Here is a 112,186-nt window from a genome sequence, read left to right as displayed (position 1 = left end):
CCGCCGACATGCGGCCCATGGCGGCGAGCTTTTCCGTGCGCAGCCGCGCTTCCATCTCGCGCAGGTCGTGCAGGAACATCACGCACAGCGGCTCACCGTCCTCCGCTGCGCCGGCGGTGAGCCAGGCGCGCACGCGCAGCCCCATGGGGCTCTGGCTCTCGTGGAGGATGCTCAGGTCGGCGGTCTGCGGCTGCGCCCGGACGAATGCATGGTGCGCCAGCTCCGCCAGCGGCTTCCATGCGGGCGCGTCCGCCAGCACGAAGGGCACGCGGGCCTGCGCCTCGCTGCCCAGCAGCTGCAGCGCCGCAGGGTTGGCCAGGCGCACCAGCCCCGCGCGGTCCAGCACCAGCACGCCGTCGGCCACGTGCTGGATGACCAGGGCACTCACCGCCGTCTGGGTGCGCGCGTCCATCTGGCTGCGGTGCGCCACCTGCTGCTCGCTCGTCAGCCGGGTGGCCAGCTGGTGCACGAGGTAGGCGACGATGAAGTAGCCGGTGCCGGTCAGGGCCGTCTGCAGGTAGCGCTGGGTGTTGTCCGCGCCGCTTTGCTCGCCCAGCCACCAGGCCCAGGCCAGCAGCAGCAGCGTGACCCCGGCGGTGGTGCCCAGCGCCAGGGTCAGCGTGCCCAGCACGCCCGCCATCAGGATGGGCAGGCCGAAGAGGGGCGTGAAGTTCATCGCGCCCGATTGCTGCAGCCACTGCAGGCTGCTGACCAGCAGGATGTCCACGCCGATGGAGGGCAGCCACTGGATGCCGGGCTGCGGGTTTGGCGGGGCGTGCCGCGCGAGGATGCGCAGCGCTGCAGTGGCCACGAGGTAGCCGAAGCTGGTGGCCAGCAGCGCGGGCTCGCCCTGTTGGTTGAGCGCCAGGCCCAGCAGCTGCAGCGCCAGCAGGGCCAGCGCCACCATGACGCGCGCCGTCAGGAAACCGGTCCACAGGCGCAGGAAGGGGGTGTTGTCGGTGGCTGCGGGCATGGCGTGGCCGCTCACGCCGATGCATCCTGGTCGCGGTGGGCCGGGCAGCAGTAGCTGCGCGCGCCCTTGCGCAGCGCTTCGCTTTGCGGCACGTGCAGGCCGCAGTGCGCGCAGGTCACCATGTCCTGCGGCGCGGCGCGGGGGCCGACGGCGGGCGGGCGGGGCGTTTTCTCGGGAGGCAGGCTGCGCTGGCTGCGCCAGATGGCGTAGACGACGGCCAGCACCGCGAAGAGGACGAGGTATTTCATGCGCCGCGCCCCAGGACGACCTCCAGCACGAAGCGCGAGCCCACGTAGGCCAGCAGCAGCAGCGCCGCGCCCGCGTAGAGCACGCGCACGGCGCTGCGCCCGCGCCAGCCGAAGCGCGAGCGCCCGAGCAGCAGCACGGCGAACGTGATCCAGGCCAGCAGCGAGAAAATGGCCTTGTGGTCCCAGCGCCAGGCGCGGCCGTAGAGCTGCTCGCCGAAGGCCCAGCCCGCGACCAGCGTGGCCGACAGCAGCACGAAGCCCGCCATGACGAAGCGGAAGGTGAGGCGCTCCAGCGTCAGCAGCGGAATGCCGCTCTGGGAGTCCGCTGCCAGGCGGATCTGCCGCTCGGCACGGCCCATGAGCCAGGCGTGGACCACGGCCGCCGCGAACAGCCCGTAGCAGGCGATGCCCAGCGTGAGGTGCAGCGGCAGCCAGGGCGAGGCCGTGCCGTGCAGCGGCAGGCCGGGGAAGGCGGCGGCCGCGAGCACCGCGATGCCGCCCAGCGCGGACAGGGCCCAGCGCGCGCGCATCTGCGGGAACAGCTGGCGCTCCACCGCATAGGTGGTGAGCACCAGCCAGGCCGTCATCGACAGCGCGGGGGCGAAGCCGAAGTGCGGCGTGCCGTCCAGCAGCAGCCCCCAGGCCAGCGCGGCGGCGTGCAGCACCCAGGCGGGTGCCATGGCCAGGCGGCCGGCGGCGCCGGCGCGCGGCGCCAGCGCCGCGGGAAGCACGTAGGCCACGGCGGTGGCCAGTGCCAGCAGCCAGCCGAGCGGAGATGCACTGGGTAAAATCATAGACTTCGCAGTTTAGCCGCCCACCATGCTGTTGACGGGGCGGCCGCCGGCACGGCGCTGCGCCCGTGCCGATGCATCTGGAGCACTTTTCCATGGCCTCCGCGCTCACCGACAAACTCACCCGTCTCGTCAAGGAGATGCGCGGCCAGGCCCGCATCACCGAATCCAACGTGCAGGACATGCTGCGCGAGGTGCGCATGGCGCTGCTCGAAGCCGACGTGGCCCTGCCCGTGGTGCGCGACTTCATCGCGCGCGTCAAGGAGAAAGCTCTGGGCCAGGAGGTGCTGGGCAGCCTGAAGCCCGGCCAGGCGCTGGTGGGCATCGTCAACAAGGAGCTCGCTGCCACCATGGGCGAGGGCGTGGCCGACATCAACCTCAACGCCCAGCCGCCCGCCGTCATCCTGATGGCTGGCCTGCAGGGCGCGGGCAAGACCACGACCACGGCCAAGCTGGCCAAGCACCTGCAGGAAAAGCGCAAGAAGAAGGTGCTCACCGTCTCGGGCGACGTGTACCGCCCGGCGGCCATCGAGCAGCTCAAGACCGTCACCAGGCAGGCCGGCGCCGAGTGGTTCCCCAGCACGCCCGACCAGAAGCCGCGCGATATCGCCACCGCCGCGCTGGACTACGCGAAGAAGCACTACTTCGACGTGCTGCTGGTCGACACCGCCGGCCGCCTGGCCATCGACGAGGTGCTGATGCGCGAGATCCAGGACCTGCACGCGGTGCTGAACCCGGTCGAGACGCTGTTCGTGGTCGATGCCATGCAGGGTCAGGACGCGATCAACACCGCCAAGGCCTTCAAGGAGGCGCTGCCGCTGACCGGCATCGTGCTCACCAAGCTGGACGGCGACTCGCGCGGCGGCGCGGCCCTGTCGGTGCGGCAGGTGACGGGCGCGCCCATCAAGTTCGCCGGCGTGTCCGAGAAGATCGACGGCCTGGAGGTGTTCGACGCCGAGCGCCACGCGGGCCGCATCCTGGGCATGGGCGACATCGTGGCGCTGGTCGAGCAGGTCACGGCCGGCGTGGACCTGGAAGCCGCGCAGAAGCTCGCCGCCAAGGTCAAGAGCGGCGACGGGTTCGACCTCAACGACTTCCTGGCCCAGCTCCAGCAGATGAAGCAGATGGGCGGGCTGTCCAGCCTCATGGACAAGCTGCCCTCGGAACTCACGGCCAAGGCCGGCCAGGTGGACATGGACAAGGCCGAGCGCGACATCCGCCGCAAGGAAGGCATCATCTGCAGCATGACCGCGCTCGAGCGCCGCAAGCCCGACCTCATCAAGGCCACGCGCAAGAAGCGCATCGCCGCCGGCGCGGGCGTGCAGGTGCAGGACGTCAACCGCCTGCTCAACGAGTTCAGTCAGATGCAGGGCATGATGAAGAAGATGAAGGGCGGCGGCCTGATGAAGATGATGAAGAAGCTCGGCGGCATGAAGGGCGGGCTGCCCGGCATGGGCGGCATGCCGCGGTTCTAGATACAGCTGCGGTAGCTCTCAAAAAAGGAGCTGCTTGCGCTTGCTAATCCTGGTTTTCAGATAGAAAACTATCTGAAGCCGGCTTGTAGCAAGCGCAAGCAGCTCCTTTTTTTGATGCTTCAGGCCGCCTTCAGTGCGGGCTGCGCGAACTGGTGGGCATGCAGCCGGGCCCGGCGCAGCACGTGCGGGGACCAGGCCTCTTCCGGGATCAGCAGCAGCCGGCGCGTGCGCGCGGCCTCGCCCAGGCGGATCTGGCTGGTCACCACCGCCAGCGGGATGGCCAGCGCCAGCGGCAGGCCCACGGGCAGCAGCCAGACCAGCGCGCTGCCGTCGATGAACGCGATGCCGGCGGCCAGCAGGCCCACCACGGCGGTCATCGGCGCCAGCCGGGCAGCGGCCTCGCGCCAGGGCACGGCGGCCGCTTCGCGCGGAGGAGACTTCCATTCCAGCTTCAGGCCGGTGAGCGCCACCAGCACGAACAGCGAGTGCGCCAGCATGCGGATGGGCGCCTGCAGGATGGCCAGCACGCTCTCCAGCAGGGCGCTGCGCAGCAGGGCGAAGGTGCCGCCGTAGCGGCGCTGCTCGCCGCGCAGCAGCACGGCGGCCACGCCCAGCACGCGCGGCAGGAACAGCATGCACAGCGTCCATGCCCACAGGGCGAGCAGCTCGCCGGGCAGAACGGACCAGCTCGCCACCAGCGGCGCGCCCGACAGCCACAGGGCCGTGCCGAAGGTGATGAAGGCCAGCCACAGCGGTGCCGACAGGTAGGACATGGCGCCCGTGGCGAACATGGCGCGGTGCACGGGGTGCATGCCGGGCTCGGCCATCAGGCGGGCGTTCTGCAGGTTGCCCTGGCACCAGCGGCGGTCGCGCTGCAGTTCGGCCAGCAGGTCGGGCGGCTGCTGCTCGTAGCTGCCCACGAGGTCGGCGGCCAGCCACACGTGGTAGCCCGCGCGGCGCATGAGCGCGGCCTCGACGAAGTCGTGCGACAGGATGCCGCCGGCCAGGCCCCCCTTGCCCTGGATGGGCGCGAGCGCGCAATGCTCCATAAACGGCTCCACGCGGATGATGGCGTTGTGGCCGAAGTAGTGCGACTCGCCCAGCTGCCAGAACTGCATGCCCAGCGTGAACAGGCGCCCGGTGACGCGCGAGGCGAACTGCTGCGCGCGTGCATGCAGCGTGACGTGGCCCACGGCCTGCGTGGCGGTCTGGATGATGCCGGCGCGCGGGTGGGCTTCCATGAGCTGGGCGAGGGTGACGATGCACTCGCCGCTCATCACGCTGTCGGCGTCGAGCACCACCATGTAGCGGTAATCCTTGCCCCAGCGGCGGCAGAAGTCGGCCACGTTGCCGGCCTTGCGGTGCGTGCGGCGCGCGCGCAGGCGGTAGTACACCTCCACCTGGGGGCGGCCGGTGTCCTGCGCGCCCTGGGCGGCGAGAGCCGAGCGCAGCTCCTCCCAGGCGGTGCGCTCGGCGGCGGCGACCTGCGGGTCGGAGGTGTCGGACAGCACGAACACGTCGAACGTGCCGCCGTGGCCCGTGGCCGCCACCGATTCGCAGGTGGCGCGCAGCCCGGCAAAGACGGTGGCTACGTCCTCGTTGCAGATCGGCATGACGATGGCGGTGCGCGCATCGGGGCTCAGGCCGTGGCCGGCCACGCTGCGCGCCGACAGCGCGTGCGGGTCGCCGCGCAGCATCACCCAGGCGCCCATGACGGCGGTGGTGAAGCCGCTCACCACCCAGGCGGACAGCAGCGCGAACAGCGCCAGCTGGCCGTATTCGAGCCAGGCGCTGTCGTAGGCGGGCTGCACCTGCGCGAACAGGGCGGTGGCCGCCGCGCTGCACAGCAGCGTGAAGGCCAAAAACACCTGCCGGCGCCGCTGCGCGGCGTCCTGCCAGGGCGCGCGCGGGGCGGTGTCGCTGGCAGTGGCCTTGCGGCCGGTCAGGCGCATGAGCATCGCGGTGCCGATGCTGTTCCAGAAGCCCCGCCACGGCTGCGGCGCCATGGAACCGCGGTGCACGGGCGGTGCGGTGACGGCGTTGGGGTGGCGCTCTTCGCGCAGCAGGCTGCGCTGCGAGACCACGGGCCGCGGATAGCTGGCGCCACGGCGCGCCACGGCGGCAGGGCGGTAGGGCTGGGAGGAGGTGGCGGTCTTGTGCATGCTGGCGATAGGGCAAACCCTGTGCCAGCCTGAAAAAAACCTTGCGTATCAATGGCTTGGGGCGGCTTCGTGCTGTAAGCGCATGTACAGCGGCCTGCTGGGGCCCTGAATGCCGTCCTTTTGTCGCCAAAGGGCGACGCCTTGCCGCGGGCGGAGCCGGGAAACCAGCCAGATCAAGGACTTAGCCCTGTCGCTCTTCGGCGACAGGCGGGCCTGCGTCCCCTTCGCCCTTGAAATGCCCGGGCGTCAGCCCGTGCTTTTGCAGCAGGCGGTAGAACTCGGTGCGGTTGCGCTGGGCGAGCCGCGCCGCGTCGGCCACGCTGCCGTCGGTCATCTTGAGCAGGTCCACGAGGTAGCCGCGCTCGAAGCGCTGGCGCGCCTCGGCCAGGCTGAGCACCTGCACCGTGGGCGTGCGCAGCGCGCGCTGCACCAGGGTAAGCGGCACCAGCGGCGTGGTGGACAGCGCGCACGCCTGCTCGACCACGTTGTAGAGCTGGCGCACGTTGCCGGGCCAGGGCGCGGCGGCCAGGGCCTTGAGCGCTTCGGGCGAGAAGCCCGACAGGCGCTTGCCGTACTTGGCGGCCAGCGTGTGCAGGAAGTGGTTGGCCAGCAGCGGGATGTCCTCGCGCCGCTCGGCCAGCGTGGGAAGCTGCAGCGTGACCACGTTCAGGCGGTAGAACAGGTCTTCGCGGAACAGGCCCGCGGCCATGGCCTCTTCCAGGTCGCGGTGCGTGGCGGAGATGATGCGCACGTCCACGGCCGTGGCCTGGGCCGCGCCCACGGGGCGCACCGCGCGCTCCTGCAGCACGCGCAGCAGCTTGACCTGCAGCGCCAGCGGCATGTCGCCGATCTCGTCGAGCAGCAGCGTGCCGCCGTCGGCTGCCTGGAACAGGCCCTTGTGGTGGCTCACCGCGTCGGTGAACGCGCCCTTGACGTGGCCGAACAGCTCGGACTCCAGCAGCGCCTCGGGAATGGCGCCGCAGTTCACCGCCACGAAGGGCCGCGCGGCGCGCGGGCTGGCGCGGTGGATAGCGCGCGCCAGCAGCTCCTTGCCGCTGCCGCTATCGCCCAGCAGCAGCACGCTGGCGTCCGAGCGCGCCACCATGTGCGCCTCGGCCAGCAGGTCGGCCATGCGCGCGGAGCGGCTGACGATGGCGCTGCGCCAGGTTTCGCTGGCGTGCGGGCTGGCGGGAGCCGGGGCGCTCAGCGCCAGGGCCTGCTGCACCTTGTCCAGCAGCTCCTGCGCGTCGTAGGGCTTGGTGAGGTAGGTGAACACGCCGCGCGCCGTGGCCTCCACCGCGTCGGGGATGGTGCCGTGGGCCGTGAGCAGGATCACCGGCAGCGCGGGGTGGCGCGTGCGCACCTCGTCGAACAGGGCCAGCCCGTCGCGGCCGGGCAGGCGCACGTCGCTCAGCACGAGCTGCGGGCGCGCCAGCTCCAACTGGGCCAGGGCCTCCTCGGCGGAGCCGGCGGTGGTGATCTCGTAGCCGCTGGCGGCCAGACGCAGCGACAGCAGGCGCAGCATGTCGGCGTCGTCGTCCACGACGAGGATGCGGGGCTTGTGCGCGTGGGTGTTGGGCATGGCGTTACCTGCCGTTGGTGGGCGGGCGGGTATTCAGGCTGCGCTCGATGGCGCGCATGGCCTCCAGGCGCTCGTTCAACTGGTCGGTCTTGCGCTGCAGTTCTCTGACCTGCTGGGCCTGGCGGTCGGCCTGGTCTTCCAGGCGGCGCTGCTGCAGGTAGAAGTTTTCCAGCAGGCGTGCCAGCGCGCGGTAGGCGGGGGGGCCGTCGCTGCGCGCGATCACGCGCTGCACCAGGGCCAGGGCGCGGGCCGTGTCGGCCGGCTGGCGCGTCTGGCCCAGGGCCAGGGCCAGCTCCAGCTGCTGCTGGGCCGAGGCGTCCTGCTGTGGCGTGAGCCGCGCGAGCTCGGCCGCCAGCTCGGCGGGCGTGAAGCGGGCCGCGCGGTGGGCGTAGGCCAGGATGTCCTTGAGCGGCGGCGGCTCGATGGCGGCGGGAGTCTCCTCGTCCGGTTGCGGCTGCACGGGGGCAGGCGGCGGCGGGGCAGGCGGTGTGGCGGGCACGGTTTCCACGGCCTGCGGCCGCTCCTGGGCGCGCGGTGCCCAGGCGCCGCAGCCTGCGAGCAGCATGGCCGCGAGGAGGACTGCGGAGCGGAAGGCCTCAAGGGGTTGTCGTTTCATTGCACAAGCTCGATGCGGAAGAAAGTGCGCGGGCCGTCCTGCACCACCTCGACGCGCCCGCCGTGGGCCTGGATGTATTCCTGGACGATGGACAGGCCGATGCCCGAGCCGCGCGCGGCGTCGGCCGGCTGGCGCACGCCGCGGTAGAAGGGTTCGAAGATGCGCGAGCGGTCATTCTCGTGCACTCCGGGCCCCTGGTCCATGAAGTCCACACGCACGCATCCGGGCTGGCGCGTGAGAGTGATGCGGATCACGCCGCCCTCGGGCGAGAAGCGGATGGCGTTGGACAGCAGGTTGCCCACGGCGGAGGCGATTTTCTCCGCGTCCAGCGGCAGCTCCACCGACGGGCCTTCGACGACGACCTGCAGCCGGCGCGCCTGCCATTGCAGGCGCTGGGCTTCCACCTGCGCCTCCAGCAGGGCCAGCAGGTCGGTGAGACGGCGGTGCAGCTGGCGCGCCTCGAAGGCAGCGGCGTTGAAGCGCAGCAGGGCCTCGATCTCGCCCTGCAGCGCCAGCGTGTTCTGGTGCAGGATGCCCACCACCTCGCGCTGCTCGGCGTTCAGCGCGCCGGTCACGCCGTCCTGCAGCAGGGCCACGCCCTCGCGCAGGGAGGCCAGGGGCGTCTTGAGCTCGTGCGACACGTGGCGCAGGAAGCGCGCCTTGTCCGCGTCCAGTTCCAGCAGGCGCACGCGCAGCCATTCGAGCTGCTGGCCCACACGCCGCACGTCGGCCGGGCCGGCGATGTCCACGGGCCGGTCCAGCGCGTTCTCGCCCAGGCGGCGGATGGCGCGCTCCAGCCGCTTGAAGGGGCGCGCCAGGCCGATGCCCAGCGCCAGCGCCAGCACCAGCGCCAGCACGATCACGCCCACCACCTGGTGCGTGACGGAGCGGCGGCTGGCCTCGATCTGGTCCTGCAGCGTGCTGCTGCGGCGGGTGTTGATGTCCTGCACCTGCTGGGCGATCAGCGTGTTGAGCGCGTCGATCTCCAGGAACAGGGCCGCGGCCGCGCGCTCGTTCTCCAGCGACTGGGCCTTGGGGCCGGCGAGCAGGGCGGCCACCTCGGCCAGGTGCGTGCGCCAGCGCTCGGCCACCTCGCTTTGCAGGCCGCTGGCCTGCAGCCGCTGCAGCAGGGCCAGGGCCTCGCCGGTGCCCTCCTCGAAGCGGCGGCGCAGGCCCGCGTCGGCCAGCACCAGCGACTGCCGGGCGGCGCGCTCCAGGCTCTGGCTGTGAACGCCCAGGCTCTGCGCCGTGGTGGAGAGCGCGATGGCCTCGGCCGCGCCCTGGCGGCTTTGCAGCATGAGCTGCTCCAGCGTGAACAGCGCCCGCAGGGAGCTGGCGCCGAGCAGCGTGCCTATCCACACGAAAGCCAGCAGCAGCAACTGCTGGAAGGACAGGCCGGCGAAAGGCCTCATGCCGCCGCGTGCACCGCCTCGGCCATGAGCACCGCGCCGCGCAGGGTGTAGGTGCGGGCCTCGGTGATGCGCACGTCGGCCATCTGGCCGATCAGGCGCGGGTGGCCTGGAAAGTTGACGACGCGGTTGCACTCGGTGCGGCCCATCAGCTCGCCGCCGTCGCGCCTGGATGCGCCCTCGACCAGCAGGCGCTGCACGCTGCCCACGCGCTCCTCGCTGATGTCCTTGATGTTCCGGTTGATGACGGCCTGCAGCTCCTGCAGGCGGCGCAGTTTCACGTCGTGCGGCGTGTCGTCGGGCAGGTTGGCCGCGGGCGTGCCGGGGCGCGGGCTGAAGATGAAGCTGAAGGAGTTGTCGAAGCGCACGTCGTGGATCAGCTTCATCATCTTCTGGAAGTCTTCCTCCGTCTCGCCGGGGAAGCCCACGATGAAGTCGCTGCTCATCGCCATCTCGGGGCGGATGGCGCGCAGCTTGCGGATGGTGCTTTTGTATTCCATGGCCGTGTAGCCGCGCTTCATCGCCATCAGGATGCGGTCGCTGCCGTGCTGCACGGGCAGGTGCAGGTGGCTGACCAGCTTGGGGATGCGCGCATACGCCTCGATCAGCCGGGGCGTGAACTCGTTCGGGTGGCTCGTCGTGTAGCGGATGCGCTCGATGCCGGGGATCTCGGCCACGTATTCGAGCAGCAGGGCGAAGTCGGCCTTCTCGCTCGTCTCCCCCATCGTGCCCAGGTAGGCGTTCACGTTCTGGCCCAGCAGGGTGACTTCCTTCACGCCCTGGTCGGCCAGGCCCGCTACCTCCACCAGCACGTCGTCGAACGGGCGGCTCACCTCCTCGCCGCGCGTGTAGGGCACCACGCAGTAGCTGCAGTACTTGGAGCAGCCTTCCATGATCGAGACGAAGGCGCTCGCGCCCTCGACGCGCGCGGGCGGCAGGTGGTCGAACTTCTCGATCTCGGGGAAGGAGATGTCCACCTGCGGCCGCGCCTTGGCGGCGCGCGCGGCCAGCAGCTCGGGCAGGCGGTGCAGCGTCTGCGGGCCGAAGACCACGTCCACGTAGGGCGCGCGCTTGATGATCTCTTCGCCCTCCTGGCTGGCCACGCAGCCGCCCACGCCGATGAGCACGCCGCGCTTCTTCAAGTGCTTGACGCGGCCCAGGTCGGAAAACACCTTCTCCTGCGCCTTCTCGCGCACCGAGCAGGTGTTGAACAGGATCAGGTCGGCCTCGTCGATGTCCTGCGTGGGCTCGTAGCCTTCGGCGGCCTGCATCACGTCGGCCATCTTGTCCGAGTCGTACTCGTTCATCTGGCAGCCGAAGGTCTTGATGAAGACTTTCTTGGTCATGGCGCGCCTTACGTACCGGTGCGGATGTTGGTGACCGTGGCGCCGCTGCCCTTGCGCGGCTGCTTGGCCTCGGCCTCGGTCAGGATCCAGGCAGTGTGCAGCATGCCGGTGCTGGCCTCGATCACGTAGTTCACCTTCAGGGATTTGCCGGCCAGGGTGTGGGCGAACACCAGGGCGTTCTGGGGCGTGAAGATGCGCAGGCCGGGCGCCAGGCGGATGGGCTTGCCGTTGAGCTCCGCGCTGGTGCCGTTCATGATCTTCAGGGTGCCGCGCTGCGCGGCTTCGGGGAAGGTGCGCTGGCCGGCGGGAGGGGGCGCCTGTTGCGCCTGTGCCGCCAGGGGCAGGGCCAGCGCGGCGGCGAGCGCCAGGGCGTACAGCGGGGGGCAGCGTGTCATGGTGTATATCCAGGGGCTGTTGACGAGAGGGCCACAAGAAAAAAACCCACAGCACCTAGGGTACTGCGGGTTTCTCGTTGTGTGGTGGTGGTACCGGGACTTGAACCTGGGACATCAGCATTATGAATGCTGCGCTCTAACCAACTGAGCTATACCACCGAAGCGCGAGATTATAGCCTAAAAAATCACTGGTGCGTGAAATTCGCGGCGCGCTTGTTCACGAAGGCGTCCATGCCTTCCTTCTGGTCCTGCGTGGCGAACAGCGCGTGGAACAGGCGGCGCTCGTACATCAGGCCGTCGGACAGGGTGCCCTCGAAGGCGCGGCTCACGGTTTCCTTGGCGGCCATCACGGCGATCTGCGAGAAGCCGCAGATGACCAGGGCGGCGCCCAGGGCTTCTTCCATGAGCTTGTCCATGGGCACGACGCGGCTGACCAGCCCGGCGCGTTCGGCTTCCTGGGCGTCCATCATACGGGCGGTGAGGGCCATGTCCATGGCCTTGGCCTTGCCCACGGCGCGCGGCAGGCGCTGCGTGCCGCCCGCGCCGGGGATCACGCCCAGCTTGATCTCGGGCTGGCCGAACCTGGCGTTGTCGGCGGCGATGATGAAGTCGCACATCATGGCCAGTTCGCAGCCGCCGCCCAGGGCGTAGCCGCTGACGGCGGCGATGACGGGCTTGCGGATCAGACGGATCTGCTCCCAGTTGCGCGTGATGTAGTCGCCCTTGTAGGCGTCGGCGAAGCTGTACTTGGCCATGGCGCCGATGTCGGCGCCGGCGGCGAAGGCCTTCTCGCTGCCCGTGAGGACGATGCAGCCGATCTTCTCGTCGGCATCGAAGGCCTTCAGAGCCTCGCCCAGCTCGTTCATGAGTTGGTCGTTGAGGGCGTTGAGCTGCTTGGGGCGGTTGAGCGTGATGACGCCGACCTTGTCCGCTTCGGTGCGGACTTCGATGCATTCGTAGGCCAAGTTGCTATCTCCGGTGTGTAGTGGTTCAAACCGGCTGACTATACCCAAGCCATTGCTGGGCGACGCTGGCGTCGGACACGTCGATGCGCACCGTGTCGCCCGTGGCGCCGGCCGCCGGCAGCGCGAGCGGCAGGCGCAGCAGGCGCCGGTCGCGCGCCACCAGGGCGGTGACCTGGGCGTTGATTTGGCTGGTGTTGCCCGCGTAGAGCGGCACGTCGTCGAGCTTGTGCACGCGCCAGGCCTCGCCCGGGGTTTCCACGGCCAGCCATTCGTCGCCGGCCATGAAGCCGGCGGCTTCGGCCGCGCCGCCGCGCAGCACGGCCTTGATCTGCAGGCCGGCGCTTTCCTGCACGCGCAGGCCCAGGCGCTGGGCGAGCTGTGCGGTGTCGGCCTGCAGCCGCAGGCCGTGGGCGGCCAGCAGCTCGGCCAGGGGCAGCTCGCCGGTGCCGTGCACCCACTGGGCGATCTCGGCGGACCAGTCGCGGCCTGAGAGCGTGCGCAGCTGCGCGAGCAGGTCGGCCTCGGCCATGGGGCCCGCGCCGGTGTGCTGCCACAGGGCGCGCATCACCGCGTCGAGCGTGGTGCGGCCTTCGCGGCGCAGGGCGAGGTCGAGGCACAGGGCGACCAGCGCGCCCTTGGTGTAGTAGCTCACCGTGGCGTTGGGCGTGTTCTCGTCCTGGCGGTAGTACTTGACCCAGGCGTCGAAGCTGGCCTGGGCCACGCTTTGCACATGGCGGCCGGGCGTCTGCAGCACCTGGTTGGTGGTCTTGGCGAGCAGGCGCAGGTAGGTGGCGTGGTCGATCAGGCCGGCGCGGCGCAGCAGCAGGTCGTCGTAGTAGCTGGTGAAGCCCTCGAAGAACCACAGCAGCTCGGTGTAGTTCTCGCGCGTGTAGTCGTACTGGGCGAATTCCTGCGGGCGCAGGCGCTTGACGTTCCAAGTGTGGAAGTATTCGTGGCTGACGAGGCCCAGCAGCTGGGTGTAGCCTTCGCTCGCCTGCAGCTCCTTGTCGCTCTGGCCCACGCGCGGCAGGTCGCGCCGGCCGCAGATGAGGGCGGTGGAGTTGCGGTGCTCCAGCCCGCCGTAGCCGTCGTGCACCACGTTGAGCAGGAACACGTAGCTGGCGAACGGCGGGCGGCCTTCGCCGTGCCAGAAGGCGATGGCCTCCTCGCAGATGCGCCGCACGTCGCGCACCAGGCGCTTGCCGTCGAACGAGGGCGCCGCGCCCGCGACCACCAGCCGGTGCGGCACGCCGCGCGCGGTGAAGCGGATGCTCCAGAACGGGCCCATTTCCACGGGGCAGTCCACCAGCTCGTCATAGCCGTGCGCGCGGTAGGTGCCGAAGCCCGAGCGCGCGGTGTGGTGCGCGGGCAGGCCCGTGGCCAGCGACCAGCCGGCCATGGCGCGCGGGCGCACCACCTCCACGTCGTGCGGCTGGTCTTCCTGGCCGTGCACGCGCAGGCACAGGCTGGTGCCGTTGAAGAAGCCGCGCGTGGCGTCCAGCCACGCGGTGCGCACGGAGGTGTCGTAGGCGGCCACCTCGTACTCCAGCACCAGCGGCTTGCCGGGGCGGCAGCGCGCGCGCCAGCGGTGCTTGTCCAGCTGCTCCAGCGCCACCTCGGCGCCGCCCTGGCTGGCGCGCAGCGACTGCAGGTTCTTGGAGAACTCGCGCACCAGGTAGCTGCCGGGGATCCACACGGGCAGCGACAGCTCCTGCCCGGCGGCGGGCCGGGCCACCGTGAGGGTGACTCGGTAGAGGTGGGCGTGCTGCTGCGCGGGGTCGATGCGGTAGTGGATGGGCGCCATGGCGGTATCGATTCAGGAGCTGCTTGCGCTTGGCTAGCAAGGGTTTCAATGGGTTTTCTATCTGAAACTCAATGCGTGAAAGCGCAACCAGCTCCTGAATAAGGAGCGGCACGCGCTGCCCGCCCGGCTACTTGCTGCTGGCGACTTCGGTCAGGCGGCGCTCCACTTCCTGCGCGCCGATGGCGCCGGGCACGCGCGAGCCGTCGCTGAAGATCAGCGTGGGCGTGCCGGTGATCTTGTGCTTGCGCCCGAACGCCAGGTTGCGCTGCAGCGCCGAGGTGTCGCAGCTCGCGGCGGCGGGCACCTTGTCGCGCAGCATGTGGTCGTCCCAGGCGGCCACCCGGTCCTTGGCGCACCAGATGTTGCGCGACTTCTCGGCCGAGTCGGGACTGAGGATGGGGTAGAGGAACATGTAGACGGTCACGTTGTCCACGTTCTGCATGTCCTTCTCGAAGCGCTTGCAGTAGCCGCAGTTCGGGTCCTCGAACACGGCCAGCTTGCGGCTGCCGTCGCCGCGCACCACGGTGAACGCGTCCTGCAGGGGCAAAGCCTTGAAGTCCACCGCCGTCAGCTTGTTGATGCGGTCCTCGGTGAGGTTGCGCCGCGCCTTGGTGTCGATCAGCTCGCCCTGGATCAGGTAGTTGCCCTGGGCGTCGGTGTAGAACAAATCGGTGCCGATGCGCACCTCGTACAGGCCCTTCATCGGCGTGGGGCGCACTTCGTCGATCTGCTGCAGCTGGGGGATGCGCTCGCCCAGGGTCTTGCGGATCGCCGCGTCCTGCGCGCTGGCGCCCAGGCTGGTGGAGAGGGCCGCGGCGGCGAGCAGGGTGGGGAGGAGTTTCATGGTCTTCATTCGGAGAGTGTTCGTTCGGTCAGCGCGCGCCCATGGCCTGGCGGGCCACCCAGTGCTTGAGCGGTCCGCTGCGCTCGAAGCCCTTCATGCCCCAGTTGCGCAGCGCGGCCAGGGCGCTCTCGCGGCGGGTGAAGAGCTGCTGCAGGCTGTCCATGACCAGCCCCATGGGCAGCAGCGCCGCCTTGCGCTCGCGCTCGTAGCGGCGCAGCGGGCGCGGGTCGCTCAAGGCGCGCCAGGGTTCGCGCGCATGCAGCACGCGCGCCAGCGCCTGCGCGTCGGCCAGGCCCAGGTTCAGCCCCTGGCCGGCCAGCGGGTGCACGTTGTGCGCTGCATCGCCCGCCAGCGCCCAGGCCTGCCGGGCCTGCCGGGCCTGCCCGGGCACCAGCCCGCACCAGTGGCGCGCCTGGGCCTGCTGCAGCGGCCAGCTGGCGCGCGGGGCGCTCATGCGCAACGTGCCCAGCGCGCCGCGGCTCGCTTCGTGCAGGTGGTGGATGAAAGTGTCGTCATCGGCGTGCAGCCATTCGGTGGCGCGCTCCTGGGGAACTGACCACACCACGGCCACGGAGTTCCCCTGCGCGCCTTCCAGGGGCAGGAAAGCGAGGATGCCGCCGTCGGCCAGGAACCACTGGCGCGCCGCCTGGCCGTGGGGCTGCTCGCACACCAGGCGCGTGGCGATGGCGTGCTGGGCGTAGGGCGTCACGTCGAATTCCACGCCGAACTCCGCGCGCGTGCGGCTGGCGCGGCCCTCGCAGACCACGGTGAGCGGCGCGGCCACGGGCGCCTCCACCGCCTCCACCAGCGGCTGGTAGCGCACGGCCTCGGCCAGGCGCGCCTCCAGCGCGGGCACGTCGACGATCCAGGCGAGCGCGTCGCTGTCCTGCTGCGCGGCGTCGAAATGCACCGCGCCGTCCTGGTCGGCCTGCACCTGCATCTGCCGCACGGCCGTGGCGTGCTGCGCATCCGGCCAGCCGCGCACGGACTCCAGCAGCGCGCGCGAGGCGGCATTGAGCGCATAAGCACGCACGTCTTCGCGCACGTCCTCCTGCGCCGGGCGCGCGGGCGGCGCCACCAGCGCCACGCGCAGGCGGCCCCCGGCCAGCAAGAGTGCCAAGGTGCGGCCCACCACGCCCGCGCCGCGGATACATACGTCAAAAGTCTGCGCCATGCGCGGGATTGTAGGAGGGCACAATCGGCGCCCTTTGCATCCGCGGAGAGCCCACCGTGTTTCGTCCTGACCACGACCTGGCCGGCACCATCGCCCGGCTGTTCATCCACCCCGTCAAGTCCTGCGCCGGCATCGAGGTGCGCGAGGCCTTGCTGACCGACACCGGCCTGAACCTCGACCGTGCCTGGATGGTGGTGGACCCGCAGGGCGTCTTCCTCACCCAGCGCGACTGGCCGCGCATGGCGCTGGTGCGCCCCGAGCTGCGCAGCAGCGACCTGGTGCTGCGCGCCCCCGGCATGCTGGCGTTGCACCTGTCGCTGGACCGCGTGGAGCAGCCCGCCACCGTGCGCGTGTGGGACGACACCGTGCCCGCCTGGGACATGGGCGCGGTCGCGGCGCAGTGGTTCACCGACTTCCTTGGCACGCCCTGCCGACTGGTGCGCTTCGATCCGGCCCACCGTCGCCTGTCGAGCCTGAAGTGGACGGGCGGCGTGGAGGCGCCCAACCAGTTCGCCGACGGCTTTCCAGTGCTGGTGGCCAGCCAGGCGTCGCTCGACGGCCTCAACGAGCGGCTCGCCGCCGGCGGCCACGCGGCCGTGGGCATGGAGCGCTTCCGGCCCAACCTGGTGATCGCCGGTGTGGAGGCGCACGACGAAGACCGCATCGACGGCCTGCACATCCTCGCGGACGGAGGCGAGGCATGGCTGCAGCACGTCAAGCCCTGCACGCGCTGCCCCATCCCCGACATCGACCCCGCCACGGCGCAGCGCGGCACGGCGGTGGGCGACACGCTGCGCGGCTACCGGCAGGACGCGCGCATGAACGGCGGCATCACCTTCGGCATGAACGCCATCGTGCGGGAGGGCGCGGGGCTGCTGCTGCGCGTGGGCCAGCCCGTGGCCGCCAACCTCAAATTCGACTGAATAGAATTGCGGGTTTGTCTCCCGAACACCTGAAAGCCCTGCCATGAGCCTGAAATGCGGCATCGTGGGCCTGCCCAACGTGGGCAAGTCCACCCTCTTCAACGCCCTCACCAAGGCCGGCATTGCCGCCGAGAACTATCCCTTCTGCACCATCGAGCCCAACACTGGCGTGGTGGAAGTGCCGGACCCGCGCATGGCGCAGTTGGCCGAAATCGTCAAGCCCGAGCGCACCGTGCCCGCCATCGTCGAGTTCGTGGACATCGCGGGCCTGGTGGCCGGCGCGAGCAAGGGCGAGGGCCTGGGCAACCAGTTCCTCGCGCACATCCGCGAGACGGACGCCATCGTCAATGTGGTGCGCTGCTTCGAGGACCCGAACGTGATCCACGTCGCGGGCAAGGTGGATCCGATCTCCGACATCGAGGTCATCCAGACCGAGCTGTGCCTGGCCGACCTCGCCACCGTCGAGAAGGCCCTCAACCGCTACAGCAAGGCCGCCAAGAGCGGCAACGACAAGGAAGCGGCCAAGCTCGTGCAGCTCCTCACGCCCATCCAGGCCGCGCTCGACGAAGGCAAGCCCGCGCGCACCATCGAGGTGAGCAAGGAAGACGCGCCCCTGCTCAAGCAGTTCTGCCTCATCACCGCCAAGCCCGCCATGTTCGTGGGCAACGTGGCCGAGGACGGGTTCGAAAACAACCCGCTGCTCGACAAGCTCAAGGACTACGCCGCCGCGCAGAACGCGCCCGTGGTGGCCATCTGCGCCAAGATCGAGGCCGAAATGGCCGAGATGAGCGACGACGACCGCGCCATGTTCCTGGAGGAAATGGGCCTGGCCGAGCCCGGCCTGAACCGCCTGATCCGCGCGGGCTACGACCTGCTGGGCCTGCAGACCTACTTCACCGCCGGCGTGAAGGAAGTGCGCGCCTGGACGATCCACAAGGGCGACACCGCGCCCCAGGCCGCGGGCGTGATCCATGGAGACTTCGAGCGCGGCTTCATCCGCGCGCAGACCATCGCCTTCGACGACTTCATCCAGTACAAGGGCGAGCAGGGCGCCAAGGACGCGGGCAAGATGCGCGCCGAGGGCAAGGAATACGTCGTCAAGGATGGCGACGTGATGAACTTTCTGTTCAACGTCTAAACAGGAAGAGCTGTTCTTCAGGGTTCGCCAATGTTCGAAGGTGTTGGCTAACCCATTGATAGATATAGGGAAAGTTGTTCGCCGGTGAACTAGATCGTTCGGGGGCATTTTCCATATATGGGGGCATGACAGGGGGCACGCACGGTGCATGCCCCCTCCCCAGGAGAAATCATGCCCCCAAACCACCTCGAAACCCGCATGGATGCTGGCGATGCAGCCGTTTCCCATGCTCCAAAAAGTCCAACCCGGCGCGGTATCAGTGATGCAGCCCTTCGCGCTGCCAAGCCCACCAGCAAGCCCTACAAACTCTTTGCAGGCAACGGGCTTTATCTGGAAGTCAAACCCAACGGAGCCAAGCACTGGCGTTGGAAGTACCGCCTTCTTGGCAAAGAGAACCGCGTAGCCCTTGGGAGCTATCCGAAGCTGCCCCTTCGTGAAGCGAGAGAGGCAATGGAGGCCGCCCGCAAGTTGGTAGAGCAGGGCAAGCATCCTGCACAGCAAAAGCGCCTGGATCGCATCAAGTTGGGGTTGGAGCATTCCAACACCTTCGAGATCATCGCCCGCGAATGGGTGGGACTTCGGGACTGGCAGGAAGTCACCAAGTCACGCCGGTTGAACATGCTGGAGCGTGTTGTTTTCCCCCATGTGGGGGCGCTACCCGTTCGCCAAGTGGAACCCGCGCATGTGCTCGATATCTTGAGACGTGCGGACGCAAACAACGGCAATAGCGTGATGTGCGAGGCGAAGCGCACCATGTCTGCCATCTTCGAGTTTGCTGTCTCCACACTCAGGGCCAAGGTTGATCCGGTCTATCCAGTCCGCAAGGCCTTGCCTGCCAACAAAACCCAGCACAAGCGGCCTTTATCTTTCGAGGAGGTTGGAGCATTGCTGAACGCGGTAGAAGGCCATGGCGGCTACTACCAAATCCAGGCCGCGTTCTTCCTCATGTGGTTGACCCTGGCCCGCCCATCCGAAGTGATCGAGGCCGAATGGTGCGAGTTCGACTTGGATCAAGCGTTATGGCGCATCCCCGCGCCGAGGATGAAGAAGCGCAAGGAACACCTGATCCCCTTACCGGCCCAGGCCGTTGCATTGCTGCGCAGCCTACACACGCTCACCGGCAACCGAATCCATCTCTTCCCCCACCGGGACGACAGGAGAAAACCGATGGTGACAGCATCGTTCCGGCAGATGCTGAAGGCCTTGGGTTGGGCGGGCAAGTTCAGTCCGCATGCCACACGCACCACCGGCAGCACACGGCTTAACGAGATGGGCTTCTCCCCAGATTGGATCGAACGCCAACTGGCCCACGATGAGCCAAATGTCGTACGCCGCACCTACAACCACGCGGACTACCTGAAGGATCGGGCCACCATGATGCAGCGATGGGCCGACCTGCTGGACGAGTGGAAAAAGAAGACAGCAGACGCTATGAAACCCGTTTTGGGATAACCCAATTCAGGCTAGACTGTACTCGGAATGTCGAATCCCATGCACGCGTCTCGCTACAGCATTTTGCGAGCACGCTTAGTTGAATTACGAGAGGCCAAAGGCCTGACCCAGACGGATATTGCCCTTCAGTTGGGCAAGCCGCAAAGCTTTGTCTCGAAGTATGAGCGCGGGGAACGCCGCCTGGACATCGTAGAGTTGATTGCCGTAGCGAAGGTCTTGGGGGTTGATCCCGCTCAGTTGTGCACAGAGCTGGCCTGTGAGCCTTTATTCGAGAACTTTGACAAGATTTTTCATCCGGGAGGTTGTGAGTGAAGTATTCCGTATTGGGCGGATTGGTGTTGTCCGCTGTGGCCTTGTTGTCCGGTTGTTTGGGACCGTCTGTGCCAGAAGCCAAAGATGTCGAGGCAGGGCTCATAGATGGATGGTCTTCGTGCAAGATGCTTCGACCTGTCAGCATCAAGAAAACAAATGGAATAGACCAAGGGCGGGTCTATCAAATGGCAATTGAGTACAAATTGGAATTTGTTAAAAATATTGCCAAAGAGGATATTTGGGGCCAAGATTTGCCAGAGGTCGACCCAGGAAATTACAACTTTCATAACAATGATTCTCTTCAGGAATATCGCGCTGCCATGGAGCCGCGTCGTCAAGCCATGATCAGGACAGAAGAGTTTTGGAAGGTCAACTGCCCGGAGCCAGTTTCCAAGTATTTCTGGTCCTTTAGTGCGACACCAGAGTTCACGAAGGTTAATGGAAAAGACATCAAGGCAGGGGATGGATTCGTGATTCAAACGGTCTTCGATATGGTTAAGTCTGAAAAAGGCTGGATTACACGACAATAAGAAGTCGGAGATAGACGGCTTTAGTCCACGAACTTATATACAGCATCAAAACCACTGTGAGGCTGTATGATGAAAGTTGTTGATTATTTTGCCGAGGCTGGAGGGTTGCTCACTGTCAATGAATTTTGTAAGTGGGCCAGCATTGGTCGCACCAAGCTTTATGCAGAGATGAACGCAGGTAGACTCGTGGCAAAGAAGTTTGGTAGTCGAACCTTGATCCCCAGGGCTGAAGCTCAAAAGTGGATGGAACAGCTACCTACGAAGCATTGAAGCCAGCACCCGAATAGAAAAGCCGATCGTTAGATCGGCTTTTTTGTTTTTCAGAAAAATTTTTACAAAAAGATAGAAGTTTTCCTTGTCAAACGCTACATAAAAAGCCCCCCCCCCGCTTTCCCCTCTGCATTCCTCTCCCTCTATCTATCTGTCTTTGGTGTTGGATTGGATGCTCTCTGAGAGAGCGTGAGTGATGGCAATAGTGATGTAAAGGAAATTTCTATGTCTATGAAGCTAGCTCTGAATAGAGCTGAGATGGCTCGTGAATCAATGATCCAGGCAACAGATTGGTTGGATACCAAAGGTGTTTACTATAGACACCTCCCACCTTCACAACTGAAGATCGGCCCCATCAACTACTGGCCTTCTACTGGCACTATCACCGTAGACAACGAAACCGGCAAGCGCCCCTATCTGGGTCTGCAAGGCTTGGAACTCGTCTTGCGAGAGCTCCAAGGCCGTTACCCTGTCAGGCGTTCTACATAGGGACGCTACGGCAGCGCTCTCCTAGGGTGATTTTTTCGGCGGGGTCTTCTTCAACTTGTTGATTTCAAATGGATTTATTTTCCAGTCTGGTTTGAAATCTTCGGTTTTTCGGGGCTGGGTGTCGAAGATTGAGTCAAAGATGCTAGGGCCAAGAGGGGGATTTTTCACATTATGAGATTCATGGCTTGCGTTCTGCTCTAGTGCCAAGCTTCGCGTGGGCTTGCCCTGAGAGTAGAGCCAGTTCTTGTCAGTGATGCCTTGCTCCAAGAGCGATGTGAAGTTGGACTGCTGCCGGGCAGCCTTGTTGACGTTCTGAGAATACGCCATCTTTTTTATGTGATGGAAGTTGCCCGGATTTTCATAGTGAGCCCAGATCAGTTCTTCCAAGTAGACTCTCTCGCCGCTATGTGCGTCTTCTATCCAATGATTTCGGTTGATTCCTTTGCAGATGTACTGGAACAATGACCATTGCTTAAAAAGGTCCATGCCGTCATCTATATCTACTTGAACGGAGCGCTCATTGAAATGGGGTAGGGAATTGATCTTTTTTGCTCTTTTGGCGAGATATGTCGTAAGCTCCTCTGAGTGTTCTGGCGGAATGTGGGTAAGTAAATGGGTGTGAAATCCAGATTTTGCAGAATATTCATTGACGTAGAACCAAAAGAATTTCACGCCTCTTTGTTTGTACCAATTCCTAAGATGGTGGAGAATTTGGTCATGAAGATGTGAGAGCCCTTTTTTTGAATTCTTTGGGGTTATTCCAAGTAACTCGCTGCTTATTGTGATATGGGTGTTTAATGCGATCCCTTTTGCATTTATAAAGGCGACGGCGCTGTAAGCATCTATGAGCTCTTCTGCGCTGATCTCTCTGGGTAGTATGAATTTATTGTCCATGGAGAACTCCAGTTCTCCTGAGAGGCGCCTTACATCTTCTTTGTGGGCTTGCACTTTATCGCTCCTCAGCTTCTTTGAGGTGAGGGAGTATTTGCTAGAGTCTCGGGCGAATTGTCGCGCTTGATACTCCAAAGCATCATCGTGCTCCTTCTTGCTTCTCCCAAAAGTTGCAGCGAAGACTTCATCGTAGAATGAGCCTTTGGATAGGTTAGGATAGCGGTCTCCTGGTCTGTATCCGCCATCGCCTCTTTCCAGAAGGCTTCTGGCTCGGAATGTTTCGTTGTCATGGTGCTTACGCATACGTGTTCCTTCAAAAGTTAATGGAGGCCAATATGGCTTTCAGAACTTGAAAAGTACACGTTATGCCTAAATGTGCTTAGGTGGCGTCGCCTTATGGCTGATGTCAGCTAAACAAAGTCGATCCTCCTTGGAATCTGAGGAACCAAGCGTTCCTCCTTCCAAGGGCATTTCATGTATCAAGACCGACTTCCGCTAGTTCCCCCAGACATCCTCCAGGCACACATGGTGCATGAGCCTGGAGACACCCGATTCAAAGCAGCAGCGAGACTCTTGCAGGCCTTATGGCGGGCAGAGCGAGGCATCCCCATGGGCACCCACGCCCCAGCCAATGGAGAGCCTCGCAAGCTGGGTAGCCGCATTGAAGCGGGCCATGCCAAGCTGGGGGCAAACTTCCTCTCCCCGGCCATCGCCAAGCTGGCTTTCCGTGAGTCCGTTTATCGAGAGATTGGCGCAGTCATCGAGCAGGAGCGCCTATGGACCAACATGCTGTCCAGTCAGCCGCTCTGCTTCAACCTGTTCGGTGATCTGAAGCTCAATCTTGACAAGGGTAACAAGTTCTTTCGGCACCTTTTCCCCGACTACGTTGCAGAGGTGGAGGGCATCTACTTCGAGCATTCGCCAGGGCGAGGGGATGCATCCTTCACTGCGGATAACACAGCCTTTGACGTGTTCGTGACCTGCCGCACCCCCGAGGGCAAGCAAGGCTTTGTTGCCATCGAAGTGAAGTATTCCGAGGCCATGGCCGAGCCCCTGGCAACACTGCGCCCACGCTATGACGAACTGTCCCGAGCCGTTGGCATTTATCGTGAGCCCGAATCCCAGCCACTCCGGAGCAATCCGCTTCAGCAGCTATGGCGGGAGCACATGCTCAGTCGCGCCATGGTGGGCAATGGGCTTTATGAGTTGGGCCGGTTCGTCCTGATCTACCCCAAGCAAAACTACCACTGCGAGAGTGCAGCCAAGCTTTATCAACGAGAACTCGTCAGTCCTGATCCTGCTGTCTCCGGCTTCCAGGCCGTGACCTTGGAGGCTTGCCTAGCAGCATACAAGGCCATCGGGGACGAAGAGACGGCACAGGCCTTGCACTCTCGATACCTTGATTTCAGCAAGATCGACGCAGTCATTTTTGGGTAGCGCTCGACCGTAGATGTGTCCAAACCTGTTTTGGGATAACCCGATTCAGGTTGGACAGTGCATGGCATTTTTGACACCATGCATGCGCACAAACGTCACATCCTTCAACACCAATTACACAACCTCTCATGACCCCTGAAGAAAAAGCCAAAGTCAAGAAAATAGGAAACTGGATGGTTGGAATCATCCTGGGGGGCTTCGTCATCTCCAATGTGGGGGTGCTCGCCTATCACAAATTGACAGATGCGCCAGAGTCCTCCAAGGCCGAAGTACAAGCGGTTCCCGTTCAGGCCACGGCCAGCCCGCAAGAGCCCAAGGCCCTTTATCAGTATGCAGATGCAGGCAACGTCATGACCCTGCTGGATGGGCCTTGCGAACGTGCCGCGATCAAAAAAGACATCGCGGACGAGTCTGCACTCAATCCAGACATCATCAAGGCGCTGTCTTTCAAGGATGACGCCGGGAAGACGCACCAAGGCTGCTACGCCATCTTGACCTCATCGGAAGAAGTGGTGTTCACCATCGAAGGGGACAACGCGCAGCGAACCCGGCTAGACCTCTCCTACTTCACCAAGATCAGCATTGCGGACAGGCTGGAGCGAAGCATCCTTGAGAAGGAATCGAAGGAGATGCCTGCTGAGAAAGTATCCGTTGGGGAGGCGAATCGTCAGAAGGTGCTCAACATGTTCAAGCCCCCGGAAGACGGGAGAGTTCACACGCCCCAAATCGCCTATTCCGGAAGCCAGATTGACCCCTTCAAGGAGAGGGGCCACAGCCTGGAGCCTGTCACGAACAAAGATCAAACCGCGCAGCTTCGCACTGAAGACGGCAAGAAGCTTTGGACTCTCTTGACCGTGGCTCCGGATGTCGCTTGCGCTGGTCAGAATCGCCAACTGGCTACCGAGCTTGGGCGAAGGCATGGCATTGATTTCAGTGCTGCGAAGTACGCAGAATCGGAGGTCTTCGCATTGGACAAAGGCAATGTGCGCCAGATCAAGACCTTGCCCGCTTGCTATCTCCGCAGCCAGGAGGGCGCTGTACAGGTCTTCTGGCTGGAAGGGGCTGCAACGGTAGCGGCAGACCAATTCCGCTCGAAGTGGAATGTGGCCTTGCTTAACAACTGACCGCCAAGATCGAACAGAGATCAAGGAGGTCAACTTCAGCTAGACTGACCCGGAGCAGGGAGCCCCCATGTTCGCCACTGTTCACCCGCATCCGATGGATTTGGGGGCATGGCAGGGGGCACCAAGCGAGTCGAGCAGAGACGAAAGCCAATCAAATCATGCCCTTACAGCGGCAATTCCTGTTCAACGTATGACGGCGCAGGAACAACCGGCCGGCGGCTGGATGGTGGACGGCCTGGCGCACGGCGAGGTGTTCTTCGCCTCGCCCACGCTGCAGCAGCGCTCGCACGGTGTGCAGGGCGCCGTGCGGGCCCACGAGCCGGTGAGTGCCGACGGCATCCGCCGGCTGTTCGCCCGCGCACGCGAGGCGGGCATCGCCCAGCCCGTGCTGTTCGGCCTGGTGCCGTTCGACACCGCGCGCAAGGCCAGCTTCACCATCGCGCCGCAGTTGCAGGCCGCACCCGTGCCGCCGCGCGGCATGGCCGCGCCGGCGGGGCGCCGGCCGGCCGTGCTTCAGCGCCAGCCCGTGCCCGCGCCGGAGGTCTATGGCGACATGGTGCGCAAGGCGCTCGATTTGTATGAGCAGGGCGATGTGCGCAAGATCGTGCTGTCGCGCGCCATGGACGTGGAGCTGGACGCGCCCATCGCCTACGCCGACGTGCTGCGCGACCTGCTGCGCCGCAACGCGCACGGCTACACCTTCGCCGTGCCTGCCTGGGAAGGCGATGCGGCCGCTGACAAGCCCGCCGCCGTCATGCTGGGCGCCAGCCCCGAGCTGCTTGTGCGCCGCGAGGGCGACCGCGTGTTCATCAACCCGCTGGCCGGCTCCATCCCGCGCGTGGCCGACCCGGCCGAGGACCAGGCGCGCCGCGAGGGCCTGGCCGTCTCCGAGAAGGATCTGCGCGAGCACGGCTACGTGGTGAGCGACATCGTGCGCATCCTGCGCGATCACTGCGACGACCTGGACGTGCCCGAAGGCCCGTCGGTGATCGGCACCGATGCGCTCTGGCACCTGTCCACATTCATTACCGGGCGCCTCAAGAATCCCGCCATATCGGCGCTGGAGCTGGCCTGCGCGCTGCACCCCACGCCGGCCATCTGCGGCTTTCCCACGGCGCAGGCGTTCGCGCACATCCAGGCGCTGGAGCCGTTCGACCGCGAATACTTCGCCGGCCTGGTGGGCTGGCAGCGCGAGGGCGGCGACGGCGAATGGGCGCTGACGCTGCGCTGCGCCAAGTACGACGGCGACCGCCGCCTGCGCCTCTACGCGGGCGCGGGCACGGTGGCTGGCTCCGATCCGGACAGCGAGATCCGCGAGACGGCGATGAAGATGGAAACCTTCATGCGCGCCATCGCCTGACGACGGCGCGGCGCCCGCAAAAAAGGCCTGCCAGCGTGTTGCGCTGGCAGGCCTTTTTGCTGACGCGGCAGATCAGTTTTCCGCCAGGTTCAGCCGCTTGATCAGCGGCGACCAGCGCTGCAGCTCTTCGGCCATGTACTGGCCGAAGGCCTCGGGCGAGGTCGGGGCTGGTTCCATGTGCATGGTCTTGAGGCGCTGGCCCACGGCCGGGGATGCGAGGGCCTGGGTCAGGGCCGCGTTGAGGCGGGTCTTCACGTCGGCCGGAATACCGGCGGGCGCCACGAAGCCGATCCAGCCCGAGCCCTCCACGCCGGGGTAGCCCAGCTCGGCCATGGTGGGGGTGTCCGGCAGGAAGGACAAGCGCTTGGCGGACACGGCGGCGATGGCGCGCAGGCGGCCGTCCTGCACCATGGGCATGGCTGCCACGGGGGGCAGGGCGGCGAAGGTGGTGTCGCCGCTCAGCAGCGAGGTGACGGCGTCGGGCGAGGACTTGTAGGGCACGTGCAGCGCCTTGCCGCCCACGCGATCCAGCAGCAGCTCCACCGCCAGGTGCGACACGGTGCCCGCGCCGGTGCTGGGGAAGTTCAGCTTGGCGCCGGGTTTCTTCATCTCGGCCACCAGGTCGGGCAGCGACTTGATGGGCGAATTGGCGGGCACCACGAGCACGTTGTACTGGTGCACGGCCAGCGTGAGCGGCGTCAGGTCGGTGGCGGGTTGGTAGGGCAGGTTCTTGTAGATGACCGTGTTGTTCACCAGCGGGCCGGTGATGGAGACGCCGAAGGTGTAGCCGTCGGGCTTGGCCTTGGCGATGGCGTCGGTGCCCAGGTTGCCGCTGGCGCCGGGCTTGTTCTGCACCACGATGGTCTGCTGCAGGGTCTTGCCGGCCTCCTCGGCCACGGCGCGGGCCATGGTGTCGGGGCTGGAGCCGGGGCCGAACGGCACGATCAGCGTGAGGGGCTGCTTGGCGGGCCAGTCGGTGCCTTGGGCGCTGGCGCCGGCCACCAGGCCGAACGACAGCAGGGCAGCGAGGCTGCGCAGGGCGAAGGATTTCATGTCGGGCGGTCTCTCGAGAGGGTCAGGAAGAAGAGGGCGAACGAGTGTAGCAGTGCGGGTTCTGGGCGTAAAAACTGGGTACAGTGCCCGCCCACAAAGCGCAGATAGCTACAGTAATGAGAGCATGCGGGTCACGGCGTCCACAGGCCGGGCACGAGGTGCAGCAGCCCCGCCGTCATGGTCGTGTAGCGCAGCAGCTTGCCGATGGCCATGTACATCACGCAGGGCCAGAACGGCAGGCGCAGCCAGCCGGCCACGGCGCACAGCGGGTCGCCCACCACAGGCAGCCAGCTCAGCAGGCAGGTCTTGGCGCCCCAGCGGCGCAGCCACACGCGCGCGCGCCGCTCGGTGCGCGAGAGCTCGCGCGGCGCCCGGGCGTCCTCTAGCGGCATGCCGTCCGCGCGGCGCGCGCGGGCGGCATGCCAGGCCTTGTGCGCGCCCAGGCCCATCCACCAGCTGATGGCGCCGCCCAGCGTGTTGCCGGCCGTGGCCACGAGCACGGCCGGCCAGAACAGCTCCGGGTTGAGCTTGACCAGCCCGAACACGGCAGGCTCCGAGCCGAGCGGCAGCAGCGTGGCCGAGACGAGCGAGACCACGAAGACCGTGGAGAGGCCGAACTGCGGCAGGGCCAGCCATTGCAGCAACTGGTGCATCCAGATTTCCATGGAGGCGGAGTTTAGGGCGTGTCATCCCATGATTTCCCCACGCGAGGGGCATGCGGGCGGTGCAGTGCTAGGCGCGGTGAGTGCCGCGTAGCTCTGCTACGCAAGCGAGCCGCAACGACGCAATGCGCCGCCCGCATGCCCCTCCCTTCGGGCTGGCTGCGCAATGGGGCGTCTGCTTTGTCGCACGGCTTGCCAATAGCTACGGCTATTGGCTGCGCCGCGCTTCGCGCATCCATCCCCATTGCGGGGCCAGCGCGTGGGGAAATCATGGGATGACACGCCCTAAGGGGCGCCCGTGCGCCCTTGTGCAGTCCGCGAGGGGTCTTGTATCGTGGGCGTTTTCGTACAGGAGGGAGCCATGCCGGGAGTTTCATGCATGCGTTCGCCCAGCCGCTGGCGCGTCCTGGCCGCCCTGGCGTGCGTGTGGGCGCTGGCCGGCGCCCAGGCCGCCACGCTGGAGGTCGAAGGGCCGGGCGGCCGCCGGCAGTACGACGGTGCGGCGCTGGCCGGACACGCGCAGGCGCGCGAGATCGACGTGCCGCGCGACGCGGCCTACCACCGCCCCATGCGCTGGCGCGCCGTGCCGCTGGCCGTGGTGCTGCAGGGCCTGGGCCTCACGCCGGCCGACACGCTGGAGGTGGTGGCCACCGACGGCTTCGTGGCGCAGCTGCCCGGCGCGCTGGCGCTGCGCACGGGCGCGGGGCAGCCCTGGCTGGCCGTCGAGCCGCCGGGCGCCCCCTGGCCCGCGCTACCGGGCAAGGCCGCCGGGCCGGGGCCGTTCTACATCGTGTGGCCCGTGGCCACGGGGGTGTCGGACGAGCAGTGGCCCTACGCCGTCGCCCGCATGGCGGTGCGCGAGCCGCCGCAGCGCCGCTGGCCGCAGATCGACGTGGCCGCGCGGCTGCCGGCGGACGACCCCGCGCGGCGCGGGCTGTCCGTGTTCGTGGCCCAGTGCCTGGCCTGCCACACCCTGAACGGCGGCGGCGCGGCCACCATCGGCCCCGACCTGAACCAGCCCATGAGCCCGGTGGACTACTTCCAGCCGGCGGCGCTGCGCCGCCTGATCCGCGACCCGGCGAGCGTGCGCCACTGGCCCGGCCGGGCCATGCCGGCCTTCGGCCCGCAGCAGCTCGACGAGCGGGCGCTGGACGACCTCATCGCCTACCTGCGCCACATGGCGCAGGGGCGGCGCGCCGCCCCGTAGCGGCCTCCGCAGGCATTTTGGTTGCTGAAATTTTGAGCAGGTACAATCCCGCCTCCCTCGCGCGTCCTCCCTCCATGCCCGCCCTGCAGATCGGCCCCTATTCCCTGGCGAACCGCCTGTTCGTCGCCCCCATGGCGGGCGTGACGGACCGGCCTTTCCGCCAGCTCTGCAAGCGCCTCGGCGCGGGCTACGCGGTCAGCGAGATGGTCACCTCGCGCAAGGACCTGTGGGCCAGCCTCAAGACCAGCCGCCGTGCCAACCACGAGGGCGAGCCGGGCCCGATCGCCGTGCAGATCGCCGGCACCGACGCGGCCATGATGGCCGAGGCCGCGCTCTACAACGTGGACCGGGGCGCGCAGATCATCGACATCAACATGGGCTGCCCGGCCAAGAAGGTCTGCAACAAGTGGGCGGGCTCCGCCCTCATGCAGAACGAGGCGCTGGCGGTGGAGATCGCGCAGGCCGTGGTCGATGCCTGTGCACCACGCGGCGTGCCCGTCACGCTGAAGATGCGCACAGGCTGGTGCGCGCAGCACCGCAACGCCGTGCAGCTCGCGCGGCAGTTTGAGGCCGTGGGCATCCAGATGCTCACCGTGCACGGGCGCACGCGCGAGCAGGGGTACAAGGGCGAGGCCGAGTACGACACCATCGCCGCCGTGAAGGCCGCCGTGCGCGTGCCGGTGGTCGCCAACGGCGACATCACCAGCCCCGAGAAGGCGCAGAGCGTGCTGGCGGCGACGGGGGCCGACGCGGTCATGGTCGGCCGCGCCGCGCAGGGCCGGCCGTGGATCTTCCGCGAGATCGGCCACTTCCTCGCCACCGGCGAGCACCTCGCGCCGCCGCTGGTGGCCGAGGTGCGTCGCCTGCTGCTGGAGCACCTGCAGGACCATTACGGCCTCTACGGCGAGGCCAGCGGCGTGCGCAGCGCGCGCAAGCACATCGCCTGGTACGTGCGTGCGCTGCCGGGCGGCGAGGATTTCAGACAACACATCAACACCATAGAGGACTGCGCGACGCAGTGGCAGGCCGTGGCCGATTACTTCGACGCGCTCGGCGCGCGCATGGACCGGCTGCCGCCTGCGCGCGCAGGGGTGGAAACAGAACATGAGCCAGAACATCAGCATTGAGCAATGCGTGCGCGAGAGCCTGCAGAGCTACTTCCGCGATCTGGACGGCGAGGCGCCCGACGGCGTGTACGACATGGTCGTGCGCCTGGTGGAGAAGCCCCTGCTGGAAGTGGTGATGAGCCACGCCGACAACAACCAGTCCCGCGCTGCCGAATGGCTGGGAATGAACCGCAACACGCTGCGCAAGAAGCTCGCGCTGCATAAGCTCCTATAACCATAGCTTCCAGCGCTTGGCTGAAGGGCGCTGGAGCCGGATTTTTATCTTGAAGCCCGAGGCCCCCATGAACGCACTTCTCTCCGTCTCCGACAAGACCGGCATCGTCGAATTCGCCCAGGCGCTGCATGCGCTCGGCATCCGCCTGCTCTCCACCGGCGGCACCGCCAAGCTGCTTGCGGACAACGGCCTGCCCGTCACCGAGGTGGCCGAGGTCACGCAGTTCCCCGAGATGCTCGACGGCCGCGTGAAGACGCTGCACCCCAAGGTGCACGGCGGCCTGCTGGCGCGCCGCGACGTGCCCGCGCATATGGCGGCCCTGAAGGAGCACGGCATCGACACCATCGACCTGCTGGTGGTCAACCTCTACCCGTTCGAGGCCACGGTCGCCAAGGCCGGCTGCACGCTGGCCGACGCGATCGAGAACATCGACATCGGCGGCCCGGCCATGGTGCGCAGCGCCGCCAAGAACTGGAAAGACGTGGGCGTCATCACCTCCGCCGACCAGTACGAGGCCGTGCTGGCCGAGCTGAAGGGCGCGGGCAAGTTGAGCGACAAGCTGCGCTTCACGCTGTCGGTGGCCGCGTTCAACCGCATCGCGCAGTACGACGGCGCCATCAGCGACTACCTATCGTCGGTGCAGTTCGAGGACGAGAAGCTCTCCGAGGCCTACGTGCCCGAGCGCGCCCTGTTCCCCGGCCAGAGCAACGGCATCTTCACCAAGATCCAGGATCTGCGCTACGGCGAGAACAGCCACCAGCAGGCCGCGCTGTACCGCGACCTCTACCCCGCGCCCGGCTCCATCGTCACCGGCGTGCAGCTGCAGGGCAAGGAGCTGAGCTACAACAATATCGCCGATGCCGACGCCGCCTGGGAGTGCGTCAAGAGCTTCAAGCTGCCCGCCTGCGTGATCGTCAAGCACGCCAACCCCTGCGGCGTGGCCGTGGGCACCAACGCGCTGGAGGCCTACGGCAAGGCCTTCCAGACCGATCCCACCAGCGCCTTCGGCGGCATCATCGCGCTCAACCGCCCGGTGGACGGCCCGGCCGCCCAGCAGATCGCGAAGCAGTTCGTCGAGGTGCTGATGGCGCCCGATTTCACGCCCGAGGCGCTGGAGGTCTTCAAGGCCAAGGCCAACGTGCGCCTGATGAAGATCGCGCTGCCGGCCGGCGGCGACACCGCCTGGAAGCAGGGCCGCAACCTGATGGACGCCAAGCGCGTGGGCTCCGGCCTGCTGCTGCAGACCGCCGACAACCACGAGCTGCAGCTGCCCGACGTGAAGGTGGTCACCGCCAAGCAGCCCACGCAGGAAGAGATGCAGGACCTGCTGTTCGCCTGGAAGGTGGCCAAGTACGTCAAGAGCAACGCCATCGTGTTCGTCAAGGGCGGCATGACCATGGGCGTGGGCGCGGGCCAGATGAGCCGCCTGGACTCCGCCCGCATCGCCAGCATCAAGGCCGAGGCCGCAGGCCTGAGCCTGAAGAACACCGTGGTCGCCAGCGACGCCTTCTTCCCGTTCCGCGATGGGCTGGACGTGGTGGTGGACGCGGGCGCGACCTGCGTGGCCCAGCCCGGCGGCTCGATGCGCGACCAGGAGGTCATCGACGCGGCCAACGAGCGCGGCGTGGCCATGGTCTTCACGGGCGTGCGGCACTTCCGCCACTGACACCGCCCGGGCACCGGCCTGGCCATGGCCTTCGACGACGGCCTCGCCCTCGCGGCGCAGCACCATGCGGCGCTGGAGCGCTGCGGGCGCGTCGCGCGCATGCCCGCGGGCACGCGGCTGTTCGACGCGGGCCAGTCCGATGACCGCATCTTCCTCGTGCGTGCCGGCCGGGTGCGCACCTTCGCCATCGCGGCCGACGGGCAGGAGATCACGACGGGCGTCTGGTCGCGCGGCAGCGTGATGGGGCTGCTGGGCGCGATGGAGCAGGGCGGCAAGGTGCTGTCCGCGCAGACCCTCGATGCCGCCGAGCTGCTGGTCTTGCAGGAGGAGCGGCTGCACCGGCTGGTGCTCGATCACCCCGACCTGGGCTGGGGCCTCATGCGGCTGCTGGCGCGCATGGCGGCTTCCAGCATCCAGCGCGCGCTGCGCCTGGCCAGCGCCTCCGCGCCGCAGCGCCTCGTGGACGCGCTGGTCATGTTGGCCGAGCTGCCCGAGGCGCGCCACGGGGGCGCGGCCGCCGCCGTCATCGAAGGCATCAGCCAGGAAACGCTTGCGGGAATGACCGGCGCGAGCCGGCCGTGGGTCGCCCAGGCCATGGGTGACCTGGCGCAGCGCGGCCTGCTCGTGCCGTCCCGGCTGCGCATCGCCGTGCCCGACGTGGCGCGGCTGCGCGCGGCTGTGTCAACTGGCTAACAGACGGCCCGCGGGGCGCTGCCTAGCATCCGGCTCTCCACCCACCTTGCCGGAGTCCGAAATGCCCCGATTCTTCCGCTGGATGGCGGGACTGGCCCTGGGCCTGTCCGCCTGCCTGTCGTTTGCACAGACCTTTCCCGACCGGCCCGTGCGCCTGATCGTGCCCTGGCCCGCCGGCGGTTCCACCGACGTGTCCCTGCGGGTGCTGGCCAGCATCGCGGCGCGGCACCTCGGCCAGCCCATCGTGGTCGAGAACCGGCCCGGCGCGGCCGGCACGCTGGGCGTCGTGGCGCTGGCCCAGGCCAGGCCCGACGGCTACACGCTCGCCCAGATCCCCATGGGCGTGTTCCGCGTGCCGCACATGCAGAAGGTGGGCTGGGACCCGCTGCGCGACGTCACCTACCTGATCGGCGTCTCCGGCTACACCTACGGGCTCGTGGTGCGCGCCGACGCGCCCTGGAAGACGCTCAAGGAGTACCTCGACGACGCCCGCAAGCGTCCCGACGAGATCACCTACGGCACGGCCGGCGTGGGCGGCACGCCGCACCTGAATACCGAGCAGCTCGCCTCGGCGGCCGGGGTGCGATTGCGCCATGTGCCTTTCAAGGGCACGGCGGACAACCTGCAGGCGCTGCTGGGCGGGCACGTGATGTCGGCCTCCGAGGCCACGGGCTGGGCCCCCTATGTCGACAGCGGCCAGCTGCGCCTGCTGGCCACCTGGGGCGCAGAGCGCACCGCACGCTGGCCGCAGGTGCCCACGCTCAAGGAGCTGGGCTACGGCCTCGTCTCCAGCGCGCCCTACGGCATCGGCGCCCCGGCCGGCATGGATCCGCGCACCGCCGCCACGCTGCACGACGCCTTCCACAAGGCGATGCAGGACCCCGAGCACCTCGCCGTGCTGGCCCGCTACGACCAGCCGCTGATCTACATGAGCAGCGCCGACTACACCCGCTTCGCGCGCGAGAGCTTCGCCGCCGAGCGCGCCCTGGTGGAGCGCCTGGGCCTGCGCGAGAACAAGTAAGGAGCCATGCACATGAACACGTTCCACAACCCGCCGGGCCTCGCCACCCCCAACGGCTTCAGCCATGTGGCCGAAACGCGCGCGCGCCGCACGCTGATCGTCTCGGGGCAGGTGGCCTACGACGCCAGCGGCAGTGTCGTGGGCGCGGGCGACCTGCACGCGCAGACACGGCAGGTGTACGCCAACATCCAGGCCGCGCTGGCCAGCCGCGGCGCCACCATGGACGACCTGGTCAAGACCACCCTCTTCGTGCGCGACCTGGATCCGGAGAAAGCCGCGGTCGTGCGGCGCGCGCGCCAGCCCTTCCTGCCGGCGGAACACCCCTGCGCCAGCACCATGGTCGGCGTGGCGTCGCTGGCCCGGCCCGACCTGCTGCTGGAGGTCGAGGCGATCGCGATGACGGATTGAGCGCGTTTCGACGCAATGGGCAAGCCGGATAATCCGCGCTTTGCCCTCATGCCGGACGACGAGCCCACACTGCCCCCCAAACCCCGCTGGCTGGCCTGGGCCATCGTGGTATTCATGGTGCTGGCCGTGCTCGGCGTGCTCAATATCGGCTGGCGCGTCATGCGCTCCGCACCCGCCGCCGTGGCGCAGGCCAGCCCGGCCCTCGCGGCCGGCAAGGCGCTCGTGGAAGGCAGCGGCTGCATGCGCTGCCACGGCTTCGCGCGCCAGTACGTAGGCCCGGCGTTCCAGCAGCTTGCCGACCGCTACCGGGGGCGCGCAGATGCGCCCGAATACATCGCGCGCAAGATCCGTGAGGGCGGCGCGGGCGAATGGGGTCGAGCGGTCATGCCCCGCCACCCGCAGCTCACGCAGCAGCAGGCGCTGCAGATGGCGGAGTGGGTGCTTTCTCTGCCGCCGCAGGGTGCGGCGGATTAAGAGGGTTTTTGGCCTCCAGCGCTTTTCCATCAAGCGCTGGCAGCTCTTTTTTCGATAGCGAAATGAACGCTTCGCGCAAGGCTGCAGGGGTCGCGGGTGATGAAGATAATGCGATTCATTCTCATGTTGTCCGCTATCCTTCGCGGCTATGTCCGCGCCGCACCTCCTGCATGAATTCCCGCTGCACTACGAATCCCTCGTTCGTTTCCTGCGCCGCCGCCTCGGCTGCGACGAGCAGGCGCGCGAAGTGGCGCACGACACCTGGATGCGCCTGGCCGAGCGCCCGGCGGCGGGTGCCGAGCCCATCGGCGATGCGCGCAGCTATTTCTGCACCGTGGCGGCCAACCTGCACCTGGACCAGCACCGGCGCACGCAGTGGCTGCAAAGCCACCTGGCGCAGACGGCCGACACCGGGGCGGGCGCCACCCATGCGCCCGACGTGGCCGATGGGGTGATGTACCGCCAGGCGCTGGCGGCGCTCGATGCCGCGCTGGCGGCCCTGCCTGCGCGGGTGCGCGCGGTGTTCGAGGCCCACCGCATCCATGGCGAATGCCAGGCCGGCATCGCCGCGCGGCTGGGCGTGTCGCTGCGAACCGTGGAGCGCGACCTGGCCGTGGCGGGCGAGCGGGTCGAGGCCGCGCTGCATCGCTGGCGCGGCGACAAGGCCCTGCCGGCCGCCGTCGCCAAGGGGCGGCGCAAGAGCCTGGCCTCGCTGCTGGGCCTGGGCGCGGTCGGCGTGCTGGGGTGGCAGGGCTGGCGCCACTGGCAGGCGCAGGCGCTGCAATGGCAGACCGCCTTCGCCACGCCGCGCGGCCAGCGCCTGAACCGGGCCTTGCCGGATGGCTCGCTCCTCGCCCTCGACGCGGACAGCCGCGCCGAGGTGACCTTCGACGCCCGCCGCCGCGCCGTGCGCCTGCTGCAGGGCGCCGCCTTCTTCGAGGTGCGTGCGGAGGCCGCGCGCCCCTTCGTCGTCGATGCGGGCGGCGTCAGCGTCACCGTGCTGGGCACGCGCTTCGGCGTGGAGCTGGACCCGGCGGGCGGCGTGCTGGTGCAGGTGGAGTCGGGCCGGGTGCGCGTCGAGCGCGGCGGCCAGGTGCTGGCGGCCGCCCTCACCGCAGGCCAGGGGCTGGCCGTGCCCCCCGGCGCCGCCCCGGCCCGCGCAGCGGGCGGCCCGGCGGCCCCGTGGCGCGAAGGCCGCCTGCACTTCGACGCCACGCCGCTGGCCGATGCGGTGCAGCGCCTGTCGCGCTACAGCCGCATGGACCTGCGCACCGACGCCCGCGCCGCCTCGCTGCGCGTGAGCGGCACGGTGGAGATCGCCCAGGCCCACGACTGGCTCCAGGCCCTGCCTGCGGCGCTGCCCGTGCGCCTCGTGCGCGAGCCTAATGGCGGTGTGCTGCTCGCAGGACGTTAAAAAAGTTTGGGGGTTCCGCCGCCCGGTTCGTCCTACAGAAGAAAGCCTTTTCTTTCTTCCGCACAAGGACGCATCCGCATGCACCGTTTCACGCCCCTCCGCGCTGCCCTGGCCCTGGGCCTGGCGTTCCAGATCCATGCCGCCGGCGCGCAGACCGTCCGCTTCGACATTCCCGCGCAGCCATTGGCGCCCGCGCTGGCCGCCCTGGCCAGCCAGGCGGGTTTGCAACTGGCCTTCGCCGCCGAACTGGCCCAGGGCCGCTCGGCGCCGGCCCTGCAAGGCCCGCACGAGGTGGCCGACGCCCTGCGCGCCCTGCTGGCCGGCAGCGGCCTGCAGGGCCGCGTGCAGGGGCGCACGCTGGTGGTGGAGCGCGCCGCCGCGCCGGGCGCAGCCGCCGCGCTGCCCACGGTGACCGTGAGCGCATCGGCGCAGGCCGAGGCCGCCCCCGGCCCCGTGGCGGGCTACGTGGCGCGCCGCAGCACCACGGCGGGCAAGATGGACATGGCCGTGATGGAGACGCCCGTGTCCATCCACGTCGTCGGCCGCGAGCAGATCAAGGCGCAGGGCGCCCAGCGCATCCAGCAGGCGCTGCGCTACACGCCGGGCATGTCGGCCGACATCCGCGGCGACATCTCGCGCTTCGACCAGATGGCGTTCCGCGGCACCGGCTGGGTGCTCGACACCTTCCAGTACCTGGACGGCCTGCGCCTGCCGCGCGGCTCCTCGTACCTGATCCCGCAGATCGACCCCTACTTCCTGGAGCGCGTGGAGGTGCTCAAGGGGCCCGCCTCGGTGGTCTACGGCCAGGCGCCGCTGGGCGGCATCGTCAGCCTGGCGGGCAAACGCCCCACGGCGGAGCGCGTGCGCGAGGTGAACCTCGCCGTGGGCAGCCACAGCCGCGTGCAGGCGGGCTTCGACAGCGGCGGCGCGCTCAATGAAGACGGCTCGCTCACCTACCGCCTCACCGCCCTGGGCCGCAAGGCCGACACCTCGGTGCAGATGACGCGGGAGGAGCGCATCGCCATCGCGCCCTCGCTCACCTGGCGCCCCGATGCCGACACCGCGCTCACCCTGCTGGCCTCCTGGCAGCACGACCCGACCGGGGGCTTCTACGGCGTGCTGCCCTCCAGCGGCACCATCCTGCCCAACCCCTACGGCCCCATCCGGCGCGATTTCTTCGACGGCTCGCCCGGCTTCAACCAGTACGACCGCACCCAGGCCAGCGCCGGCTACGAGCTGAGCCACCGCTTCGCCAGCGGCTGGCGCCTGCAGCAGAACCTGCGCTACTGGCGCATGGAGATGGACCAAAGCCAGGTGGGCACGCTGCGGCTGCAGCCGGACCAGCGGACGCTGGCGCGCTACGCCACCTGGTCGCAAGAGAGCATGCGCGCCATCAACCTCGACACCCGCATCAAGGGCGAGGCCGCCACCGGGAGCCTGGCGCACCGCATGGTGTTCGGCCTGGACCTGCAGCGCGACCACTGGACGCAGCTCCAGGCCATGGCAGGGGCGCCGTCGCTCGATCTCATCGACCCCGACTACACCCAGCCCATCCCGCGCCCGGCGGCCAACAACAGCCCGGACAGGACGCAGCGGCTCGCGGGCCTGTACGCGCAGGACCACATCCGCTGGGGCGCCTGGGGCCTGCTGCTCGGCCTGCGCGCCGACCACGCCGACATCCGCGTCGACAACGCGCTCACGCGCCGCAACACCCGCCAGGACTTCATGCGGTACACCGGCCGCGTGGGCCTGATGCACCACTTCGAGAGCGGCGTGGCGCCCTATGCGAGCTATTCGACCTCGTTCGACCCGCCGGTGAACGTGAACCCCTACGGCGACCCGTTCAAGCCGACCACCGGCCGGCAGGTCGAAGTCGGCGTCAAGTACCAGCCGCCGGGCACCCGGCAGCTCTACACGCTGGCCGCGTTCGACCTGACCCAGCGCAATGTGCTGACGCGCGACCCGAATTCGTCGCTGCCCAACGCGATGGTGCAGACCGGCGAGGTGAATTCGCGCGGCCTGGAGTTCGAGGCCAAGTTCAACCTGGCCCGGGGGCTGAACCTGGTCGGGGGCTTCTCCGTGCTCGACCCGAAGATCACCCGCAGCAACGGCGTGGACCTGAACAAGCGCCCCATCTCGGTGGCGCGCACCACGGCCTCGCTCTGGGCCGACTACCGCCTGCCCGCAGGCGTGACGCTGGGCGGCGGCGTGCGCCATGTCGGCGCGGCCTACGCCGACGCCGCGAACACCCAGCGCATCCCCGCCTACACGGTGGCCGACGCGATGCTGCGCTACGAGCTGGGCGCTGGCACCACGCTGGCCCTGAACGTGAGCAACCTGTTCGACAAGACCTACTTCACCTGCAACGCGGCCGACTTCTGCAACTACGGGCAGAGCCGCACCTTCCTGGCCACGCTGAACGTGCAATGGTGAGCTCTACCCTGGACGCGGGCGTGCGCCCGTGTCGCGTGTTCGCGGGCATCGGCGCGCTGTACCTGGGCTTCGGCGTCGTCGTGGCGCTGCTGCAGGGCGGGCTGCCGCCCATCCTGCGCGCGCGCGGCATGCCCGTGGAGCAGATGGCCTGGGTCTTCGCGCTGTACCTGCCGGTGGGCCTGTCCTTCCTCTGGGCGCCGCTGGTGGACCGGCTGCGCTGGCCGTTCCTCTCGCCGCGCATCGGCTGGATCGTGGCCGCGCAGGCCGTCGCCATGGCCGCGCTGGCGGCCGTCGCGCTGCTGGAGCACGCCGCGCTGCCGCTGCTGTTCGCCCTGGGGCTGGTGGTGGCGCTGGCGGTGGCGACGATGGACCTGGCCCTCGACGCGCTGGCCGTGGAGATGACCGGCGAACAGGCCAAGCCCCTGGCCGCCGCGCTCAAGCTGGCGGCGCTGTCGCTGGGCGCGCTGATCGGCGGGGGCGTGTTCGTCGGCCTGCTGGCGCGCATCGGCTGGGGGCCGACCTTCGCGCTGGTGGCCCTGCTGCTGGCGCTGGCGCTGGTGCCGGTCTTCGGCCTGGCGGGCGCGGACCGCGCGCCCGGCGCCCGGCGCCCGGCCGATGGCGGTGCGCTGCTCTACGAGGCGCTGCGCCGGGGCGCCATGCGCCGGCGGCTGGGCCTGCTGGTGCTCATCGCCGGCGCCATCTTTCCTTTGACCGCGCTCAACCGCGTGATGCTGGTCGACCTGGGCGTGCCGCTGGAGCGCATCGCCTGGCTGGTCGGCACCGCGCAGCCCGTGGGCATGCTGCTCGCGTCGGCCGTGTCCGGCCCGCTGATCCGCCGTCTGGGCAACGCGGGCGCCTTCGCCGCCTTCGCCGCACTGGGGCTGGCATGCCTGGCCCTGCTGTGGTGGGGCGTGCATGCGCAGGCACAGGGGCCCGCCATCGCGGGCGCCATCGGCATGGCGGCGGTGGTGGGCGGCCTGATGGTGGTGTGCGCCGCGCTCACGCTGCTGTGGTCGGTGGGCGCGCAAGCGGCCACCAGCTACGCCGTGCTGTTCTGCGGCGCGCGGCTGGCGGGCATCGTCGCCACCATGGGCGCGAGCCGGCTCGCCGCGCTGATCGACTGGCCCACCTTCTACGCCGCGGGCGCCGCCGCCCTGGCGGCCGTCACGGCGCTGCTGCTGGCATGGCTGCCTTCCCTGCAACGAGAGAACCCTGATGACCACAAGCCCTGAATTCACCCCGCCCCTGCCCGATGCCGCGCTGTTCGACATCGGCGAATGGCCCATCGCCTACGCGCGTTTCCCGGAACTGGGCGAGGCCGACCGCGTGCCGCGCACGCTGCGCTCGCTGGACGCCGTGCTGGACCAGTGCCAGCGCTTCGTGATCGTGTGGACGCCCGCCAGCCACGACCACGACGACGAGCCGCACGAGGATGAACGTGCCTCCATGGTCTGGCTCAAGCGCCGCAAGGGCGACCTGCGCGAGTGGTGCGCGGGCTACGTCTACGTGACCACCGATCCGGCGCTGCGCGCGCTGCTCACCGGGCGCTTCGTCACCGTGAGCAAGCTGCTGCCGTTCCCCAAGCTGCTGGCCGACGACCGGGACGATGCGCGGCGCCAGGCGCTCGCGCTGCTGGGATGATGCGGAGGCAGTCACACCGAACAGGGGCGTGGCCCGGGCCGGTGCGCCTCCAGCGCATCCGGTACAGACATGCCCCACCGCGCAATGGTGTGGAGCGCTTGAAGCTATTTTTATGATAGCAACTGTGGATCTTTAGAATAGCGCTCCAGCACAACAGGCTGCGAACAGCGCCGCTCGCGGATTCGCCCCAACGATGACATCACTGCCATGGCCGCAGGCCGTGGCAGCCTTCTCGTCTCGTCCTGGGGAACCGTCCATGCATGTACAGCCACGCGGCCAGCGCCAGCCGCCCTTCGAGCGCTACAGCAGCTTCTACGAAAAGCACTCCGACTGCTTCCGCGCCGATGCCGCCCGCGCGGTGCAGCGCCCGGGGGCGCGCCAGCTCAGCTACGAGATCGCGCCGGTCTATGGCCGGGGCTGGACGGACATGCACGAGTTCGGCAGCGGCATCATGACCGGGCGCATGCACTGGCAGCTCGATGCGCCGCTGGAGAGCGTCTATGCCGAGTACCCCGACACCCTCAACCTGGGCCTGATCGCGGACGGCCGGTCGATCTTCCGCCTGGCCGGGCGGGAAGACACCGTGTGCGAGCCCGGCAGCATCTTTCTGCGCAATGGCAATCCCGGCGTGTTCCGCAACCGCGCGCCCTGCGGCGTGCTGATGACCGGCGTGTCGGTGGACGTCCCGCGCGAACTGGCGCGCGCGCTGCACGAGGACGGGGTCGACCTGGCCTGGCTCGGCCGGCGCGACAGCCACGCCATCCTGCGGCCTTCGCAGGCCACGGGCACCATGCTGCGCACCCTGGCGCGCAGGATGCTGGCGGTGCGCACCGGGGGCTCCACGCTGGCGCGGCTGGAGCTGGAATCGCTCAGCCTGGAGCTGCTGCTCAAGTTGATGGCCGCGGGCCCCGGCGCGCGCCTGCCGGCGCTGCGGCAGGTATCGCGGCGCTGGCAGGCAGCACTCGACGAGGCGCTGGACATTCTGCACACCGAATGGCAGCAGCCGCACACCATCGCGCAGTTGGCGCGGCGTGCGGGCATCAACGAGTGCTACCTGAAGAGCCTGTTTCGCGAGCGCACCGGCATGGGCGTCGCCGCCTACCTGCGCCAGCTGCGCATGGAGCACGCGCGCAAGCTGCTGGCCGAGCGGCGCCACAGCATCCAGCAGGTGGCCGCGCTGTGCGGCTACGCGCACGCGGGCAAGTTCGCCCAGGCGTTCCGCGAGGTGCACGGCGCGCCGCCGTCGGCCATGCTCTGAAGCACCGCTTCCGCCATGGGGTGGACCCTGATTTCCGCCCTGGAGCACTCTATTTCCCGAAGGGGGCCGGCCACCGCAAGTCGCTGAATAACACTTGGACGCATTCTTTTTCGTATCCATCGGAAAGCCATGTCCAAGCCCTCGCGCCGCCGTCCGTTCCTGCCCTTGCGCCCCACCGCGTTCGCCGCCCTGGGGGGGCGCTGGCGGCGGCGGCCCAGCCTGCCGAGGAGGCGCGCACGCCCGGCGCGGACGAGCCGAAGACACTCGAACCCGTCGTGGTGCGCGCCCGCCTGGCTGACGAGGCGCCGCGCGAGGTGCCGTTCAGCGTCAACGTCATTGGCGGCCAGGAGATGGAGGAGCGCCGGCTGTTCTCGGTGGAAGAGGCGCTGTGGCAGATCCCCGGCGTGGAGATGAACTCCAACGGCGGCGACTCGTGGAATGCCAACGTGCGCATCCGCGGCGTGGGCGCGCTGCAGAAGGTCAGCGGCGAGGACGCCTCGGTGGGCCTGACGGTCGATGGCCAGCCGATGCTGGTCAACAACATGTCGTCGCAGGCGTTCGACCTGGAGCGCGTGGAGGTGCTCAAGGGCCCGCAGGGCACGCTGCTGGGCAACTACAGCGAGGCCGGCGCCATCAACGTCATCACCGCCAAGCCCACGCGGCACTTCGAGGGCTACGTGCGCTCCGAGATCGGCACCGACCGGCAGCGCATGGCCGAGGGCGCCATCAGCGGCCCCCTGAGCGAGACGCTCAGTGCCCGCCTGGCGCTGCGCGGCACCGCCAGCGACCACTGGGTGCACGACTGGCAGACGGGCGCCGTCGTCAGCACGCCGCGCGACACCGGCGTGCGCGGCACGCTGCTGTGGCAGCCGCTGGCCACGACCAAGCTGACCCTGACGGCCCAGCACGACAGCCTGCGCGGCCATCCCAACATCTTCGCGCTGCACCCCTACGGCGACCCGGTGGCGGTGGACCGCGGCACCACCCCGTGGACCAACGACAGCCGCAGCGTGGACCGCGTGGGCGCCACGCTGGAGCATGACCTGGGCTTTGCGCTGCTGACTTCGGTCACCGGCTACGTCAAGGCCGACACCTGGATGATGAACATCCCCTACGAAGGCCACCAGTACCGGCGGCTGATCGGCATGGCGCCCGAGGACGGCGGCTACTTCGTCATGCGCAACGGGGAGGGTACGACCTCGCAGGAACTGCGCCTGTCCTCCCGACCCGGCGACCGCGTGTTCTGGGTGGCCGGCCTGAACTGGCTGCGCCACCAGCGCGACGTGGACATGCCGTTCGGCGCCTTCGACCATTTCTACCCCACCAACTACACCAACGGCACCATGCTGCGCCGGCTGGAGAGCACCAGCCGCGCCGTCTTCGGCGAAGCCACCTTCCCCGTGGCCGAGCGCCTGAAGCTGACCACCGGCCTGCGCCACACCTGGGACCGCAAGCGCCAGCGCGCGAGCTGGCAGGCCGTGCCGGGCAACGACGGCCCCATCCGCTACGCGGAGGACAACCACGCGCTGCGCGACCACTACACCACCGGGCGCCTGGGCCTGGGCTGGGCGCTGGATGCGCAGACCCACCTCTACGCGATGGCCTCGCGCGGCTACAAGAGCGGCGGCTACAACGACTACGGCACCAACGTCACCCTGGGCGGCAGGGACGCGCCCTACGCCGCCGCGCGCGTCAACGCCTTGGAGATCGGCGCCAAGCACGAAAGCGCCGACGGCCGCTTCGGCCTGAACGCCGCGCTGTTCGAGTCGCGCGGCAAGGGCGACCACATGCTGTTCTTCGACGTCATGACCTTCGGCATGTACGCCGAGAACGTGGACACGCGCAGCCGCGGGCTGGAACTCTCGGGCTTCTGGAAACCCGCCGCCGGCCTGACGCTGGACGCGGCCCTGGCCTATACCGACGCCAAGATCACCGGCGTGGCCGCCACCAGCACCTCGGGCGCGGCGGCCGGCAACCGCGTGCCCGACAGCCCGAAGTGGAGCGGCAGCATCGGCGTGCAGCACCGCATGCCGCTGGCCTCATTCATGGGTTGGCAGTCGCCCGCGTGGAGCACGCGCTTGGGCCTGCGCTTCGCCAGCAGCCGTGCGGGCGACCCGCAGAACCAGTTCACGCTGCCCGGCTACCACCAGGTGGATCTGCGCACCGGCGTCTCGGGCGGCAAGACCGAGCTGTACCTGTGGGTCAAGAACCTGACCGACAAGCGCTACGACTCGTTCGGCTACTACTACCCGGCGATGGTGGAGGGTGGGCCGGACGCTGTCATGGGGCTGCCCGTGCGCGGGCGCACCGTGGGCGTGGGCTTCGCGTACTACTTCTGATGCGGCGCACGACGACCTGGCTGGGCTTGGCCGCCCTGGTGCTGGCCTGCGGCGCCGGGGCATGGCGCGTGGCCCTGCCCGCCGCTGCTACCCAGGCGCGGGCGGACTGGGAGAAGCGCTGGATCACGCCGCTCGACCCCAACGTCTGCACCACCGAGCCGGGGCAGACTTCGCGCTTCATCGACGCCGCCGCCGAGCATGCCCTGCGCGTGGCGGGCGGCGATTTGACCATCGACATCGACGCCGCCACCGGCCGCGCCCAGGGCACCTGGACGCTGCACGCGGTGGATGCGCCCTGGGGCTGGCTGCATTTGCAGGCGCCGCCGGGCTTCACGCTGCACGCGGCGCGCGCCCGGCAGTCGCCGCTGCAAACCGAGGTACATGGCAGCCACATCGCCGTCGGGCTCGACGCCTGCGCGCGTGAGAAGTGTGACGTGGCGCTGGACTTCAGCGCCGAACCCGGCAAGGGTGATTGGCTGCCCGCCGAGCGCCTGCTGCCGCGCCTGGGGCTGGACGGCGACCGCGTGCTGCGCAGCCCCGCCGAGCGCGAACGCCACGGCCTGCCAGGTTTCATCACGCTGCCCGGCGAGCTGGCCGCCGTGCCGCTGGCGGGCGTGGCCCCGGCGGGCGAGTGGCGCTGGCAGGCGCGGGTGCGGCAGGGCGCGTCCGCCGCCGTTTCCACGGGCCAGACCAGCGGCGCGCTGGATTTCGTGCTTTCTGCTCCTGATGAGAATGCCGCCGCGCTGGCCGCAGAAGCCCAGGCCTTGCGCGCCTGCGTGGCCGCACGCATGGGCGATGCGCCGCAGGTGGAAGCCGTCGCTTTCGCGCCAGCATCGACACCGGCGCGCTTGTCGGCGGGCACGCTGTGGCTGCCCCAGGCGTTGCAGGGCGACCCCGCATTGCGCCGCGCCGAGATGGCCCGCGCTATCGCGCTGCGCCACGTGGCCGACGCGGGCCGCCTGCGCCAGACGCGCGGCGCGCAGTGGCTCGCCAGCGGCCTGCCCGGCGCGGTAGGGCTGCTGTGCGCGGCGGAGAACGCATCGCCCGCCGCAACGCAGGCGCTGCTGCAACGCGCCTCGGCCCAGGCCACGCAAGCCTTGCAGGCGCAGGCCGACGAAGTGGGCGCGGTGGCCTTCGCCGCCTTTGACGGCTGGGTGCGCGACTACGCGCCGCTGGCCGCGCTCGACTCGGTGCGCCGCCTGAGCACGGCGCAAATCCAGACCCTGCTGGCCGAACTGGGCGGCGGCGTGCGCATCCAGTACGCGCTGTCCGCAGCGCTCGGCACGTCCCGCGCCACGCTGGCCTTGAGCATGCCGCTGGCCACCAATCTGCGCATCGGCGCGGCAGGCCGTCCCGAGGGCGAGCGCTGGCGCTGGCAGCAGGGCGGCTGGAAGCGCCTGACGGCCTTCGACCAAGGCTGGGCGCTGGCCGAAAGCGCCGACGGTGCCTTGTGGCTCGATGCCTGGCCCGGTTACGAGCGCGACTTCACCGACAACCTGGCCGCGCCTGTGCTGGCGGCGGCTGCATCGAACTCATCACCATCCGCTGGAGCAACACCATGAAAAGACGCCAGATCCTCAAATATTCCGCCAGCCTGCCGTTGCTCGGCGGCTCCACGCTGCTGCTCAAGGCCTGCGGCGGCAGCGGCGGCGATGGCGGCGCGCAGCCCAAGGGCACCCTGCCCATCCCCGAGCTGGTGCGCGCCGACGCGGCCACGCCCGTCACGCTGAAGATCCAGAAAGGGCAGTACGAATTCCTGCCCGGCAAGAAGTCCGACAGCTTCGGCATCAACGGTGCGCTGCTCGGCCCGGCGCTGCTGGTGAAAAGCGGCGCGCAGTTCAACGTGCGCGTGGAGAACGCGCTCGACGAAGACTCGGTGCTGCACTGGCACGGCCTGCTGGTCGATGGCGGCAGCGACGGCGGGCCCGCGTCTGCCGTCGGGCCCAGCAAGAACTATGCGGTCAAGGCCGCGGTCGACCAGCCGGCGGCCACGCTCTGGTACCACGCCCACCCGCACATGCGCACGGGCTTCCAGACCGCCATGGGCGTGGGCGGCCTGCTGGTCGTCGAGGACGACGCCAGCGCCGCGCTGGGCCTGCCCCACGCCTGGGGCGAGGACGACGTGCCCCTGGTGCTGCAGGACAAGTACCTGAACGCCGACGGCAAGCTCACCTACAAGCTCAACCACAACACCGTGGGCCTGGGCTGGTTCGGCCAGCACATGTTCGTCAACGGCGTGCAGCAGCCCACCCACTACGCGCCGCGCGGCTGGGTGCGGCTGCGCCTGCTCAACGCCTGCAATGCGCGCGTGCTCAAGCTGCGGCTGGGCGGCAACGCCACGTTCCACGTCATCGCCAGCGACGGCGGCTTGCTGGCCGCGCCCGTGCCGGTGACGGAGCTGGTGCTGGCGGCGGCCGAGCGCTTCGAGATCCTGGTCGATGGCTCGGCGGGCCAGCCCATCGAACTCATCATGGCGCGCCACGACGAGCAGTACGGCGCCAATGCCGCGCCGTTCGACGTCGATCACACGTTGCTCACCATCCACCCCACGCTGCCCGCGAAGAACGGCCTGCTGCCGCCCGTGCTGGCCGGCTTGCCCGAGGCGCAGGCACCGCAGGGCGCGCGCGAGCGCCACATCACCTTCCAGTTGATGGGCCATTTCCCCATCGACCCCGACCCCACTGGCTCGCTGCCGGAGATCTGGCCCTTCGACTTCGCGTGGAACGAGGAGGACTCGGTCTTCGACGACCACACGCTCACGCACATCAACCAGATCGAGGTGGACGGCGCGCCGATGGAATCGTTCAGCCTGGACACGGCCAGCTTCCGCGTGCTGCGCGGCACGTACGAGCGATGGCGGCTCACGCTGCGCACGGGCGACACCTACCCGCACCCGTTCCACGTGCACGGCACGCAGTTCCGCATCCTGGCCATCAACGGCGGCCCGGTGCCCGCGCACCTGCAGGGCTGGAAGGACACCGTCAACATCACGCCCGCCGCCAACGTGCGCGCGGCGCCGGGCACGGTGGACATCCTCGTGCGCTTCGACCACGCGGCGGCCATGCCGCACCCGTATATGGTGCACTGCCACAACCTCGAACACGAGGACGGCGGGATGATGCTGGGCTTCGAGGCGGTATGAGCGGGGTCGATCTCGGCGGCGTGCCCGAGACCATGCTGTGGACGCTGCACAACCGCGCCAGCGAATTGCTGCGCCCGGACGCCCTGCTGCGCGACCCCGAGGCCGAGCGCATCTACCGCGCCATCGCCTACGACTACCGGCGCAGCTTCGGCACGCCCGACGCCTCGCACGCCGTGCGCTCGCTGCAGTTCGACGAGGCGGTGCGCGACTGGATGCGGCGCCACCGCGGCGGCACGGTGGTGGAGCTGGGCTGCGGGCTGGAGACGCAGTTCCAGCGCATCGACGACGGCCGCGTGCAATGGCTGTGCGTGGACGTGCCCGAGTCCATCGACGTGCGCGAGCGCTTCCTGCCGCCCGCGCCGCGCTGCCGCCACCTGCGCTGCAGCGCGCTTGACGCAAGCTGGATCGACGCTGTCGATCCCGCGCGCGGCGTCTTCGTCACCGCCCAGGGGCTGCTGATGTACTTCGGCGAGGACGAAGTGCGCGGCCTGCTGCAGACCATTGCCCGGCGCCTGCCCGGCAGCGAAGTGATGTTCGACACCATCCCCGAATGGTTCTCGCGCATGACCACGCGCGAGAGGGGCCTGTGGCGCACGCCGCACTACCGCGTCCCGCCCATGCCCTGGGGCATCGCGCCCGCCGCGCTGCCCGCGCGGCTGCGGGAGTGGCTGCCCACGCTGCAAGACGTGCGCGTGATTCCCTACCGGCGCTTTCGCAGCTTCCCCGCCGTGCTCATGCCCGCGCTGGGGCGGCTGCCGGGCCTGCGCGCCCTGGTGCCGGCCATGGCGCGCGTGCGGCTGGGCGGTGCCGGGAATACAAGCCAAATCGGCCTCTAGCGATTGCAGGGCAAGCGCAAGCAGCTATCAAAAAGGGAGTTTATCCACCATGACCGCATTCACCGGCCTCGAAGTGCGCGGCCTCGCCAAGACCTACGCGGGCGGCGTGCCCGCGCTGCAGGGCGTGGATCTGCGCGTGCCGCCCGGCCTCTACGGCCTGCTCGGCCCCAACGGCGCGGGCAAAAGCACGCTGATGCGCACCCTCGCCACGCTGCAGCGGCCCGATGCGGGCAGCATCCTGCTCGACGGCGTGGACGTACTCGCCGACCCGCACCACCTGCGCCAGCGCCTGGGCTACCTGCCGCAGCAGATCGGCGCCTACCCCGGCGTCAGCGCGCGCAGCCTGCTGGAACGCTTCGCCTGGCTCAAGGGCCGCACCGATGCGCGCGCGCGCCGCGCCGAGGTCGATGCGCTGCTCGACCAGGTGAACCTGGCCGACGCCGCAGGCCGCGCCGTCGCCACCTACTCGGGCGGCATGCTGCGGCGCTTCGGCATCGCGCTGGCGCTGATCGGCTCGCCGCGCCTGCTAGTGGTCGATGAGCCCACCGCCGGGCTCGACCCGGCCGAGCGCAACCGCTTCCACCGCGTGCTGGCCGACGTGGCCCAGGGCGCGGTGGTGCTGCTGTCCACGCACATCGTCGAAGACGTGCAGAACCTCTGCGCGCGCCTGGCCATCCTGGCGGGCGGGCGCGTGGTGGCCGAAGGCACGCCCGCCGACCTGGCCGCGCCGCTGGCGGGGCGCCTGTGGGAATGTGTGGTGCCGCACGGCGCGCCGCTGCCCGCGGGCGCGCTGCACCTGGCCGCCGCGCCGCAGGGCACGCGCGTGGTGGTGCACGGCGAGCGGCCCGGTGACGCCTTCGCGCCGCGCACCCCCGGCCTGGAAGACGTGTACTACCTCGCCCTGGCCGGCGCGGGCCTGGCCGACCAGGCCGAGGCCGCCTGATGCGCGCCCCCCACGTGCTGGTGCGCGAAGCCGCCGCCGAATTCCGCGCGGGCCTGGCGAGCGGCATCGCGCCGCTGATCTTCGCCGGCCTCACCGCCTACCTGCTGCTGGTGCTGTCCAGCGCGGGCTACCTGCGCGACATGAACGCGGCCGACGTGCCGCGCAACGCGCCCATGCTGGTGTATCTGATGACGCCGGGCATGTCCTTCTTCCTGTTCTTCGCCTGGGCCTGGGTGTTCGGCCAGTGCGTGGCGCGCGAGCGGCAGGCGCAGCTGCACGAAGTGGTGCTGGCCGCGCCCGTGCCGCTGGCGGCGCTGCTGGCCGGGCGCTGGCTGGGCGCCTGGGGCGTGGCGCTGCTGCTGGGCGCGTCGCAGGCCGTGGGCTTCGTGGCCGCGCCGCTGCTGGAGGCGGCGGGGCTGGTGCCCGCGGGCAGCATGGGGCCCACGCCCTGGGCGGCCCTCACCTGGAGCTGGCTCATTTACATCGTGCCGCTGTCGGCCGGCTGCGGCGCGCTGTACCTGCTGGCCGCGCTGCGCACGCGCGGCATGGCCGGGCCGTTCGCCGTGGCGGCGCTGCTGTGCGCGGTGTGGATGGCGGCCATGATCGTCATCAAGGACGGGCACATCAGCGACTTCCTCGTGGCGGTGGTCGACCCCTCGGGCTTCGGCGAGGCCGAGCGCCAGGTGCTCGGCTGGACGCCGCAGGAAAAGCGCGGCGCGCTCATCGCCGTCACGCCGGGCTTCGCGCTCAACCGCGTGCTGTGGTGCCTGGCGCCCGTGCTGTGGCTGGCCTGGGCGCTGCCGCGCGTGCGGCGCGAGCGGCTGATGCTGGAGGCGCCCGCCGTCCTCCAGCCCCCGCGCCAGGCCACCGTGCGCGTGGCCGCCATGCCGGTTGCGGCCCGGGCCACTTCCTGGTGGCGTGCGCTGGGGCAGGAGGCGCGCTGGCAGACCGCCCAGGTGCTGCGCAGCCGCGCCGCGTGGCTCGGCGGCGCGCTGCTCGTGGCCATGGGCGTGGCTGGCGCGTTCGTGCACGTCGTCGGCCATGCCGAAGGGCCGATGGTGCCCCGGCCCGAACTGCTGGGTCCGCTGCTGTTCAAGTTCACCTACCTGGTCACCGTGTTTATCATCGCGGCGCTGGCGGGCGGCATGGCGCGGCGCGACGAGCGCGGCGGCTTCGCCGAGATGGCCGACGCCGCACCCATGCCCGTGGCGCTGCGCTTCGCGGCGCGCTGCATCGCCGTCGGCGCCGTGGCCTTCGTGCTGGTGCAGCTGGTGGCCCTGTCCAGTCTGCTCACCACCGCCATCGCCGCGCCGCAGGCGTTCAGCCTCTGGCAGCCGGTGGCCATGCAGGCGCTGCGCCACGGGCCCGCGCTGCTGGAAGTGGCCGTGCTGGTGCTGCTGGTGCATGCGCTGGTGCGCCGCGCGGGCGTGGCGCATGCGGCGGCCATGCTGCTGGCCTTCGTGCTCATCGTGAACCACGAAGCCGCGCTGGTCGACTATCCGCCGTACCAAATCGGGCTGCCCCTCCCCGCGACGATTTCCGCTGCCACGGGCTGGGGGCCATGGATCGCGCCCATGCTCGCGGCCGATGCCTGGAAGCTGGCGCTGGTGCTGCTGTTCGCCGCGCTGGCCGCTCTGATCGTTCCGCGCGGCACTGATGTGCGCTGGCGCGTACGCCTGGCCGAGGCCGCGCAGCGTCTGCGCGGCCCGGCGGGCGCGGCGCTGGCCATGGGCCTGGCAGGCACGGCCGCCACGGGCGCGCTGCTGCATGCGCGGCTGGTGGAAGAGGGCGGCTGGCAATCGCCCGCGCAGCAGCGCGCCGACGACGCGCAGTGGGAGCGCCGTTGGCTGCGCGGCGATGCCCCGTTCAGCACCACGGGCGGTGAGGTCGCGCTGGCCGTGCATCCCGCCACGCGCACCGTGCAGGGCGACTGGCTGCTACGCGGCGTGCGGGCGCCGCAGGGCTGGCTGCACGCCGAACTGCCGCCGGATTTCACGCTGCACGCCGCACAGGTGGACGGCGCGCCGGTGGCGGCCGAATCGGACTACGACCACATCGCCGTGCCCCTCGGTGCCTGCGCTGTGGGCTGCGAAGTACGCCTGTCGTTCACGGTCGCCCCGCGCGGCTGGACGGCCGAAGGCGAGACGCCGTGGTTCACGCCCGCCGGCGTGTGGCTGCGCGCGCAGGACGTGCTGCCGCGCCTGGGCTTCGACGCAGCCCGGCTGCTGCGCGTGCCCGCCGAGCGTACCGCCGCAGGGCTACCTGCCGAAGTGCGCCTGCCCCCTTGGCAGTCCTCGGTGGCGGCGCAGGGCGTGGCCCCGTCGGGTGACTGGCATTGGCGCATCGCCATCGACGGCGGCGGCGAACAGGAAGGCCACACCACGGGCGCGCTGGACTTTGCCGCGCTGCGCGCCCCGCGCCTGCACGCCAGCCGCGTCAAAGGCCTGCAGGTGCTGCACGACGCCACGCGCGCCGCCACCGCGCAGGCCGTGGCGCGGGACGTGCAGGACATGCAGGCCTGCGTGGCGCGGCGCCTCGGCGCGGACATCGCCGTGGACACCGTCGCCCAGACTCCGCGCGAACTCGGCGAGCCGCTGCTGGCCGGCGGCCTGCTCTGGCTGCCCGAAGGCCCGCACTGGGACGTGGCCGAGGCCGGCGTGGGCCGCGCCAAGCGCCGCGCCGCCATTGCCCGCGCGCTCGCCGCGCGCCATGTGGCCGACGCCGCCGCGCTGCGCCAGGGGCCGGGCGGGCAGTGGCTGGCGCACGGCCTGCCCGGCGCCCTCGGCCTGCTGTGCGTGGCCGAATCCGGCGATGCGTCCTTCGTGCAGGGCCTGATGACGCGCGCCTCGGCCGACGCCACGCAGGCACTGGCCGCCAGCACCGCGCCCGTCGGCCCGCTGGCGCTCGCGCCCTACGGCGGCTGGGCACAACACCACACGCCGCTGGCCGCGCTGCACGCGGTGCAGCGGGTGGATGCCGATGCGCTGGCCGCCCTGCTGGCGGCGGTGCGCGGCGGCATGGCGGTGGAGCAGGCGCTGGCCCGGACCTGGGGCGCCGAATATGCGGCCTGGATGCTGGGGCCGCCGCTGGCTTCCGACCTGCACGCCGACGGCACCGGCGAGCGCTGGCGCTGGAACGTGGGCGGCTGGCAGGACGCCGGCCGTGCCGAGGGCGCGTGGCGCCTGGGCGGTGCGCTATGGCTGGACGGCTGGCCCGCCTATGAACGCTCGCCCGCGGACAACGTGCAAAAAGAATAGCTGCCAGCGCCTGTCATTCAATGGCTTAGATAGGAAAACTATCCAAAATCATTGAACGAAAAGCGCAAGCAGCTCCTATTTTGAGAGCGCCTTGAAAACCTCGCGTGCAGCCGCCACGGTGGCCTCGACGTCCGCCGCCGTGTGCGCCGCGCTCACGAAGCCGGCCTCGTACAGCGCGGGTGCGATGTACACGCCGCGCTCCAGCAGGCCGTGGAAGAGCTGGTTGAAGCGCGCGCCGTCGGTGGTGAGCACCTCGGGGTAGTTCTGCGGCAGCGCGGGCAGCAGGAAGAAGCCGAACATGCCGCCCTCGCTGTCGGCGCAGAAGTCCACGCCCTCGGCCTGCGCCGCACCTGCCAGCCCACCGATCAACGCGCGCGTGCGCGCGGCCAGCTGCTCGTAGAAGCCGGGCTTGGCGATTTCGCGCAGGGTGGCAAGGCCGCAGGCCGTGGCCACGGGGTTGCCCGAGAGCGTGCCGGCCTGGTAGACCGGGCCCAGCGGCGCGAGCTGCTCCATGATGGCGCGCGGCCCGCCGAAGGCGGCCAGCGGCATGCCGCCGCCGATGACCTTGCCGAGCACCGTGAGGTCGGGTGCGAAGCCGGGGATCTGCTGCGCATACAGGCTCTGCGCACTGCCCAGCGCCACGCGGAAGCCCGTCATCACCTCGTCGATGACCAGCAGCGCGCCGTGCTGCGTGCACAGCTCGCGCGCGCGGCGCATGAAGGGCACGCTGGCGCGCACGAAGTTCATGTTGCCCGCGATCGGCTCCATGATCACGCAGGCCACATCCTTGCCGTGCAGCGCGAAGGCCTCTTCGAGCTGCGCCACGTCGTTGTATTCGAGCACCAGCGTGTGCTGCACCACCTCGGGCGGCACGCCCGCGCTGGTGGCGTGGCCGAAGGTGGCCAGGCCCGAGCCGGCCTTGACCAGCAGCGAGTCGGCGTGGCCGTGGTAGCAGCCGTTGAACTTGATGATCTTGCTGCGCCCCGTGGCGCCGCGCGCCAGGCGGATGGCGCTCATGCCCGCCTCGGTGCCGGAGCTGACCAGGCGGATCATCTCCATCGACGGCACGTGGCGGATGATCTCCTCGGCCAGCTCCACCTCGCGCTCGGTGGGCGCGCCGAAGCTGAAGCCTTCCAGCGCGGCCTTTTGTACGGCCTCCAGCACGGCCGGGTGGCCGTGGCCCAGGATCATCGGGCCCCAGGAGCCGATGTAGTCGATGAAGCGCTGCCCATCGGCGTCCCACATGTAGGCGCCTTGCGCGCGCGCGATGAAGCGCGGCGTGCCGCCCACGGCGCGGAAGGCGCGCACAGGCGAGTTGACGCCGCCGGGGATGAGCGCCTTGGCGCGTTCGAACAGGGTGGTGTTGCGGTCAGTGCTTGGTGTCATGGGGTGGCATCTCGAAGCCTGCGATGGGGTCGGCTGCGGGCTCGTCATCGTCATCATCATCGTCGGGCTGGGCCCAGAACATCCGGTCGGGCAGCACGTGGCCCATGCCGGGGCGAAAGCCGTGCTCCAGGCAGCCGTCGAGGTAGGTCAGTGCCTCGCTGGTGGCCTCGCCCAGGTCGCAGCCGCTGGCCACCAGGGCGGCCAGCGTGGCCGAGAGGGTGTCGCCCGCGCCGATGAAGGTGGCCTCGAAGCGCTCGAACTTGCCGTTGCCCAGCACCGACTGGGGCGAGGCGAGCACGTTGTCGATGTGCTGCTCCGGCAGGGGCACGCCGGTCACGAGCAGGTAGGGCACGCCGCTTTCCGACGCGGCCATGGCCAGGTCGCGCGCGGAGGGGCTGCGCTCGCTGCTCCAGTCCGGCAGCAGCCAGCGCCACAGCGTGCTGTGGTTGCCCACCAACACCGAGGTCTGCGGCAGCAGCAGCTCGCGGAAGGCGTCGTGGTACTGGTCGATGGCGTCGTCGCTCCACCAGGACAGGTCGGGCATGTAGGCGATCACGGGCACCTGCGCGTAGTCGGCCGCGATCTCGGCGATGGTACTGAGGTTCTCGGGGCTGCCGACGAAGCCGACCTTGATGGCCTGCACGGGCATGTCCTCCAGCACGGCGCGGGCCTGTTCGGCCACGGTGTCCTCGTCGAAGGCGAAGTGCTCGAAGATCTCCGCGCTGTCGCGCGCGTAGGTGCCGGTCACGACGGGCACGGGGTGCCCGCCGACCGAGGCCACCGCGGCGATGTCGCCCGCGAGGCCGCCCGCGCCGCTGGGGTCGTTGGCGTTGAAGACCATCACGCAGATGGGCGAAGCGGCTTCGCCGCTATCGGCCTGCGCGGCCGTGTCATCCAGGGGAGAAGGGGTATTCGTGCTCATGAAGAAGTGCCAGCGTAAACGGTGGCACGAAAGCTGCATCCCGCAGTGATCACTAGATACAATCGTTGCATTCTATGTGAAGGCCCCTTAAGCTGTGACGGATCCCAAGACTTGGATGTGCTTGATTTGCGGTTGGATATATGACGAAGCAGCGGGATCTCCCGAGCACGGCATTCCACCCCAAACCCGCTGGGAGGATGTCCCTATGAATTGGACCTGTCCGGAATGCGGGGCCCGCAAGGAAGACTTCGAGATGGTCCAGATTTGAGGCGCGGCTCCTGCCAGCGTTGTTTATCGTTATTGTCAGGAGCAGTGAGAATTGGCTACGACAACAACCGGCCCCACGTTCAGGGTCCTCGTGGTGGATGACAGCAATACGATCCGGCGCAGCGCCGAGATCTTCCTCAAGCAGGGGGGGCACGAGGTGCTGCTGGCCGACGACGGCTTCGATGCCTTGGCCAAAGTCAACGATTACCAGCCGCAATTGATTTTCTGCGACATCCTGATGCCCAAGCTCGATGGTTATCAGACCTGCGCCATCATCAAGCGCAATGCCCGTTTCGCGGATACCCCGGTGGTGATGCTGTCGTCCAAGGATGGGGTTTTCGACAAGGCGCGCGGCCGCATGGTCGGCTGCCAGGAATATCTCACCAAACCATTTACCAAAGACCAATTGCTGCAGGCAGTGCAGCAATTCGGAAATGCGCAACAAGGAGCTATGTAATGCCGATCCAGAAGGTATTGGTGGTTGACGACTCGAAGACCGAGTTGATGTTTCTGACCGATTTGCTGCAAAAGAAAGGCATGCAGGTGCGCACGGCGGAGAACGCGGACGAGGCCTTCCGCCGCCTGGCCGAGGAAAAGCCCGACCTGATCCTCATGGACGTCGTCATGCCCGGCCAGAACGGTTTCCAGCTGACGCGCGCCATTTCCCGCGATCCGCAGTATGCCGACGTGCCCATCATCATGTGCACGAGCAAGAACCAGGAGACGGACCGCGTCTGGGGCATGCGCCAGGGTGCGCGCGGCTACATTACCAAGCCCGTGGATCCTGCCGAGCTGCAGGCCAAGATCGACGCGCTCAACTAAAGGCTGACCGCTGTTCGCCCATGGCCAATCGTGAAGCGCTGAAAGAGCTCCAGACACGCCTCGCGGCACGGCTGCAGGCCGCGCGGGGAGAGGGGTCGTCCGTCTCGTCCTGGCTGGCCGTGGAATCCGCCGGCAGCCGTTTCCTTCTTCCCCTGGGGCAATCGGGAGAGATTTTCCCCTGGGGCGGCGTGCAGGCCGTGCCCTACACCCAGCCATGGTTCCTGGGCGTGGCCAACCTGCGCGGGTCGCTGACGGGCGTCGTGGACCTCGCTGCGCTGCTCGGCGCCTCCGCGGCGCGTTCGGACCAGGCTCTGGCCGAGTCCAGCCTGCTGGCACTGAACGGGGCGCTGGAGGTGAACGCCGCGCTGCTCGTCGACAAGCTGGCAGGACTGCGCGGCGCCGAAGCCTTCGTATCGTCCGAGCCCGCGCAGGACGATGCGCCGCCCTATTTCGGCACCACCTATCTCGATTCCCAGGGCACGCGCTGGCAGGAACTGAATCTGCAGGCCCTTTCCCAGCATCCCGCGTTTCTCAGCATCAGTGCTTGAGTTCACTCAGCAACCCGTGCTTGTGTTTCTTCCATAAGGCAGCACCATGTCCGTCGTCAATTCCCTCGGAAAACTGTTCAACCGCAAACCCGCCGACCCGGACGCCGATCCGAATCTGCAGGACGCGGGTCAGGATCCCCTGGCTGTCGGCGCGCTGTCCGAGGCCTACCAGGCCGATGCCATGCACAGCGTCCAGGGCGACCCGGGCGTGCCCTCGCAGTACGGAGACGGCGAATTCGCCGACGAGGACATGGTGGCGCTGCCCCTGCTGGGGCGCGCCACCGCGGCCAGCCACCAGCGGCGCCTGCTGCTGCTGCTGGGCGTGGGCCTGGTGGTGCTGGCGCTGATCGCAGGCTGGGTGCTGCAGCAGGCCAACCGCTCCGCGCAGCAGCTGGCCGCCACGGGCCAATCGCTGATGCAGTCGCAGCGCCTGGCCAAGTCGGTGTCGCAGGCCCTGGTGGGCAGCCCGCAGGCGTTCCCCGACGTGGTGGAAAGCTCGGGCGTGCTGGCGCGCAACGTGCGTGCGCTGGGCAACGGCGATGGCGAGCTGGACGTGCAGGCCCTGGGCGAGCCGTTCAAGCCTGAACTGGACGCCATCACGCCGCTGATGGAGCGCGCAGAGCGCAATGCCAAGGTGGTGATGGGCCAGCAGAAGATCCTGACCCAGGTCGGCGACGCCCTGCGCACCATCAACCGCCAGTCCTCCGATCTGCTGGAGATCGCGGAAACCGTGTCGTCGCTCAAGCTGCAGCAGAACGCGCCGGCGTCGGACATCTCCGCCGCGGGCCAGCTCGTGATGCTCACGCAGCGCATCGGCAAGTCCGCCAACGAATTCCAGACCACCGAAGGCGTGAGTCCCGAAGCCGTGTTCCTGCTGGGCAAGGACCTGAACTCCTTCAAGGAGATCGCCCAGGGCATGCTGGACGGCAGCGCCGACCTGCGCCTGTCTCCCACGCGCGATGCGCAGACGCGCGAGCAGCTTGACGCGCTGATCAAGCTCTACGAGCAGACGCGCACGCAGGCCGGCGCCATCCTGGGCAACCTGCAGGGCCTGGTGTCCGCGCGGGAAGCGCAATCGGCCATCATTGCCGACAGCGAGCCGCTGCGACGCCAGCTCGAGGGCCTGCAGGCCAAGCTGTCGGCCCAGTCGGGCATGGGGGCGGGGCAGTTCGCGGCCCTGGCCGTCGCCGGCCTCTTCGTTCTGCTGTGCGGCGTGGGCATTTCCCGCGTGCAGCTGCTGGACAGCCGCAACCGCCAGTCCGCCGCCGAAGCGCTGCAACGCGATGCCAAGCGCCAGGAGCAGGAGGCCAAGCGCGTCAACGATGCCAACCAAGCCGCCATTCTGCGTCTCATGAACGAACTGCAGTCGGTGGCCGAGGGCGACCTGACCCAGGAAGCCACGGTGACCGAGGACATCACGGGCGCCATCGCCGACTCCGTGAACTACACGGTGGAAGAGCTGCGCCAGCTGGTGGGCAGCGTGCAGAACACCGCTGCCCGCGTGGCACAGACCACGGCGCAGGTGGACAGCACTTCCACGGAGCTGCTGGCCGCCTCCACCGAGCAGCTGCGCGAAATCCGGGAAACGGGCCGCTCGGTGCTGGACATGGCATCGCGCATCAACGACGTGTCCGCCCAGGCGCAGGAATCGGCCTCGGTGGCCCGCCAGTCGCTCCAGGCCGCAGACTCCGGCCTGCAGGCCGTGCAGAACGCCATCGGCGGCATGAACGCCATCCGCGACCAGATCCAGGAAACGTCCAAGCGCATCAAGCGCCTGGGCGAATCGTCGCAGGAGATCGGCGAAATCACCGAGCTGATTTCCGACATTACCGAGCAGACCAACGTGCTGGCCCTGAACGCCGCCATCCAGGCCGCATCCGCCGGTGAAGCCGGCCGCGGCTTCTCGGTGGTGGCCGAGGAAGTGCAGCGCCTGGCCGAACGCTCAGCGGACGCCACGCGCCAGATCTCGGCGCTCGTGAAGGCGATTCAGACCGACACGCAGGATGCGGTGGCCGCCATGGAGCGCTCCACGCAGGGCGTGGTCGAGGGGGCGCGGTTGTCCGACAGCGCCGGTACCGCGCTGTCCGAGATCGACCAGGTGTCGCGCCGCCTCGCGGAGCTGATCGAGCAGATCTCGTCCTCCACGTCGCGCGAGGCGGAACTGGCCAACGGCGTGGCCGACAACATCCAGCACATCTTCGCGGTGACGGAGCAGACGGGTGAAGGCACCCGCACGACGGCGCAGCAGGTGCGCGAGCTGTCCCACATGGCCGAGGAACTGCGGCAGTCCGTGGCACGGTTCAAGATCGCCTGAGCCCATCCCTTCAACGAACTGGCTGCGCGACAGCCGGGGACGCATCCATGTCATCTATCGATGCCGCAAACGCTCCGGGTGCCGATTGGGCCCAGGGTGAGCAGGACCTCGGGCCCCTCGCATGGGTGCTTGACGAGCTGCGCAAATCCTTGGACGGAGCCGTCAAGGCCATGCGCAGGTTTGTGCGTGACGCGGAGGTCGCCCGGGAATCCGACCTGGCTTCGCTGGATGCGGGCGCGCTGCGCATCGCACGCCAGCAGTTGCACCAGGCCAGCGGCGCGCTCGAAATGGTGGGCATGACTCCGCCGGCGCTGGTGCTGCGGGCCATGGAAACCGCCGTGCAGCGCTTTGTTCAGCGGCCCGAACTGTGCAGCGACGATGCGGCTGAGGTGATCGAGCGCGCGAGCTTCGCCCTGGTCGAATACCTGGAGAACGTGCTTGCCGGCAAGCAGGTGTCTCCCGTGGCCTTGTTCCCGCAGTATCGCGAGGCCCAGGCCCTGGCGGGAGCGGACCGCGTGCACCCGGCCGACCTGTGGCCGGTGGAGCGGCGCTTCCGCGAGCCCGACCTGCCGGTGCCCGAAACGCCGTTGCCCTATGGTGCCGAGGCGCGCGCACGCCTGGACAGCGCCGTGCTGCGCATCGTCAAGAACGCCGACGCGGGCGCCGCGGCGGATATGCAGAACACCTGCATGGGGTTCGCGGCAGCGCAGACCGACCGGCAATCGCGCGCGTTCTGGAAGATCTGCGCTGGCTTCTTCGAAGCGCTGGCCCATGGCATGCTCAAGCCGGACGTGTACGTCAAGCGCGTGGCCTCGCGCGTGCTGATGCAGTATGCGGCCCTGGCCAAGGGCGATGGCGCCATTGCCGACCGCCTGGTGCAAGACCTGCTGTTCTTCTGCGCCCAGGCCGATGCGGCACGCACGGCCGCCGATGCGCCCGCGCTGCTCGCCGTGCGGCAGGCCTTCGGGCTGGACCGGTACAAGCCGGTGGACTACGACACCCCGCGTTTCGGCCTGTTCGACCCGGCCCTCCTGGCCCAGGCGCGCAAGCGCATCGCGGCCGCGACGGAGACGTGGTCTGCGCTGGCGGGCGGGGACCGCCTCAAGCTCAAGCCAGCCGCCGACCAGTTCAGCCTGGTGTGCGATTCGCTGCGCAAGCTCCATCCGGACAGTGAACCGCTGGCCCAGGCGCTGACGCGTGCCGTCGAGGCGACCACGCGCGCGGGAGAACCGCCGTCGGCGGCACTGGCCATGGAAGTGGCCACCTCGGTCCTGTACCTGCAGGCGTCCTTCGAGGAGCTGGACGTGGCCCAGGAGTACATGGCCGAGCGCGCAGCGCGCCTGGCCGACCGGCTCGACGGTGTGGCCGCGGGCGGCGAGCCCCAGCCGCTCGAGCAGTGGATGGAGGAGCTGTACCGCCGCGTGAGCGACCACCAGACCATGGGCAGCGTGGTGGACGAATTGCGCGCGACGCTGGCGGAAGCCGAGAAGTCCATGGACCAGTTCTTCCGCAACCCGGAGGACGTCGCGGCGCTCAAGCCCGTGCCGGGCTGCCTGCAGCAGATGCGGGGCGTTCTTTCGGTGCTCGGCTTGGACCAGGCATCGCTGGCGGTGGTGCGCATGCGCGATACCGTCGAGCGCCTGCTGATCAACGATATCCCCGCGCAGGAGCGCCAGGGCGTCTTCGAAAAGCTCGGCAACAGCCTGGGCGCGCTGGGCTTTCTCATCGACATGCTGAGCTACCAGCGCACGATGGCGCGCAAGCTCTTCGTCTACGACGAGGAACTGGGAGAGCTGCGGATCCTCATGGGGCGTGTGCGCACGCGCGCTGCCGACAGCCCGCGAGAGGCCGAGGCCGCGCTCGAGTCGCGTGGCCAGGAGCCCGAAGCCGAACTGGCGTTTCCCGATGCGCCGGAACTCACCGAGCCCTCGCCCGCGCAGGACACCGCACCCGCCCTGCTGGTCGACCTGGATTTTTCATTGCCGGCCACGCAAGAGGCCGCGGTGTCGTCCCCCGTGCCTCTGGACGTACCCGCGCCCGATGCGGCGGAGCCGGCCAGCGTGGCCCCTCCCGTGCCGCAGGACGACGATGGGGAGGACGAACTCCTGGACATCTTCCTGGAGGAAGCGCGGGAAGTGGTGGCCAACGGCCTGGCTGCCGTCGCGGCACTGCACAACGAACCCGGAGACCTGAGCGAGCAGACCACGCTCAGGCGTGCGTTCCACACGCTCAAGGGCAGCTCGCGCATGGTCGGGTTGAACGATTTTGGCGAGGCCGCATGGTCCATGGAGCAGACGCTCAATGCCTGGCTGGCGGAGCAAAAGCCCATCAAGGCGCCGCTGCTGCAATTGTCGAGCGAAGCACTGCAGGCATTTGGCCGCTGGGCGGACGATATTGCGACTGGATCGGCGGACCATTGGAATCCGCAGGCATTCCAGGCCACGGCCGATGCGATGCGCGTGGAGGGCACCCTCGTGCCCCTGGAAGTGCCCGGCGCTGCGCAGCCGCAAGCGGTTCCCGAACCTGCCGCGCTGCCGCAGGAGCCTGAGGCGGCCGAGGTGCCCTTGCCGGAGGATGAATCCCCGGCCGATACGATGCCCGGACCCGCGCAGGCCGAGGCGGCGCCTCTCGAGTTCGACCTGCTGCTGCCCGACATCGACCTGGGGCAGGCCGACGATTTCGCGGACACCTCGATCCATGAGGCCGAAGAGGCAGCCTCCCCGGAGGACGCACCTGCCGAGCTCACTGCGGCGGAGCTGGCGGAAGAGATCGATTTCGCGGTCTTCGAGCAGGCGGTTGAGGCCGCGGCGCAGCAGGAGGCGCACGCTGCCGAGGCTCCTGCGGAGCCTGCGGTGCAGGAGGCGCCTTCACTGGAAGAGGCGTTCTTCATCGCGACGGATATCACGCCCGAATTCATCCTGGAAGAGCCTGAGGGCGCACTGGAGCCGCACGCAGCCAGCGCCGAGCCCGAGATTTCCCAGGAGCCCGAGGTGCCCGCGGAGGAAAGCCTCGATGCAGCCGCGGCTGTGCCGGTCGATGAGGCTGTCAAGGTCATCGAGCACCTGCGCATCGGCATACCGCTGTACAACGTCTACCTCAACGAAGCGGACGAATGGTCGCGACGGCTGGTCACGTCGCTGCAGGAGTGGTCGCTGGAGCTGCACCGACCGCTGCCCGATACGGCGGTGGCGCTGGCCCATTCCCTCGCAGGCAGCTCCGCCACCGTGGGGTTCGCGGCGCTGTCGGAAATGGCGCGCATGCTGGAGCATGCGCTGCAGCACGTGCAGCTGCAGCCGCGCGGCCTGCCCGAGCAGGCGCAGTGCTTCAATGCGGCAGCCGACGACATCCGCCGCCTGCTGCACCAGTTCGCCGCCGGCTTCCTCAAGGAGCCCAACGCGCAGTTGCTGGAGCAGTTGCAAGCCATCCTGCAGACCGAGGTGACCAGCGGCATGGCCCAGCTGGAGGACGAGGCTGCCGAAGGGGAAGGCGCGGACGCCGTCGAAGCCCCTGCGCCGCTCGCCGTGGCGCGGGCCCTGCCCTCGGCGCAGCCGGCCACGGAACTGGACCGCGACCAGCTGATCGATGACGCCATCGCGCATGCCGTGGCATCCAGCGTCGATGACGACATCGACGTGCTGGACATCATCGACCCCGACCTGTTCCCGATCTTCGAGGAAGAGGCGCTGGAATTGCTGCCCACCCTCGGCGCCGCGCTGCGCCAGTGGTCGGCACGCCCCGAGAACCTGGGCGCGCGCAGCGAGTTGCTGCGCGCCCTGCACACGCTCAAGGGCAGCGCCCGCCTGGCGGGTGCGATGCGGCTGGGTGAAATGGCCCACCGCATGGAAACCGCCGTCGAGCAGATCGACACGGAAGCCGTGACGGCGCAGGACATCGAGCCCTTGCTGGCGAGCTTCGATGGCCTGCAGGCGAGCTTCGACGCATTGCGCACCATCGGCGCGCAGCCGCTGACCGAACCCGTGGCCGTGCCGGCTGCCGCCCTGCCGGACGAGCCGGCGGCTGCAGCGCCCGCGGCCGAGCTGGCTGCGTCCCGGCCCAAGCCTCTTGCAGTGGCGCCGGTGGCGCGGCCCGTGGCCAGCGTGCCGGCACGCACGGCTGGCGGGCAGTCGGTGCGGGTGCGCGCGCAGCTGCTGGACCGCCTGGTGAACCAGGCGGGCGAGGTGATGATCGCCCGCTCGCGCCTGGACGCGCGCATGACGCAGTTGCGCGGCTCGCTGGACGACCTGACGGGCAACCTGGAGCGCCTGCGCCAGCAGATGCGCGACATCGAGGTGCAGGCCGAATCGCAGATGCAGTCGCGCCTGGCGCTGTCCAGGGATTCGGCGGCGGGCTTCGACCCGCTGGAGTTCGACCGCTTCACGCGCGTGCAGGAGCTCACGCGCATGATGGCCGAGTCGGTGAACGACGTGGCCACGGTGCAGCGCAACATGCAACGCGCGATGGAGGGCGCCGAGGACGACCTGATCGCCCAGGGCCGGCAGGCGCGCGAGCTGCAGCGCGACCTGCTGCGCACCCGCATGGTGGAGTTCGAGGGCATCTCCGAGCGCCTTTATGCCGTGGTGCGCCAGGCTTCCAAGGAAACGGGCAAGCAGATCAAGCTGGACATCTCCGGAGGCTCCATCGAAATGGACCGGGGCGTGCTGGACCGCATGACGCCCGCCTTCGAGCACCTGCTGCGCAACTGCGCCGGCCACGGCATCGAGGCCCCCGAGGCACGGGTCGCCGCGGGCAAGCCTGCCGTGGGCACCATCACCATCGCGCTGCGGCACGAAGGCAACGACGTCTCGGTGGAGTTCCGCGACGACGGCGCGGGCCTGGACATCGACCGCATCCGTGCCAAGGCCGTGGCACAGGGGCTGATCGCGCAAGACGCGCCGCTCACCGACGCCGATGCGGCGCAGCTCATCTTCATGCCGGGCTTTTCCACCGCGACGGAGGTCACGGGCCTGGCGGGCCGCGGCATCGGCATGGACGTGGTGCGCTCGGAAGTCAACGCGCTGGGCGGCCGCATCGAAACCGGGACGGCTGCGGGCCGAGGCTCGTCGTTCCGCATGGTGCTGCCGCTGACGACGGCCGTGACGCAGGTGGTGATGCTGCGCGCGGGCACGCTCACGTTCGGCGTTCCTGCCAGCCTCATCGAGATCGTGCGCCGCACGAAGGGCGCGGAGCTCGATGCCGCCTATGCCGGCCACAGCTTCCACGATGGCATGGGCGACCTGCCCTTCTACTGGGCGGGCGCCCTGCTGCAGGCTTCCGCGCGCAGCCAGGAAGTGGCGGGCAAGAGCCGCCCCGTGGTCATCCTGCGCAGCGCGTCGCAGCGCATCGCGGTGCATGTGGACGAAGTGCTGGGCAACCAGGAAGTGGTGGTGAAGAACCTGGGGCCGCAGCTGTCGCGCCTGCCGGGCCTGGCCGGCATGTCCGTGCTGGCTTCCGGCGCCGTGGTGCTGATCTACAACCCCGTGGCGCTGTCCACGGTGTATGGCGAACAGGTGCGCAGCGCCACGCATGCGCCGGCCGTTGCCGAGGCGCCCGCAACGCCCGAAGCGGCGCCGCAGGCCTCCGCCAGCCAGGTGCCGCTGGTCCTGGTGGTGGACGACTCCATCACCGTGCGCCGCGTCACCCAGCGCCTGCTGCAGCGCGAGGGCTACCGCGTGGCGCTGGCGGCCGACGGCCTGCAGGCGCTGGAGCGGCTGCAGGAGGAGCGGCCGGCGGTGGTGCTCTCGGATATCGAGATGCCGCGCATGGACGGCTTCGACCTGGCCCGCAACATCCGCGCCGACGCGGCGCTGCACGGCCTGCCGATCATCATGATCACCTCGCGCATCGCGCAGAAGCACCGCGACCACGCGATGGAGCTGGGCGTGAACCACTACCTCGGCAAGCCCTACTCCGACGAGGAATTGCTGAGCCTGGTGCAGCACTACACCCGCCAGGCCGCCGAGGTGCCAAGCGCCTGACGCAGCGCATCCGCGGGGGCTTCGCCGGGCCCCGCGGCGCAGGCCCTAAAATCGGGCCATGCCTGCCGAGTCCGCGCCCATGAACCTGACGCACCACTTCCTGATCGCCATGCCGGGGCTGGAAGATGCGTCCTTCGCGCGCAGCGTGGTGTACCTGTGCGAGCACAGCGAGCGCGGCGCGCTGGGCCTGATCATCAACAAGCCCATGGACATCAGCCTGGAAGGGCTGTTCGAGAAGGTGGACCTGTCGCTCGGGCGCAAGGACCTCACGCGCGAGCCCGTTTTCCAGGGCGGGCCGGTGCAGACCGAGCGGGGCTTCGTGCTGCACGATCCCATGCGCGCCGCCGCCGCGTCGGACGACGAAGAGGCGGACGACTCCGCCTACGCCTCGACCATGGCCATCCCCGGCGGGCTGGAGATGACCACCTCCAAGGACGTGCTGGAGGCGCTGTCGCACGGCGCCGGGCCGCGGCGCGTGCTGGTCACGCTGGGCTACTCGTCCTGGGGGGAGGGCCAGCTCGAATCCGAACTGGCCGAGAACAGCTGGCTGACCGTGGGCGCCGACCCGGCGGTGATCTTCGAGACCCCCGTGGGCGAGCGCTACGACCGTGCCCTGGGCCTGCTGGGGCTGCAGGCGTGGATGCTGTCGCCCGAAGCGGGGCGTGCATGAGCGGCCAGCCTGCCCCGGCCGTCCCTCCCGCGCACTTCCAATCCTTCCTGGCCTTCGATTTCGGACTCAAGCGCACCGGGGTCGCGGTCGGCACGCGCATGCTGCGCACGGCCACGCCGCAGGCCACGATCCGCGCCGAGGGCGATGCGCGCTTCGCCCAGGTGGCCGAGCGCATCCGCGAGTGGCAGCCCGACGCGCTGGTGGTAGGCGTGCCCCTGCATCCCGACGGCGCGCCGCACGAGAACACGGCGCGCGCGCAGAAGTTCGCGCGCCAGCTGCGCGGGCGCTTCGGCCTGCAGGTCTTCGAGGTGGACGAGCGCTACAGCACCACCGAGGCGCATGCGCAAGGCGCGCGGGACGCCGACGCGGCCTCCGCCTGCATCATCCTGGAACAGTTTTTGAGGAGTCTTCCATGAGTTACCTGACGCTGGACGCCGAGGCGCTCTACGCCGAGCTGCTGCGCGGCGTGCGCGCGGCGCGCGGGCCGGATACGCAACTGGCGGGCATCGCCTCGGGCGGCGCGTGGCTGGCCGAGCGGCTGCAGAAGGATCTGGGCCTGCCCGGCAGCGCGGGCGTGCTGTCGTCCAGCATGCACCGCGACGATTTCGCCAGCCGGGGCCTGGCCGCGAGCACGCAAACCACGTTGCCGTTCGACGTGAACGGCGCCGACATCCTCGTCCTCGACGACGTGCTCTACACCGGCCGCACCATCCGCGCCGTGCTCAATGAGCTGTTCGATTACGGCCGCCCGGCCCGCGTGCGCCTGGCGGTGCTGGTGGACCGCGGCGGGCGCGAGCTGCCCGTGGCGGCCGAGTTCGCCGCCGCGCGCGTCGCGCTGCCCGCCACCCAATCGCTGTCGCTCGCCCGTACCGAGGGCGGCGCCTTCCACTTCGACATCAAAGAGGTCTGACGGTGCTGTACAAGCGCAACCCCCAACTCAACAAGAACGGCGAGCTGGTCCACCTGCTGTCCATCGAGGGCCTGCCGCGCGATATCGTCACGCACATCCTCGACACCGCCGCCAACTTCGTGAGCGTGCAGGAGCGCGAGGTCAAGAAGGTGCCGCTGCTGCGCGGCAAGAGCGTGTTCAACCTGTTCTTCGAGAACAGCACGCGCACGCGCACCACGTTCGAGATCGCGGCCAAGCGCCTCTCGGCCGACGTTTTCAACCTCGACATCGCGCGCTCATCGACCGCCAAGGGCGAGACGCTGCTCGACACCATCGACAACCTGAGCGCCATGGCCGCCGACATCTTCGTCGTGCGCCACAGCGAGTCGGGCGCGCCCTACCTGATCGCGCAGCACGTGGCGCCGCACGTGCACGTGGTCAACGCGGGCGACGGGCGGCACTCGCACCCCACGCAGGGGCTGCTGGACATGTACACCATCCGGCACTACAAGAAGGACTTCAGCAACCTCACGGTCGCCATCGTCGGCGACGTGCTGCACTCGCGCGTGGCGCGCTCGGACATCCATGCGCTCACCACGCTCGGCGCGGCCGAGGTGCGCGTGGTCGGCCCGCGAACGCTGGTGCCCGGCGACCTGGCGCAGATGGGCGTGCGCGTGTTCCACAGCCTGGAGGAGGGCATCAAGGGCTGCGACGTGGTCATCACGCTGCGCCTGCAGAACGAGCGCATGAGCGGCGCGCTGCTGCCCTCGAGCCAGGAGTATTTCAAGAGCTTCGGCCTCACGCCCGAGAAGCTGCTTCTCGCCAAGCCCGACGCCATCGTCATGCACCCCGGCCCCATCAACCGCGGCGTGGAGATCGACTCCGCCGTGGTGGACGGCCCGCAGGCCGTGATCCTGCCGCAGGTCACCTTCGGCATCGCCGTGCGCATGGCCGTCATGTCCATCGTCGCCGGGAACGAGGCTTGAAGACTATTATTTTCATAGCTGCTTGCGCTTTCCCAGTAAGCGCTGGCGGCCAATTTGGCTTGAAACCATGAAAATACTCATCCAGAACGGCCGGGTGATCGACCCCGCCAGCGGCCTCGACAAGGTGTGCAACGTGGCCCTCGCGGCGGGCCGCATCATCGCGGTGGACCGCGACCCCAAAGACTTCACGCCCAACCGCGTGATCGACGCTGGCGGCTGCCTCGTGCTGCCCGGCCTGGTGGACCTCGCCGCGCGCTTGCGCGAGCCCGGCTACGAGCACGAAGGCATGCTCGAATCCGAGATGGCCGCGGCCGTCGCGGGCGGCGTGACCAGCCTGGTCTGCCCGCCCGACACCGACCCGGTGCTCGACGAGCCCGGCCTGGTGGAAATGCTCAAGTTCCGCGCCGAGAAACTGCACCAGGCACGGCTGTTCCCGCTGGGCGCGCTCACGCGCGGGCTGGCCGGCGAGGTGCTCACCGAGATGGCCGAGCTCACCGAATCCGGCTGCGTGGGCTTCGGCCAGGCCGACGTGCCCCTGGCCAGCACCCAGGTGATGCAGCGCGCGCTGCAGTACGCCGCCACCTACGGCTACACCGTCTGGCTGCGCCCGCAGGAGCTGCACCTGGGCAAAGGCGTGGCCGCCAGCGGGCCGCTCGCCACGCGCCTGGGCCTCTCGGGCGTGCCCGTGGCGGCCGAGACCATCGCGCTGCACACCATCTTCGAGCTGCTCAAGACCACCGGCGCGCGCGTGCACCTGTGCCGCCTGTCCAGCGCCGCGGGCGTGGACCTGGTACGCCAGGCCAAGGCCGCGGGGCTGAACGTGAGCTGCGACGTGAGCATCCACTCGCTGCTGCTCACCGATGCCGACATCGGCTACTTCGACAGCCGTGCGCGCCTCACGCCGCCGCTGCGCCAGCAGCGCGACCGCGATGCGCTGGCCGCCGCGCTGGCCGACGGCACCATCGACGCGCTGGTCTCCGACCACACGCCCGTCGATGAGGACGCCAAGACCCTGCCGTTCGCCGAGGCCGAGCCCGGGGCGACGGGGCTGGAACTGCTGCTGTCCATCGCCCTCAAGTGGTCGCGCGATGCGGGCGTGCCGCTGGCGCGCGCGCTGGCCGTGGTCACGGCCGAGCCCGCGCGCGTGCTGGGCACATCGCTGGGCACGCTGCAGGCCAGCGTGGGCCGCATCGTGGAAGGCGGCGTGGGCGACCTGTGCGTGGTCGACCCCGCGGCGCACTGGACGGTAGAGGCCGGCGCCCTGGCCAGCCAGGGCAAGCACACGCCGTTCTCGGGCTACGAGCTGCCGGGCCGCGTGCGCTGCACCCTGGTCGGCGGCCAGCTGGCCTTCGAGCGCGGGTGAATGGGACAGCCCCCTGAGCGGCTGCGCCGCTTCCCCCTTCTCCTGCGGGAAGGGGGACGGTGCCAGTGGCCGGGCCAAGCCCGCTCCACGGCACCCGCTGGCCTGCCGAGCGCCTGGAGATACGCTCCCGGTGGATGCTTGGATACCTTGAGGGAGCCCTGATCCATGTTGCGCGGACTGCGGGCCTCATGGCGGGTGCTGCGCCTGCTGGTCCACGCGCTGCATGGGCTGCTGGTCGTGCTGCTGCGCTTTCCGCGCATGGCGCCCGAGCAGCAGCAGGCCCGTGTGCAGGCCTGGGCGCTGGGCCTGCTGCATTGCGCGGGCATCACGCTGCGGGTACACGGCGAGCCGGCGCGCCACGGGCCGGTGCTGCTCGTGGCCAACCACCTTTCGTGGCTCGACATCCCAGTGATGCACGCGGCGCGCTACTGCCGCTTCATCTCCAAGTCCGATGTGCAGGGCTGGCCCATCGTGGGCACGCTCGCCACGGCCGCGGGCACGCTCTACATCGAGCGCGCATCGCGCCGCGATGCGCTGCGCATGGTCGGCAGCATGCGCGATGCGCTGCACGCGGGCGAGGTGCTGGCCGTGTTCCCCGAGGGCACCACGGGCGACGGGCGCACGCTGCTGCCCTTCCACGCCAACCTGATCGAGGCCGCCGTCGCGGCCGGCGCGCCGGTGCAGCCCGTGGGCCTGCGCTTCGTGGACCGGCGCACGGGCGCCACCAGCCATGCGCCCAGCTACATCGGCGACGAGACCCTGGTGGGCTCGGTCTGGCGCACCCTCATGGCGCCGCCGCTGGTCGCCGTGGTGCATTTCGGCGCCCTCCAGCAGGCCGGGGGGCGCGACCGCCGCGCGTGGAGCCAGGACCTGCACGCCGCGGTCGATGCGCTGCGCCGCAGCTGAGCCGCATCGCCCACGAAAAGCCGACATATTCAACAGATCTGCGTGTAAATCGCTGTTACATACACGGAAGTGTCAACGGTTTGCAGTAACGTGCGCGCTTTCCATACCGTTCAACGGAGAGAGAGGGCACCATGCATGTGATCGAGCGCGCGAAGGACATTCTGCTCAAGCCAAAAGAGACGTGGGCCGCCATTGCCGTAGAGGCGGCCACGCCGGCCGGTCTGTACACCGGCTACCTGATGATCCTCGCGGCCATCCCCGCCGTCTGCGGCTTCATCGGCATGTCCCTGATCGGCGTGGGTGGCTTCGGCTTCACGTTCCGCGTGCCCGTGCTGGCGGGGCTGGCCAACATGGTGGTGTCGTACGTGCTCAGCTTGGTCGGCGTGTACCTGCTGGCGCTCGTCATCAACGCGCTGGCCCCGACCTTCGGCGGAACGGCCAGCCCCATCCAGGCGCTCAAGCTGGCGGTCTATGCGAGCACCGCGGCCCTGCTCGGCGGCGTATTCGCCCTGCTGCCGGCCATGGCAATCCTGGGCCTCGTGGCGGCGCTTTACTCGCTGTACCTGCTGTACGCGGGCCTGCCCGTGCTGATGCGCAACCCGCCGGAGCGTTCGCTGCCCTACACGGCGGTGGTGGTCGTGGCGGCCATCGTGCTGGGCGTGGTGATCGGCGCGCTGGGATCGCTCTTCACGCCCAGCGGCCCTGCCATGTGGGGCGGTGCGGGCCAGGCGCCCGCCGCCGCCGGGCAGGGCGCAGCGGGCCTGGAGGCGGCGGGCAAGAAGATGGAAGAGGCCGCGCGCCGCATGGAAGAGGCGCAGAAAAGCGGCGATGCCAACCAGGCCGCGGCTGCCGCAGCGCAGGCCATGGCCGCAGCCATGGGCGCCGCAGGCGGGCAGGCGGTGGCGGTGCAGTCGCTCAAGGCGGTGCTGCCCGGCACGCTGGGCGGCCTGCCGCGCACGGGCCTGGAGGCGCACGACGGCGCCGCGATGGGCCTGCCCACGAGCCAGGCCAGCGCCGAATACGGCCGCGGCGACGCCCTGGTGCGCGTGTCCATCGTGGACGCGGGCGGGCTGGGCCAGCTGGCGCAGCTCGCCGGCAAGCTGCAGTCCGAGCACGAGACCGAAACCTCGGTCGAGAAGACCTGGCAGGAGGGCAGCCGCACGCTGCAGCAGAGCTACGAGAAGGATGGCAGCCAGTCGGAGTTCAAGGTGGTGCTCGGGAACGGCGTGATCGTCACCGTCGAGGCGCAGAACATGGCCATCAAGGAAGTGCAGGCGCTCATGGGCCAGATCGACCTGCCGGCGCTGGAAAGCCTGCAGCGCAAGGGCACTTCCTGACGGGCGCTGCCCGCCGCCTTCTCAAGCGCGCGGAAATGTGACGATGTGGTCCACCTGCGGCCGGATGCCGATCCACTCGCCCAGCGCGTGGTCGTGGTGGCTGGGCACGTGGGCCAGCACGGTGAGTCCGCTGGCCAGCTCCAGCGTGTAGAGGAACTCCGACCCCCTGAACGCCTTGCGCACGATGCGCGCCTGCACCGGCGCCGCGTCGTCGTGCACCACGTCGTCGGCGCGCAGCAGGATGTCGCATTCGCCGCCGGGGTAGCGCGAGGGCAGGGGACAGCCGTCGATGTCCGTCAGGTTGCCCAGCTGCGTGTGCGCGACCACGTGGCCGCCCTGCTGCACGAGCCGGGCCGGCGCGAACACGCCGTGGCCGATGAAGTCGGCCACGAAGCGCGTGGCGGGGCGATGGTAGAGCGCATAGGCGTCGTCCCACTGGTGAAGCTCGCCGCTTTCCATCACGCCGATGCGGTCGCCGATGGCGAACGCTTCCAGCTGGTCGTGCGTGACGAACAGCGCCGTGGCGCCCGCTGCCTTGAGGATGGCACGCACCTCGTGCGCGAGGCGTTCCCGCAGGTCCACGTCCAGGTTGGAGAACGGCTCGTCCAGCAGCATCAGGCGCGGGCGCGGCGCCAGCGCGCGCGCCAGTGCCACGCGCTGCTGCTGGCCGCCCGAAAGCTCGTGCGGAAAGCGCGCCTCGCTGCCCTCCAGGCCGACGAGCGCCAGCACCTCGCGCACGCGCTCGGCCTGGGCGGCGGCGGGCAGCGCGTGGATGCCGAAGGCCACGTTGCGCCCCACGTTCAGGTGAGGGAACAGCGCATAGTCCTGGAACACCATGCCGATGCGGCGCTGCTCGGGCGGCACGCTGCGGCCGCTGGCGCCCACCACGTCGCCCTCCAGGCGGATCTCGCCGGCGGACACGGGCTCCAGCCCGGCCACGGCGCGCAGCAGCGTGGTCTTGCCGCAGCCCGACGGGCCGATCAGCACGCCGATCTCGCCGGCCGCCAGGCCCAGGGTCACGCCGCGCACGGCGGCTTGGGGGCGGTTGGCATACCGCACGTCGAGCTGGGAGACTTCGAGGAACATGGCCGGATTCTAGGATGCGGTTGCGTAGAATCATTCCCATTTGCATCCTGCCGGCCGCACCCTTCGCGGCGCCTCCCCTCCCTTGATCCTCCGCGCCTTGCGTCTCGCACCCCTGGCGGTGCTCGTCCTGTTGCTCACCCTGCCGGTGCTGGCCCTACTGGGCGCCTGGCTGCCGCTGGGCGCGGACGGCGCGCAGGCCGGCGCCATCCTGCGCGAGATGGCGGCCACCGTGCTGCCCGAATACCTGTGGACCACGCTGTGGCTGGGCCTGGCCGTGGCCGTGGGCGCGGCCGTGGTGGGCACGGCCTGCGCGGCGGCGGTGACGCTGTTCGACTTCCGCGGGCGGCGCGCCATGGAATGGCTGCTGCTGCTGCCGCTGGCCATGCCGGCCTATGTGACGGCCTATGCGTATACCGACTTCCTGCAGTTCAGCGGCCCGCTGCAGGTGTGGATGCGCGCTGCCTTCGGGCTGGAAGGACGGCTGCTGCCCGAGGTGCGCAGCCTGGGCGGGGCGGTGTGGGTGTTCATCTTTTCGCTCTACCCCTACGTCTATCTGCTCGCGCGCACCGCCCTGGGCGAGCGCGCGGCGCACCTCATGGAGGCCGCGCGCCTGCTGGGCGCCTCGCCCGCGCGGCGCATCCGCAGCGTGGCGCTGCCGCTGGCGCGCCCGGCCGTGGCGGCGGGCGTGGCGCTGGTGCTGATGGAGACGCTGGCCGACTTCGGCGTGGCGAGCTACTTCGGCATCCAGACCTTCACCACGGGCATCTACAAGGCCTGGCTGTCGATGGACGACCGGCTGGCTGCCGCGCAGCTCGCCACCTTCCTGCTGGCGCTGGTCGTGGTGCTGCTGCAGCTCGAACTGCGCGCGCAGCGGCGCATGCGCTTCGCCACGGGCGGCGTGGGCCGCGCGGGCTCGGCCGAGGCGCAGCCCACGCGCCTGGCGGGCGGGCACTGCGCGCTGGCGTGGCTGGTGTGCCTGCTGCCGGTGGCCATGGGCTTCGTGGCTCCGGTGCTGTTCATGCTGCGGCCGCTGGCGGCCGACTGGTCGGTCCTGCCATGGACGCGCTTCCTGGAATGGGCGGGCAACAGCGTGCGCCTGGGCGCCATCACCGCCGTGCTGGCCGTGGCCATCGCCGTGGCGCTGGCCTTCGCGGTGCGCCGGCGCAAGGACGCGGCTACGCGCGCAGCGGTGCAGCTCGTGGGCCTGGGCTACGCGGTGCCGGGCGCGGTGATCGTCGTGGGCTTGCTGCTGCCCGTGGGCTGGCTGCAGGCGGCGGCGCCCGAATGGGGGCTGCCCGCGCTCATCACGGCGACGGCCGTGGGAATCGTCTGGGCCTACCTGGTGCGCTTTTGCGCCGTGGCGCTGCAGTCGGTGCAAAGCGGCTATGCGCGTATCCCCGCCAGCCTGGACGATTCCTCGCGCATGCTGGGCGTGGGCAGCTGGGGACTGCTGGCGCGCGTGCACTGGCCGCTGCTGCGGCGCTCCACCGCGGCGGCGGCGCTGCTGGTGTTCGTGGACGTGATGAAGGAGCTGCCCGCCACCATGGTGCTGCGCCCCTTCAATAGCGACACGCTGGCCGTGGTGGCCTACCAGCTCGCGCGCGACGAGCGCCTGGGCGAGGCGGCGCTGCCGTCGCTGGCGCTGGTGGCCGTGGGGCTGGTGCCGGTGATCCTGCTCAGCCGCACGCTGCGCGCGGCGTCCCGGTAAGCTGCGGGGCATGAGCGACATCACCATCTACCACAACGCCCGCTGCAGCAACTCGCGCGGCGCCCTGGCGCTGCTGCGCGAGCGCGGCATCGAGCCCGCCATCGTGGACTACATCGCCCAACCGCTGGACGAGGCCCGGCTCACCGCGCTGGTCGCTCGCCTGGGCGTGCCCGTGCGCGACCTGCTGCGCAGCAAGGAGGCGGCCTACCAGGAGCTGGGCCTGGGCGACCCGCAGCGCACCGACGCGGAGCTGATCGCCGCCATCGCCCGCCACCCGGTGCTGCTCAACCGCCCCATCGTCGTAACGCCCCGCGGCGCGCTGCTGTGCCGCCCACCCGAGCGGGTGCTGGAACTGCTCCAGGGGATTTGAGCAAAAATGGCCTGCAGCGCTTTCTGGATAAGCGCGGGAAGCTATGGAAAATGGAGCGAATCGCCTGTGCCTTGCCGTACGTCAAGACACATCTGCGTCATATTCGTCAAGACGAGACACATATTGTTTCTCTTGGTGTAGGTTTATGAGCCATTACCGGCGGACCCGCCGTCTTTGACTTGCCTCACATAAGTGCGTCCCTAGAATCCGGGGTTTTCCCTATGTGCCCGCTGCATTGGCAGCCGGTTGGTTGGAACCCAAGGACGGATGGATGGATAGCACGCAGCAGTGCCTCACGGTCGCGGGATTTGGCGTGGCATTCGGCGCCAGGATGGTGCTGGCGGACCTGGATTTCGCGCTGCCCCGTGGGGGCGTGACGGCGCTGCTGGGGCCGTCGGGTTCGGGCAAATCGGCGCTGGTGCGCACGCTGGCCGGGCTGCACGAGGAGCATCCGCGCTTTCGCAGCTGGGGCAGCGTGACGTACGACGGCCGCCCGCTCGGCGAGGGGCCGCGCCCGGGGCTGGTGCAGCAGGCCGCGCGCGTCATGGGTGCCACCGTACTCGATGCGCTGGCCGGGCCGGTACGCGAATCCCTGCGCCTGTCGCCCCTGGAACTGCGCGAGTGGTGCGCGAGCCTCGTGCGCCGCATGGGCGTGCCCGAGCTGGCCCAGTCGCTGGACGCGATGGTGCTCGACCTGCCGCCGCTGCAGCAGCGGGCCGTGGCCATCCTGCGCGAGGCGGCATGCGAGCCGCCGCTGCTGATGGTGGACGAGCCCACCTCCAACCTTTCGGACTACGACGCCTACGTGCTGCTCGAGCTGCTGCGCGAGGTGACCCGCACCAGCACCCTGCTGGTGGTGCTGCACAACCAGCGCCATGCCGCGCAGCTGGCGGACCACATGCTGCTGCTGGCCGGAGGGCGCATTCAGGAGGCGCGGGCCATGGAGGACTTCCTGACCGCGCCGCAGTCGGAGGCGGGCATGCAGTTCGTGCGCACCGGCAGCTGCTCGGTGCCCTCGCTCGATGCCGATCCCGACACCCTGGCCGAAGACGTGGCCCCGCCGCCCGCCCTGCAGCACGTGCCCGCCAGCGTGCTGCAGGCCGTGGCCGAGGCCAGGGCGGAGCCTGCGCCGACCCTGCTGGCCGGCGGCATCGTGCCGCCCGCCGCGCAGCCCGTGAATGCGCCGCTGGGCTTCGCCTGGCTGGAGCCTGGCCGTATCGCCGGTGCGCCGCTGCCGGGCGCGGTGAACGACATCCACCACGACCTGGTGGCGCTCAAGCGCATGGGCATCACCATGCTCATCACCCTGACGGAGCGGGACCTGCCCGGCGACGTGCTGCGCCAGCACGGCCTGGCCAACCTGCACCTGCCCATCTACGACCATGAAGTGCCCACCCTGGCGCAGATCCAGATGCTGCTCAAGCGCATGGAGGGGCTCATCCAACGCGGCGAAGTGCTGGCCGTGCATTGCCTCGCGGGAAGGGGGCGCACCGGCGTCGTCCTGGCCGCGTGGTGGGTGCGGGCAGGGCTGACCGCGCAAGAGGCACTGCGCCGGGTGCGCCTGATCGACCCGCGCTACGTGCAGAACGCCGAGCAGGAGACGTTCCTGCAGAGCTATGAAAACATGATCTTGCAGAAGATCGTTTAACTATCTACCCACGGTAATGGAGGGACAGCCCGATGAGTTTCGAGAATGCATTGAACCAGGCCGCCAGCACGGTGCCCGAGTGTGTGGCCGCCGGCTACGTGGACATCTCCTCCGGCATGCTGCTGGCGCTCAAGACGGTGGATTCGCACCCGCAGCAGGTCATCGACCTGCTCGCCGCCGCCACGGCCGACATGTTCGCCGGCCCCAACGTGAGCATGATCGAGCGCCTGTTCAAGAAGGCCCGCGGCCTGCAGGACGACGGCTTCCACTATTTCCAGGAAGTCATCGTCAACAGCGAGAACCTCATCCACGTGTTCCTGCGCGGCAAGATCAACCCCGACTACGTGGTCGTGTTCGTCTGCCGCAAGACCGCCAACCTGGGCATGGCGCTGACCAAGGCGCGCCTGGCGCTGCCTGCGCTCGAAGCTGCGTTCTGAAGCGATAAGCATCGAATTGGCTGCCAGCGCTTGTCCATCAAGCGCAGGCAGCTATTTTTTTGATAGTAATGGGTCTAAGTCTGCCTTAAGCGTGGCCGCGCACACTGCCTGCCATCGCATCACTTGCACAAGGAAAGGCAGACCATGGACACCCTTGCATCCACCCCCCGCAGACTCATCCTGGCGCTGGTGGCCGCCGGTGCGCTCGGCGCCACCGGCGCCGGCCTGGTGACAAGCCGCCAGGCGCAGGCCGTGGCGCAGCCCGCAGCCGTGCCGTTGGCGCAGCCCGGTGGCGAGGCACTGCCCGGCTTCGCGCAGATCACCGCGCAGAACGGCCCGGCCGTGGTCAACATCAGCGTGAGCGGCACGCAGCGCACGGCGCTGGCCGAGGGCGACGACGACGGGCCCGCCGACCCGTTCCAGGAATTCTTCCGCCGCTTCGGCATGCCGCAGGGCATGCAGATGCCGCGCGATGTTCCCGTGCGCGGCCAGGGCTCGGGCTTCATCGTCAGCCCCGACGGCGTGGTGCTCACCAACGCCCATGTGGTCAAGAACGCCGACGAAGTGACCGTCAAGCTCACCGACCGGCGCGAGTTCCGCGCCAAGGTGCTGGGCGCCGACCCGCAGACCGACGTGGCCGTGCTCAAGATCGACGCGAAGGGTTTGCCCACGGTGCACCTCGGCAGCACGCGCGCATTGGGCGTGGGCGAATGGGTGCTGGCCATCGGCTCGCCCTTCGGCTTCGAGAACAGCGTCACGGCCGGCGTGGTCAGCGCCAAGGGCCGCGCGCTGCCCGACGACAGCGCCGTGCCCTTCATCCAGACCGACGTGGCCGTGAACCCTGGCAACTCGGGCGGGCCGCTGTTCAACGCGCGCGGCGAGGTCGTGGGCATCAACTCGCAGATCTACAGCCGCTCGGGCGGCTACCAGGGCGTGTCGTTCGCCATCCCGATCGAGGTGGCCGCGCGCGTCAAGGACCAGATCCTGGCCACCGGCCACGCCAGCCACGCGCGCCTGGGCGTCACCGTGCAGGAGGTCAATCAGACCCTGGCCGACTCCTTCGGCCTCGACAAGCCCCAGGGCGCGCTGGTGGCCGACGTGCAAAAGGGCGGCCCCGCCGACAAGGCCGGCCTGCGCTCGGGCGACGTGATCCGCAGCGTGGACGGGCAGCCCATCGTCTCCTCCAGCGACCTGCCGGCCTTCGTGAGCCAGACGGCGCCCGGCACGCAGGTGCGCCTGCAGGTGTGGCGCCACGGCCGCAGCGAGGACGTCACCGCCACGCTGGGCAACGCCGCCGACAAGCCCCCGGCACAGGCCCGTGCGGACGCTGCGCCCGGCCAAGGCCGCCTGGGCCTGGCCCTGCGCCCCTTGCAGCCAGGTGAGCAACGCGAAGCCGGCGTGGAAGGCGGCCTGCTGATCGAACAGGCCAGCGGCCCCGCCGCCCGCGCCGGCGTGCAGGGCGGCGACGTGCTGCTGTCCGTCAACGGCACGCCCGCGCGCGACGTGGCGCAGGTGCGCGGCGTGGTGGCCAAGGCGGGCAAGTCGGTGGCGCTGCTGGTGATGCGCGACGGCGAGCGCATCTTCGTTCCCGTCCGACTTGGCTGACCGGGGCGTGCCGCTATGCTTGGCGGCATGCCTTGTCCTGCCCCTGCGCCATGCGCCTGCTGCTGGTTGAAGACGACGCCATGATCGGCGAGGCCGTGCAGGGCCTGCTGCGCGCCGAAGGCCACGCCGTGGACTGGGTGCGCGATGGCCTGCAGGCCGATGCCGCGCTGCGCGCGCAGCAGTACGACCTGGTGCTGCTCGACCTGGGCCTGCCCGGCCGCGACGGGCTCGACGTGCTGCGCGCCCTGCGCGCGCGCGGCGACCGCACGCCCGTGCTCATCGCCACCGCGCGCGATGCCGTGGCCCAGCGCGTGCAGGGACTGGACGCGGGCGCCGACGACTACCTGCTCAAGCCCTACGACCTGGACGAACTGCTCGCCCGCATCCGCGCCCTCACGCGCCGCGCGGCCGGGCGCGCCGAGCCGGCTTACGAACTGCACGGCGTGACCGTGCGCCCCGCCACGCGCGAGGCCAGCGTGAACGGCCAACCCGTGGTGCTCTCGGCGCGCGAATGGGCGGTGCTGGAGCCGCTGGTCGCGCGCCCCGGCGTGGTGCTCTCGCGCGCGCAACTCGAAGACAAGCTCTACGGCTGGGGCGACGAGATCAACAGCAACGCCGTGGAGGTCTACATCCACGGCCTGCGCAAGAAGCTGGGCGCGGGCTTCATCCTCAACGTGCGCGGCGTGGGCTACATGGTGCCCAAGCCATGAAGTCGCTGCGCGCCCGGTTGCTGCTGTCCCTGCTGGCCGCCATCGCCCTCGGCGTGCTGGTGCAGGCGGGCCTGTCGTACCGCGCGGCGCTGGCCGAGGCGGACGCCATCTTCGACTACCACATGCAGCAGATGGCCCAGGCCCTGCGCCCCGGCCTGCCGGCGCTGCCGCCGGGCGACTACGGCCCGCTGGTGCAGGGGCAGGAAAGCCCCGAATTCGTGGTGCAGGTCTGGTCTGCCGATGGCGTGCGCATCTACGAATCCAACGGCGGGCTGGCGCTGCCGCAGCGCGCCGTGCTGGGCTTCGCCAACGTGCGCGCGGGCGGCAGCACCTACCGCGTGCTGTCGGTGCAGACGCCGCTGCAGGTGATCCAGGTGGCGCAGGACATGGCCGTGCGCCGCGCCATGGCGCGCACGCTGGCACTGCGCACGGCCGTGCCCATCGCGCTCATGGCACCGCTGCTGGCGCTTGCCGCATGGTGGGCCGTGGGCCGCTCGCTCGCGCCAGTGGAGCGCGTGCGCCGCCAGGTCGCGCAGCGGCGCGCCGATGATTTGGCGCCCGTCGATGGCGCCGGCCTGCCCGCCGAGGTGCGCCCGCTGGTGGACGAACTCAACCTGCTGCTGGCGCGCGTGGAGCAGGCCTTCCAGGCGCAGCAGCACTTCGTGGCCGATGCGGCGCACGAGTTGCGCTCGCCCCTGGCCGCGCTCAAGCTGCAGGCCCAGGCCCTGCAGCGCGCGCCCGACGCCGCCGCGCGCGAGTACGCCACCGAGCGCCTGTCCGCCGGCATCGACCGCGCCACGCGCCTTGTGGAGCAGCTCCTGGCCCTGGCCCGGCACGAGGCGCAGGCCACCGCGGGCGCGCCCGCGCAGCCCGTGGCTCTGGCCGATCTGGCACGCCAGGCCGTGGCGGATGCCGCCCCCGCAGCGCAGGCGCGCGCCATCGACCTGGGCCTGGCACCGCTCGACGCGCAGGCCGAGCACGCCACCGTGCCCGGCCACGCGCAGGCCCTGGCCATCCTGCTGCGCAACCTGATCGACAACGCCATCAAGTACACGTCCGAGGGCGGCACGGTGGACGTGCAGGTGCTGCGCGCGCCCGGCCATCTCGTCCTGGCGGTGGACGACAGCGGCCCCGGCATCCCGCCCGCCGAGCGCGAGCGCGTGCTGCAGCGCTTCCACCGCGCGCCCGCGGAAGGTGCGCCGCAGGCGGAAGGCAGCGGCCTCGGCCTGGCCATCGCCGAGGCCATCGCGCGCCTGCATGGCGCGCGGCTGGCGCTGGGCACCGCGCCGCGCCTGGGCGGCCTGCGCGCCGAAGTGCATTTGCCGCTGGCAGGCGAGGGCGCCGCATGATCCGCGTGGCCGTGCTCTCCGGCCTGGGCCATGCCGTGTTCGTGGCCGTGGGGCTGCTGGTCTACGTCATGGGCACGCGCATCGGGCACCAGCGCCGCCACCCTTCGGCCGCCGTGGGCTGGGTGCTGGGCATCGTGGCGTTCCCCTACCTCATCGTGCCGTTGTTCCTGCTGTTCGGCACACGCAAGTTCGCACGGCCCGCGCGGCGCCAGCCGGGGCGGCCGGCCAGCGAGGGCGGCCCGCCCTGGGCCGCGCAACTGCTGGCCTGTATGGAGGTGGCACCGGCCGCGCGCAGCCAGCGCATCGTGATGCACGCCGACGGCAGCGAGGCCTTGCAGGGGCTGCTGGGCACCATCGCATCGGCCCGGCGCCAGCTGGATGTCTGCACCTACGTCTTCGCCCACGACGCGGTGGGCGCCCAGGTGGCGCGTGCGCTGCTGGAGTGCGTGCGGCGCGGCGTCGCCGTGCGCCTGCTGGTGGACGCGGTGGGCAGCATGCGCACGCCGCCGGGCATGCTGCGCGCGCTGCGCCGCCAGGGCGTGCAGGTGCGCCGCTTCATGCCCCTGCTGCACAACCCCCTGCACGGGCGCACCAACCTGCGCAACCACCGCAAGCTCGTCGTGGCCGACGGGCAGCGCCTGTGGAGCGGCGGGCGCAACCTGGCCTGCGAATACTTCATGGACCGGCCAGGCCACCCTGCCTGGGTGGACCTGAGCTACGAGGTCGAAGGCCCCGTGGCTGCCCAGGCCCACCTGCAGTTCGGCACCGACTGGCGCACCGCCAGTGGCCGCCTGCTGCGCCGCATGCGCAAGACGGTCGCGCCGCCGGTGCAGGAGGCTGGCAGCGGGCCGCTGGCCCAGTGGCTGCCCAGCGGCCCGGACCATGCCGACGACACCGTGCACGCGCTGCTGCTGGCCGGTGCCTACCACGCGCAACGGCGCATCGTGGCCGTCACGCCGTATTTCGTGCCCGACGACGCGCTGCTCGACGCCTGGTGCCTGGCCTGCCGCCGCGGCGTGCAGGTCAGCCTGCTGGTGCCCGAGCGCTCCAACCACCGTCTGGCCGACATCGCCCGCGAGCGTGCCCTGCGCGCGCTGGCCGCTGCCGGCGCGCACATCTGGCTGGCCCCGGCCATGGTGCATGCCAAGGCCGTGCTGGTCGATGACGGCCTGGCCCTGGCAGGCTCGCTCAACCTCGACGCGCGCAGCCTTTTCCTCAACTACGAGGCCATGACGGCGTTCTATGGCGAGGAGCAGGTCGGCTGGCTGTCCGCATGGTGCGAGGAGCAGATCGCCGCCGCACGGCCCTACCATGCGCGCCGCCCCTCCTGGATGCGCGACATCGCCGAGGGCGTGGTGCGGGCCGTGGGCTTTCAGCTCTAGGCTTTGTCCGACACCCGGACGGCCCTCTGGAGGGCGCAGTGTCTTGCCCCGTGGGCGGTAGAAAAGGTTCGTCCATTCACAAGGAGCGCGCCATGAACACCATGCCATCCCCCCACGAACAGCCGATCGACCCGGATCTGGCCGAGCAGGCGCGTCCTGGCCACGGCGTACCGTCGCAGGACCCGGAGCCGGCGGCGCAATTGCCCCTGTCGGCCGAGGAGCAGGAGCGGGAATCCCATTCGACCCTGATGGGCGGGGGCATGGTGGCCGGGGCCGCCACCGGAGCTGCCGTTGGCGTCGCTGTCGGAGGGCCGCTGGGCGTGCTGGTCGGCGGCACACTGGGCGGCGTCGCCGGTGCCTTGGGCGGCGCGGCCGCGGGCAAGCTGACGGACGACGAAGGCCAGGCTGCCGGGGAAGTGCCCCTTCGTGGCGATACCGGCAAAAAGAACTGAGCCCGGCAGAAAGCCTGCCCTGGCGGCTATCGCAAGGGGCAGTTGCCTGCTATTTGCCCATTTTCTTGATGTGAATCAAGCGTTCCGGGGCGGGAGTTAACACGCGTCAATTAGGGACTTAGAATTGATTTTCATCAGGGGGGAAAGATGCCGAGAAACTCTGCCGATTCCATCGATACGGGCCCATCGACACGTCAGGAGGAGGCGCGGAGCTTCCTGTTCCTCGCTGGAGTGATGGTCCCCATTCTGGCCGTGCTGGTGGTTGCCGGCTACGGGTTCGCTGTCTGGATCTACCAGATGTTCGCCGGCCCGCCCGGTAGCTGAGCCAGCCTCGTCGAAGCCAGCCATGTGCCAGCCAATGACCGACGAACTTCACATCACCAGCCTGGTTGTCCATGTACAGCCACGCCGAGCCGAAGGTGCCGATGCGGCCATCGCCGCGCTGCCTGGCGCCCACATCCACGGATCCGACCCGAATGGCAAGCGCGTCGTCACGCTCGAGGCGCCTTCCGCGTCCGCGATCCTGGACCACGTTGAGGCGATCCAACGCATTGACGGTGTGATCAATGTGGCGATGGTGTACCAGCACGTCGAGCCGCTCGACGCCATGAACAAGGAGATAACGAATGTCGAGTACCCGACGTGATTTTGTGCGGCAATCTGCCGCGGCTGCGGCAGGCTCTGTCGCTGGCATTCCCATCGCCCAGGCCCAGGGAGGCCATGCGGCGGCGGAGGCTTCCAAGCTGACCTGGTCCAAGGCGCCCTGCCGTTTTTGCGGCACGGGGTGCGGAGTCACGGTGGCGGTGAAGGACAACCGCGTGGTGGCCACGCAGGGCGACCCGCAGGCCGAAGTGAACCGCGGCCTGAACTGCGTCAAGGGCTACTTCCTGTCCAAGATCATGTATGGCGAAGACAGGCTGACCCGGCCGCTGCTGCGCATGAAGAACGGCCAGTACGCCAAGGACGGCGAGTTCCAGCCCGTCTCCTGGGACAAGGCCTTCGATGTGATGGCCGAGCAATTCAAGAAGACGCTCAAGGCGAAGGGGCCCACGGCGGTCGGCATGTTCGGCTCCGGCCAGTGGACGGTCTGGGAAGGCTATGCCGCATCGAAGCTGATGAAGGCGGGCTTCCGCTCCAACAACCTCGACCCCAATGCGCGCCACTGCATGGCCTCGGCCGTCACGGGCTTCATGCGCACCTTCGGCATGGACGAGCCGATGGGCTGCTACGACGACATCGAAGCCGCCACTGCCTTCGTGCTGTGGGGCTCTAACATGGCCGAAATGCACCCCGTGCTGTGGACGCGCGTGACCGACCGCCGCCTGAGCGGCCCCAACGTGAAGGTGGCGGTGCTCTCCACGTTCGAGCACCGGTCCTACGAACTGGCCGACATCCAGATGACGTTCAAGCCGCAGACGGACCTGGCCATCCTGAACTTCATCGCCCACCACATCATTTCCACGGGCCGCGTGAACAGGGAGTTCGTGGACAAGCACACGAACTTCAAGGCCGGCAATACCGACATCGGCTACGGATTGCGCCCGGAGCATCCGTTGCAGCAGGCGGCCAAGAATGCAGGCGACCCCAACGGTGCCAAGCCCATCACGTTCGAGGAATACGCCAAGTTCGTCTCCACCTACGACCTCGACTACACCGCCAAGCTGACGGGCGTGCCGAAGAACCGCCTGCTGGCGCTGGCCGAGCTGTATGCGGACCCGAAGGTCAAGGTGGTTTCGTTCTGGACGATGGGCTTCAACCAGCACACGCGCGGCACCTGGGCGAACAACCTCGTCTACAACATCCATTTGCTGACCGGCAAGATCGCCACGCCGGGCAACAGCCCGTTCTCGCTCACCGGACAGCCCTCGGCCTGCGGCACGGCGCGCGAGGTGGGTACGTTCTCGCACCGGCTTCCCGCGGACATGGTGGTCACTAACCCCAAGCATCGCGCGCATGCCGAGCACATCTGGAAGCTGCCCGAAGGCACGATCCCCGAGAAGCCGGGCTACCACGCCGTGCTGCAGAACCGCATGCTCAAGGACGGCAAGCTCAATGCCTACTGGGTCATGGTCAACAACAACATGCAGGCCGGCGCGAACCTGCACGAGGGCTACGCGGGCTACCGCAATCCCGACAATTTCATCGTCGTCTCGGATGCGTATCCCACGGTGACCGCCGTGGCGGCCGACCTGATCCTGCCCACTGCGATGTGGGTGGAAAAAGAGGGCGCCTACGGCAACGCGGAGCGGCGCACCCACTTCTGGCACCAGTTGGTCACCGCGCCGGGCGAGGCGCGTTCCGACCTCTGGCAGTTGATGGAGTTTTCCAAGCGTTTCAAGATCGAGGAGGTCTGGCCCGAGGAGCTCATCGCCAAGAAGCCGGCAGTGCGCGGCAAGACCCTGTTCGAGGTGCTCTTTCGCAACGGCCAAGTGGACAAGTTCCCGCTGGCGGATATCTCTCCCGACTACGAGAACAGCGAGGCGAAGGCCTTCGGCTTCTATCCCCAGAAGGGGCTCTTCGAGGAATACGCCGCCTTCGGCCGTGGACATGGCCACGACCTGGCGCCGTTCGACGAATACCACAAGGTGCGCGGCTTGCGCTGGCCTGTCGTCAACGGCAAGGAAACGCTGTGGCGCTACCGCGAAGGCACGGACCCCTACGTGAAGGCCGGCACGGGCTACCAGTTCTACGGCAACACCGACAACAAGGCGAACATCTTCGCACTGCCTTACGAGCCGCCTGCGGAGGCGCCGGACACTGAGTTCCCATACTGGCTGTCCACGGGCCGCGTGCTGGAGCACTGGCACTCGGGCTCGATGACGCGCCGCGTTCCCGAGCTGCACCGGGCAGTGCCCAATGCGCTGTGCTACATGCATCCGGAAGACGCCAAGGAGCTGGGCGTGCGCCGCGGCAGCGAGGTGGAGATCGTCTCCCGCCGCGGCAAGATGCGTTCCCGGGTGGAGACCCGGGGCCGCAACAAGCCGCCGCGCGGCCTGGTCTTCGTGCCCTGGTTCGATGCGAGCCAGTTGATCAACAAGGTGACGCTGGACGCGACCGACCCGATCTCGCTGCAGACGGACTTCAAGAAGTGCGCGGTCAAGATCACCAAGGTCTGACGCAGGAGCTGTGCAATGAAATCGATCCTTCGACACATGGTGCTGGTGCTGTGCATGGCTGCCGGCCTGGCGGTAGCGCAGCAGCAGCCGGCGCGCACGTTCACCGACGCGGCGCGCGGCCCTACGCCCATCCTGGAGACCACCAAGCCGCCGGTGCTGGGCAACTCCGTCAACGACGACCTGCGGCGCACGCGCAACTACGCCATGCAGCCCCCGGTGATTCCGCACCGGGTGGACGGCTACCAGGTGGACAAGAATTTCAACAAGTGCATGGACTGCCATGCGCGGGGCAGGACCGACGTCTCGCAGGCGATCCCGGTGAGCATTACGCACTACATGGACCGCGACGGCAACGTGCTGGGCCAGATCTCCACTCGGCGGTATTTCTGCATGCAGTGCCACGTCTCGCAGGACAACGTGCGCCCGATCGTGAACAATACCTTCCAGGACGTCGACACCGTGATCCAGCGCGAGCTGAAAAAGAGCGGGAAGCAGAAATGACGGCCAGCCCGTGCGGAGTGATGCCGTGAACAAAGCATTGAACCTTTTGAAGCGCTACTGGCTGGTGATCCGCCGGCCCAGCGTCCATTTCAGCCTGGGGTTCCTGACCATCGGCGGCTTCATCGGCGGCGTGCTCTTCTGGGGCGCCTTCAACACCGCGATGGAACTCACGAACACCGAGAAGTTCTGCACCGGCTGCCACGAGATGCGGGACAACGTGTTCGCGGAGCTCAAGAGCACCATCCACTACACGAACCGCTCGGGCGTGCGCGCGGTCTGCTCCGATTGCCACGTGCCGCACAACTGGACCGACAAGATCGCCCGCAAGATGCAGGCCTCCAAGGAGGTGTGGGGGAAGATCTTCGGGACGATCAGCACCCCCGAGAAATTCCAGGACAAGCGGCTCGAGCTGGCGCAGCACGAATGGGCGCGCCTGAAAGCCAACGATTCGCTGGAATGCCGCAACTGTCACAACTACGATTCGATGGACTTCACCCGCCAGAGCGTTCGGGCGCAGAACATGCACTCGACCTATCTCGCGAACAAGGAGAAGACCTGCATCGACTGCCACAAGGGGATTGCCCACCGCCTGCCGCACATTCCGCCGGGCGATGCACCCACCGATACCCCGGGCCAGAAGGTTCCCCAGCCGGATGCCAAGTCCTAGCGGGCAGGACATTGCACAACTCGCCGCCGTGGGCCTGCAGTGCCGAAGGGGCGGCCGCACGCTCGTGCGGGACGTGAGCTTCAAGGCCGGACGCGGGCAGCTCGTCGAGCTGCGGGGTTCCAACGGCAGCGGCAAGACCACGCTGATCCGCGTGCTTGCGGGGCTGGCTGCGCCATCGGGCGGCACGCTCTACTGGCAGGGCGCGCCGCTTGCCCGGGGCGACGCGGCCTACGCCCGCCACATGGCCTACCTGGGCCACCAGAATGCGCTGGGCGCCGAGTTGAGCGCGACCGAGAACCTGCGTTTCTTCCAGCACCTGCAGGGCGGCGCAGCGTGCGAGCCCGCGCAGGCCCTGCAAGCCTGGGGACTGGCACACGTGGCCCACCACGCGGTGCGACGCCTGTCGCAAGGGCAGCGCCGCCGCTTGGCGCTTGCGCGCGTCTGGTCGCGCCAGTGCGGCCTGTGGCTGCTCGACGAACCCTGCGCCGCGCTGGACGACGAGGGCGCACGGTTGCTGGATGCCCGCCTCGCCGAGCACCTGCAGCGTGGCGGGGCGGCCGTGGTGGCCACGCACCGGTCGCTGGGCGTGCCTGCTTCGGTGCTGCGCACGGTCGATCTGGATGCCGAGGCGGGCGCCGCCGCATGCTGATCCCGGTTCTGAAACGCGAACTGCTGGCCGCGCAGCGGCGCCCTTCCGAGGCGATGAGTGCGCTGCTGTTTTTCATCCTCGTGGGTAGCTTGTTTCCCCTGGCGGTCGGGCCCGACGCGGCCTTGCTGCGAGCGATCGCGCCTGGCGTCATCTGGGTGGCTGCGCTGCTGGCGGTGCTGATCTCGCTGAATCGCCTGTTCGAGCCCGATCTGGCCGACGGCAGCCTGGAGCAGTGGCTGCTGGCGCCGGCCGGCCTGACCGGGCTGGTAGCGGCCAAGACCGCTGCACACTGGTGCATCGCCTGCGTGCCGCTGATCCTCGTGGCGCCGCTGATGGCGCTGCAGTACGGGCTGGACGCAGGCGCCGTCGGCACCCTCGTCGCCGCCCTGGTGCTGGGCACCGCCGTGCTGACGCTGGTGGGCGCGCTGGGCGCCGCGCTGACGCTGGGCCTGCGCAGCCACGTGCTGCTGGCGCTCATCATGGTGCCGATGTCCGTCCCGCCCCTGGTGTTCGGCTGCGCGGCCGTGGCTGCCAGCCAGCAGGGGCTTTCCGCCGCGCCGCAGCTCAGCTTGCTGGGCGCCTGCCTGTCGCTAGCCGTTTTCCTGGGGCCCTGGGCCACCGCCGCCGCGCTTCGCCTGGCAATGGAATGATGCAAAAGAGCCCGCCCCCCTCGCGCTCCAGGCACCGCTGGCTGCGGTTCGCCTCGCCCCCGGCTTTCCACCGCCTGGCGGGGCGGGCCGTTCCCTGGTTCGCGTGCGCGGCCGTGGTGCTGGCCGCCGTGGGCCTGTGGCTGGGCTTCGTGGTCGCGCCCACGGACCACCAGCAGGGCGAGGTGTACCGCATCATCTTCCTGCACGTGCCGGCGGCGTGGATGTCCATGTTCCTGTACCTCGTCGCGGCCCTGCACGCGGCCGTGGGCCTGGTGTTCGGCACGAAGCTGTCGCCGCTGATGTCCCGCGCCATCGCCCCCACGGGCGCGCTCTTCACGGCCATCGCGCTGTGGACGGGCGCTGCCTGGGGCAAGCCCACCTGGGGCACGTGGTGGGTCTGGGATGCGCGGCTGACCTCCGAGCTGATCCTGCTCTTTCTCTACCTGGGCTACATCGCGCTCGTATCCGCCATCGAGGACCCGGAGCGGGCCGACGGTGCGGGGGCCGTGCTGCTGCTCGCGGGCGCGGTGAACGTGCCCATCATCTATTTCTCGGTGCAGTGGTGGAGCACGCTGCACCAGGGCGCGTCGATCCGGCTGGATGCGGCGCCTTCCATGACGCGCACCATGCTCGCCGGTCTGCTGGTGATGAGCCTCGCCTGCTGGGCCTACAGCTTCGCGGCCATCCTCGCGCGGGTGCGGTGCCTGATCGACGAACGCGCGGCGCTGGAGGCCCAGGCATGACGAGCCTGCAAGACCATGGTTTCTTCCTGTTGATCGCCTATGGCGTATCGGCCCTGCTGGTGGCGGCGGAAGTCGCACTGCTCTGGCGGCGCGGCCGCGCGAGAGGGCGCCCATGACGCCACGCAAGCGGCGCCTGCTGTTCGTGCTGCTGGGCCTGGCGGCCGTCTCCATCGCCACGGCCCTGGTGCTCAACGCGCTGAACAGCAACGTCATGTTCTTCTACAGCCCCAGCCAGGTCCAGGCGGGTGAGGCGCCCCGGCACGCCGTTTTCCGTTTGGGCGGGCTGGTGGAGGCGGGATCGGTGCGCCGCGCCCAGGGCGGGGGGCTCGACGTGCATTTCACCGTCACGGACGGAGCCCACCGCATCCCCGTGCGCTACCGCGGGCTGCTGCCCGACCTGTTCCGCGAGGGCAAGGGCGTGGTGGCCGCGGGGCGCCTGCAGGACGGCCTCGTGTTCGTCGCCACCGAGGTGTTGGCCAAGCACGACGAAAACTACATGCCGCCCGAAGCCGCGGCCGCGCTCAAGGATGCGCGCAAGATGCACGAGGAGGCCGTGAAGTGATCCCGGAGGTCGGCGTCTTCGCGTTGATCCTGGCGCTGCTCGTGGCCGTGGTGCAGGCCACGCTGCCGCTGGCCGGCGCCCACTGGAACGTCGCGCGCTGGATGCGCATCGCCCGCCCTGCCGCCGTGCTGCAGGGCCTGTTCGCGTGGCTGTCCTTCGGCTGCCTGGCCGCATCGTTCCTGGCCGGGGATTTCTCGGTGCTGTACGTGGCGGGCAACTCCCACTCCAAGCTGCCGGCGGTCTACCGCTTCGCGGCGGTCTGGGGCGGGCACGAGGGCTCCATGCTGCTGTGGCAGTGCCTGTTGTCGGGCTGGACGGTGGCCGTGGCGCTGTGCAGCCGTCAGCTGCCGCAGGCCTATGCGGCGCGGGTGCTCTCGGTGATGGGTTTCCTCAGCGTCGGGCTGATCCTCTTCCTGCTGCTGCTCTCCAACCCGTTCGAGCGCCTGATCCCTGCTGCGGCGGAGGGGCGCGATCTCAACCCGCTGCTGCAGGACCCCGGCATGGTGCTGCACCCGCCGCTGCTCTACATGGGTTACGTGGGCTTCTCGGTCGCCTTCGCCTTCGGCATCGCGGCGCTGCTGTCGGGTGAGCTGAACGCGGCATGGGCGCGGTGGTCGCGCCCGTGGACGCTGGCGGCCTGGAGCTTCCTGACGCTGGGCATCCTGCTGGGCAGCGCCTGGGCCTACTACGTCCTCGGCTGGGGCGGCTGGTGGTTTTGGGACCCGGTGGAGAACGCATCGTTCATGCCATGGCTGGTCGGCACCGCGCTGATCCATTCGCTGATCGTGACGGACCAGCGCGGGGCCTTCCGCAGTTGGACGGTGCTGCTGGCGATCGCGGCCTTCTCGCTGAGCCTGCTGGGCACCTTCCTCGTGCGCTCGGGCGTGCTGACCTCGGTGCACGCCTTCGCGGTGGATCCGGGGCGCGGGCTCTATATCCTCTGCTTCATGGTGCTGGTGGTCGGCGGCTCGCTGCTGCTGTTCGCGCTGCGGGCGCCCGGCGTGGGGCTGGGTGGGTGGTTCGCCATGCTCTCGCGCGAATCGCTGCTGTTGGTGAACAACGTGCTGTTCAGCGTGGCCGCGGCGGCCGTGCTGATCGGCACGCTGTACCCGCTGCTGCTCGACGTGCTGAACGGCGGGAAGATCTCCGTCGGGCCGCCGTACTTCGAGGCGGTGTTTGTTCCGCCCATGGTGCCGGCGCTGGTGCTCATGGGCATCGGCCCCATGGTACGGTGGAAGCGCAGTGCGCCGGTCGAATTACGCACCCAACTGCGCTGGGCGCTGGGCGCCAGTGGGGCTACGGCGCTGGCGCTCGCCTGGCTGCTGCCCAAGGACCCCGGTGCCGGGTGGACGCCGCTGTCCGCTTTCGGCCTGCTGCTGGCCGCTTGGTGTGTGTGGAGCACGCTGGTGCAGGCCGGCAAGCGGCTGTCCGCGGTCGATGGAAGCTGGCGGCTGCGCGCCAGCCGCCAGCCCCTGAGCTGGTGGGGCATGATCGCCGCGCATTTCGGCATCGGGCTGTTCGTGTTCGGGGTCACCTTGGCCACGGGGTTCGAGACCAAGCGCGAGCTCACGCTGGCCGTTGGCGAGCCGGTCGCGGTGGCAGGCTACGAGTTCCGGCTGGACAGCGTTCGCGAGGTCGCCGGCCCCAACTACGAGGCCCACAGGGCGCATGTCCAGGTGCGCCGCGATGGCACGCATGTCGTCGACCTGTTTCCCGAGAAGCGCCGCTACCGGGCGCAGGAGATGCCGCTCAGCCAGGCCTCCATCGACACGGGGCTGCTGCGCGACCTGTTCGTCGCCCTGGGCGACCCGGTGGATGAACGCACATGGACCGCCCGCATCCAGGTCAAGCCCTTCATGGGCTGGATCTGGATAGGGTGCGTGCTGATGGCCCTGGGCGGGTTGCTGGCCCTGGCGGACCGGCGCTACCGCGCCTCGGCCAGGGCCTGCCGGGTGCGCGCGGGCGCTGGTACCCCGGCCTGCAGCCCGGAGGTGATTGGATGAGATTCCTGGTCCCGTTGGCCGCTTTCCTGGGATTGGCCGTGGTGCTGATGTTGGGCCTGCAGCGCGACCCGCGCGCCTTGCCCTCGGCGCTCATCGACCGGCCCTTGCCGGTGATCGACGGCCCCTTGCTGCAAGACCCCGGGCGGCGGTTCGATGGCGCCCAACTGCGCGGCCAGGTCTGGCTTCTGAACGTCTGGGCCTCATGGTGCGGCCCTTGCCAGGAGGAGTTGCCCGCGCTGAACGTTCTGGCAGCCCGCGACCGCGTCCCCCTGTATGGCTTGAACTACAAGGACCAGCGGGCGCCCGCGCTGGCGCTGCTGGCGCGCTTCGGCAACCCCTACCTGCACTCGGCCGTGGATGCCGATGGCCGCATCGGCATGGACCTGGGCGTACAGGGCGTTCCGGAGACGTTCGTGATCGATGCCGCGGGCCGCGTTCGCTACCGGCACCTGGGGCCTGTCAACAACGAGGTGTGGGAGAGCAAGCTGATGCCCGTCGTGAAGGCGCTGCGATGACGGCGAGGCGCTTCGTCGTCATCGCGTGGGCCCTCTTGCTGGCACGGGCGGCCGTGGCAGCGCCGGACCTGGAGGCGCGGGAGGCCCGGCTGGCGGCGCAGCTGCGGTGCGTGGTCTGCCAGAACCAGACCGTGGCGGAATCCAACGCGCCGCTGGCGGCTGACATGCGGCGCGTGATCCGAACCCAGCTGCAGGAGGGCCGCACGGACCGCGAGGTCATCGATTTCTTCGAGCAGCGCTATGGCGCCTTCGTCCACTACACACCGCCGTTTCAGGCGACGACCTGGCTGCTGTGGATCGGGCCGTTCGCCATCGCAGCCATCGGCCTGGCCGTGCTGCTGGCCGTGCTGCGCAGACGCATGGCGCAGCACGCGCATGCGCCGCTGACCGAAGCGCAGCGCGAGAGAGCGCGGCGGCTGCTGGATGAGGAGTCGAACCCGTGAGTGCGATCTGGCCCCTGTGGGCGAGCGCAGTGGCGCTGCTGCTGCTGGCGATCGCGGCCTTGATCTGGCCGCTGCTGCGTGAGAGTGCCGATGCGCCTGGCGAGCGCGGTGCAGCAGATGCCGAGCTGCGCCGGGTGTACCAGGCGCAGCGCAGGGAGCTGGAAGCGGAGTTCGAGCGCCAGATGCTGGCACCCGCGGACCGCGAGCAGGCGCTGGAGGAACTGCAGCGCCGCTTCCTGGACGACACCGACGCGCTGCAGCCCGGCGGCACCTCCCGCACCTCGCCAGTGGCCGAGCGCATGTGGATGCGCCGCGGCCTCGCGGGCCTGCTGGCCGTGGCTTTGCCGGTGGCCGCGCTGGCGCTGTACCTGAAGGTGGGCGATCCCCAGGCGGCGGCTACGGCCGCGGCGGCCGAGCCGCAGAGCCATGCCAGCAGCGGCATCGACGTGGACACCATGATCAGCGGGCTCGCGGCCAAGCTGGCACAGACGCCGGACGACCTCGAAGGCTGGGTGGTCCTGGCCCGTTCCCATGAGGTGCAGGAGGACTTCGCCCAGGCATCCGCCGCCTACCGCCATGCGATCGGCGCAGCGGAGCGCGGCCAGTTCCCAGCAGGCCTGCAGGCCAGGCTGCACGCCGACCTGGCTGACGCACTGGCTTCTGACCAGGGCGGGGCGATGGAGGGGCCTGTCCAGCAGGCCCTGGCCGACGCGTTGCGCCTGGACCCGCTGCAGCCCAAGGCGCTGGCCCTGGCGGGCGCGGCGGCCGTGCGGCGGGGCGACGCCGGAGCAGCCCGGCACCACTGGCAGCAACTGCTGGCCCTGATCGAGCCAGGCACCGACATGGCCTTGCGGGTGCAGAGCGACCTGCAGCGCCTGAATGAGATGGACGGCACGGGCGCCAAGGCAGCTCCTTCTCAGGCAGGCCTGCGCGGCACGGTCCGCCTGAGCCCGGCCATGGCAGCGCATGTGCGGCAAGGGGATACGCTGTTCGTGGTTGCCCGGGCGGCAGAAACGGGCCGTACGCCCGTCGCCGTGCTCAAGCTGGAGGCTGGCGGGTTCCCGGTGGCTTTCCAACTGGACGACCGCCATGCAATGTCGCCGCAGTTGCGCCTGTCGCGCTTCAAGGACGTGACGGTGCAGGCATGGATTTCGCGCTCGGGCTTGGCCCAGCGGGTGCCGGGACTGCCGACCAGCGCCGCACAGTCCGCCGGCTCCACTGCCGCCGATGTGGAGCTGGTCATTGACCAGCTGGTGCCCTAGGGTGGTGCGGCAGGAGAGCGCTGCGTGGTCCCTCCGACAGGAATCGAACCTGTATCTAGCGCTTAGGAGGCGCTCGTTCTATCCATTGAACTACGGAGAGGCCGGGCTCGGATTGTACGGTGCCCAGGGTGCTCCTCGATTGATAGCTGCTGGCGCTTGATGGGAAAGCGCTAGCGGCCTTTTCGGCTTGTATCAGTCATAGCGCACCGTGTAGATCAGGTCCACCGCGCTCTGCAGCCCCGTCTGTCCGCGCAGCGTGAGGCGCTGCGACAGGTCGTAGAAGATGTAGAGCGTGCCCAAGACCCCCGACAGGCTGCGTTCGTAGGTGACGTACAGGTCCTTGGACAGGCGCTTGCCGAAGGTGAGGGCCGCGCCGCTGGCGTCGTCGCCGGACTCGGGGCCCTTGAAGCCGATTTCGTCCAGGCCCAGGCGCTGGGCGAAGTTGCCGCCGGTGCCGCCGCCGCCCAGCAGGGCCAGCGCGGCCTGCTGCAGCAGCGCGGCTTCGGCGCCGCCGGCGGCGGCGCTGCGGCCGAGCACGACCCAGGAGAGCTTTTCGGCGTCGGGCAGGTCGGGCTCGGAGTACAGGCGCACGCGCGGAGCCTTGGCCGAGCCGGTGACCTGCACACCCGCGCGCTGGCTGATGTTCGGGCGGATGGCGAGCACGTCCAGCGCGGGGTTGTCATAGGGGCCGTTGAAGCGGATCAGGCCGGTTTCCACGTCCAGCGCCTGGCCCCAGGCGCGGTAGCGGCCCTGCTCGGTGTGGATCTCGCCGGTCACGCGCGGCGCGCCGCCGGCAACGCGGATGTCCAGCCGGCCCTTGAGCCGCGTGGTGATGCCGTGGCCTTGCAGCGCGAAGTCGTCGCCCAGGTCCAGCGTGACGGCGACGTCGGGCGGCTTGGCGGCCTCGACGCGGCCCGCGCCTTCGGCCTGTGCCGCCTGGGCGGCCTGCTGGGCCTTGGCGGCGGCTTCGCGGTCCAGCGCGGCGGAGCGCACCACCACGTCGTCGCCCAGCGTGGGTGCGCCGGCTTCGGGCAGCAGGATGGTGGCGCGGTCGGTGGTGAGCTGTCCGCGCAGCGTGAACTGGCCGCCCTGCAGTTGTGCGTGCAGGTCGCCCGAGACGCTGACCTGCCGGTCGGCGCGCACCAGCACCTGCAGCGCCTGCGCGCGGGCGCGCATGTCCATGGCGATGCCCGAGCCCCCGGCGCCGCTGCCCGCTCCGGCCCACGACACGGTGCCGCTGCCGGTGAGCGTGCCGCCGTCCTGCGGCGCCGCCGTGCGGTTGCCGCTGTAGCCGGCGATGCGCGCGCGGCTGCCCCGGCCGCCCTTGAGCGACAGTTCGGTGATGTCCAGCCGGTCGCCGCGCAGCTGGGCGCGCAGGCGGCCGTCCGTGAGCTGAACGCCGTCCAGCAGCGAGCTGACGGCGAACTGGTCGGCGGCGAGCTGGCCGCGCCAAAGCGGCGCGGCGCGATTGCCGGACAGGCGCGCGTCGGCAGACAGCGTGCCTTTCACGCGCCAGCCGGGCGGCGCGAGGGCGGACCAGACGCCTACGTCGGGCAGCTCGGCGCGCACGGTGGCGGCCAGGGGTGCGTCGGCGGGCCACAGCCAGCCGCCCTCGGCCGCGCGCGCCAGGCGCGTGCTGCCCTGGGCCTGCAACTGGCCGGCGCGCTCGCTGTCCCATTGCACTTGGGCGCGCAGCGCGTCGCCCTCGGCGTCGATCTGCAGCTCCAGCTGGCGCAGGCCGGCGGGCGTGCCCGGCACGGCGACCGCCTGGGGCGCACCCGCGCCCTTGCCCTGGCCGCTGCTGTGCACGACGGTGGCGGGCGCGGTGTCGCCCGTGAGGATGCGCAGGTCGCCCCCGATGCGGCGCACGCGGGCCGTGGCGCGCAGGGTGTCGGCGGCGTCGATGTTCCAGTCGGCGCCCAGCACCAGGTCGCCCGCCACGCCCAGGCGCGCGAGGGCGGGCTGGCCGTCCATGGCGAAGGCGTTGGCCCAGGCCAGGGGCAGGCCCTGCAGTTCGCCCTGGCTGCGCAGCTGCACCGCGCCCTGGGCGCCTTGTGCGAAGTGCACGGGCTGCCAGCGGAGCACGGCTTCGCCCGGCTGCGGGCCGGTGATGCGGGCCTGGCCGGCCGATGCATCCACCTGCAGGCGGGGCTGCTGCCGCACGGACAGGGTGAGCGGCTCGGACAGGCGCAGCTGCCAGGGGCCGCTTTGGCGCTCCACCGATGCCTGCACCTGCAGCGCGGCTACCTGGGCCTGCCAGCGGCCGGCGCCCGCATTGCCTGCGTTGGCGCGCAGGTGCAGCTGGGCCTGCTGCGCGCCCTGGCGCAGGGTGCCGTCCAGCTCCAGCGCGGCCTGGGGCACGGAGCCGCGCAGCGCGGCGGTGGTGCGCTGCAGCTCGATCTGCACCGGGCCGCTGCCCGTGCCCGGCTGCGGCGCGCGCGCTGCGCGCAGGCGCGGGGCGTTGAGCTGGGCCTGCAGCTCGAAGCGCCCATTGCCCGGGCGGGCGGGTGCCGCGCCGGCCACCAGGCCGGCCGCGCGCAGGTCGCGCTGCAGCGTTTGCCAGCCGCCGCTCCAGCGGGCGTTCAGTTCGGCATTGCCGTCCAGGCTCCAGGCCGCCAGGGGTTCGAGGGAGACGGGCAACGTGGCGGCCCACTGCTGGGCGCGCAGCGCGTCGGCCAGGCGCAGGGAGAGCGTGCCGCCGCCGCTGGCCGGTGCGATCTGGCCGTCGGCCTGCGCCGTGGCGCCGGGCACGCTGGCCTGCACGCGGCCCTGGGCCGACTGGGCGGCGGTGTCGATGCGCAGGGCCTGCGCGCGCACCTGGGCCTGCAGCGCGTCGAGGTCGAGGCGCGCGATGTCGATGCGCTCGCCTTGCCACGTGCCCTGCACGGCCAGGCGCTCCAGGCGCAGCGGGGCGGCGGTGCCCGCGCGCGCAGGGCGGCGGGGCGCGGCGGCGGCGCGCAGGTCGGCGTTGAAGCGCACGGCGCCATCGTCGCGGCCTTCGGCGCTGGCCGTGCCGTTCACGGGGGCAGCGTCCAGCGCGGTGTGCAGGCGGGCGGGGTTGAGCCCTTGCACGCGTACCTGGCCCTGCAGCGCGTGCGTGCCGGGCGTGTAGGCGCCTTGCGCGGCCACGGTGCCGCCGCCGGCATGCAGCGTGGCCTCGGGCACGGTCCAGGTGGTGCCGTCGAATGCGGCGCGGGCCTGCAGCGCATCGAGCGGCAGGCGCTGCTGGTCCCACGGGCCGGGCAGGGCGTTGCGCAGGTCGGCGGCGATGCGCCAGCCGGTTTCGCCTTCGGGCTCGGCGCCCACGCTACCGCTCAGCTGCGTGCCGGGGGCCTGGGGCCACAGGGCCGCCAGGTCCAGCGCCTGCAGCTCGGCGGCGGCCTGGAGCAGGGGCTGCGGCGCCCAGGGGGCGATGCGGGCCTGCACGTCGGCGCTCAGGGGGGTGCCGTCGCCGCGCAGCTGGGCGGTGGCTTGCAGGCGCGCGTCCTGCGTGGCCAGGGTGCCTTGCACGTGGGCCTGCGCCTGGGCTTGCAAGGGCTGCTCGCCGCTGGGCACGGGCGTGCGCACGGTGCCGTGCGCGCGGGCCTCCAGCGCCATGGGGGCCTGGGCCTGCAGGGTGGCCTGCAGCGCGTACCGGCCCTGGGCCAGCGTGACGCGGTCCACGTCGAGGTGGTGCCGGTCGCCGTCGTAGTGGTAGCTGCCTGCCAGGTCGTCGATGGTGATGGGGTTGGCTGCCGCCCAGGTGATGTGGTCCACCTGGAAGGGCAGGTGCACGCGCACGGGCAGCACGAGCTGCTGCAGCGGCTGCGTGGGCTCCTGGCTGGGCTCGCCCCGGGGCGTGACGGTGACCTGCGCGGCGTGCACCTCGCCCAGCTGCACCTGGCGGCGCAGCAGCGGCGCGAGCTGCCAGCCGATGCGCGCGTCCTGCACCTCCACCTCCAGCGTGGGGCTGCTCCAGCGCAGCCAGCCGATGTGCCCGCCGCCGCGCAGCGAGCCGGTCACGTCGCGCGATTCCAGACTCTGGCCCGCGGGCAGGTGCTGCGCGGCGCGCGCGAGCGCAGCGGCGAGCGACGTGCCGATGCCCATCCACCACCACAGCGCGGCCAGCAGCACCAGCACTGCCACCACCAGCCCGCCCAGCACCCGTGCGGCCGTGCGCCAGCGGCGCGGGCGCCGTGGCGGGCGAGGGGGCGCCGCGGCGGCGGCGTAGGGGTCGGAGGTGGAATGCGATGCCATGGAGCTTTTCAAAAATCGTAGCTGCTTGCGCTTGCTGTCAAAGGTTTTGAATAGAAAAACTATCTGAAATTGTTGCAGAGAGAGCGCAAGCAGCTCTCTTATTCATAGCGACTAGAAGGTATAGCCCAGGCGCAGGTGCAGCCGCACCTGCTTGGAGTGCAGGCCGTAGGCCACGTCCGCCTGCAGCGGGCCCACGGGGCTGCGCCAGCGCAGGCCGGCGCCCACGCCCACGCGCGCCTGCAGGTCGCCGGGCTTGTCGGCCACGGCGCCCGCGTCGATGAAGACGGCGCTTTCGAAGTCGGTGCGGTTGCCGCGCAGCTCGATGGGACGCTGGTATTCCACGCTGCCCACGGCCATGTAGCGCCCGCCGTAGAGCTGGCCGCCATCGAGGCGCGCGCCGATCTGGCGGTAGCCGTAGCCGCGCACGGTGGTGTCGCCGCCGGTCAGGAACATCAGGGTGGCGGGAATGTCGGCGCCTTCGCGTGCCAGCACCGCGCCGCCTTCGGCCCGCAGCGCCAGGCGGCTGTTCCTGCGCACGTTCTCGCCCAGGTCCACGCGCCCCAGGCCGATGAACGACTGCCAGCGCAGCAGCGTGCGCACGAACGGGTCGCGCTCGGGCCGCAGCGTGGTGCCCACGCCGATCTCCGCGCCCAGGCCCCAGCCGCGCGTGGGGGCGGTGTTGTTGTTGAAGTAGCGGCCCGTCCAGCCGTAGTTGGCGCTGATGGCGCTGCTGGAGGGCGGCGCCTCGTCGCCGCGGCTCTTGGCGTCGTCGTACTGCAGGAAGTAGCTGCGGTCGATGTGGTCGCCGTTCTTGGTGCGGCCCGCGCGCAGGCGGGCGCTGTCCACTTCGTAGCTGCCCGTGTCCTCGCGCTGCAGCTGCGCGCCGGTGAACCAGCGCCAGCCGTTCTCGTGCGGCAGGCCGGTCCATTCGGTGGAGAGCAGTTTCTTCTTGCGGTCGATGGACGCCTTGCTTACCGCGCGCCAGCCCAGCCAGGGCAGGCGGTTGTGGATGTGGTCCATGGACAGGCGGGGCCCGCTGTCGGTGGAGATGCCCACGCCGAAGACCAGCTTTTGCAGCGGCGCATCGCGCACCTGCGCGATCACCGCCGCGTTCTGCGGGTCGGGGGCGTCGGGGTCGAGCGAGAGGAACACCGCGTCGTAGTAGCCGCTGCTGGCCAGGCGCTGCTGGGCGTCGAGCAGGCGCGTCTCGCTGTAATCCTCGCCCGTGGGCAGGCGGGCGATGCGGCGCGCGCCTTCGGGGTCGTAGCGCTCGCTGCCCTGCACCAGCAGCTCGCCGAAGCGGTAGGCGGGGCCCGGGGCATAGCGTACGTGCAGGTCGGCCTCGGCGCGGTCTGCGTCCACGTCGGCGCGGCTCGATTCGATGCGCGCCGTGGGGTAGCGGCGCGTTTGCAGCTGGCGCAGGGCCTGCGACTTGGAATCGTCCCAGTCGCGCTGGGTGAACGGCGCGCCGCTGGGCAGGCCCCAGCCGCGCTGGATCTGCGCCTGGCGGCGCGCCAGCTCGGGCGCCTCGGCGCCGGCCAGCTCGATCTGCGCGCTGGCGATGTGCGTGCGCGGGCCGGGCGTCACGCTGACCTGCACCGTGCGCGGCGGCTCGTCCTTGGCAGGGGCAGGGTTCTCGCGCAGCGCGATGGTGATCTCGGGGCTGAAGTAGCCCAGCGTCGCCAGCAGGTCGCGCGCGTTCGCGTCGGCCGAGCCCAGCAGACGGCTCAGCTCGCCCGCCTGCAGGTCGGGCAGCTTGCGAAAGCGCTGCAGCTCCATGTGGCGCTCCAGGTGCTCGCGGATCGTGTCGTCGGGCGCGGAGACTTCGAGCGCGAACGCATCGGGGCCGGAACCCGCGGGCGCATCGGACGCGATGGCGCCCTGGCTTTCATCCGGCGACGCTTCGCGCGAATCCTTGAACATGCCGCAGCCCGTGAGCAGCAGGCAGGCCAGCAGCGGCCACAGGGCGAGAGAGGTGGGAAAGGAAACAGGCACGGGCAGGATGGGCAGGGCGCGGTTGCGACCTCGCCACTATGCCGTGCCGGCCGCCGCGCCCGTGTCGGACAAAGGCGTGGACTTTATTTGGAGAGCAGGCGCATCGTCTCTTCCAGCCCCTTGAGCGACAGCGGGTACATGCGCTGGCCCATGATCTGCTGGATGATGCCGATGCTCTGGCGGTACTGCCACACGCCCTGCGGCTCGGGGTTGATCCAGGCGAACTTGGGGAAGGCGTGCGTGAGGCGCTGCAGCCATTCGGCGCCCGGCTCCTCGTTGTTGTATTCCACGCTGCCGCCTGGCTGCAGGATCTCGTAAGGGCTCATGGTCGCGTCGCCCACGAAGATCAGCTTGTAGTCCTTGTTGTACTTGCGGATGATGTCCCAGGTCGGGAACTTCTCCGCGAAGCGGCGGCGGTTGTTCTTCCACATGAAGTCGTAGACGCAGTTGTGGAAGTAGTAGAACTCCAGGTGCTTGAACTCGCTCTTGACCGCGCTGAAGAGTTCCTCCACGCGCTGGATGTGCTCGTCCATGGTGCCGCCCACGTCCATGAGCAGCAGCACCTTCACGTTGTTGTGGCGCTCGGGCACCATCTTGATGTCCAGCCAGCCCGCATTGGCCGCCGTGCTGCGGATGGTGTCGGGCAGGTCCAGCTCCAGCTCGTTGCCTTCGCGCGCGAACTTGCGCAGGCGGCGCAGGGCCACCTTGATGTTGCGCGTGCCGAGTTCCTGCGTGTCGTCGTAGTCGCGGTAGGCGCGCTGGTCCCACACCTTCACCGCGCTCTTGTTCCTGCCGGCGCCGCCGATGCGGATGCCCTGCGGGTTGTAGCCGCCGTGGCCGAAGGGGCTGGTTCCGCCCGTGCCGATCCACTTGCTGCCGCCCTCGTGGCGTTCCTTCTGTTCCTCCAGCCGCTTCTTGAGCGTCTCCATGAGCTCGTCCCAGCCCATCTTCTCGATGGCGGCCTTCTCCTCGGGGCTCAGCTCGCGCTCGAGCATCTTGCGCAGCCAGTCGGCGGGGATTTCCTTGGTGAAGTCGGCCAGCATCTCCACGCCCTTGAAATAGGCGGCGAACGCGCGGTCGAACTTGTCGAAGTGCTTCTCGTCCTTCACCAGCGCCGTGCGTGCGAGGTAGTAGAAATCGTCCAGGCTCCACGCATCGTCGGAGCGCGGGCCGACCACGCCGGCCTGCAGCGCTTCGAGCAGCGTGAGGAATTCCTTCACCGATACCGGCAGCTTGCCAGCGCGCAGGGTGTAAAAAAAGTCGATCAGCATGGGCGGGTCAATCGTGGACTCCCCATTATGGAACCGGCAGGCGTACGGCGCTTGTCATGCACATGACGCCGCCTGCCAGCGTACTATCCATCGGCCTCGGTACTGCGCTCCAGAATCGCTTTGCGCAGGGAATACAGCCAGGAGTCCATTGGCTGCCCCAGATCCGCTGCCAGCCAGCTGGCGGCGACGGCTGGGGGAACTGTGATCTGCCCATGGGTTGCGCAGTCCTGCCATTTGGCCAACAGGTCTTCGTCGGTCACCGGATCTTGCGGAGAGCCCGGTGCCCAGTCCACCGCCATGGTGTCGCTCCATCCGCAGCCGGTAATGGTCACTTGTACCGGCGCGGTTTCCAGTGGTTCGTGCGGCCCGGTGCGCTCCTTCACACGGATGCGGGCCATTTGGGGGCGCAGCGCGGGGCGCTGCACGGCGGCGTCGCTGAAGCTGCCCAGACCGACATGGCCGTCCATCCACGCCACGGCGGCGCAGTAGGGCGCGCTGAACTTGGCCTGCAGCCCGGTGCGCGGCTGAGGGTGCTTGAGGGGAGCCGTGCCACCCGGAGGGAACAGCACGTCGATGGACACGGGCGCATCGTCTGTTAGTGGCGGGCGGCGTTCCCGCAGGCGCTGGATGCCCGCGATCATGCGGTGCGTCAGGTAGCAGCTCGGGTAGCGTTTGGTTTCGAATCCGGGTGCCATGACGGCCCACGGTGTCGAGGCATCCCGGAGGGGCGGATCGAGCCGTGCTCCGCCTGTGAACGCGTGTGCGAATGCGGCGAGGGCATCGTCGCTCGCGGTGGCGCCCGCGCGCGCCAGCGCCACGGCCCGGAGCGCGGAGCTGGCCGCGAAACCCACGTGCAGCGGCTTGGTATCCGTGCCGAAGTTGGCGCGCAGGCCGCAGGCGGAGCTGGCCGCGATTGACAGCGCCGCGTGCCACTGTGCCAGAGGCAGCCGCAGCAGGTGGGCACAGGCGGCAGCCGCGCCCACGGCGCCTAGCGTGCCGGTGGCGTGGAAGCCCAGCGCATAGTGGCCGAAGCCCAGCCAGGCGCCCAGCCGCAGCATGGTTTCCGTGCCCACGAGATGGGCAGCGAGCAGGTCGGCCAACGCGATCTCTTCTGGCGCGTGGTCGATCCCCGCGAGCAGCGCCGACACCACGGGCGCGCTGGGATGGCAGGTGGCCAGCATGCACACGTCGTCGTAGTCCAGCGCATGCGAGGCGGTGCCGAGCACGAGCGCCCGGTGCTCGGCACCGGCCGTGTCGGCGGCACGTGCCGCTGCGCGCGCGGCAGGCTCGCCGGCACCGCCCACCATGCAGGCCAGGGTGTCGAGCCACGCGCGGCGGGCATGTTCCATCGCGGCTGGCGCGATGGCCGGGGCTCGCTGTGCATGGATCGTCTCGGCCAGGCTCCAGAAGCCGGTATTCACCTTTGCGTCCATTGCGGCTCCCTTTTTTCGTTGAAGGCGCGTATGCCTTCGAGCCGGTCCGGTGAGCGCACCAGCAGATTGTGGAATGCCAGGTCGAGGGCATAGCCGCTGCGGAAGTCGCAGTCCGCTCCCTGCTGCAGGGTGACCTTGGCGGTGCGTATGGCCATCGGCGCGGCGCGCGCGATGTCGCGCGCGATTTCCAGCGCGCGGGCCAGGTGCATGCCTGCGGCTACGCATTCATTCAGGATGCCCCACTCGTGCGCCTGCCGCGCCTGCACGCGCGCGCCGGTGTAGAGCATTTGCTTGGTCTTGCGCACGCCGATGGCGCGCGTGAGGTTCTGCAGTCCGCCGCCGCCGGGCAGGAAGCCGCGCTTGACCTCGGGCAGGGCGATGTCGCAGGTGTCGTCGCCGACGATGAAGTCGCACATCAGCGCCAGCTCGATGCCGCCGCCATGCGCGATGCCGTGCACGGCGGCAATCACGGGGCGCGGGAAGTCGCGCACCAGCAGCAGCACATCTTCGATGAGCTGGTGCTGCGCAGCCCAGTGCGCATCGCTCATGCCGTTGCGCTCCTTGAGGTCGCCTCCGGCGGAGAATGCGCGCACGCCGGCGCCCTGGATGACGAGGCATGACAGCGACGTGTCGTAAGCCAGTTCGCGCAGCAGTGTCCACAGCTCGCGCCACATGGCGGTATTGAAGGCGTTGAGCACCTCGGGGCGGTTGAGCGTCAGCACCGAGACGCCGGGGCTGGAATCTTTCTCGAACAGCAGGGTTTCCATGGCGGGTTTCCTCAATAAGAACGCGGCATGTCCAGCAGATGCTGGGCGACGTAGGCCAGTACCAGATTGTTGGAAATCGGCGCGGTGCGGAACAGGCGCGTTTCCTTCCATTTGCGCTCGATGTCGTATTCGGTGGCCACGCCGTAGCCACCGTAGGTGGTCATGGCCGCCTCGGCGGCCTCCCACGAGGCTTCGGAGCACAGGTACTTGGCCATGTTGGCCTCGCCGCCGCAGGGCTGCCCCTGGTCGAACAGCGTGGCGGCCTGGTTGCGCATGAGCTCGGCCGCGCTCAGGCTCATGTGCGCCCGTGCGATCGGAAAGGCCACGCCCTGGTTGGCGCCGATGGGCTTGTCGAAGACTACGCGGCCGGTGGCGTAGGTGCGCGCGCGCTCGACGAACCACTTGCCGTCGCCCACGCATTCGCTGGAGACGAGCAGGCGCTCGGCGTTGAGCGAGGACAGCAGATACCGGAAGCCCTGTCCCTCCTCGCCTACGCGCCACTCGTCGGCCACTTCGAGGTTGTCGATGAACACCTCGTTGGTGTGGTGGTTGAGCATGGTGTCGATGATGCGCGGCTGCAGTGCCTTGCCGGCCTGGGCGATGTCCACCAGGAACAGGCTCAGGCCGTCGGTCTTGCGGGCGACGTCCTCATAGGGCGTGGTGCGGGCCAGCAGCAGGTACATATCCGACTGGCGAAAGCGCGATGTCCAGATCTTCTGGCCGTTGATGACATAGCCGCCGTTCACCTTCTTCGCGAAGGTCTTGATGCGCAGCGTGTTGGAGCCGGCATCCGGCTCGGTCACGCCGAAGGCCTGCAGGCGCAGAGCTCCCGTGGCGATGCGCGGCAGGATGGCTTGCTTCTGCGCCTCGCTGCCGTGCTGCAGCACGCTGGCCATGGTGTACATCTGGGCATGGCATGTGGCTGCGTTGCCGCCCTGGCGGTTGATCTCCTCCAGGATCACGCAGGCGTCCAGCAGGCCCAGCCCCGAGCCGCCGTACTGCTCGGGAATCAAAGCCGCGAGCCAGCCGGCTTCGGTCATGGCCCCCACGAACGCGTCGGGGTAGGCCTCGCGCGCGTCGCAGTCGCGCCAGTACGCATCGCCGAAGCGCCGGGCCAGCTCGGCCACTGCGGCGCGGATCTCCTGCTGGGTGCTCGAATACGCGAAATCCATCATGTCTCCTTTCGGTCAAATCTGTACGGCGCCGCTTTGCACGAGCTGTGCGATGCGTGCATCGCTTACCCCGCAGGCACGCAGCAGGGCTTGCGAGTCGGCGCCCACCCGGGCGCTCAGGTGGTCCGAGAACTCACGCTCGCCGTCGAAGCGGATGGGCGTGCCGATGGCGTTCAGGGGCTCGGATTGGCCGCCATCCCAGTGCAGCGGGCGGGCCATGTCCACGGCCTGGATCTGCGCGTCCTGCATCACTTGCGACAGGTCGTGCACGGGGCTGACTGGTACGCCCTGGGCTTCCAGCCGGGCGATGACCGTTGCCACTTCCATCGTGCGGGTGACGGCCTCCAGCGTGTCGTGCACCAGATCCCGGTGCTTCACACGCTCGGCGTTGGTGGCAAAACGTGTGTCTTTGGCCAGATCATCGTGTTCCAGTCCCCGCAGCAGCTTGCGGAACAGCCGGTCGTTACCGCAGCCGATGAAGACGTGGCCGTTCGTGCACTCGAACACCTCGTAGGGCATGAGCATGGCGGTGGCCGAGCCCATGCGGCGCGGCAGCTTGCCAGTAGCGCTGTAGTTGGCAATCGGGTTGGTCATCCAGGCTACGCCGCTTTCCAGCAGCGAAGTGTCGATGCGGCAGCCGTGCCCACTGTCCTTGCGCTGCGAGATTGCCGAGACGATGCCGAGTGCCGACCACAGGCCGGTGCCGATATCGACCATGGACACGCCCACGCGGGCGGGCGGCAGCCCGTCGTGGCCGTTGACGGACATGATGCCGGCATAGGCCTGGATCAGTGGGTCGTAGCCAGGAAAGGCTGCGCGCGGCCCGCTGGTGCCATAGGCACTGATGGCACAGTAGATCAGGCCGGGCCGTCCCAGCGCCAGGGCTTCGTAGCCCAGGCCGCGCTGCTCGGCGCTGCCGGGCTTGAGCGAATGAACGAAGACGTCGTCGGGCTGCAGCAACTGGGCAAGCAGAGCCTGGCCGTCCGGGTGATCGAGGTCGATCGCAAGGCTCCGTTTGCCGCGGTTGAAAGTGGCATAGGTGGGAGACATCGCCTCGCCGATGTTCGGTGCCCAGTGGCGGGTGTCGTCGCCAGTGCCGGGCCGCTCGATCTTGACGATCTCCGCGCCGAGGTCGGCCAGCACCTGGGTGCAGTAAGGACCTGCGACGTTTTGCGTGAGGTCGATGATGCGTTGTCCTGCCAGGGGCTTCATGAGGATTTCACTTCTGTTGGGGCGAGGATTGGGTGATGCTGCCGCCGGAGGCGTGGCGCAGCGTGACGGCATACTGGAACCGGTCCTGCGGGTGCAGCGAGTCGGTCACCTCCAGTAGGGTGCGTTGCTGGCCGTAGTACCAACGCTGGATGCGTAGTAGCGGCTCGCGAGGCTTGCAGCGCAGCAGCGTGGACTGCTCCCGCGTGGCGATGGCGATGCCGATGACCTGGCGCACTTCGCTGACCATGCGGCTGTGCAGCCGCTGTACCTCGATGAATACCGGCAGTCCGGAGCGCCCGGAGGCCTCGATGGCCGGCCTGCTGGCCTGAGGCACCCAGACCGAGGACAAGACGATGGGGGCGTCCTGTTCCGCGGCCGTGCGCAATGTGCGGGCCTGGCACCATGCCTCGCCGGCACCCGCGCCGATCCACTCGGCGGTGGGGCCGTCCAGTACGACCTCCTTCACGTCCAGGATGCGTACCGTGGTGTTGCGTGCGTAGAGCGCCAGGTCCGAGATGTCCTGCAGCGAGTGCGACGGCGTCTGCTCCGGTCTGCGCCGCAGCACGCGCGTGCCCACGCCCTGGTGGCTGGTGACCAATCCTGCCGACTGCAGCTCCGCCAGCGCCGCACGCACCGTATGGCGGCTGACCTGTAGTTCCTTGCAAAGTGCGGTTTCCGCCGGCAGCAGGGCGCCGACGGGCCAACGCCCGCATTCGATTCCCTGGGCCAGATGGGCGCAGACGAGAGTGCGTTTGCCTGTGTAGGTGGTTGGATTTGGAGCCGGCATGGGTGGATTGGCTTGTACGGACAAGCTTCGTGGATCGCGCTGGCCCTTGGAGTTCGGGACAACCCCTGCTTGTCCGGTGGGTGGCGGACAAGCGGGGGTTGTCCCGCAAGGAGCGCCGAAGGACCGATTTCTATACTGCCCTCGGCCTCGAGCGGGGCCCGATTCCGGCGCTTGCGCATTCGCGAATGGTGCCGCCAACAATGGAGACAACGGCTGGCGGAAAAACTCCGTCCGGCCCTTTCAGGAGCTTGCCATGCCCTTCGATTCAGAACGACTCCACTCGGCCCTGGGCCGCCGCCATTTGCTTGCCCTGGGGGCAGCCTCGCTGGCGGCCCATGCCTTGCCTGCGAATGCCGGCGATGCCTGGCCCACCAGGCCCATCCGCATCGTCGCAGGACAGGCGCCGGGGTCGTCTAACGATTCGACTGCGCGTGCGTTCGCCGACTACGCGTCGCAGAAACTGGGCGTGCCGGTCGTGGTGGAGAACAAGCCTGGCGGCGGAGGCATGATCGCTGCGGAGAACGTGGCGCGCTCCGCACCTGACGGCTACACGCTGCTGATATCGCTGCACAGCCAGCCTGCACAGGCCCCGGTACTGCTAAAGAAGCCGCCGATCGACACCGACAGGGATCTGCTGCCGATCGCGGCCATGGGCGTAGGCCCGGTGGTTGGCGTGGTGAACAAGGACTTTCCTGCCCGGACGCTGGAAGAGGTGATTGCCTATTCCAAGAAAAAGCCGGTCAACATCGGCAACTATTCCATCGGATCGGGCTGGCAATTGATGCTGGCCCAACTGGCCAAGGACACGGGCGGGCAGTTCAACGTCGTCAATTACAAGGGTACCGGAGCCATGCTGATGGACCTGTATGCAGGCACCATCGACATGGGTGCAGGCTCGCTGGCGGGTGTGGGTGCGGGGCTCGACAAGGGTGCCATCCGGCCGGTAGTGATCACCGTCGGAGAACGGTCGGGCAGACTGCCGGGCATCCCGCGCTGGGTCGATGCAGGCTTCAAGGGGCCGGCCTACGAGGATCTGGCCGAGTGCAACATGCTGTTCGCGCCCGCCGGCACACCGCCTGAAATAGCCCGGCGGCTGGCCGATCTGATGGTCTCGTCGGTGAGCGAGTCGCCGCGTATCAAGACGGTGCGTGAGGCCCTGCATGAGGAAGGCCCGATCCTGACGGGAGAACCGCTGCGCCAATTCATCGACCGTACCTGGCCGAGCTACCGGCGCATGACGCGCGAGCTGAATCTGAAAGTGGACTGAGCCGCGGCCTTCGGCGCCGCATGCGTCAGGCAGTGGCGTAACGGCCCAGCAGGTACAGCAATTGCGCGCGCGCCTCGGGCCACTCGCCCGCGCGCATGCTGTACATCACCGTGTCTCGGATCGTGCCGTCGCGGCGCGGTGCGTGGCCGCGGATCACGCCGTCCTTCTTCGCGCCCAGGCGCTCGATGGCGCGCTGGCTGGCGAAGTTGAAGTTGTCCGTGCGCCAGCCCACCACGTGGCATTGCAGCGTGTCGAAGGCGTGGCCCATCATGAGCAGCTTGGCGGTGGTGTTCACGTGGCTGCGCTGCACGCTCTTGGCGTACCAAGTCCAGCCGATCTCCACGCGCCGCACGGCGGGCAGGATGTCGTGGTAGCTGGTGCTGCCGAGCACGCGGCCGGTGGCGTCCTCGACCACGGCGAAGGCGAAGCGGTGGCCTTCCTCGCGCATCTGTAGGGCGGTCTCGATGTAGGCACGCGTGTCCTGCGGCTCGGGCACGGAGGTGATGCGCAGCTTCCACAGCTCGCCATCGGCCGCGGCGGCGGCCAGGCCTGCCTCGTGGGACAGGGCCAACGGCTCCAGGCGCACGCCGCGCTCGCGCAGGGTGACGGGTTGCACGAATGCCATGCTCAGTTCTCCTTGTGTTCGGTGGACGCGGCCCGCGTCGTGCGCCAGCGTCGGGCCAGGTGCAGGCCCAGGCCGCCGCCCAGGCCCACAAGGGCGATGCCCAGGATGCTGCCGGTGCCGTAGCCCTCGGCGAAGATGTCCCAGCCCAGCAGGCGCGTGGCCCAGAAGCCCGCGAGCGCGCCGCCCACGAAGCCCACGGCGTCGGACGCGCCCTCGATCAGCAAACGGCGTGCGGTGCTCATCGTGCGAGCCCGGTCAGCGGTTGCGCTGGTTCATGAAGACCAGCTTCTCGAACAGGCTCACGTCCTGCTCGTTCTTGAGCAGCGCGCCCACCAGCGGCGGCACGGCGACCTTGTTGTCGGCGGTCTGCAGGGCTTCGAGCGGGATCTCCTCGGCCACGAGCAGCTTGAGCCAGTCGATGAGTTCGCTGGTCGAGGGTTTCTTCTTCAGGCCAGGCAGGCCGCGCACGTCGTAGAAGGTCTTCATCGCCACGGTGAGCAGGTCGCCCTTGAGCGTGGGGAAGTGCACGTCGACGATCTTCTTCATCGTCTCGGGCTCGGGGAACTTGATGTAGTGGAAGAAGCAGCGGCGCAGAAAGGCGTCGGGCAGCTCCTTCTCGTTGTTCGAGGTGATGAAGACCAGCGGGCGGTGCTTGGCCCGCACCATCTCGCGCGTCTCGTAGCAGTAGAACTCCATGCGGTCGAGTTCGCGCAGCAGGTCGTTGGGGAATTCGATGTCGGCCTTGTCGATCTCGTCGATTAGCAGGGCCACGGGCCGGTCGGCCGTGAAGGCCTGCCACAGCACGCCCTTGACGATGTAGTTGTGGATGTCCTTCACGCGCTCGTCGCCCAGCTGGCTGTCGCGCAGGCGGCTCACCGCGTCGTATTCGTACAGGCCCTGCTGCGCCTTGGTGGTGGACTTGATGTGCCACTGCAGCAACGGCATGTCCAGCGCCTGCGCCACTTCCTCGGCCAGCATGGTCTTGCCGGTGCCGGGTTCTCCCTTGACCAGCAGAGGGCGTTGCAGCGTGATGGCCGCGTTCACGGCCAGCATGAGATCTTGGGTGGCGACGTAGTTCTGGGAGCCTTGGAATTTCATGGGCCGATGAATAGGGAAATCGTTGATGAAAGGGCTTGACAGGCGCTGGCTATAATCGTTTGCTGATCAGCCGAGACAACCAATCACTGAGATTGTGCGCGCAAAATGAAAAAAGCATTGACCACGATATTCGGCCTGACTGTCGCATGTGCGACCGGCCTGCTCCACGCGGAGGAAATCAAGGGGGACGCCAAGGCAGGGGCCCAGAAGATCGCCATGTGTATCGGCTGCCATGGCATCCCCGGCTACCAGGCCAGTTTCCCCGAGGTGCACAAGGTGCCCATGATTTCCGGCCAGGGCGCGAAGTACATCGCCGTTGCGCTGGACGCCTACAAGAAGGGCGACCGCAAGCATCCCACCATGCGCGGCGTCGCCGACTCGCTGACCGAGCAGGACGTGGCCGACGTGGCCGCCTACTACGCCGAGCACGGCAAGCAGGGCGCGGTGCCGGCCAAGCCGTCGCGCGAGCCCAGCGCGCAGGTGGCGCAGCTGCTGCAAAAGGGCGCCTGCGTGTCCTGCCACGGCGAGAACTTCTCCAAGCCCATCGACCCGAGCTATCCCAAGATCGCGGGCCAGCATGCGGACTACCTCTTTGTGGCCCTCAAGTCGTACAAGACCGACAAGGGCGCCTACGTGGGCCGTTCCAACGGCGTCATGGCAGGCATCGCCAAGCAGTTCACCAACGCCGAGCTGAAGGCGCTCGCAGGCTACGTGAGTTCGCTCGACGGCGACCTGCAGGTGGTGCCGCAGTCGCGCTTCCGCTGATCGCGGATTCCACTGCATTCTTCCCAAAGCCCGCTATTGCGGGCTTTTTTCGTTGTGCACGCGCTCCCGCGTTATCTGGCACGGACCAGTGCGGAATCGTTGTCCGCGCGGAAGGTGCTTCCTACAATGGCGCGCTATGCGTTTCCTGGTTTCCACCCCGTGCGTGCGTATCGTGCGGCTCGCTTCGGCGGCCGTGGCGTCGGCGCGCGCCATGCGCAGGATGGGTGTTCTGAAACCAGCGTCGCCGGCCGCAGATCTCCTGGCCCGGCGGTGCTCCTCCTCCCTCGCTTCCTGAGAGCGTCATCCCGTACCGCCGGGCGCCATGCCACGGCGCGCACGCCGCACGTCCGTGGCCTTGCGCGATGACGCAGCCGCCGCCGGCGCCGTGGGTGCGCCGGCGCTCTCGTTCGCCGACCAGGAGCTTTCCCCATGCGCATCCAATCCATCGTGGCCCTCACCGACTTCTCCACCGCGGGGGAGTTGGCGCTGGACCGCGCGGCGCTGCTGGCCGCCGCGCACCAGGCGCGCCTGCACATTCTTTTCGGCGCCGAAACGCCGCATCCCCGATTCACCGATCCGCAGGCGCGCCTGGAGCAGCGTGCGCGCCAACTGGCCCGCAGGCATGGGCTGCCCGTGCAAGCGCTGGAACACCGGGGTGGCAGTGTGGCCGGCGAGGCGCTGCGCGCCGCGGCCGGCGCGGACCTGCTGGTGATGGACCGGCGCCCGCCCGCAGGCATGGCGGGCCTGCTGGGAGGCAGCATGCTGGCACGGGTGCTGCGCGCCAGTTCCTGCCCGGTGCTGGTGGTGCAGCAGCCGGTGCACGGCGCCTATGCGCACGTGCTGGTGGCCGTGGACTTTTCCGCCGCGTCGGACGCGCTGGTGCGCTACGCGGGCGGGCTGGAGGCCGCGGCCGCGGTGGAGCTGTTCCATGCGGCGGACCGGCGCTGCGAATCCACGGCGCAGGCCCTGCGGGACTACCGCCACGAGGTGCGGCGGCAGGCGCAGGGCCGGCGCGTACGCCTGTCCGATGTGTTCGAGGCGCGTCGCAACCGCGTGGGCATGGCCGTGGGCGCAGGCGACAGGGCGCGTCAGCTCGCGGTGCAGCAGGAGAGCGCGGGCGCGGACCTGGTGGCGCTGGCGCACCGCCGCCGCGGCTTGCTGGGGGACCTGCTGCGGGGCCGCGCCACGCGGCGGGTGCTGGACGGCGTGGGCTGCGACGTGCTCGTGTACCCGCAGGACTACCCGGGCACGCAGGCGCGTGCTCAGTCCGCCGTGGCGCGCCGCTGGACCGAGGCGACGTAGGCCTCGCCGTCGGGTGGGCGGCCCGAGCGCTGGGCCTCCCACAGCATCTGTCCCAGGCACTCCATGGCCACGTGGTGCGCCTGGTGCAGCGAATCCAGGCGCCGGGCCAGCAACTCCACCGCCTGGCGGATGCCGCGCGGCTGGTCGATGCTGCACTGCTCGCTGATCGACAAATGCATGGACAGATGCAGGAAGGGGTTGGTGTGGCCGGGCGTCTCGTCGTAGTTGCGCGCGATGGCCGCATCCGCGTCGGACAGGTCGGCGTGGTATTCGGGATGCTCGGCCGTCCAGAGGCCGGCCAGCGTCTCGATGGCCTCCATGGGCTGGCCGGCCTGCTGCTTGGCGTGTGCGGCGCAGAAGAAGCGGCGCACGTCTGCTTGGGTGGGCTTGAACATGGCTGCGAGCTTAGCGGGTGCGCAGCGTGCGCGAGATCGCCTGCGCCGTGGCCAGCAGCTCGGGCAGCAACTGCTCGCGCATCACCTGCGCGCTCGTGCGGTTGGCCTGGCCGCTGATGTTGAGCGCCGCCACGGTGACGCCCGCGCGGTTCTTGAGCGGCGCGGCGACGGAGATCAGACCCTCCTCCAACTCCTGGTTGACCAGGCACCAGCCTTGCTCGCGCGCCTCGCCGATGCGCGCGAGCAGCGTCTCGTCGTCCAGCAGCGTGTGCTGCGTGAACTGCCGGCGGGGCAGGGTGGCCAGGCGCGCGCGCAGGCCGTCCTCCGGCAGGTCGGCCAGCAGCACGCGGCCGAGCGAGGTCCAGAACGCCGGCAGGCGCGAGCCCACGGCGAGGTTGGTGCTCATGATCTTGTGGGTGTGCACGCGCAGCACGTAGACGATCTCCTGCCCGTCGAGCACGGCGGCGGAGCAGGACTCGTGCACCCGGTCGGTGAGCGCTTCCATCTGTGGCTCGGCCAGGTCCCAGATGGGCATGGACGTGAGGTAGGCGAAGCCCAGGTCCAGGATGCGCGGCGTGAGGCGGAACAGCCGTCCGTCGCTTTCCAGGTAGCCCAGCGTCTGCAGGGTGAGCAGGATGCGCCGCGCCCCGGCGCGCGTGAGGCCGGTGCGCGCGGCCACTTCGCTCAGCGTTTGCTGCGGCGCAGCAGCGCTGAACGAGCGGATCACCTCCAGCCCGCGGGCGAACGACTGCACGTAACTGTCTCCTGGCCTAGGGTTACTACCTAGTTCCGAGGGGTGTTCATTCATAGGTGATCCTCCTAAAATTCATTATACGAACAAAAGTTCGAATTACGAACAAATCCACCCTCCAATTTCCAGCGAGACATGATCAACAAGATTGCGGATTCCATCGCCGAGGCGCTTGCGGGCGTGCAGGACGGCGCCACGGTGCTCATCGGCGGCTTCGGCACCTCGGGCAACCCCATCGAGCTCATCGACGGCCTCATCGCCCAGGGCGCGCGCGACCTCACGGTGGTCAACAACAATGCGGGCAATGCCGACGAAGGGCTGGCCGCGCTGCTCAAGACCGGCCAGGTGCGCAAGATCATCTGCAGCTTCCCCCGCCAGGTGGACAGCTGGGTGTTCGACGACCTCTACCGCGCTGGCCGGATCGAGCTGGAGCTCGTGCCCCAGGGCAACCTGGCCGAGCGCATGCGCGCGGCGGGCGCGGGCGTCGGCGCCTTCTTCTGCCCCACGGCCTACGGCACGCAGCTCGCCGAGGGCAAGGAGACGCGCGAGATCAACGGAAAGCATTACGTGCTGGAGTACCCCATCTACGGCGACGTGGCGCTGGTGAAAGCCGAGAAGGGCGACCGCTGGGGCAACCTGACCTACCGCATGGCCGCGCGCAACTTCGGCCCGGTGATGGCGGCGGCCGCGAAGTTCACCGTGGCCACGGTGCACGAGATCGTGGAGCTGGGCGCGCTCGACCCCGAGGCCGTGGTAACCCCCGGCATCTACGTGAGCAAGGTGGTCCAGGTGCCCCGCGTGGCGACCAAGGCCGGCGGTTTCAAGAAGGCGGCCTGAACATGAGCAACTACACCAAACGCAGCAAGTCCGAACTCGCCCAGCGCGTGGCGCAGGACATCTTCGACGGCGCCTATGTGAACCTCGGCATCGGCATGCCCACGCAGGTGGCCAACTACATCCCCGCAGGCCGCGAGGTCATCCTGCACAGCGAGAACGGCATCCTGGGCATGGGCCCGGCGCCGGCCGAAGGCCAGGAGGACTACGACCTGACCAACGCCGGCAAGCAGCCCGTGACGTTGCTGCCCGGCGGCTGCTTCTTCCACCATGCCGACAGCTTCGCGATGATGCGCGGCGGCCACCTCGACATCTCGGTGCTCGGCGCGTTCCAGGTCTCCGCCACGGGCGATCTGGCCAACTGGAGTACGGGCGAGGCGGGCGCCATTCCCGCCGTGGGCGGCGCGATGGACCTGGCCGTGGGCGCCAAGCAGACCTGGGTGATGATGGACCTGCTCACCAAGGCCGGCGAAAGCAAGGTGGTGCAGGCCTGCACCTACCCGCTCACGGGCCTGGCCTGCGTCAAGCGCATCTA

102 protein-coding genes and 2 tRNA genes (2 of these 104 running past the window's edge) are annotated in these 112,186 nt (G+C 69.3%); 70 read left to right on the top strand and 34 right to left on the bottom strand.

Translation table 11 applies throughout. The annotated features are described in order from the left end of the window. The 3 genes in view from AVS7_RS17270 to AVS7_RS17260 are tightly spaced (at most 11 nt apart) and all read right to left on the bottom strand, a layout consistent with a single transcriptional unit that may run on beyond the window. On the bottom strand, positions 1–973 hold the 5' portion of the coding sequence (locus AVS7_RS17270; protein ID WP_034691909.1) for a PAS domain-containing sensor histidine kinase. Its footprint begins 704 nt before the window's first position; 973 of the gene's 1,677 nt are visible here — the first part of the coding sequence; the start codon lies at positions 971–973; the stop codon falls past the left edge of the window. A gap of 11 nt (positions 974–984) precedes the next feature. Beyond that, a complete protein-coding gene (locus AVS7_RS17265; RefSeq protein WP_020230858.1) occupies positions 985–1,221 on the bottom strand; it encodes a PP0621 family protein in 237 nt (78 codons plus the stop codon). Further along, complete coding sequence (locus AVS7_RS17260; protein ID WP_020230857.1) at positions 1,218–2,015, bottom strand: inner membrane protein YpjD; 798 nt, start codon at positions 2,013–2,015, stop codon at positions 1,218–1,220. Before AVS7_RS17260 ends, AVS7_RS17265 begins: the two co-directional genes overlap by 4 nt. Before the next feature lie 92 nt (positions 2,016–2,107). Between AVS7_RS17260 and ffh the strand changes: the two genes are divergently transcribed. Next, positions 2,108–3,487, top strand: coding sequence for a signal recognition particle protein (gene ffh, locus AVS7_RS17255; protein WP_020230856.1), 1,380 nt, complete (start codon positions 2,108–2,110; stop codon positions 3,485–3,487). Positions 3,488–3,606: 119 nt separating this feature from the next. Here ffh and mdoH read toward each other — a convergent pair whose 3' ends face one another. The 11 genes from mdoH to AVS7_RS17200 form a co-directional block, all read right to left on the bottom strand. Continuing rightward, positions 3,607–5,649: a glucans biosynthesis glucosyltransferase MdoH gene (gene mdoH / locus AVS7_RS17250; RefSeq protein WP_020230855.1), complete on the bottom strand. Its 2,043-nt coding sequence runs from the start codon at positions 5,647–5,649 to the stop codon at positions 3,607–3,609. Positions 5,650–5,830: 181 nt separating this feature from the next. Further along, on the bottom strand, positions 5,831–7,231 hold the full coding sequence (locus AVS7_RS17245) for a sigma 54-interacting transcriptional regulator (protein WP_020230854.1): 1,401 nt from the start codon (positions 7,229–7,231) through the stop codon (positions 5,831–5,833). Between the two features lie 4 nt (positions 7,232–7,235). After that, entirely contained in the window at positions 7,236–7,847 is a 612-nt protein-coding gene (locus AVS7_RS17240) for a hypothetical protein (RefSeq protein WP_024001748.1), read from the bottom strand. After that, complete coding sequence (locus AVS7_RS17235; protein WP_020230852.1) at positions 7,844–9,259, bottom strand: ATP-binding protein; 1,416 nt, start codon at positions 9,257–9,259, stop codon at positions 7,844–7,846. The genes AVS7_RS17240 and AVS7_RS17235 overlap by 4 nt, the downstream gene beginning before the upstream one ends. Further along, positions 9,256–10,602: a tRNA (N6-isopentenyl adenosine(37)-C2)-methylthiotransferase MiaB gene (gene miaB / locus AVS7_RS17230; RefSeq protein WP_020230851.1), complete on the bottom strand. Its 1,347-nt coding sequence runs from the start codon at positions 10,600–10,602 to the stop codon at positions 9,256–9,258. Before miaB ends, AVS7_RS17235 begins: the two co-directional genes overlap by 4 nt. 8 nt (positions 10,603–10,610) lie before the next feature. Then, entirely contained in the window at positions 10,611–10,997 is a 387-nt protein-coding gene (locus AVS7_RS17225; protein WP_020230850.1) for a hypothetical protein, read from the bottom strand. A gap of 82 nt (positions 10,998–11,079) precedes the next feature. Then, a tRNA-Met gene (locus tag AVS7_RS17220) sits at positions 11,080–11,156 on the bottom strand. 26 nt (positions 11,157–11,182) lie between these two features. Then, the gene (locus AVS7_RS17215; RefSeq protein ID WP_020230849.1) at positions 11,183–11,962 is read right to left on the bottom strand and encodes an enoyl-CoA hydratase; all 780 of its coding nucleotides are present in this window, start codon (positions 11,960–11,962) and stop codon (positions 11,183–11,185) included. Positions 11,963–11,987: 25 nt separating this feature from the next. Further along, positions 11,988–13,766: a M61 family metallopeptidase gene (locus tag AVS7_RS17210; protein WP_020230848.1), complete on the bottom strand. Its 1,779-nt coding sequence runs from the start codon at positions 13,764–13,766 to the stop codon at positions 11,988–11,990. Positions 13,767–13,893: 127 nt separating this feature from the next. Next, the gene (locus AVS7_RS17205) at positions 13,894–14,610 is read right to left on the bottom strand and encodes a DsbC family protein (protein ID WP_020230847.1); all 717 of its coding nucleotides are present in this window, start codon (positions 14,608–14,610) and stop codon (positions 13,894–13,896) included. A gap of 28 nt (positions 14,611–14,638) precedes the next feature. Next, positions 14,639–15,784, bottom strand: a complete 1,146-nt coding sequence (locus AVS7_RS17200; protein ID WP_020230846.1) for an FAD-dependent monooxygenase — start codon at positions 15,782–15,784, stop codon at positions 14,639–14,641. A 56-nt stretch (positions 15,785–15,840) separates the two neighbouring features. On the opposite strand from AVS7_RS17200, the gene AVS7_RS17195 reads away from it, so the two are divergent. The 6 genes from AVS7_RS17195 to AVS7_RS23970 all read left to right on the top strand — a co-directional run bounded on the left by AVS7_RS17195 (position 15,841) and on the right by AVS7_RS23970 (position 20,409). Further along, positions 15,841–16,707: an MOSC domain-containing protein gene (locus AVS7_RS17195; RefSeq protein ID WP_020230845.1), complete on the top strand. Its 867-nt coding sequence runs from the start codon at positions 15,841–15,843 to the stop codon at positions 16,705–16,707. 43 nt (positions 16,708–16,750) lie between these two features. After that, entirely contained in the window at positions 16,751–17,845 is a 1,095-nt protein-coding gene (ychF, locus tag AVS7_RS17190; protein WP_020230844.1) for a redox-regulated ATPase YchF, read from the top strand. 171 nt (positions 17,846–18,016) lie between these two features. Continuing rightward, positions 18,017–19,297, top strand: a complete 1,281-nt coding sequence (locus AVS7_RS17185) for a tyrosine-type recombinase/integrase (RefSeq protein ID WP_024001745.1) — start codon at positions 18,017–18,019, stop codon at positions 19,295–19,297. 39 nt (positions 19,298–19,336) lie between these two features. Next, entirely contained in the window at positions 19,337–19,609 is a 273-nt protein-coding gene (locus AVS7_RS17180) for a helix-turn-helix domain-containing protein (RefSeq protein WP_020230842.1), read from the top strand. After that, complete coding sequence (locus AVS7_RS24535) at positions 19,606–20,139, top strand: hypothetical protein (RefSeq protein WP_144425133.1); 534 nt, start codon at positions 19,606–19,608, stop codon at positions 20,137–20,139. The genes AVS7_RS17180 and AVS7_RS24535 overlap by 4 nt, the downstream gene beginning before the upstream one ends. Positions 20,140–20,208: 69 nt before the next feature. Then, positions 20,209–20,409: a helix-turn-helix domain-containing protein gene (locus AVS7_RS23970; protein WP_082176589.1), complete on the top strand. Its 201-nt coding sequence runs from the start codon at positions 20,209–20,211 to the stop codon at positions 20,407–20,409. A 510-nt stretch (positions 20,410–20,919) separates the two neighbouring features. On the opposite strand, the gene AVS7_RS24530 is transcribed toward AVS7_RS23970, so the two are convergent. Continuing rightward, entirely contained in the window at positions 20,920–22,092 is a 1,173-nt protein-coding gene (locus tag AVS7_RS24530; protein WP_024001740.1) for a hypothetical protein, read from the bottom strand. A 171-nt stretch (positions 22,093–22,263) separates the two neighbouring features. Here AVS7_RS24530 and AVS7_RS17175 point away from each other — a divergent pair, with 171 nt between their 5' ends. The 3 genes from AVS7_RS17175 (at position 22,264) to AVS7_RS17165 (ending at position 25,710) form a co-directional block, all read left to right on the top strand. Further along, positions 22,264–23,226 (top strand): hypothetical protein, encoded by a 963-nt coding sequence (locus AVS7_RS17175; protein ID WP_034691822.1) that lies wholly within the window; start codon positions 22,264–22,266, stop codon positions 23,224–23,226. Between the two features lie 128 nt (positions 23,227–23,354). After that, positions 23,355–24,350 (top strand): hypothetical protein, encoded by a 996-nt coding sequence (locus AVS7_RS17170; protein WP_034691819.1) that lies wholly within the window; start codon positions 23,355–23,357, stop codon positions 24,348–24,350. A gap of 190 nt (positions 24,351–24,540) precedes the next feature. Beyond that, complete coding sequence (locus AVS7_RS17165) at positions 24,541–25,710, top strand: isochorismate synthase (RefSeq protein ID WP_020230839.1); 1,170 nt, start codon at positions 24,541–24,543, stop codon at positions 25,708–25,710. 72 nt (positions 25,711–25,782) lie between these two features. Here AVS7_RS17165 and AVS7_RS17160 read toward each other — a convergent pair whose 3' ends face one another. After that, positions 25,783–26,763 carry a tripartite tricarboxylate transporter substrate binding protein gene (locus AVS7_RS17160; RefSeq protein WP_020230838.1) on the bottom strand — a complete coding sequence of 327 codons (981 nt, stop codon included), beginning with the start codon at positions 26,761–26,763 and terminating at the stop codon, positions 25,783–25,785. Positions 26,764–26,894: 131 nt separating this feature from the next. Continuing rightward, positions 26,895–27,416 carry a YqaA family protein gene (locus AVS7_RS17155; RefSeq protein WP_020230837.1) on the bottom strand — a complete coding sequence of 174 codons (522 nt, stop codon included), beginning with the start codon at positions 27,414–27,416 and terminating at the stop codon, positions 26,895–26,897. A gap of 388 nt (positions 27,417–27,804) precedes the next feature. Between AVS7_RS17155 and AVS7_RS25395 the strand changes: the two genes are divergently transcribed. The 19 genes from AVS7_RS25395 to AVS7_RS17060 all read left to right on the top strand — a co-directional run bounded on the left by AVS7_RS25395 (position 27,805) and on the right by AVS7_RS17060 (position 51,498). Further along, positions 27,805–28,632 carry a cytochrome c gene (locus AVS7_RS25395; RefSeq protein ID WP_020230836.1) on the top strand — a complete coding sequence of 276 codons (828 nt, stop codon included), beginning with the start codon at positions 27,805–27,807 and terminating at the stop codon, positions 28,630–28,632. A gap of 74 nt (positions 28,633–28,706) precedes the next feature. Further along, entirely contained in the window at positions 28,707–29,759 is a 1,053-nt protein-coding gene (gene dusB / locus AVS7_RS17145) for a tRNA dihydrouridine synthase DusB (protein WP_020230835.1), read from the top strand. Beyond that, positions 29,737–29,973 (top strand): Fis family transcriptional regulator, encoded by a 237-nt coding sequence (locus AVS7_RS17140; RefSeq protein WP_020230834.1) that lies wholly within the window; start codon positions 29,737–29,739, stop codon positions 29,971–29,973. Before dusB ends, AVS7_RS17140 begins: the two co-directional genes overlap by 23 nt. A 67-nt stretch (positions 29,974–30,040) precedes the next feature. After that, positions 30,041–31,639, top strand: coding sequence for a bifunctional phosphoribosylaminoimidazolecarboxamide formyltransferase/IMP cyclohydrolase (gene purH / locus AVS7_RS17135; RefSeq protein ID WP_020230833.1), 1,599 nt, complete (start codon positions 30,041–30,043; stop codon positions 31,637–31,639). 24 nt (positions 31,640–31,663) lie between these two features. Next, positions 31,664–32,332, top strand: coding sequence for a Crp/Fnr family transcriptional regulator (locus AVS7_RS17130; protein ID WP_020230832.1), 669 nt, complete (start codon positions 31,664–31,666; stop codon positions 32,330–32,332). A 61-nt stretch (positions 32,333–32,393) separates the two neighbouring features. Next, a complete protein-coding gene (locus AVS7_RS17125) occupies positions 32,394–33,353 on the top strand; it encodes a tripartite tricarboxylate transporter substrate binding protein (RefSeq protein ID WP_034691816.1) in 960 nt (319 codons plus the stop codon). Positions 33,354–33,365: 12 nt separating this feature from the next. Continuing rightward, a complete protein-coding gene (locus AVS7_RS17120; RefSeq protein WP_020230830.1) occupies positions 33,366–33,761 on the top strand; it encodes a RidA family protein in 396 nt (131 codons plus the stop codon). A gap of 15 nt (positions 33,762–33,776) precedes the next feature. Further along, positions 33,777–34,235 (top strand): c-type cytochrome, encoded by a 459-nt coding sequence (locus AVS7_RS17115; protein WP_020230829.1) that lies wholly within the window; start codon positions 33,777–33,779, stop codon positions 34,233–34,235. A 148-nt stretch (positions 34,236–34,383) separates the two neighbouring features. Next, positions 34,384–35,649 (top strand): sigma-70 family RNA polymerase sigma factor, encoded by a 1,266-nt coding sequence (locus tag AVS7_RS17110; RefSeq protein WP_020230828.1) that lies wholly within the window; start codon positions 34,384–34,386, stop codon positions 35,647–35,649. Positions 35,650–35,727: 78 nt separating this feature from the next. Continuing rightward, a complete protein-coding gene (locus AVS7_RS17105; protein WP_020230827.1) occupies positions 35,728–38,082 on the top strand; it encodes a TonB-dependent siderophore receptor in 2,355 nt (784 codons plus the stop codon). Continuing rightward, entirely contained in the window at positions 38,079–39,314 is a 1,236-nt protein-coding gene (locus tag AVS7_RS17100; RefSeq protein WP_144425132.1) for an MFS transporter, read from the top strand. Before AVS7_RS17105 ends, AVS7_RS17100 begins: the two co-directional genes overlap by 4 nt. Then, positions 39,298–39,723, top strand: coding sequence for a hypothetical protein (locus AVS7_RS17095; protein WP_020230825.1), 426 nt, complete (start codon positions 39,298–39,300; stop codon positions 39,721–39,723). The genes AVS7_RS17100 and AVS7_RS17095 overlap by 17 nt, the downstream gene beginning before the upstream one ends. A gap of 256 nt (positions 39,724–39,979) precedes the next feature. Further along, positions 39,980–40,981 (top strand): helix-turn-helix transcriptional regulator, encoded by a 1,002-nt coding sequence (locus AVS7_RS23370; protein WP_020230824.1) that lies wholly within the window; start codon positions 39,980–39,982, stop codon positions 40,979–40,981. 278 nt (positions 40,982–41,259) lie between these two features. Continuing rightward, positions 41,260–43,320, top strand: a complete 2,061-nt coding sequence (locus tag AVS7_RS17085) for a TonB-dependent receptor (RefSeq protein ID WP_144425131.1) — start codon at positions 41,260–41,262, stop codon at positions 43,318–43,320. Next, a complete protein-coding gene (locus AVS7_RS17080; RefSeq protein WP_020230822.1) occupies positions 43,320–44,882 on the top strand; it encodes a hypothetical protein in 1,563 nt (520 codons plus the stop codon). The genes AVS7_RS17085 and AVS7_RS17080 overlap by 1 nt, the downstream gene beginning before the upstream one ends. Further along, on the top strand, positions 44,879–46,462 hold the full coding sequence (locus AVS7_RS17075) for a multicopper oxidase domain-containing protein (protein WP_020230821.1): 1,584 nt from the start codon (positions 44,879–44,881) through the stop codon (positions 46,460–46,462). Before AVS7_RS17080 ends, AVS7_RS17075 begins: the two co-directional genes overlap by 4 nt. Further along, positions 46,459–47,298 carry a class I SAM-dependent methyltransferase gene (locus AVS7_RS17070; protein ID WP_020230820.1) on the top strand — a complete coding sequence of 280 codons (840 nt, stop codon included), beginning with the start codon at positions 46,459–46,461 and terminating at the stop codon, positions 47,296–47,298. Before AVS7_RS17075 ends, AVS7_RS17070 begins: the two co-directional genes overlap by 4 nt. Positions 47,299–47,347: 49 nt before the next feature. Beyond that, positions 47,348–48,241 (top strand): ABC transporter ATP-binding protein, encoded by an 894-nt coding sequence (locus AVS7_RS17065; RefSeq protein WP_020230819.1) that lies wholly within the window; start codon positions 47,348–47,350, stop codon positions 48,239–48,241. After that, positions 48,241–51,498, top strand: a complete 3,258-nt coding sequence (locus AVS7_RS17060; RefSeq protein WP_020230818.1) for an ABC transporter permease — start codon at positions 48,241–48,243, stop codon at positions 51,496–51,498. The genes AVS7_RS17065 and AVS7_RS17060 overlap by 1 nt, the downstream gene beginning before the upstream one ends. Positions 51,499–51,573: 75 nt before the next feature. On the opposite strand, the gene hemL is transcribed toward AVS7_RS17060, so the two are convergent. Both hemL and AVS7_RS17050 read right to left on the bottom strand, forming a co-directional pair. Next, positions 51,574–52,884 (bottom strand): glutamate-1-semialdehyde 2,1-aminomutase, encoded by a 1,311-nt coding sequence (gene hemL, locus AVS7_RS17055; protein ID WP_020230817.1) that lies wholly within the window; start codon positions 52,882–52,884, stop codon positions 51,574–51,576. Further along, positions 52,868–53,806 carry a bifunctional hydroxymethylpyrimidine kinase/phosphomethylpyrimidine kinase gene (locus tag AVS7_RS17050; RefSeq protein ID WP_020230816.1) on the bottom strand — a complete coding sequence of 313 codons (939 nt, stop codon included), beginning with the start codon at positions 53,804–53,806 and terminating at the stop codon, positions 52,868–52,870. Before AVS7_RS17050 ends, hemL begins: the two co-directional genes overlap by 17 nt. 115 nt (positions 53,807–53,921) lie before the next feature. On the opposite strand from AVS7_RS17050, the gene AVS7_RS23965 reads away from it, so the two are divergent. The 13 genes from AVS7_RS23965 to AVS7_RS16990 all read left to right on the top strand — a co-directional run bounded on the left by AVS7_RS23965 (position 53,922) and on the right by AVS7_RS16990 (position 69,883). Further along, entirely contained in the window at positions 53,922–54,074 is a 153-nt protein-coding gene (locus AVS7_RS23965) for a rubredoxin (RefSeq protein WP_082176588.1), read from the top strand. Between the two features lie 51 nt (positions 54,075–54,125). Further along, positions 54,126–54,530, top strand: a complete 405-nt coding sequence (locus AVS7_RS17045) for a PleD family two-component system response regulator (RefSeq protein ID WP_034691812.1) — start codon at positions 54,126–54,128, stop codon at positions 54,528–54,530. Continuing rightward, a complete protein-coding gene (locus AVS7_RS17040) occupies positions 54,530–54,895 on the top strand; it encodes a PleD family two-component system response regulator (protein ID WP_011794058.1) in 366 nt (121 codons plus the stop codon). Before AVS7_RS17045 ends, AVS7_RS17040 begins: the two co-directional genes overlap by 1 nt. A gap of 20 nt (positions 54,896–54,915) precedes the next feature. Then, positions 54,916–55,443 (top strand): chemotaxis protein CheW, encoded by a 528-nt coding sequence (locus tag AVS7_RS17035; RefSeq protein WP_020230814.1) that lies wholly within the window; start codon positions 54,916–54,918, stop codon positions 55,441–55,443. Positions 55,444–55,489: 46 nt separating this feature from the next. Then, positions 55,490–57,757 carry a methyl-accepting chemotaxis protein gene (locus AVS7_RS17030; protein ID WP_020230813.1) on the top strand — a complete coding sequence of 756 codons (2,268 nt, stop codon included), beginning with the start codon at positions 55,490–55,492 and terminating at the stop codon, positions 57,755–57,757. A gap of 47 nt (positions 57,758–57,804) precedes the next feature. Beyond that, positions 57,805–63,732, top strand: a complete 5,928-nt coding sequence (locus AVS7_RS17025) for an Hpt domain-containing protein (protein WP_034691809.1) — start codon at positions 57,805–57,807, stop codon at positions 63,730–63,732. A gap of 58 nt (positions 63,733–63,790) precedes the next feature. Continuing rightward, a complete protein-coding gene (locus AVS7_RS17020) occupies positions 63,791–64,402 on the top strand; it encodes a YqgE/AlgH family protein (protein WP_020230811.1) in 612 nt (203 codons plus the stop codon). Next, on the top strand, positions 64,399–64,818 hold the full coding sequence (ruvX, locus tag AVS7_RS17015; protein ID WP_020230810.1) for a Holliday junction resolvase RuvX: 420 nt from the start codon (positions 64,399–64,401) through the stop codon (positions 64,816–64,818). The genes AVS7_RS17020 and ruvX overlap by 4 nt, the downstream gene beginning before the upstream one ends. After that, positions 64,815–65,312: a bifunctional pyr operon transcriptional regulator/uracil phosphoribosyltransferase PyrR gene (pyrR, locus tag AVS7_RS17010; protein WP_020230809.1), complete on the top strand. Its 498-nt coding sequence runs from the start codon at positions 64,815–64,817 to the stop codon at positions 65,310–65,312. Before ruvX ends, pyrR begins: the two co-directional genes overlap by 4 nt. Positions 65,313–65,314: 2 nt before the next feature. Next, positions 65,315–66,277, top strand: coding sequence for an aspartate carbamoyltransferase catalytic subunit (locus tag AVS7_RS17005; RefSeq protein WP_020230808.1), 963 nt, complete (start codon positions 65,315–65,317; stop codon positions 66,275–66,277). Between the two features lie 67 nt (positions 66,278–66,344). Next, positions 66,345–67,640, top strand: coding sequence for a dihydroorotase (locus AVS7_RS17000; protein WP_020230807.1), 1,296 nt, complete (start codon positions 66,345–66,347; stop codon positions 67,638–67,640). A gap of 165 nt (positions 67,641–67,805) precedes the next feature. Then, positions 67,806–68,546 carry a 1-acyl-sn-glycerol-3-phosphate acyltransferase gene (locus tag AVS7_RS16995; protein ID WP_020230806.1) on the top strand — a complete coding sequence of 247 codons (741 nt, stop codon included), beginning with the start codon at positions 67,806–67,808 and terminating at the stop codon, positions 68,544–68,546. Positions 68,547–68,677: 131 nt separating this feature from the next. Beyond that, a complete protein-coding gene (locus tag AVS7_RS16990; protein WP_020230805.1) occupies positions 68,678–69,883 on the top strand; it encodes a Yip1 family protein in 1,206 nt (401 codons plus the stop codon). Between the two features lie 21 nt (positions 69,884–69,904). Here AVS7_RS16990 and AVS7_RS16985 read toward each other — a convergent pair whose 3' ends face one another. Further along, positions 69,905–70,969: an ABC transporter ATP-binding protein gene (locus AVS7_RS16985; protein ID WP_020230804.1), complete on the bottom strand. Its 1,065-nt coding sequence runs from the start codon at positions 70,967–70,969 to the stop codon at positions 69,905–69,907. A 97-nt stretch (positions 70,970–71,066) separates the two neighbouring features. On the opposite strand from AVS7_RS16985, the gene AVS7_RS16980 reads away from it, so the two are divergent. From AVS7_RS16980 to ccmI, 23 genes are all read left to right on the top strand, one after another. Then, positions 71,067–72,677, top strand: a complete 1,611-nt coding sequence (locus tag AVS7_RS16980) for an iron ABC transporter permease (protein WP_024001733.1) — start codon at positions 71,067–71,069, stop codon at positions 72,675–72,677. Between the two features lie 10 nt (positions 72,678–72,687). Beyond that, positions 72,688–73,047, top strand: coding sequence for an arsenate reductase (glutaredoxin) (gene arsC, locus AVS7_RS16975; RefSeq protein WP_020230802.1), 360 nt, complete (start codon positions 72,688–72,690; stop codon positions 73,045–73,047). Positions 73,048–73,318: 271 nt separating this feature from the next. Continuing rightward, a complete protein-coding gene (locus AVS7_RS16970; RefSeq protein WP_020230801.1) occupies positions 73,319–74,695 on the top strand; it encodes an ATP-binding cassette domain-containing protein in 1,377 nt (458 codons plus the stop codon). A gap of 32 nt (positions 74,696–74,727) precedes the next feature. Further along, positions 74,728–75,132, top strand: a complete 405-nt coding sequence (locus tag AVS7_RS16965) for a hypothetical protein (RefSeq protein WP_020230800.1) — start codon at positions 74,728–74,730, stop codon at positions 75,130–75,132. A gap of 144 nt (positions 75,133–75,276) precedes the next feature. Beyond that, on the top strand, positions 75,277–76,737 hold the full coding sequence (locus AVS7_RS16960; protein WP_020230799.1) for a DegQ family serine endoprotease: 1,461 nt from the start codon (positions 75,277–75,279) through the stop codon (positions 76,735–76,737). A 50-nt stretch (positions 76,738–76,787) separates the two neighbouring features. Then, positions 76,788–77,447 (top strand): response regulator transcription factor, encoded by a 660-nt coding sequence (locus AVS7_RS16955; protein ID WP_020230798.1) that lies wholly within the window; start codon positions 76,788–76,790, stop codon positions 77,445–77,447. Beyond that, positions 77,444–78,796, top strand: a complete 1,353-nt coding sequence (locus tag AVS7_RS16950) for an ATP-binding protein (protein WP_020230797.1) — start codon at positions 77,444–77,446, stop codon at positions 78,794–78,796. The genes AVS7_RS16955 and AVS7_RS16950 overlap by 4 nt, the downstream gene beginning before the upstream one ends. Then, on the top strand, positions 78,793–80,178 hold the full coding sequence (locus tag AVS7_RS16945) for a phosphatidylserine/phosphatidylglycerophosphate/cardiolipin synthase family protein (protein WP_020230796.1): 1,386 nt from the start codon (positions 78,793–78,795) through the stop codon (positions 80,176–80,178). Before AVS7_RS16950 ends, AVS7_RS16945 begins: the two co-directional genes overlap by 4 nt. Positions 80,179–80,270: 92 nt before the next feature. Then, on the top strand, positions 80,271–80,630 hold the full coding sequence (locus AVS7_RS16940) for a hypothetical protein (RefSeq protein ID WP_020230795.1): 360 nt from the start codon (positions 80,271–80,273) through the stop codon (positions 80,628–80,630). Positions 80,631–80,777: 147 nt separating this feature from the next. Further along, complete coding sequence (napE, locus tag AVS7_RS16935) at positions 80,778–80,954, top strand: periplasmic nitrate reductase, NapE protein (protein ID WP_020230794.1); 177 nt, start codon at positions 80,778–80,780, stop codon at positions 80,952–80,954. A 34-nt stretch (positions 80,955–80,988) separates the two neighbouring features. Beyond that, positions 80,989–81,276 (top strand): chaperone NapD, encoded by a 288-nt coding sequence (locus AVS7_RS16930; protein ID WP_020230793.1) that lies wholly within the window; start codon positions 80,989–80,991, stop codon positions 81,274–81,276. Beyond that, entirely contained in the window at positions 81,257–83,746 is a 2,490-nt protein-coding gene (gene napA, locus AVS7_RS16925; RefSeq protein ID WP_034691803.1) for a periplasmic nitrate reductase subunit alpha, read from the top strand. Before AVS7_RS16930 ends, napA begins: the two co-directional genes overlap by 20 nt. 15 nt (positions 83,747–83,761) lie before the next feature. Beyond that, on the top strand, positions 83,762–84,247 hold the full coding sequence (locus tag AVS7_RS16920) for a nitrate reductase cytochrome c-type subunit (protein ID WP_034691799.1): 486 nt from the start codon (positions 83,762–83,764) through the stop codon (positions 84,245–84,247). A 25-nt stretch (positions 84,248–84,272) separates the two neighbouring features. Then, positions 84,273–84,914, top strand: coding sequence for a cytochrome c3 family protein (locus tag AVS7_RS16915; RefSeq protein WP_144425130.1), 642 nt, complete (start codon positions 84,273–84,275; stop codon positions 84,912–84,914). Continuing rightward, positions 84,901–85,563 carry a cytochrome c biogenesis heme-transporting ATPase CcmA gene (ccmA, locus tag AVS7_RS16910; RefSeq protein ID WP_024001729.1) on the top strand — a complete coding sequence of 221 codons (663 nt, stop codon included), beginning with the start codon at positions 84,901–84,903 and terminating at the stop codon, positions 85,561–85,563. Before AVS7_RS16915 ends, ccmA begins: the two co-directional genes overlap by 14 nt. Further along, positions 85,557–86,213 carry a heme exporter protein CcmB gene (gene ccmB / locus AVS7_RS16905; RefSeq protein WP_020230788.1) on the top strand — a complete coding sequence of 219 codons (657 nt, stop codon included), beginning with the start codon at positions 85,557–85,559 and terminating at the stop codon, positions 86,211–86,213. Before ccmA ends, ccmB begins: the two co-directional genes overlap by 7 nt. Beyond that, entirely contained in the window at positions 86,213–86,956 is a 744-nt protein-coding gene (gene ccmC / locus AVS7_RS16900; RefSeq protein ID WP_020230787.1) for a heme ABC transporter permease CcmC, read from the top strand. Before ccmB ends, ccmC begins: the two co-directional genes overlap by 1 nt. Next, entirely contained in the window at positions 86,953–87,072 is a 120-nt protein-coding gene (ccmD, locus tag AVS7_RS24525; protein WP_020230786.1) for a heme exporter protein CcmD, read from the top strand. Before ccmC ends, ccmD begins: the two co-directional genes overlap by 4 nt. Then, positions 87,069–87,518: a cytochrome c maturation protein CcmE gene (gene ccmE, locus AVS7_RS16895; protein WP_020230785.1), complete on the top strand. Its 450-nt coding sequence runs from the start codon at positions 87,069–87,071 to the stop codon at positions 87,516–87,518. Before ccmD ends, ccmE begins: the two co-directional genes overlap by 4 nt. Further along, complete coding sequence (locus tag AVS7_RS16890) at positions 87,515–89,521, top strand: heme lyase CcmF/NrfE family subunit (RefSeq protein WP_020230784.1); 2,007 nt, start codon at positions 87,515–87,517, stop codon at positions 89,519–89,521. Before ccmE ends, AVS7_RS16890 begins: the two co-directional genes overlap by 4 nt. Next, on the top strand, positions 89,518–90,036 hold the full coding sequence (locus AVS7_RS16885) for a DsbE family thiol:disulfide interchange protein (protein ID WP_024001728.1): 519 nt from the start codon (positions 89,518–89,520) through the stop codon (positions 90,034–90,036). The genes AVS7_RS16890 and AVS7_RS16885 overlap by 4 nt, the downstream gene beginning before the upstream one ends. Further along, on the top strand, positions 90,033–90,479 hold the full coding sequence (locus tag AVS7_RS16880) for a cytochrome c-type biogenesis protein (RefSeq protein WP_020230782.1): 447 nt from the start codon (positions 90,033–90,035) through the stop codon (positions 90,477–90,479). The genes AVS7_RS16885 and AVS7_RS16880 overlap by 4 nt, the downstream gene beginning before the upstream one ends. Continuing rightward, the gene (ccmI, locus tag AVS7_RS16875; RefSeq protein WP_020230781.1) at positions 90,476–91,741 is read left to right on the top strand and encodes a c-type cytochrome biogenesis protein CcmI; all 1,266 of its coding nucleotides are present in this window, start codon (positions 90,476–90,478) and stop codon (positions 91,739–91,741) included. The genes AVS7_RS16880 and ccmI overlap by 4 nt, the downstream gene beginning before the upstream one ends. A 25-nt stretch (positions 91,742–91,766) precedes the next feature. On the opposite strand, the gene AVS7_RS16870 is transcribed toward ccmI, so the two are convergent. The 9 genes from AVS7_RS16870 to AVS7_RS16830 all read right to left on the bottom strand — a co-directional run bounded on the left by AVS7_RS16870 (position 91,767) and on the right by AVS7_RS16830 (position 104,614). Then, positions 91,767–91,841: transfer RNA gene (locus AVS7_RS16870), tRNA-Arg, on the bottom strand. A gap of 92 nt (positions 91,842–91,933) precedes the next feature. Beyond that, positions 91,934–95,977, bottom strand: coding sequence for a translocation/assembly module TamB domain-containing protein (locus tag AVS7_RS16865; RefSeq protein ID WP_020230780.1), 4,044 nt, complete (start codon positions 95,975–95,977; stop codon positions 91,934–91,936). Between the two features lie 111 nt (positions 95,978–96,088). Then, positions 96,089–97,978: an autotransporter assembly complex family protein gene (locus tag AVS7_RS16860; RefSeq protein ID WP_369799120.1), complete on the bottom strand. Its 1,890-nt coding sequence runs from the start codon at positions 97,976–97,978 to the stop codon at positions 96,089–96,091. A 77-nt stretch (positions 97,979–98,055) separates the two neighbouring features. Continuing rightward, positions 98,056–99,243, bottom strand: a complete 1,188-nt coding sequence (locus AVS7_RS16855) for a VWA domain-containing protein (RefSeq protein WP_020230778.1) — start codon at positions 99,241–99,243, stop codon at positions 98,056–98,058. Positions 99,244–99,326: 83 nt separating this feature from the next. Beyond that, positions 99,327–100,676 (bottom strand): MmgE/PrpD family protein, encoded by a 1,350-nt coding sequence (locus tag AVS7_RS16850; protein ID WP_020230777.1) that lies wholly within the window; start codon positions 100,674–100,676, stop codon positions 99,327–99,329. Next, positions 100,661–101,443 carry an enoyl-CoA hydratase/isomerase family protein gene (locus tag AVS7_RS16845; protein ID WP_020230776.1) on the bottom strand — a complete coding sequence of 261 codons (783 nt, stop codon included), beginning with the start codon at positions 101,441–101,443 and terminating at the stop codon, positions 100,661–100,663. Before AVS7_RS16845 ends, AVS7_RS16850 begins: the two co-directional genes overlap by 16 nt. A gap of 11 nt (positions 101,444–101,454) precedes the next feature. Further along, a complete protein-coding gene (locus tag AVS7_RS16840) occupies positions 101,455–102,615 on the bottom strand; it encodes an acyl-CoA dehydrogenase family protein (protein ID WP_082176582.1) in 1,161 nt (386 codons plus the stop codon). A gap of 15 nt (positions 102,616–102,630) precedes the next feature. Next, the gene (locus AVS7_RS16835; RefSeq protein ID WP_020230774.1) at positions 102,631–103,827 is read right to left on the bottom strand and encodes a CaiB/BaiF CoA-transferase family protein; all 1,197 of its coding nucleotides are present in this window, start codon (positions 103,825–103,827) and stop codon (positions 102,631–102,633) included. A gap of 7 nt (positions 103,828–103,834) precedes the next feature. Then, a complete protein-coding gene (locus AVS7_RS16830) occupies positions 103,835–104,614 on the bottom strand; it encodes a GntR family transcriptional regulator (RefSeq protein ID WP_024001727.1) in 780 nt (259 codons plus the stop codon). A gap of 253 nt (positions 104,615–104,867) precedes the next feature. Here AVS7_RS16830 and AVS7_RS16825 point away from each other — a divergent pair, with 253 nt between their 5' ends. Continuing rightward, positions 104,868–105,881, top strand: a complete 1,014-nt coding sequence (locus AVS7_RS16825; RefSeq protein WP_020230772.1) for a tripartite tricarboxylate transporter substrate binding protein — start codon at positions 104,868–104,870, stop codon at positions 105,879–105,881. A gap of 25 nt (positions 105,882–105,906) precedes the next feature. On the opposite strand, the gene AVS7_RS16820 is transcribed toward AVS7_RS16825, so the two are convergent. Genes AVS7_RS16820 through AVS7_RS16810 form a run of 3 tightly spaced genes read right to left on the bottom strand, consistent with a single transcriptional unit; the run spans position 105,907 to position 107,604 of the window. Continuing rightward, positions 105,907–106,506, bottom strand: coding sequence for a GNAT family N-acetyltransferase (locus AVS7_RS16820; protein ID WP_020230771.1), 600 nt, complete (start codon positions 106,504–106,506; stop codon positions 105,907–105,909). A 2-nt stretch (positions 106,507–106,508) separates the two neighbouring features. Continuing rightward, on the bottom strand, positions 106,509–106,748 hold the full coding sequence (locus AVS7_RS16815; RefSeq protein WP_020230770.1) for a hypothetical protein: 240 nt from the start codon (positions 106,746–106,748) through the stop codon (positions 106,509–106,511). Between the two features lie 13 nt (positions 106,749–106,761). Further along, positions 106,762–107,604 carry a MoxR family ATPase gene (locus tag AVS7_RS16810; protein ID WP_020230769.1) on the bottom strand — a complete coding sequence of 281 codons (843 nt, stop codon included), beginning with the start codon at positions 107,602–107,604 and terminating at the stop codon, positions 106,762–106,764. A 105-nt stretch (positions 107,605–107,709) separates the two neighbouring features. On the opposite strand from AVS7_RS16810, the gene AVS7_RS16805 reads away from it, so the two are divergent. Further along, entirely contained in the window at positions 107,710–108,369 is a 660-nt protein-coding gene (locus tag AVS7_RS16805; protein WP_034691790.1) for a cytochrome c, read from the top strand. Between the two features lie 429 nt (positions 108,370–108,798). Continuing rightward, positions 108,799–109,671 (top strand): universal stress protein, encoded by an 873-nt coding sequence (locus AVS7_RS16800; RefSeq protein ID WP_020230767.1) that lies wholly within the window; start codon positions 108,799–108,801, stop codon positions 109,669–109,671. Here AVS7_RS16800 and AVS7_RS16795 read toward each other — a convergent pair. Together AVS7_RS16795 and AVS7_RS16790 are read right to left on the bottom strand one after the other, a co-directional pair. Next, positions 109,632–110,066, bottom strand: a complete 435-nt coding sequence (locus tag AVS7_RS16795) for a DUF1841 family protein (RefSeq protein ID WP_020230766.1) — start codon at positions 110,064–110,066, stop codon at positions 109,632–109,634. The two genes, AVS7_RS16800 and AVS7_RS16795, sit on opposite strands and share 40 nt — an antisense overlap. Positions 110,067–110,076: 10 nt before the next feature. Next, positions 110,077–110,874 (bottom strand): IclR family transcriptional regulator C-terminal domain-containing protein, encoded by a 798-nt coding sequence (locus AVS7_RS16790; protein ID WP_024001726.1) that lies wholly within the window; start codon positions 110,872–110,874, stop codon positions 110,077–110,079. A gap of 78 nt (positions 110,875–110,952) precedes the next feature. Here AVS7_RS16790 and AVS7_RS16785 point away from each other — a divergent pair, with 78 nt between their 5' ends. Together AVS7_RS16785 and AVS7_RS16780 are read left to right on the top strand one after the other, a co-directional pair. Beyond that, on the top strand, positions 110,953–111,654 hold the full coding sequence (locus AVS7_RS16785; protein WP_020230764.1) for a 3-oxoacid CoA-transferase subunit A: 702 nt from the start codon (positions 110,953–110,955) through the stop codon (positions 111,652–111,654). Between the two features lie 2 nt (positions 111,655–111,656). Beyond that, positions 111,657–112,186: the 5' portion of a 3-oxoacid CoA-transferase subunit B gene (locus AVS7_RS16780; protein WP_020230763.1), read on the top strand. Its footprint extends 115 nt past the window's final position; 530 of the gene's 645 nt are visible here — the first part of the coding sequence; the start codon lies at positions 111,657–111,659; the stop codon falls past the right edge of the window.

The organism is Acidovorax sp. MR-S7, assembly GCF_000400995.2.
GTDB lineage: Bacteria > Pseudomonadota > Gammaproteobacteria > Burkholderiales > Burkholderiaceae_C > MR-S7.
Note: the sequence above shows the minus strand (reverse complement) of the source record. Positions and strands in the feature narration are given on the sequence as shown.

What these genes read in the sequence shown, in the direction of transcription:
- AVS7_RS17265 (WP_020230858.1), bottom strand. Translation starts at nt 1,221, where the DNA reads ATGAAATACCTCGTCCTCTTCGCGGTGCTGGCCGTCGTCTACGCCATC.
- AVS7_RS17260 (WP_020230857.1), bottom strand. Translation starts at nt 2,015, where the DNA reads ATGATTTTACCCAGTGCATCTCCGCTCGGCTGGCTGCTGGCACTGGCC.
- ffh (WP_020230856.1), top strand. Translation starts at nt 2,108, where the DNA reads ATGGCCTCCGCGCTCACCGACAAACTCACCCGTCTCGTCAAGGAGATG.
- mdoH (WP_020230855.1), bottom strand. Translation starts at nt 5,649, where the DNA reads ATGCACAAGACCGCCACCTCCTCCCAGCCCTACCGCCCTGCCGCCGTG.
- AVS7_RS17245 (WP_020230854.1), bottom strand. Translation starts at nt 7,231, where the DNA reads ATGCCCAACACCCACGCGCACAAGCCCCGCATCCTCGTCGTGGACGAC.
- AVS7_RS17240 (WP_024001748.1), bottom strand. Translation starts at nt 7,847, where the DNA reads ATGAAACGACAACCCCTTGAGGCCTTCCGCTCCGCAGTCCTCCTCGCG.
- AVS7_RS17235 (WP_020230852.1), bottom strand. Translation starts at nt 9,259, where the DNA reads ATGAGGCCTTTCGCCGGCCTGTCCTTCCAGCAGTTGCTGCTGCTGGCT.
- miaB (WP_020230851.1), bottom strand. Translation starts at nt 10,602, where the DNA reads ATGACCAAGAAAGTCTTCATCAAGACCTTCGGCTGCCAGATGAACGAG.
- AVS7_RS17225 (WP_020230850.1), bottom strand. Translation starts at nt 10,997, where the DNA reads ATGACACGCTGCCCCCCGCTGTACGCCCTGGCGCTCGCCGCCGCGCTG.
- AVS7_RS17210 (WP_020230848.1), bottom strand. Translation starts at nt 13,766, where the DNA reads ATGGCGCCCATCCACTACCGCATCGACCCCGCGCAGCAGCACGCCCAC.
- AVS7_RS17205 (WP_020230847.1), bottom strand. Translation starts at nt 14,610, where the DNA reads ATGAAACTCCTCCCCACCCTGCTCGCCGCCGCGGCCCTCTCCACCAGC.
- AVS7_RS17200 (WP_020230846.1), bottom strand. Translation starts at nt 15,784, where the DNA reads ATGGCGCAGACTTTTGACGTATGTATCCGCGGCGCGGGCGTGGTGGGC.
- ychF (WP_020230844.1), top strand. Translation starts at nt 16,751, where the DNA reads ATGAGCCTGAAATGCGGCATCGTGGGCCTGCCCAACGTGGGCAAGTCC.
- AVS7_RS17185 (WP_024001745.1), top strand. Translation starts at nt 18,017, where the DNA reads ATGCCCCCAAACCACCTCGAAACCCGCATGGATGCTGGCGATGCAGCC.
- AVS7_RS17180 (WP_020230842.1), top strand. Translation starts at nt 19,337, where the DNA reads ATGCACGCGTCTCGCTACAGCATTTTGCGAGCACGCTTAGTTGAATTA.
- AVS7_RS23970 (WP_082176589.1), top strand. Translation starts at nt 20,209, where the DNA reads ATGAAAGTTGTTGATTATTTTGCCGAGGCTGGAGGGTTGCTCACTGTC.
- AVS7_RS24530 (WP_024001740.1), bottom strand. Translation starts at nt 22,092, where the DNA reads ATGCGTAAGCACCATGACAACGAAACATTCCGAGCCAGAAGCCTTCTG.
- AVS7_RS17175 (WP_034691822.1), top strand. Translation starts at nt 22,264, where the DNA reads ATGTATCAAGACCGACTTCCGCTAGTTCCCCCAGACATCCTCCAGGCA.
- AVS7_RS17170 (WP_034691819.1), top strand. Translation starts at nt 23,355, where the DNA reads ATGACCCCTGAAGAAAAAGCCAAAGTCAAGAAAATAGGAAACTGGATG.
- AVS7_RS17165 (WP_020230839.1), top strand. Translation starts at nt 24,541, where the DNA reads ATGACGGCGCAGGAACAACCGGCCGGCGGCTGGATGGTGGACGGCCTG.
- AVS7_RS17160 (WP_020230838.1), bottom strand. Translation starts at nt 26,763, where the DNA reads ATGAAATCCTTCGCCCTGCGCAGCCTCGCTGCCCTGCTGTCGTTCGGC.
- AVS7_RS17155 (WP_020230837.1), bottom strand. Translation starts at nt 27,416, where the DNA reads ATGCACCAGTTGCTGCAATGGCTGGCCCTGCCGCAGTTCGGCCTCTCC.
- AVS7_RS25395 (WP_020230836.1), top strand. Translation starts at nt 27,805, where the DNA reads ATGCGTTCGCCCAGCCGCTGGCGCGTCCTGGCCGCCCTGGCGTGCGTG.
- dusB (WP_020230835.1), top strand. Translation starts at nt 28,707, where the DNA reads ATGCCCGCCCTGCAGATCGGCCCCTATTCCCTGGCGAACCGCCTGTTC.
- AVS7_RS17140 (WP_020230834.1), top strand. Translation starts at nt 29,737, where the DNA reads ATGAGCCAGAACATCAGCATTGAGCAATGCGTGCGCGAGAGCCTGCAG.
- purH (WP_020230833.1), top strand. Translation starts at nt 30,041, where the DNA reads ATGAACGCACTTCTCTCCGTCTCCGACAAGACCGGCATCGTCGAATTC.
- AVS7_RS17130 (WP_020230832.1), top strand. Translation starts at nt 31,664, where the DNA reads ATGGCCTTCGACGACGGCCTCGCCCTCGCGGCGCAGCACCATGCGGCG.
- AVS7_RS17125 (WP_034691816.1), top strand. Translation starts at nt 32,394, where the DNA reads ATGCCCCGATTCTTCCGCTGGATGGCGGGACTGGCCCTGGGCCTGTCC.
- AVS7_RS17120 (WP_020230830.1), top strand. Translation starts at nt 33,366, where the DNA reads ATGAACACGTTCCACAACCCGCCGGGCCTCGCCACCCCCAACGGCTTC.
- AVS7_RS17115 (WP_020230829.1), top strand. Translation starts at nt 33,777, where the DNA reads ATGGGCAAGCCGGATAATCCGCGCTTTGCCCTCATGCCGGACGACGAG.
- AVS7_RS17110 (WP_020230828.1), top strand. Translation starts at nt 34,384, where the DNA reads ATGTCCGCGCCGCACCTCCTGCATGAATTCCCGCTGCACTACGAATCC.
- AVS7_RS17105 (WP_020230827.1), top strand. Translation starts at nt 35,728, where the DNA reads ATGCACCGTTTCACGCCCCTCCGCGCTGCCCTGGCCCTGGGCCTGGCG.
- AVS7_RS17095 (WP_020230825.1), top strand. Translation starts at nt 39,298, where the DNA reads ATGACCACAAGCCCTGAATTCACCCCGCCCCTGCCCGATGCCGCGCTG.
- AVS7_RS23370 (WP_020230824.1), top strand. Translation starts at nt 39,980, where the DNA reads ATGCATGTACAGCCACGCGGCCAGCGCCAGCCGCCCTTCGAGCGCTAC.
- AVS7_RS17080 (WP_020230822.1), top strand. Translation starts at nt 43,320, where the DNA reads ATGCGGCGCACGACGACCTGGCTGGGCTTGGCCGCCCTGGTGCTGGCC.
- AVS7_RS17075 (WP_020230821.1), top strand. Translation starts at nt 44,879, where the DNA reads ATGAAAAGACGCCAGATCCTCAAATATTCCGCCAGCCTGCCGTTGCTC.
- AVS7_RS17070 (WP_020230820.1), top strand. Translation starts at nt 46,459, where the DNA reads ATGAGCGGGGTCGATCTCGGCGGCGTGCCCGAGACCATGCTGTGGACG.
- AVS7_RS17065 (WP_020230819.1), top strand. Translation starts at nt 47,348, where the DNA reads ATGACCGCATTCACCGGCCTCGAAGTGCGCGGCCTCGCCAAGACCTAC.
- AVS7_RS17060 (WP_020230818.1), top strand. Translation starts at nt 48,241, where the DNA reads ATGCGCGCCCCCCACGTGCTGGTGCGCGAAGCCGCCGCCGAATTCCGC.
- hemL (WP_020230817.1), bottom strand. Translation starts at nt 52,884, where the DNA reads ATGACACCAAGCACTGACCGCAACACCACCCTGTTCGAACGCGCCAAG.
- AVS7_RS17050 (WP_020230816.1), bottom strand. Translation starts at nt 53,806, where the DNA reads ATGAGCACGAATACCCCTTCTCCCCTGGATGACACGGCCGCGCAGGCC.
- AVS7_RS23965 (WP_082176588.1), top strand. Translation starts at nt 53,922, where the DNA reads ATGTGCTTGATTTGCGGTTGGATATATGACGAAGCAGCGGGATCTCCC.
- AVS7_RS17040 (WP_011794058.1), top strand. Translation starts at nt 54,530, where the DNA reads ATGCCGATCCAGAAGGTATTGGTGGTTGACGACTCGAAGACCGAGTTG.
- AVS7_RS17035 (WP_020230814.1), top strand. Translation starts at nt 54,916, where the DNA reads ATGGCCAATCGTGAAGCGCTGAAAGAGCTCCAGACACGCCTCGCGGCA.
- AVS7_RS17030 (WP_020230813.1), top strand. Translation starts at nt 55,490, where the DNA reads ATGTCCGTCGTCAATTCCCTCGGAAAACTGTTCAACCGCAAACCCGCC.
- AVS7_RS17025 (WP_034691809.1), top strand. Translation starts at nt 57,805, where the DNA reads ATGTCATCTATCGATGCCGCAAACGCTCCGGGTGCCGATTGGGCCCAG.
- AVS7_RS17020 (WP_020230811.1), top strand. Translation starts at nt 63,791, where the DNA reads ATGCCTGCCGAGTCCGCGCCCATGAACCTGACGCACCACTTCCTGATC.
- ruvX (WP_020230810.1), top strand. Translation starts at nt 64,399, where the DNA reads ATGAGCGGCCAGCCTGCCCCGGCCGTCCCTCCCGCGCACTTCCAATCC.
- pyrR (WP_020230809.1), top strand. Translation starts at nt 64,815, where the DNA reads ATGAGTTACCTGACGCTGGACGCCGAGGCGCTCTACGCCGAGCTGCTG.
- AVS7_RS17000 (WP_020230807.1), top strand. Translation starts at nt 66,345, where the DNA reads ATGAAAATACTCATCCAGAACGGCCGGGTGATCGACCCCGCCAGCGGC.
- AVS7_RS16995 (WP_020230806.1), top strand. Translation starts at nt 67,806, where the DNA reads ATGTTGCGCGGACTGCGGGCCTCATGGCGGGTGCTGCGCCTGCTGGTC.
- AVS7_RS16990 (WP_020230805.1), top strand. Translation starts at nt 68,678, where the DNA reads ATGCATGTGATCGAGCGCGCGAAGGACATTCTGCTCAAGCCAAAAGAG.
- AVS7_RS16985 (WP_020230804.1), bottom strand. Translation starts at nt 70,969, where the DNA reads ATGTTCCTCGAAGTCTCCCAGCTCGACGTGCGGTATGCCAACCGCCCC.
- arsC (WP_020230802.1), top strand. Translation starts at nt 72,688, where the DNA reads ATGAGCGACATCACCATCTACCACAACGCCCGCTGCAGCAACTCGCGC.
- AVS7_RS16970 (WP_020230801.1), top strand. Translation starts at nt 73,319, where the DNA reads ATGGATAGCACGCAGCAGTGCCTCACGGTCGCGGGATTTGGCGTGGCA.
- AVS7_RS16965 (WP_020230800.1), top strand. Translation starts at nt 74,728, where the DNA reads ATGAGTTTCGAGAATGCATTGAACCAGGCCGCCAGCACGGTGCCCGAG.
- AVS7_RS16960 (WP_020230799.1), top strand. Translation starts at nt 75,277, where the DNA reads ATGGACACCCTTGCATCCACCCCCCGCAGACTCATCCTGGCGCTGGTG.
- AVS7_RS16955 (WP_020230798.1), top strand. Translation starts at nt 76,788, where the DNA reads ATGCGCCTGCTGCTGGTTGAAGACGACGCCATGATCGGCGAGGCCGTG.
- AVS7_RS16950 (WP_020230797.1), top strand. Translation starts at nt 77,444, where the DNA reads ATGAAGTCGCTGCGCGCCCGGTTGCTGCTGTCCCTGCTGGCCGCCATC.
- AVS7_RS16945 (WP_020230796.1), top strand. Translation starts at nt 78,793, where the DNA reads ATGATCCGCGTGGCCGTGCTCTCCGGCCTGGGCCATGCCGTGTTCGTG.
- AVS7_RS16940 (WP_020230795.1), top strand. Translation starts at nt 80,271, where the DNA reads ATGAACACCATGCCATCCCCCCACGAACAGCCGATCGACCCGGATCTG.
- napE (WP_020230794.1), top strand. Translation starts at nt 80,778, where the DNA reads ATGCCGAGAAACTCTGCCGATTCCATCGATACGGGCCCATCGACACGT.
- AVS7_RS16930 (WP_020230793.1), top strand. Translation starts at nt 80,989, where the DNA reads ATGACCGACGAACTTCACATCACCAGCCTGGTTGTCCATGTACAGCCA.
- napA (WP_034691803.1), top strand. Translation starts at nt 81,257, where the DNA reads ATGTCGAGTACCCGACGTGATTTTGTGCGGCAATCTGCCGCGGCTGCG.
- AVS7_RS16920 (WP_034691799.1), top strand. Translation starts at nt 83,762, where the DNA reads ATGAAATCGATCCTTCGACACATGGTGCTGGTGCTGTGCATGGCTGCC.
- ccmA (WP_024001729.1), top strand. Translation starts at nt 84,901, where the DNA reads ATGCCAAGTCCTAGCGGGCAGGACATTGCACAACTCGCCGCCGTGGGC.
- ccmB (WP_020230788.1), top strand. Translation starts at nt 85,557, where the DNA reads ATGCTGATCCCGGTTCTGAAACGCGAACTGCTGGCCGCGCAGCGGCGC.
- ccmC (WP_020230787.1), top strand. Translation starts at nt 86,213, where the DNA reads ATGCAAAAGAGCCCGCCCCCCTCGCGCTCCAGGCACCGCTGGCTGCGG.
- ccmD (WP_020230786.1), top strand. Translation starts at nt 86,953, where the DNA reads ATGACGAGCCTGCAAGACCATGGTTTCTTCCTGTTGATCGCCTATGGC.
- ccmE (WP_020230785.1), top strand. Translation starts at nt 87,069, where the DNA reads ATGACGCCACGCAAGCGGCGCCTGCTGTTCGTGCTGCTGGGCCTGGCG.
- AVS7_RS16885 (WP_024001728.1), top strand. Translation starts at nt 89,518, where the DNA reads ATGAGATTCCTGGTCCCGTTGGCCGCTTTCCTGGGATTGGCCGTGGTG.
- AVS7_RS16880 (WP_020230782.1), top strand. Translation starts at nt 90,033, where the DNA reads ATGACGGCGAGGCGCTTCGTCGTCATCGCGTGGGCCCTCTTGCTGGCA.
- AVS7_RS16865 (WP_020230780.1), bottom strand. Translation starts at nt 95,977, where the DNA reads ATGGCATCGCATTCCACCTCCGACCCCTACGCCGCCGCCGCGGCGCCC.
- AVS7_RS16855 (WP_020230778.1), bottom strand. Translation starts at nt 99,243, where the DNA reads ATGCTGATCGACTTTTTTTACACCCTGCGCGCTGGCAAGCTGCCGGTA.
- AVS7_RS16850 (WP_020230777.1), bottom strand. Translation starts at nt 100,676, where the DNA reads ATGGACGCAAAGGTGAATACCGGCTTCTGGAGCCTGGCCGAGACGATC.
- AVS7_RS16845 (WP_020230776.1), bottom strand. Translation starts at nt 101,443, where the DNA reads ATGGAAACCCTGCTGTTCGAGAAAGATTCCAGCCCCGGCGTCTCGGTG.
- AVS7_RS16840 (WP_082176582.1), bottom strand. Translation starts at nt 102,615, where the DNA reads ATGGATTTCGCGTATTCGAGCACCCAGCAGGAGATCCGCGCCGCAGTG.
- AVS7_RS16835 (WP_020230774.1), bottom strand. Translation starts at nt 103,827, where the DNA reads ATGAAGCCCCTGGCAGGACAACGCATCATCGACCTCACGCAAAACGTC.
- AVS7_RS16830 (WP_024001727.1), bottom strand. Translation starts at nt 104,614, where the DNA reads ATGCCGGCTCCAAATCCAACCACCTACACAGGCAAACGCACTCTCGTC.
- AVS7_RS16825 (WP_020230772.1), top strand. Translation starts at nt 104,868, where the DNA reads ATGCCCTTCGATTCAGAACGACTCCACTCGGCCCTGGGCCGCCGCCAT.
- AVS7_RS16820 (WP_020230771.1), bottom strand. Translation starts at nt 106,506, where the DNA reads ATGGCATTCGTGCAACCCGTCACCCTGCGCGAGCGCGGCGTGCGCCTG.
- AVS7_RS16815 (WP_020230770.1), bottom strand. Translation starts at nt 106,748, where the DNA reads ATGAGCACCGCACGCCGTTTGCTGATCGAGGGCGCGTCCGACGCCGTG.
- AVS7_RS16810 (WP_020230769.1), bottom strand. Translation starts at nt 107,604, where the DNA reads ATGAAATTCCAAGGCTCCCAGAACTACGTCGCCACCCAAGATCTCATG.
- AVS7_RS16805 (WP_034691790.1), top strand. Translation starts at nt 107,710, where the DNA reads ATGAAAAAAGCATTGACCACGATATTCGGCCTGACTGTCGCATGTGCG.
- AVS7_RS16800 (WP_020230767.1), top strand. Translation starts at nt 108,799, where the DNA reads ATGCGCATCCAATCCATCGTGGCCCTCACCGACTTCTCCACCGCGGGG.
- AVS7_RS16795 (WP_020230766.1), bottom strand. Translation starts at nt 110,066, where the DNA reads ATGTTCAAGCCCACCCAAGCAGACGTGCGCCGCTTCTTCTGCGCCGCA.
- AVS7_RS16790 (WP_024001726.1), bottom strand. Translation starts at nt 110,874, where the DNA reads ATGAATGAACACCCCTCGGAACTAGGTAGTAACCCTAGGCCAGGAGAC.
- AVS7_RS16785 (WP_020230764.1), top strand. Translation starts at nt 110,953, where the DNA reads ATGATCAACAAGATTGCGGATTCCATCGCCGAGGCGCTTGCGGGCGTG.